This is a genomic window from Streptomyces sp. CA-250714 (genome assembly GCF_050936705.1).
Taxonomy (GTDB): domain Bacteria; phylum Actinomycetota; class Actinomycetes; order Streptomycetales; family Streptomycetaceae; genus Streptomyces.
In genome coordinates this window covers 113610-226282 of the sequence record NZ_JBNJMI010000001.1, presented here as the reverse complement: position 1 = coordinate 226282, position 112673 = coordinate 113610, and the positions used below count along the sequence as shown (strand labels likewise).

95 protein-coding genes and 17 pseudogenes (1 of these 112 only partly in view) are annotated in these 112673 nt (G+C 68.9%); 59 read left to right on the top strand and 53 right to left on the bottom strand.

All coding sequences use genetic code 11. The features are described from left to right. Positions 1-249 precede the first annotated feature (249 nt). Both ACQEU8_RS01205 and ACQEU8_RS01200 read right to left on the bottom strand, forming a co-directional pair. Positions 250-618, bottom strand: a complete 369-nt coding sequence (locus ACQEU8_RS01205) for a hypothetical protein (protein WP_433095801.1) — start codon at positions 616-618, stop codon at positions 250-252. A 134-nt stretch (positions 619-752) separates the two neighbouring features. Continuing rightward, the gene (locus ACQEU8_RS01200) at positions 753-2270 is read right to left on the bottom strand and encodes a serine/threonine-protein kinase (protein WP_433095799.1); all 1518 of its coding nucleotides are present in this window, start codon (positions 2268-2270) and stop codon (positions 753-755) included. A 464-nt stretch (positions 2271-2734) separates the two neighbouring features. On the opposite strand from ACQEU8_RS01200, the gene tgmA reads away from it, so the two are divergent. The 3 genes from tgmA (at position 2735) to ACQEU8_RS01185 (ending at position 5733) form a co-directional block, all read left to right on the top strand. Next, entirely contained in the window at positions 2735-2926 is a 192-nt protein-coding gene (tgmA, locus tag ACQEU8_RS01195) for a putative ATP-grasp-modified RiPP (protein WP_433095797.1), read from the top strand. Positions 2927-2937: 11 nt separating this feature from the next. Beyond that, positions 2938-3870 (top strand): ATP-grasp ribosomal peptide maturase, encoded by a 933-nt coding sequence (tgmB, locus tag ACQEU8_RS01190; RefSeq protein WP_433095795.1) that lies wholly within the window; start codon positions 2938-2940, stop codon positions 3868-3870. A 192-nt stretch (positions 3871-4062) separates the two neighbouring features. Further along, positions 4063-5733 carry a sigma-70 family RNA polymerase sigma factor gene (locus ACQEU8_RS01185; RefSeq protein WP_433095793.1) on the top strand — a complete coding sequence of 557 codons (1671 nt, stop codon included), beginning with the start codon at positions 4063-4065 and terminating at the stop codon, positions 5731-5733. Between the two features lie 166 nt (positions 5734-5899). Here the strand turns inward: ACQEU8_RS01185 and ACQEU8_RS01180 are convergent, their stop codons facing one another. Next, a complete protein-coding gene (locus ACQEU8_RS01180; protein WP_433095791.1) occupies positions 5900-7252 on the bottom strand; it encodes a M64 family metallopeptidase in 1353 nt (450 codons plus the stop codon). Positions 7253-7478: 226 nt separating this feature from the next. Here ACQEU8_RS01180 and ACQEU8_RS01175 point away from each other — a divergent pair, with 226 nt between their 5' ends. From ACQEU8_RS01175 to ACQEU8_RS01160, 4 genes and pseudogenes are all read left to right on the top strand, one after another. Then, the gene (locus tag ACQEU8_RS01175; RefSeq protein ID WP_433095789.1) at positions 7479-8864 is read left to right on the top strand and encodes a tetratricopeptide repeat protein; all 1386 of its coding nucleotides are present in this window, start codon (positions 7479-7481) and stop codon (positions 8862-8864) included. Between the two features lie 254 nt (positions 8865-9118). After that, positions 9119-10361: pseudogene (locus ACQEU8_RS01170) on the top strand (RNA-guided endonuclease InsQ/TnpB family protein). Continuing rightward, on the top strand, positions 10358-10900 hold the full coding sequence (locus ACQEU8_RS01165) for a putative immunity protein (RefSeq protein WP_433095788.1): 543 nt from the start codon (positions 10358-10360) through the stop codon (positions 10898-10900). The pseudogene ACQEU8_RS01170 and the gene ACQEU8_RS01165 overlap by 4 nt, the downstream one beginning before the upstream one ends. Positions 10901-11049: 149 nt before the next feature. After that, positions 11050-12633, top strand: a complete 1584-nt coding sequence (locus ACQEU8_RS01160; RefSeq protein WP_433095787.1) for a DUF2637 domain-containing protein — start codon at positions 11050-11052, stop codon at positions 12631-12633. 126 nt (positions 12634-12759) lie between these two features. On the opposite strand, the gene ACQEU8_RS01155 is transcribed toward ACQEU8_RS01160, so the two are convergent. From ACQEU8_RS01155 to ACQEU8_RS01135, 5 genes are all read right to left on the bottom strand, one after another. Then, positions 12760-13302, bottom strand: coding sequence for a DapH/DapD/GlmU-related protein (locus ACQEU8_RS01155; protein ID WP_433095786.1), 543 nt, complete (start codon positions 13300-13302; stop codon positions 12760-12762). A gap of 82 nt (positions 13303-13384) precedes the next feature. Further along, the gene (locus ACQEU8_RS01150; protein WP_433095785.1) at positions 13385-14317 is read right to left on the bottom strand and encodes a LysR family transcriptional regulator; all 933 of its coding nucleotides are present in this window, start codon (positions 14315-14317) and stop codon (positions 13385-13387) included. Positions 14318-14463: 146 nt separating this feature from the next. Next, on the bottom strand, positions 14464-15015 hold the full coding sequence (locus ACQEU8_RS01145) for an AAA family ATPase (protein WP_433095784.1): 552 nt from the start codon (positions 15013-15015) through the stop codon (positions 14464-14466). 132 nt (positions 15016-15147) lie between these two features. Next, positions 15148-15621 (bottom strand): DUF488 family protein, N3 subclade, encoded by a 474-nt coding sequence (locus ACQEU8_RS01140; protein WP_433102077.1) that lies wholly within the window; start codon positions 15619-15621, stop codon positions 15148-15150. 81 nt (positions 15622-15702) lie between these two features. Next, a complete protein-coding gene (locus ACQEU8_RS01135) occupies positions 15703-16098 on the bottom strand; it encodes a RidA family protein (protein WP_433102075.1) in 396 nt (131 codons plus the stop codon). A gap of 136 nt (positions 16099-16234) precedes the next feature. Between ACQEU8_RS01135 and ACQEU8_RS01130 the strand changes: the two genes are divergently transcribed. Beyond that, the gene (locus ACQEU8_RS01130) at positions 16235-17215 is read left to right on the top strand and encodes a helix-turn-helix transcriptional regulator (protein ID WP_433095783.1); all 981 of its coding nucleotides are present in this window, start codon (positions 16235-16237) and stop codon (positions 17213-17215) included. Positions 17216-17266: 51 nt separating this feature from the next. On the opposite strand, the gene ACQEU8_RS01125 is transcribed toward ACQEU8_RS01130, so the two are convergent. The 3 genes from ACQEU8_RS01125 to ACQEU8_RS01115 all read right to left on the bottom strand — a co-directional run bounded on the left by ACQEU8_RS01125 (position 17267) and on the right by ACQEU8_RS01115 (position 20578). Further along, positions 17267-18229: a hypothetical protein gene (locus tag ACQEU8_RS01125; RefSeq protein WP_433095782.1), complete on the bottom strand. Its 963-nt coding sequence runs from the start codon at positions 18227-18229 to the stop codon at positions 17267-17269. After that, a complete protein-coding gene (locus ACQEU8_RS01120; protein WP_433095781.1) occupies positions 18226-19479 on the bottom strand; it encodes a glycosyltransferase family 4 protein in 1254 nt (417 codons plus the stop codon). The genes ACQEU8_RS01125 and ACQEU8_RS01120 overlap by 4 nt, the downstream gene beginning before the upstream one ends. 385 nt (positions 19480-19864) lie before the next feature. Next, positions 19865-20578, bottom strand: coding sequence for a DUF4232 domain-containing protein (locus tag ACQEU8_RS01115; protein WP_433095780.1), 714 nt, complete (start codon positions 20576-20578; stop codon positions 19865-19867). Between the two features lie 314 nt (positions 20579-20892). Here ACQEU8_RS01115 and ACQEU8_RS01110 point away from each other — a divergent pair, with 314 nt between their 5' ends. Next, the gene (locus tag ACQEU8_RS01110; protein ID WP_433095779.1) at positions 20893-21795 is read left to right on the top strand and encodes an NADP-dependent oxidoreductase; all 903 of its coding nucleotides are present in this window, start codon (positions 20893-20895) and stop codon (positions 21793-21795) included. A gap of 82 nt (positions 21796-21877) precedes the next feature. Here the strand turns inward: ACQEU8_RS01110 and ACQEU8_RS01105 are convergent, their stop codons facing one another. Beyond that, a complete protein-coding gene (locus ACQEU8_RS01105) occupies positions 21878-22858 on the bottom strand; it encodes a phosphate ABC transporter substrate-binding protein PstS family protein (protein WP_433095778.1) in 981 nt (326 codons plus the stop codon). Between the two features lie 900 nt (positions 22859-23758). Here ACQEU8_RS01105 and ispH point away from each other — a divergent pair. From ispH to ACQEU8_RS01075, 6 genes are all read left to right on the top strand, one after another. Beyond that, complete coding sequence (gene ispH, locus ACQEU8_RS01100; RefSeq protein ID WP_433095777.1) at positions 23759-25048, top strand: 4-hydroxy-3-methylbut-2-enyl diphosphate reductase; 1290 nt, start codon at positions 23759-23761, stop codon at positions 25046-25048. Further along, entirely contained in the window at positions 25045-26892 is a 1848-nt protein-coding gene (locus ACQEU8_RS01095) for a 1-deoxy-D-xylulose-5-phosphate synthase (protein ID WP_433095776.1), read from the top strand. Before ispH ends, ACQEU8_RS01095 begins: the two co-directional genes overlap by 4 nt. Then, positions 26889-28055, top strand: coding sequence for a flavodoxin-dependent (E)-4-hydroxy-3-methylbut-2-enyl-diphosphate synthase (ispG, locus tag ACQEU8_RS01090; RefSeq protein ID WP_433095775.1), 1167 nt, complete (start codon positions 26889-26891; stop codon positions 28053-28055). The genes ACQEU8_RS01095 and ispG overlap by 4 nt, the downstream gene beginning before the upstream one ends. A gap of 148 nt (positions 28056-28203) precedes the next feature. Then, a complete protein-coding gene (locus tag ACQEU8_RS01085; protein ID WP_433095774.1) occupies positions 28204-29184 on the top strand; it encodes a family 2 encapsulin nanocompartment cargo protein terpene cyclase in 981 nt (326 codons plus the stop codon). Between the two features lie 28 nt (positions 29185-29212). Then, a complete protein-coding gene (locus ACQEU8_RS01080) occupies positions 29213-30067 on the top strand; it encodes a geranyl diphosphate 2-C-methyltransferase (protein ID WP_433095773.1) in 855 nt (284 codons plus the stop codon). Between the two features lie 86 nt (positions 30068-30153). Continuing rightward, the gene (locus ACQEU8_RS01075) at positions 30154-31236 is read left to right on the top strand and encodes a polyprenyl synthetase family protein (protein ID WP_433095772.1); all 1083 of its coding nucleotides are present in this window, start codon (positions 30154-30156) and stop codon (positions 31234-31236) included. Between the two features lie 109 nt (positions 31237-31345). On the opposite strand, the gene ACQEU8_RS01070 is transcribed toward ACQEU8_RS01075, so the two are convergent. Both ACQEU8_RS01070 and ACQEU8_RS01065 read right to left on the bottom strand, forming a co-directional pair. Further along, positions 31346-32212, bottom strand: a complete 867-nt coding sequence (locus ACQEU8_RS01070) for a hypothetical protein (RefSeq protein ID WP_433095771.1) — start codon at positions 32210-32212, stop codon at positions 31346-31348. 4 nt (positions 32213-32216) lie between these two features. Further along, positions 32217-32885 (bottom strand): papain-like cysteine protease family protein, encoded by a 669-nt coding sequence (locus ACQEU8_RS01065; protein ID WP_433095770.1) that lies wholly within the window; start codon positions 32883-32885, stop codon positions 32217-32219. A 189-nt stretch (positions 32886-33074) separates the two neighbouring features. Here ACQEU8_RS01065 and ACQEU8_RS01060 point away from each other — a divergent pair, with 189 nt between their 5' ends. Beyond that, entirely contained in the window at positions 33075-34016 is a 942-nt protein-coding gene (locus ACQEU8_RS01060) for a hypothetical protein (protein ID WP_433095769.1), read from the top strand. Positions 34017-34131: 115 nt separating this feature from the next. On the opposite strand, the gene ACQEU8_RS01055 is transcribed toward ACQEU8_RS01060, so the two are convergent. The 4 genes from ACQEU8_RS01055 to ACQEU8_RS01040 all read right to left on the bottom strand — a co-directional run bounded on the left by ACQEU8_RS01055 (position 34132) and on the right by ACQEU8_RS01040 (position 38421). Beyond that, positions 34132-34929 (bottom strand): SAM-dependent methyltransferase, encoded by a 798-nt coding sequence (locus ACQEU8_RS01055; RefSeq protein ID WP_433095768.1) that lies wholly within the window; start codon positions 34927-34929, stop codon positions 34132-34134. A 514-nt stretch (positions 34930-35443) separates the two neighbouring features. Then, entirely contained in the window at positions 35444-36244 is an 801-nt protein-coding gene (locus tag ACQEU8_RS01050; RefSeq protein ID WP_433095767.1) for an SAM-dependent methyltransferase, read from the bottom strand. Positions 36245-37001: 757 nt separating this feature from the next. Further along, complete coding sequence (locus ACQEU8_RS01045) at positions 37002-37823, bottom strand: SDR family NAD(P)-dependent oxidoreductase (protein WP_433095766.1); 822 nt, start codon at positions 37821-37823, stop codon at positions 37002-37004. 4 nt (positions 37824-37827) lie between these two features. Beyond that, complete coding sequence (locus ACQEU8_RS01040; protein ID WP_433095765.1) at positions 37828-38421, bottom strand: TetR/AcrR family transcriptional regulator; 594 nt, start codon at positions 38419-38421, stop codon at positions 37828-37830. An 85-nt stretch (positions 38422-38506) separates the two neighbouring features. Between ACQEU8_RS01040 and ACQEU8_RS01035 the strand changes: the two genes are divergently transcribed. The 7 genes and pseudogenes from ACQEU8_RS01035 to ACQEU8_RS01005 all read left to right on the top strand — a co-directional run bounded on the left by ACQEU8_RS01035 (position 38507) and on the right by ACQEU8_RS01005 (position 46276). Next, positions 38507-39217, top strand: coding sequence for an SDR family oxidoreductase (locus tag ACQEU8_RS01035; RefSeq protein ID WP_433095764.1), 711 nt, complete (start codon positions 38507-38509; stop codon positions 39215-39217). A 141-nt stretch (positions 39218-39358) separates the two neighbouring features. Next, positions 39359-40232, top strand: a pseudogene (locus ACQEU8_RS01030) (integrase core domain-containing protein). A 476-nt stretch (positions 40233-40708) separates the two neighbouring features. Then, positions 40709-41296: an SRPBCC family protein gene (locus ACQEU8_RS01025; RefSeq protein WP_433095763.1), complete on the top strand. Its 588-nt coding sequence runs from the start codon at positions 40709-40711 to the stop codon at positions 41294-41296. 68 nt (positions 41297-41364) lie between these two features. Next, complete coding sequence (locus tag ACQEU8_RS01020) at positions 41365-41838, top strand: MauE/DoxX family redox-associated membrane protein (protein WP_433095762.1); 474 nt, start codon at positions 41365-41367, stop codon at positions 41836-41838. Between the two features lie 293 nt (positions 41839-42131). Then, a complete protein-coding gene (locus ACQEU8_RS01015; RefSeq protein WP_433095761.1) occupies positions 42132-43730 on the top strand; it encodes a radical SAM protein in 1599 nt (532 codons plus the stop codon). Continuing rightward, a complete protein-coding gene (locus ACQEU8_RS01010) occupies positions 43727-44515 on the top strand; it encodes a class I SAM-dependent methyltransferase (RefSeq protein ID WP_433095760.1) in 789 nt (262 codons plus the stop codon). Before ACQEU8_RS01015 ends, ACQEU8_RS01010 begins: the two co-directional genes overlap by 4 nt. A gap of 936 nt (positions 44516-45451) precedes the next feature. Then, positions 45452-46276: a class I SAM-dependent methyltransferase gene (locus ACQEU8_RS01005; protein ID WP_433095759.1), complete on the top strand. Its 825-nt coding sequence runs from the start codon at positions 45452-45454 to the stop codon at positions 46274-46276. Positions 46277-46382: 106 nt separating this feature from the next. On the opposite strand, the gene ACQEU8_RS01000 is transcribed toward ACQEU8_RS01005, so the two are convergent. Both ACQEU8_RS01000 and ACQEU8_RS00995 read right to left on the bottom strand, forming a co-directional pair. Then, a complete protein-coding gene (locus ACQEU8_RS01000; RefSeq protein ID WP_433095758.1) occupies positions 46383-47891 on the bottom strand; it encodes a serine/threonine-protein kinase in 1509 nt (502 codons plus the stop codon). Positions 47892-48324: 433 nt separating this feature from the next. Further along, positions 48325-48705 (bottom strand): DUF6463 family protein, encoded by a 381-nt coding sequence (locus tag ACQEU8_RS00995; RefSeq protein WP_433095757.1) that lies wholly within the window; start codon positions 48703-48705, stop codon positions 48325-48327. Positions 48706-48771: 66 nt separating this feature from the next. Here ACQEU8_RS00995 and ACQEU8_RS00990 point away from each other — a divergent pair, with 66 nt between their 5' ends. Beyond that, entirely contained in the window at positions 48772-49335 is a 564-nt protein-coding gene (locus ACQEU8_RS00990) for a TetR/AcrR family transcriptional regulator (protein WP_433095756.1), read from the top strand. Between the two features lie 112 nt (positions 49336-49447). On the opposite strand, the pseudogene ACQEU8_RS00985 reads toward ACQEU8_RS00990, so the two are convergent. Together ACQEU8_RS00985 and ACQEU8_RS00980 are read right to left on the bottom strand one after the other, a co-directional pair. Continuing rightward, positions 49448-50120: pseudogene (locus tag ACQEU8_RS00985) on the bottom strand (LysR family substrate-binding domain-containing protein); the annotation flags it as partial. A 25-nt stretch (positions 50121-50145) separates the two neighbouring features. Then, positions 50146-50466, bottom strand: coding sequence for a hypothetical protein (locus ACQEU8_RS00980; protein WP_433095755.1), 321 nt, complete (start codon positions 50464-50466; stop codon positions 50146-50148). Between the two features lie 987 nt (positions 50467-51453). Here ACQEU8_RS00980 and ACQEU8_RS00975 point away from each other — a divergent pair. Then, positions 51454-52860 (top strand): annotated as a pseudogene (locus ACQEU8_RS00975) (sugar porter family MFS transporter). Positions 52861-52975: 115 nt separating this feature from the next. Here ACQEU8_RS00975 and ACQEU8_RS00970 read toward each other — a convergent pair. Both ACQEU8_RS00970 and ACQEU8_RS00965 read right to left on the bottom strand, forming a co-directional pair. Further along, entirely contained in the window at positions 52976-53611 is a 636-nt protein-coding gene (locus ACQEU8_RS00970) for a LysR family transcriptional regulator substrate-binding protein (RefSeq protein ID WP_433095754.1), read from the bottom strand. Beyond that, complete coding sequence (locus ACQEU8_RS00965; protein WP_433095753.1) at positions 53565-53837, bottom strand: LysR family transcriptional regulator; 273 nt, start codon at positions 53835-53837, stop codon at positions 53565-53567. Before ACQEU8_RS00965 ends, ACQEU8_RS00970 begins: the two co-directional genes overlap by 47 nt. 108 nt (positions 53838-53945) lie before the next feature. On the opposite strand from ACQEU8_RS00965, the gene ACQEU8_RS00960 reads away from it, so the two are divergent. Together ACQEU8_RS00960 and ACQEU8_RS00955 are read left to right on the top strand one after the other, a co-directional pair. After that, complete coding sequence (locus tag ACQEU8_RS00960) at positions 53946-54704, top strand: cyclase family protein (protein ID WP_433095752.1); 759 nt, start codon at positions 53946-53948, stop codon at positions 54702-54704. Beyond that, positions 54697-56076, top strand: a complete 1380-nt coding sequence (locus ACQEU8_RS00955) for a hypothetical protein (protein WP_433095751.1) — start codon at positions 54697-54699, stop codon at positions 56074-56076. Before ACQEU8_RS00960 ends, ACQEU8_RS00955 begins: the two co-directional genes overlap by 8 nt. A 288-nt stretch (positions 56077-56364) precedes the next feature. Here the strand turns inward: ACQEU8_RS00955 and ACQEU8_RS00950 are convergent, their stop codons facing one another. Then, positions 56365-56571, bottom strand: a complete 207-nt coding sequence (locus tag ACQEU8_RS00950; protein WP_433095750.1) for a helix-turn-helix domain-containing protein — start codon at positions 56569-56571, stop codon at positions 56365-56367. Between the two features lie 615 nt (positions 56572-57186). Continuing rightward, complete coding sequence (locus ACQEU8_RS00945) at positions 57187-57501, bottom strand: hypothetical protein (protein WP_433095749.1); 315 nt, start codon at positions 57499-57501, stop codon at positions 57187-57189. Positions 57502-57795: 294 nt separating this feature from the next. On the opposite strand from ACQEU8_RS00945, the gene ACQEU8_RS00940 reads away from it, so the two are divergent. Next, entirely contained in the window at positions 57796-59313 is a 1518-nt protein-coding gene (locus ACQEU8_RS00940) for an FAD-binding protein (RefSeq protein ID WP_433095748.1), read from the top strand. A gap of 89 nt (positions 59314-59402) precedes the next feature. Here ACQEU8_RS00940 and ACQEU8_RS00935 read toward each other — a convergent pair whose 3' ends face one another. The 7 genes and pseudogenes from ACQEU8_RS00935 to ACQEU8_RS00905 all read right to left on the bottom strand — a co-directional run bounded on the left by ACQEU8_RS00935 (position 59403) and on the right by ACQEU8_RS00905 (position 64864). Beyond that, positions 59403-59771: a hypothetical protein gene (locus ACQEU8_RS00935; RefSeq protein ID WP_433095747.1), complete on the bottom strand. Its 369-nt coding sequence runs from the start codon at positions 59769-59771 to the stop codon at positions 59403-59405. 253 nt (positions 59772-60024) lie between these two features. After that, positions 60025-60555 (bottom strand): annotated as a pseudogene (locus ACQEU8_RS00930) (transposase family protein); the annotation flags it as partial. Positions 60556-60801: 246 nt separating this feature from the next. Then, complete coding sequence (locus ACQEU8_RS00925; RefSeq protein WP_433095746.1) at positions 60802-61392, bottom strand: hypothetical protein; 591 nt, start codon at positions 61390-61392, stop codon at positions 60802-60804. Beyond that, entirely contained in the window at positions 61389-62705 is a 1317-nt protein-coding gene (locus ACQEU8_RS00920; RefSeq protein WP_433095745.1) for a hypothetical protein, read from the bottom strand. Before ACQEU8_RS00920 ends, ACQEU8_RS00925 begins: the two co-directional genes overlap by 4 nt. Continuing rightward, on the bottom strand, positions 62702-63496 hold the full coding sequence (locus tag ACQEU8_RS00915) for an ABC transporter ATP-binding protein (RefSeq protein WP_433095744.1): 795 nt from the start codon (positions 63494-63496) through the stop codon (positions 62702-62704). Before ACQEU8_RS00915 ends, ACQEU8_RS00920 begins: the two co-directional genes overlap by 4 nt. A 31-nt stretch (positions 63497-63527) precedes the next feature. Further along, entirely contained in the window at positions 63528-64328 is an 801-nt protein-coding gene (locus tag ACQEU8_RS00910) for a zf-HC2 domain-containing protein (protein ID WP_433095743.1), read from the bottom strand. Beyond that, entirely contained in the window at positions 64325-64864 is a 540-nt protein-coding gene (locus ACQEU8_RS00905) for an RNA polymerase sigma factor (RefSeq protein ID WP_150485048.1), read from the bottom strand. Before ACQEU8_RS00905 ends, ACQEU8_RS00910 begins: the two co-directional genes overlap by 4 nt. Before the next feature lie 213 nt (positions 64865-65077). Between ACQEU8_RS00905 and ACQEU8_RS00900 the strand changes: the two genes are divergently transcribed. Then, positions 65078-65359, top strand: coding sequence for a transposase family protein (locus ACQEU8_RS00900; RefSeq protein ID WP_433095742.1), 282 nt, complete (start codon positions 65078-65080; stop codon positions 65357-65359). Between the two features lie 665 nt (positions 65360-66024). Here ACQEU8_RS00900 and ACQEU8_RS00895 read toward each other — a convergent pair. After that, entirely contained in the window at positions 66025-66285 is a 261-nt protein-coding gene (locus tag ACQEU8_RS00895; RefSeq protein ID WP_433095741.1) for a hypothetical protein, read from the bottom strand. A 62-nt stretch (positions 66286-66347) separates the two neighbouring features. Here ACQEU8_RS00895 and ACQEU8_RS00890 point away from each other — a divergent pair, with 62 nt between their 5' ends. Then, complete coding sequence (locus tag ACQEU8_RS00890) at positions 66348-66575, top strand: hypothetical protein (RefSeq protein ID WP_433095740.1); 228 nt, start codon at positions 66348-66350, stop codon at positions 66573-66575. On the opposite strand, the gene ACQEU8_RS00885 is transcribed toward ACQEU8_RS00890, so the two are convergent. Together ACQEU8_RS00885 and ACQEU8_RS00880 are read right to left on the bottom strand one after the other, a co-directional pair. Continuing rightward, positions 66557-66751 (bottom strand): hypothetical protein, encoded by a 195-nt coding sequence (locus ACQEU8_RS00885; protein WP_433095739.1) that lies wholly within the window; start codon positions 66749-66751, stop codon positions 66557-66559. The genes ACQEU8_RS00890 and ACQEU8_RS00885 overlap by 19 nt on opposite strands. Positions 66752-66863: 112 nt before the next feature. After that, complete coding sequence (locus ACQEU8_RS00880) at positions 66864-67973, bottom strand: TetR/AcrR family transcriptional regulator (RefSeq protein ID WP_433095738.1); 1110 nt, start codon at positions 67971-67973, stop codon at positions 66864-66866. A gap of 85 nt (positions 67974-68058) precedes the next feature. Between ACQEU8_RS00880 and ACQEU8_RS00875 the strand changes: the two genes are divergently transcribed. The 6 genes from ACQEU8_RS00875 to ACQEU8_RS00850 all read left to right on the top strand — a co-directional run bounded on the left by ACQEU8_RS00875 (position 68059) and on the right by ACQEU8_RS00850 (position 72421). Then, positions 68059-68700: an ABC transporter ATP-binding protein gene (locus ACQEU8_RS00875; RefSeq protein WP_433095737.1), complete on the top strand. Its 642-nt coding sequence runs from the start codon at positions 68059-68061 to the stop codon at positions 68698-68700. Continuing rightward, positions 68697-69020: a hypothetical protein gene (locus tag ACQEU8_RS00870; RefSeq protein WP_433095736.1), complete on the top strand. Its 324-nt coding sequence runs from the start codon at positions 68697-68699 to the stop codon at positions 69018-69020. Before ACQEU8_RS00875 ends, ACQEU8_RS00870 begins: the two co-directional genes overlap by 4 nt. Positions 69021-69083: 63 nt before the next feature. After that, positions 69084-69632 carry an ABC transporter permease gene (locus tag ACQEU8_RS00865; protein WP_433095735.1) on the top strand — a complete coding sequence of 183 codons (549 nt, stop codon included), beginning with the start codon at positions 69084-69086 and terminating at the stop codon, positions 69630-69632. A gap of 25 nt (positions 69633-69657) precedes the next feature. Beyond that, the gene (locus ACQEU8_RS00860) at positions 69658-70284 is read left to right on the top strand and encodes a transcriptional regulator (protein ID WP_433095734.1); all 627 of its coding nucleotides are present in this window, start codon (positions 69658-69660) and stop codon (positions 70282-70284) included. Continuing rightward, positions 70281-71801, top strand: coding sequence for a pyruvate, phosphate dikinase (locus ACQEU8_RS00855; RefSeq protein ID WP_433095733.1), 1521 nt, complete (start codon positions 70281-70283; stop codon positions 71799-71801). The genes ACQEU8_RS00860 and ACQEU8_RS00855 overlap by 4 nt, the downstream gene beginning before the upstream one ends. Positions 71802-71833: 32 nt before the next feature. Continuing rightward, positions 71834-72421 carry a histidine phosphatase family protein gene (locus ACQEU8_RS00850; RefSeq protein ID WP_433095732.1) on the top strand — a complete coding sequence of 196 codons (588 nt, stop codon included), beginning with the start codon at positions 71834-71836 and terminating at the stop codon, positions 72419-72421. 394 nt (positions 72422-72815) lie between these two features. On the opposite strand, the gene ACQEU8_RS00845 is transcribed toward ACQEU8_RS00850, so the two are convergent. After that, positions 72816-73091, bottom strand: coding sequence for an SH3 domain-containing protein (locus tag ACQEU8_RS00845; RefSeq protein WP_433095731.1), 276 nt, complete (start codon positions 73089-73091; stop codon positions 72816-72818). A 610-nt stretch (positions 73092-73701) separates the two neighbouring features. After that, the gene (locus ACQEU8_RS00840) at positions 73702-75159 is read right to left on the bottom strand and encodes an FG-GAP-like repeat-containing protein (protein ID WP_433095730.1); all 1458 of its coding nucleotides are present in this window, start codon (positions 75157-75159) and stop codon (positions 73702-73704) included. A 131-nt stretch (positions 75160-75290) separates the two neighbouring features. Between ACQEU8_RS00840 and ACQEU8_RS00835 the strand changes: the two are divergent. Both ACQEU8_RS00835 and ACQEU8_RS00830 read left to right on the top strand, forming a co-directional pair. Further along, a pseudogene (locus tag ACQEU8_RS00835) lies at positions 75291-75674 on the top strand (transposase); the annotation flags it as partial. Between the two features lie 88 nt (positions 75675-75762). Then, positions 75763-76662: pseudogene (locus ACQEU8_RS00830) on the top strand (helix-turn-helix domain-containing protein). A 393-nt stretch (positions 76663-77055) separates the two neighbouring features. Here the strand turns inward: ACQEU8_RS00830 and ACQEU8_RS00825 are convergent. After that, complete coding sequence (locus ACQEU8_RS00825) at positions 77056-77448, bottom strand: hypothetical protein (RefSeq protein ID WP_433095729.1); 393 nt, start codon at positions 77446-77448, stop codon at positions 77056-77058. 599 nt (positions 77449-78047) lie between these two features. Between ACQEU8_RS00825 and ACQEU8_RS00820 the strand changes: the two genes are divergently transcribed. The 4 genes from ACQEU8_RS00820 (at position 78048) to ACQEU8_RS00805 (ending at position 81629) form a co-directional block, all read left to right on the top strand. Next, on the top strand, positions 78048-78899 hold the full coding sequence (locus tag ACQEU8_RS00820; RefSeq protein WP_433095728.1) for a hypothetical protein: 852 nt from the start codon (positions 78048-78050) through the stop codon (positions 78897-78899). 38 nt (positions 78900-78937) lie between these two features. After that, entirely contained in the window at positions 78938-79468 is a 531-nt protein-coding gene (locus tag ACQEU8_RS00815; RefSeq protein ID WP_433095727.1) for a carboxymuconolactone decarboxylase family protein, read from the top strand. 84 nt (positions 79469-79552) lie between these two features. Next, the gene (locus tag ACQEU8_RS00810; RefSeq protein WP_433095726.1) at positions 79553-80824 is read left to right on the top strand and encodes an MFS transporter; all 1272 of its coding nucleotides are present in this window, start codon (positions 79553-79555) and stop codon (positions 80822-80824) included. 367 nt (positions 80825-81191) lie between these two features. Continuing rightward, a complete protein-coding gene (locus ACQEU8_RS00805; protein ID WP_433095725.1) occupies positions 81192-81629 on the top strand; it encodes a transposase in 438 nt (145 codons plus the stop codon). Here ACQEU8_RS00805 and ACQEU8_RS00800 read toward each other — a convergent pair. Then, a complete protein-coding gene (locus ACQEU8_RS00800; protein ID WP_433095724.1) occupies positions 81604-82368 on the bottom strand; it encodes an alpha/beta fold hydrolase in 765 nt (254 codons plus the stop codon). The genes ACQEU8_RS00805 and ACQEU8_RS00800 overlap by 26 nt on opposite strands. Positions 82369-83635: 1267 nt before the next feature. Here ACQEU8_RS00800 and ACQEU8_RS00795 point away from each other — a divergent pair. Further along, positions 83636-83877 (top strand): annotated as a pseudogene (locus tag ACQEU8_RS00795) (IS5/IS1182 family transposase); the annotation flags it as partial. Positions 83878-83982: 105 nt separating this feature from the next. Here the strand turns inward: ACQEU8_RS00795 and ACQEU8_RS00790 are convergent. After that, positions 83983-87240 (bottom strand): BTAD domain-containing putative transcriptional regulator, encoded by a 3258-nt coding sequence (locus tag ACQEU8_RS00790; protein ID WP_433095723.1) that lies wholly within the window; start codon positions 87238-87240, stop codon positions 83983-83985. 132 nt (positions 87241-87372) lie between these two features. Here ACQEU8_RS00790 and ACQEU8_RS00785 point away from each other — a divergent pair, with 132 nt between their 5' ends. The 6 genes and pseudogenes from ACQEU8_RS00785 to ACQEU8_RS00760 form a co-directional block, all read left to right on the top strand. After that, the gene (locus tag ACQEU8_RS00785; protein WP_433095722.1) at positions 87373-88689 is read left to right on the top strand and encodes an FAD-binding oxidoreductase; all 1317 of its coding nucleotides are present in this window, start codon (positions 87373-87375) and stop codon (positions 88687-88689) included. 24 nt (positions 88690-88713) lie between these two features. Beyond that, positions 88714-90150 (top strand): MFS transporter, encoded by a 1437-nt coding sequence (locus tag ACQEU8_RS00780; protein WP_433095721.1) that lies wholly within the window; start codon positions 88714-88716, stop codon positions 90148-90150. A gap of 72 nt (positions 90151-90222) precedes the next feature. Then, positions 90223-90448 (top strand): annotated as a pseudogene (locus ACQEU8_RS00775) (potassium-transporting ATPase subunit C). A 79-nt stretch (positions 90449-90527) separates the two neighbouring features. Continuing rightward, positions 90528-90696 (top strand): annotated as a pseudogene (locus ACQEU8_RS00770) (sensor histidine kinase KdpD); the annotation flags it as partial. Positions 90697-90822: 126 nt separating this feature from the next. After that, positions 90823-91086, top strand: coding sequence for a transposase (locus tag ACQEU8_RS00765; protein WP_433095720.1), 264 nt, complete (start codon positions 90823-90825; stop codon positions 91084-91086). Beyond that, positions 91083-91208 (top strand): annotated as a pseudogene (locus ACQEU8_RS00760) (hypothetical protein); the annotation flags it as partial. The gene ACQEU8_RS00765 and the pseudogene ACQEU8_RS00760, both read left to right, overlap by 4 nt. A gap of 90 nt (positions 91209-91298) precedes the next feature. Here ACQEU8_RS00760 and ACQEU8_RS00755 read toward each other — a convergent pair. Beyond that, positions 91299-91727, bottom strand: coding sequence for a VOC family protein (locus tag ACQEU8_RS00755; RefSeq protein WP_148588918.1), 429 nt, complete (start codon positions 91725-91727; stop codon positions 91299-91301). 512 nt (positions 91728-92239) lie between these two features. Between ACQEU8_RS00755 and ACQEU8_RS00750 the strand changes: the two genes are divergently transcribed. Then, entirely contained in the window at positions 92240-92485 is a 246-nt protein-coding gene (locus ACQEU8_RS00750) for a hypothetical protein (RefSeq protein WP_433095719.1), read from the top strand. A 400-nt stretch (positions 92486-92885) separates the two neighbouring features. Here ACQEU8_RS00750 and ACQEU8_RS00745 read toward each other — a convergent pair whose 3' ends face one another. Both ACQEU8_RS00745 and ACQEU8_RS00740 read right to left on the bottom strand, forming a co-directional pair. Further along, positions 92886-93170, bottom strand: coding sequence for a hypothetical protein (locus ACQEU8_RS00745; RefSeq protein ID WP_433095718.1), 285 nt, complete (start codon positions 93168-93170; stop codon positions 92886-92888). A 442-nt stretch (positions 93171-93612) separates the two neighbouring features. After that, a complete protein-coding gene (locus ACQEU8_RS00740; RefSeq protein WP_433095717.1) occupies positions 93613-94158 on the bottom strand; it encodes a hypothetical protein in 546 nt (181 codons plus the stop codon). A gap of 293 nt (positions 94159-94451) precedes the next feature. Here ACQEU8_RS00740 and ACQEU8_RS00735 point away from each other — a divergent pair. Next, a pseudogene (locus ACQEU8_RS00735) lies at positions 94452-94678 on the top strand (hypothetical protein); the annotation flags it as partial. A 720-nt stretch (positions 94679-95398) separates the two neighbouring features. Here the strand turns inward: ACQEU8_RS00735 and ACQEU8_RS00730 are convergent. Continuing rightward, positions 95399-95707 carry a DUF6196 family protein gene (locus ACQEU8_RS00730; RefSeq protein ID WP_433095716.1) on the bottom strand — a complete coding sequence of 103 codons (309 nt, stop codon included), beginning with the start codon at positions 95705-95707 and terminating at the stop codon, positions 95399-95401. Between the two features lie 371 nt (positions 95708-96078). On the opposite strand from ACQEU8_RS00730, the gene ACQEU8_RS00725 reads away from it, so the two are divergent. Further along, positions 96079-96723 carry a LysE family translocator gene (locus ACQEU8_RS00725; protein ID WP_433095715.1) on the top strand — a complete coding sequence of 215 codons (645 nt, stop codon included), beginning with the start codon at positions 96079-96081 and terminating at the stop codon, positions 96721-96723. A 315-nt stretch (positions 96724-97038) separates the two neighbouring features. Here the strand turns inward: ACQEU8_RS00725 and ACQEU8_RS00720 are convergent, their stop codons facing one another. The 3 genes and pseudogenes from ACQEU8_RS00720 to ACQEU8_RS00710 all read right to left on the bottom strand — a co-directional run bounded on the left by ACQEU8_RS00720 (position 97039) and on the right by ACQEU8_RS00710 (position 99558). Then, entirely contained in the window at positions 97039-97875 is an 837-nt protein-coding gene (locus tag ACQEU8_RS00720) for an isocitrate lyase/PEP mutase family protein (protein ID WP_433095714.1), read from the bottom strand. A 190-nt stretch (positions 97876-98065) separates the two neighbouring features. Then, positions 98066-98978, bottom strand: a pseudogene (locus ACQEU8_RS00715) (IS5 family transposase). 52 nt (positions 98979-99030) lie between these two features. After that, positions 99031-99558 (bottom strand): DapH/DapD/GlmU-related protein, encoded by a 528-nt coding sequence (locus ACQEU8_RS00710; protein WP_433095713.1) that lies wholly within the window; start codon positions 99556-99558, stop codon positions 99031-99033. 114 nt (positions 99559-99672) lie between these two features. On the opposite strand from ACQEU8_RS00710, the gene ACQEU8_RS00705 reads away from it, so the two are divergent. After that, a complete protein-coding gene (locus ACQEU8_RS00705) occupies positions 99673-100602 on the top strand; it encodes a LysR family transcriptional regulator (RefSeq protein WP_433095712.1) in 930 nt (309 codons plus the stop codon). A 262-nt stretch (positions 100603-100864) separates the two neighbouring features. Then, positions 100865-101695, top strand: a pseudogene (locus ACQEU8_RS00700) (IS5 family transposase); the annotation flags it as partial. Between the two features lie 222 nt (positions 101696-101917). Here ACQEU8_RS00700 and ACQEU8_RS00695 read toward each other — a convergent pair. Then, positions 101918-102964, bottom strand: coding sequence for an esterase-like activity of phytase family protein (locus ACQEU8_RS00695; protein WP_433095711.1), 1047 nt, complete (start codon positions 102962-102964; stop codon positions 101918-101920). Positions 102965-103832: 868 nt separating this feature from the next. Here ACQEU8_RS00695 and ACQEU8_RS00690 point away from each other — a divergent pair. Beyond that, positions 103833-105071, top strand: a pseudogene (locus ACQEU8_RS00690) (IS110 family transposase). Between the two features lie 259 nt (positions 105072-105330). Here ACQEU8_RS00690 and ACQEU8_RS00685 read toward each other — a convergent pair. After that, entirely contained in the window at positions 105331-106227 is an 897-nt protein-coding gene (locus ACQEU8_RS00685; protein WP_433095710.1) for a hypothetical protein, read from the bottom strand. Between the two features lie 927 nt (positions 106228-107154). On the opposite strand from ACQEU8_RS00685, the gene ACQEU8_RS00680 reads away from it, so the two are divergent. After that, positions 107155-107910: an SDR family oxidoreductase gene (locus tag ACQEU8_RS00680; RefSeq protein WP_433095709.1), complete on the top strand. Its 756-nt coding sequence runs from the start codon at positions 107155-107157 to the stop codon at positions 107908-107910. A gap of 102 nt (positions 107911-108012) precedes the next feature. On the opposite strand, the pseudogene ACQEU8_RS00675 reads toward ACQEU8_RS00680, so the two are convergent. Continuing rightward, positions 108013-108247, bottom strand: a pseudogene (locus ACQEU8_RS00675) (integrase core domain-containing protein); the annotation flags it as partial. Further along, a pseudogene (locus tag ACQEU8_RS00670) lies at positions 108237-108465 on the bottom strand (IS5 family transposase); the annotation flags it as partial. The pseudogenes ACQEU8_RS00670 and ACQEU8_RS00675, both read right to left, overlap by 11 nt. A 223-nt stretch (positions 108466-108688) precedes the next feature. Here ACQEU8_RS00670 and ACQEU8_RS00665 point away from each other — a divergent pair. From ACQEU8_RS00665 to ACQEU8_RS00655, 3 genes are all read left to right on the top strand, one after another. Then, positions 108689-109810: a LamG-like jellyroll fold domain-containing protein gene (locus tag ACQEU8_RS00665; protein WP_433095708.1), complete on the top strand. Its 1122-nt coding sequence runs from the start codon at positions 108689-108691 to the stop codon at positions 109808-109810. Next, positions 109803-109928, top strand: coding sequence for a hypothetical protein (locus ACQEU8_RS00660; protein ID WP_433095707.1), 126 nt, complete (start codon positions 109803-109805; stop codon positions 109926-109928). The genes ACQEU8_RS00665 and ACQEU8_RS00660 overlap by 8 nt, the downstream gene beginning before the upstream one ends. Before the next feature lie 260 nt (positions 109929-110188). Beyond that, the gene (locus tag ACQEU8_RS00655) at positions 110189-110383 is read left to right on the top strand and encodes a hypothetical protein (protein ID WP_433095706.1); all 195 of its coding nucleotides are present in this window, start codon (positions 110189-110191) and stop codon (positions 110381-110383) included. Between the two features lie 1916 nt (positions 110384-112299). Here the strand turns inward: ACQEU8_RS00655 and ACQEU8_RS00650 are convergent. Continuing rightward, positions 112300-112673 carry the 3' end of a helix-turn-helix domain-containing protein gene (locus ACQEU8_RS00650; RefSeq protein WP_433095705.1) on the bottom strand. The gene runs 625 nt beyond the window's last position, so 374 of the gene's 999 nt are visible here — the last part of the coding sequence; its start codon lies off the right edge, out of view; the stop codon is at positions 112300-112302.

Here is a 112673-nt window from a genome sequence, read left to right as displayed (position 1 = left end):
GGCAGAAGGGGCGCTCTGATCACCAGGTCGTGCTCGGCTACGACGCCCGGCCGACTCGCAGACGATCTCTGGTCATCCCGGGACTCATCGAGCTGGGCCCGCACGCCGAGGGCGTGTTGGTGTCGCTCGGCGAGCCCCTGGACGAAGCCGCGGATTGTGGGCGGCCGGGCCGGGCACGAAGTCACCTTGCGGAGCCGGGGAGTCAGGACGCGGGGACGGGGGTGATTTCTAGCCCGCCCGGCGGCGGCGTCACAACTCCTCCTCCAGCCGGATCGCCTGTCGCAGCGAGTCGCGTGCCTGGTGCGACTCGCCTTCCTGAGACTCCAGCATGGCCGCCGCGATCGCGTCCAACTTCCGCTGGATAGCGTCCTCGGCGCGCCGTTCGGAGTTCTTCAACAGGGCCAGCATGAGCAGGTTGACGGATGTCAGTACGTCACCAGCGAAGATCAGCAACGGCACCGGCAGATGCACCAGATGGACGATGACCATTCCACTGATCAGGATCAGACAGATCAGAAAGAACAGCGGTGAGCTGGTCAGGTTCGAAGCCGCTTCCGCGAGCCGGGCGAACCGGCCGCGGCGCTCGCCGCCCCGATGTGAGGGGTGCTGAAGAGTCATGCACCCCGGGTTCCCCCGACACCGGACGAGCAGCCGACTGCGTATCCCACCTACGCATCACCCCCGCGTCACCTCGCGGCATGTTGATGATCCCCCGAGGCGGGTACCCGGCCATCGAAGGTGAGCTGTATGGATCAGCTGCCGCGGTAGTTCTGCGGCCCGCTGGAGGTCACGGCACGGGTGGCAGCCGCGGCGAGCCAGGGCTCGATGGTCCCGTCAGTGGTGTGGTCGGTGCGGGTGGACAGCGCCGCGATCAAGTAGCGGTGGAACACATTGTTGTACTGGTAGCGAAAGCCCTGATGCCACTCGTCACCGCCAGGACAGGGACCGACGCCGCCCCCGGCCTGAGGGAGCCAGAACGTTTGGCTCCATGTCGCTTCGTTGCCCCACAAGTAGTTGAACATGCCCTTGGCCGCGGCCGCGTCGGGGAACGGAAAGACCTGGACCGAGACCACGACGGGATTCTCAGGGGTGGCATGGGGGCCGGGTTGCTCCAGATAGACCCCGGCCATCACCTGTGTGCAGCCGCGGGCAGCGAGCTCCGCGACCATGTCGTAACTGGAAGCTGCCAGGTCATAGGGACGGGCTCCACCGGCCGCCCGGGCGAAGTCGATGCCGAAATCGTTCGTGAACCTCTGCGGCAGTAACGCGCCTTCGGTGAACGGAGTTTCGTCGGTGCTGCTGTTGTCCCACGACTGCGGGCTGAGCTCGGTGAACGGATCGGTCGGCCCCGGCGGTTGCTCTATGCCGTCCAAGAGACGCGTGGGCGGCTGCTGCTCCTCCGTGGTACGCGCCTCCGACGTGCCGTCATTCACTGGAACAAGAGCCGCCTGGAGCTGCCGAAGACGTTCAAGGACCAACTGCGCCGACTGGGGGCGCCGGTCGGGATCGCGTTGCAGAAGCTCAGCAACCAAGCCAGTTACCTCAGGCGGCAGGCCAGGGCGGAGAGAATCAAGACGTGGAGCCTCTTCGTCGAGTTTGCGCCGCATGACCGCGAAGCCGTTGGGACCGGTGAAGGGTGCCTGACGAGTGAGCAGGGCAAATAGCACCCCGCCGAGGGCATACAGATCGGAGCGTTCGTCACCACGCTCGGTGAGGAACTGTTCCGGGGCACCGTACTCCGGGGTACCGGCCGGCGTCAGTTGAGAGGAGTGCGCCACCGAGAACGTGGTCTGGATGAACCCCGCGATCCCGAAGTCGAATACCTTGACCTGCCGGTCTTCGGTGATCATCACGTTCTGGGGCTTGATGTCGTAGTGGATGACGCGGGCCCGGTGCGCGGCGACCAGCGCCGTACAGATCCCGTCGGCGATCTCCAGGGCTCGCGCCAGGAGCATGGGACTCTCGGCACGGATGTGCGCGGAGAGCGTCGTGCCCGCGACCTTCTCCATTACCAGGAACAGCACGTCCTCATGGACCCCCCGGTCGTACAGGCCGACTACGTTCGGGTGGTTGATCTGAGCGGCGGCAACCGCCTCACGCTCGAACCATTGAGGCAGTTCCGGGTGGCCCAACCCGCCGAGGTCGAGCAGCTTGAGCGCGACATCACGGCGGAGAGTGCGGTCCCGTGCGGCCCAGACTTCGCCCATACCGCCCCGGCCCAGCCGCTCGAGCAGCTCGTAACGGCCCGCGATCAGCTCTCCGCGCCGCACACCTACCTCCGTCGACTCTGGAATGCCAGATGCCAGAGTACGGCCGGCGGCATTCCAGGGCCGTCCGGCAGGTCACTGACGGATCCACAGCCGGATTGCCGGCGACGGTCGCTGTGCCGTGAAAGACGAACGCTCCCTTGTCGCTACCGGATCCGCCACAGCTCGGAAGCCCTTGAGCGCGTTGCTGGTCCGCTCAACCTCGTCCCGGTTCCCACGCGTCACGTAACGCGTTGCGGCAACCGATTCGGGCCACTGTCCGTCTATCAGGACGTATGGCCGCCCCGATCGGGCGGAGACACCCGCACGGAGTCCTGAAACATGGGGCGTCACTCGTGCCAACAGATATGTGTGGGGTCGGCGTTCGGACAGGCCGGCCCCGTAGCAGCACGCGCGGCACCGCTTCGCGCGGGAAAGGAGGGTTGTGCTCGGACGCCGTCGCCCTCCGTGCACCAGGAGGAGATGTCATGCGACCGTTCGCGTTGAACTATGCCCGGCAGACCGTGCCCCCGCCCACCGTGGCTCCGTACGGTTACGACGCTGCCCGGCAGCTGAACGTCCTGCCCGATGGGCGCCCGGCCATAGCCGACCGTGACCTGTTGCTGGCGATCGGCACCACAACGTCCACCGCCGGTTCCAAGACGCACTTCGACGACTGACGGGCCGGCCGATGACGGTGCTCATCCTGACCTGTCCCGAGGACGTGACCGCGGACATGGTGGTGTCCGAGCTGAACGACCAAGGTGTGCCCGTCGTACGCCTGGACCCGGCCGATCTTCCGGGCGGGGTGACGTTGTCCGCCGAGTATGTGAAGGGGGATTTCGACGGGCACCTCTCGTTCGGCGGCCGGGTGCTGAGCATGAGCGCACTGCGGTCGATATGGGTCCGCAGGCCCGGCACGCCTGCGGCACACTCGGCCGATCAGTCCGAGTGGCTCACGGCCGAGTCCGCGCAGGCCCTGTACGGAACGTTGTATTCCACGACGGCCCGCTGGATGAATCATCCGGTCGCGGCGGCGCAAGCCCGGTACAAGCCATGGCAGTTGCGCGTCGCCCACGCCAGCGGCTTCGCCGTGCCGCCCACCCTGATCACGACCTATCCGAAGATCGCCCGCGAGTTCGCGGCCGAGCACCGGGATCTTGTCGTCAAGCCCGTCTCCGGCATGCACCCTGCCGACCCGCCGATGGCTCTGCCCACGACCCGGATCGGCCCGGGCGCGGACTTCACGGGAGTCGCCGCCGCTCCAACCCTCCTGCAGCGGTGGGTGCCCAAGCGTGCGGACATCCGCCTGACCTGCGTCGGAGACGAGATGCTCGCGGCCCGGAAGACATCCGGTCCGCAGCAGGTGGACATTCGGTTCGACGATGGCGGTGGCGCCTGGGTGCCCGAAGAGATCCCAGCTCGCATCGCCAGGGCCGTCCAGTCCTACATGTACGCCACCCGACTCGCCTACGGCGCCTTCGACTTCGCTGAGGACGCCGATGGCACCTGGTGGTTCCTGGAGTGCAACCAGGGCGGACAGTTCGGCTTCATCCAGCTGGAGACCGGTCAGCGCATCGCCGAAGCCGTCGCAGCCTGGCTGGCATCTCCCGCACCGAACTGAACGCTCTCGGCCCTGACGGAGTCCCGTAGCCGACAGGTCACGCGCTGACCTGCAGCGGCGATCATCCGGTGCGGCCGTCCCAACCGCCGTACCGGAATCCGGAGCCGTTTTTTCTGTTATGGCGGCCCCCGGCCCGAGGTCTCCCCTTGTGTCGGACAGAGAATGTCAGGACTCGGAAGGGATGTGGACGGCGTGGCAGCGACAGGGGAAGCCGACCGTGCGGTGGTCGAGGCGGCACAGCGCGGTGCGCTGTGGGCACAGGACGAGCTGGTCAGCTCGTATCTGCCCCTGGTGTACAACATCGTCGGCCGGGCGCTGAACGGGCATGCGGACGTCGATGATGTCGTCCAGGAATCGATGCTCCGTGCGCTGCGCGGTCTCAGGTCGCTGAAGGACCCTCTCGGCTTCCGGTCCTGGCTGGTGGCCATCACGATGAACCAGATCCGTACCTATTGGTCCAAGCAGCAGGCCGCACCGTCCGATCTGGGTCTGCAGGATGCCTACGAGGTGGCCGACCCTGGGGCGGACTTCGTGGACCTGACCATTGTTCGTCTCGGGCTCGAAGGCCAGCGGCGGGAAGTGGCGCAGGCCACCCGCTGGCTGGACACCGACGACCGCGCGCTGCTTTCGCTGTGGTGGCTGGAGGCGGCGGGCGAGCTGAGCCGGGCCGAGGTGGCCGCTGCTCTGGAGATGTCTCCGCAGCACACGGGGGTGCGCGTGCAGCGGATGAAGGCGCAGCTGGAGACCGCCCGCCTGGTGGTGCGCGCGCTGTCCGCCACGCCGTTGTGTGCCCGCCTCGACCAAGTGACGGACAACTGGGACCGGCGCCCCTCGGCGCTGTGGCGCAAGCGCATCGCACGGCACGCCCGGGAGTGTGGCGTGTGCTGGGGGCACCAGGCCGGACTGGTACCCGCCGAGGGGCTGCTGGTGGGCCTGGGCCTGGTGCCCGTGGCCGCCGCGCTCACCGGTACCGGGGCGTTGGCCGCGCTCTACGGCGCCGATTCCGTCGAGCCGACGGCGTTCAGCGCACACGGTGACACGGCTACGCCGTCCGAGAGCGGCGATGCCACGGCCGTGCCACGGGCGGTGCACGACGCCGACCCGCACGGTCGCCACCGCGTACAACGCGTACAACGCGTACCAGAGGGCAGTCGGCACAGCCGCCGCGTGCAGGAGCGAATACGCAGGCGGCGGCGGACCACCGGCCTGGCCGCCGCGGTCGCCGCGCTGCTCGCGGGCGGATCGATCGCGGCCGTGAACGGGCTACCGTCGGACGAGGACGGGCACGGGGACACGGTGCGGTCCGCGGCCGACTCCGAATCCGCTTCGCCCCCTTCACCCACGGCCTCGCCCTCCCCTTCACGCAGCAAGTCGCACTCGCCCGAGCCGCGCGCGACGCACAAGAAGCCGAAGCCCAAGTCGGCACCGGCGAAGACGAAGTCGGCGCCGCCGCGTCCCAGGCCGACCCCCACTCCCACCGCCGCCGACCCGGCGGACACCCCGGCCGAGCAGGTCCTGGCAATCGTCAACAAGGAGCGGGCCAAGGCCGGATGCCGCCCTTTGAAGCTCGACGACCGTCTCACCCGCGCTGCGCAGCTGCACAGCGAGGACATGTCGGCGAAGAACTACTTCGACCACACGAGCCAGGACGGCCGCAGCTTCAGCGACCGGGCCAAGGCTCAGGGCTACCAGTCGCCCGGGGCTGAGAACATCGCCAGGGGACAGAACTCACCCGAGGACGTGATGGCGGCGTGGATGAACTCGGAAGGCCACCGCGCGAACATCCTCAACTGCGACCTGACCACCATGGGCCTCGGCCTGGTCGAGGACGACCGGACCTGGACCCAGCTGTTCGGCTCCTGAGCCCCGCGCGGGGCCGGGCGGACGGCGCTTGCGTCTCCAGGGCGATGACCGGCGGCGGGACATCCCAGGGACCCGCCGCCGGTGCGGAGCACGCCGTCGGGCCGGCTCCGGCGGATCTTGCCCAGCCCTCACCGCTGTCCCGGTAAGGGCTGCCTCTTACCGGGTGTCAGCGCTTGACGTTCCACTGGAGCGTGCCGTTCAGGAGCTTGCGCAGCTGCGGATCGCGTACCGCTTCGGTCGGATTCGTGGCGCGCACGGTCACGGTGTGCGTGCGACCGTCGTCCGGGACGCCGAGCGTGCCAGGAGTGACGGAACGATCGCCACGGGCCTTCCTGGCTTCGCGGCCGTCGACCAGCCAGCGCACGCGCGCCTTTTCGGATGCCTCGATGCGTATGCGCTTCGCGCCGCGCAGCAGTCGGCCGGTGGGCGTGGTGCTGGAGACGGCTGGTGCGTGCTTGTGGAAGCCCGCGATCATGGCCTCGCGCCCGGGGAGGTTGAACTCCTGGCCCAGCGTGCGCATGATCGAGTTTTCTGTGGGCCGGTTGACGCCGCGCGCGCAGCAGCCGCCGCCCTCGAACGTGCCCACCTTGCCGCCGTCCGGCGAGTCCTGGCCGAGCCAGCGGTGCCACTTCGTCCGCTGCGCGGCCATCTCCTCGGCGCTGAGCGTCGAGAGGTTGGGCTCACCCGGCTCGGGGCCGGTGTGCTCGTCCTCGCTGTACCAGTACTCGTCGGCGAGCTTGCCGAACGAGTGGCCCGACTCGTGCACGACGAGCTGCACGGCCTGGGCGTTGTCGGACGAGGCGGTGGCTATACCGTCGTATCCGGACGGCGAGGAGATGTCGTTGTAGCCCGCGCCGCCGTATTTGCTGGAATTGCTCAGGACGATGACGAGGTCGGGGTCGGCGGCCTTGCTCGCGTACGCCTCGACCTTGTTCTCGTCGACGCACAGCAGCCGCTCCATGCCGTCGCAGAAGAAGTACGAACCCAGCGCGGTGTTCTTGCGGACGTCGCTGGTCGGGTCACCCGAGACGCCGGAGTCCTTCGAGTGCGCGTCGACGGCCCAGACGTTGAAGAGGTCCTTGTACTGGGCGTACGGCTCGACCTTGGCGACCTGCTCCCAGTTGCGGCGCACGTCGGTGCGGAAGTCCTCCTGCTGGTCGGCGGTGTAGCCGTCGCCGATGAAGACGACGTCGACCTTGGCGTCGCTCGGTCCGGCCTCCTTGATCGGTACCACGTCGCCGTCGTCCTTGATTTTGTGGTGCTGCTTCTTGGTGAGCGGGGCGGACGCGGGGACCTGTCTGTGGCGGGGGTGGTTGCCGGGGCCGTTGAAGTATTCGACCTCGACGCGGTCGCCGGCCGGGGAGTTGCCCTGGTCGTCGTCGGTCCGAGCGGATGGGGTGCTGTCGCCCCAGCCCTCGCTCGCGGCTACCGGTGCTGTGGCGGCGAGCGCCGCCACGACGGCGATGCCGACGGCCACGGTCAGCCGGGTGCGGGATCTGCGGGGTGCGTGTCCAGGCATGGGAGACCTCCGTGAGCTGCGCGGACTCGGCCAGGGGGCCCGAGTGCATAAGTGGGGGAATAAACGCGCTTAATGCGTCGATTAACATAAGGGCTGTCGGAGTCCGCGGCAACGGCCGGGCATAAAGTGGTGTGCGGACGGCGAGTTCGCGCCAGGTGCTCCTGCGTCCTTCGCTCCGGACTCCGAAGGACACGGCTCAACTGCCGGGATCTGGAGGGAGGCAGAGGTGGCCAAGAACGGACCTGGTGGCGTACGGCCTGACGAGCCCACCGCCATCGGACGGAGGGTTCTGCGCCTGCGGACCGAGCGCGGTCTCACCCAGCGGGAGTTGGCCGAGCCCGCGTACACGCCCGCCTACATCTCCACACTGGAATCGGGCAGGGTACGCCCTTCCGAGGCAGCCCTGCGGCACGTCGCGGCACGGCTCGGCACCACCCCCGAGGAGCTCGCCACGGGCCGCCCGGCGCACCTCGCCGCCGACCTGCGCCTGCGGCTGACCGACGCGCGGCACGCCCTGGCCACCGGGGCCCCCGAGGACGCCGCCACGCTCTTCCGGGCCCTGCGCGCCGAGGCCGTGGAACACAGGCTGCCCGCCGAGGAGGCCGACGCCCTCCTCGGGCTGGGGGACTGCCTGCTCGAATCCGGCGACCTCGCCGAGGCGCGCGAGTGCTTCGGCGCCGTCGAGCGGTTGCTGGCCGACGAGCCGCTGACCCGTCGGGTCCCGGCCGTGCGCGGACGCGCCGCCGCCCACCGCCTCAGCGGAGAACTCCGTTACGCCTGCTATCTGTTGGAGACCACCCTCGACGAGCTCAACGCTTCCGGTCTGCACGACCCCGACGCGCTGCTGCTCCTCTACACGGCGTCCATCGCGCCATACCTGGAGATGGGCGCGCGGGCGCGCGCCGGGCGCGCCGCCGAGCTGGCGCTGGCGCTCGCACCGCGGGTGGAGGACCCGGCGTTGCTCGCCGGGATGCACCGCGGCGTGGCCCGTACGCTCATCGCCCAGGGCCGCACCGCCGAGGCCGACTCCTCCCTCGCCAAGGCGCAAGACCTCTACCAGCAGCTGCGCATCCGCACCGACCTCGCCCACTGCCACTGGATGCGCGGCTACGTGCACGCCCAGCACGGCGACCTGGAACGCGCCGAGAGCGAACTGTGCACCGCCCGCTCCATGCTCGCCTCGAAGCGGGCCGCGCTCTTCACCGAACAGGTCGAGGTCGAGCTCGCGGACGTGCTGCGCCGCCGCGGCAAGGCCCAGGAGGCGGAGGAACTGCTACGGCCGCTGCTCACCGCGGGAGAGCCGGACACCGGGGGCCTCCGCACCGGACGCGGCGCCGTGCACGCGGGCGCGGCACACCGGCTGCTCGGTCTCATCGAAGAGCAGCGCGGCGACGACCCGGCCGCCGAGGAGCACTACCGCGCGGCCCTCCCGCTGCTCGAACACGCGGACGCCGCGGGTGATGTCGCCGACCTGTGCCGGCTCCTCGGCGATCTGCTGCGCCGTACCGGACGCGTGGAGGAGGCCCTGGACACCTACCGCACCGGCCTCGGCCACCGGGCCACGCCCGGCACGACAACACTGGGGCCCGCGCCGGCCAGTCCGCCGATGTGAACATCAGGATCGGGGCTTGTCCGGCGGATCCTGCCCTCGCGGCGAGCAGGCCGCCGCTGACGCCGCCGTCGAACAGTCCTCCGCCGCGTGCGACGGTCTTCACCCAGGCCCCTCGGTCACGGCATGGACCGCAGCGGCGGGTGCTGCGTCGTGATCATGACTGTTAAGGCCGCCAACCCCGTCCTTCAGGGCGGGGATAGGCCGTACCGATCCGCACCTGTGCGTTGACACGATCATGGACTATGGTGTTAGTCATGTTCCGGACGATCAAGCGGGCGTACAAGTACCGCTTCTACCCGACCAGCGAACAGGCGGAGCTGTTGCGCCGCACGTTCGGCTGTGTCCGGTACGTCTGGAACAGGGCCCTGGCTGAGCGGACGCGCCGCTATAAGGACGAGGGCAAGAACACCTCGTACGTGGATACGGCGAAGTGGCTGACCGCGTGGAAGCAGGACGCCGAGTCCGAGTTCCTGCGGGAGGTCTCCAACGTCCCGTTGCAGCAGACGCTTCGTGCTCAGCAGGTGGCATTCAACAACTTCTTCGCCAAACGGGCTCGCTTCCCGCGCTTCAAGTCACGCAAGAAGTCGCGGCAGTCGGCGACGTTCCAGAACAACGCTTTCACCTTTCGGGACGGGGCGCTGAAGCTGGCCAAGACGACGGAGCCGCTGAACATCGTGTGGCATCGTCCGCTTCCCGTGGACGCGGAGCCGTCCACGGTCACGGTCTCCTGCGACAGTGCGGGGCGCTGGTTCGTGTCCGTGCTCGTGGAGGACACCGTGACCCCGATGCCCTCCACGGGTGCGGCGGTCGGTGTCGATGCCGGGCTGGAGCACCTCATCACCCTCTCGACGGGGGAGAAGATCGCCAGCCCGCGTTACGAACGCGCCGACCGGCGCAAGCTCGCCAAGGCTCAGAAGGCTCTGGCCCGGAAGGCGAAGGGCTCGCAGAACAGGGTCAAGGCACGACTCAAAGTCGCCCGCATCCACGCCAGGATCGCCGACCGGCGCCGCGACAACTTGCACAAGGTCACTACTCGGCTGGTACGCGAGAACCAAGCCATCGCCATCGAGGACCTGACCGTCCGCAACATGCTGGGCAACCACTCCCTCGCACGCGCCATCTCGGATGCGGCCTGGAGCGAGTTGCGGAGCATGCTGGAGTACAAGACCGACTGGTATGGGCGAAAACTGCTGCTTGTGGACCGCTGGTTCCCCAGCTCAAAGCTGTGCTCCACACCGGGCTGCGCCCACATGAACACCAAGATGCCGCTGAAGGTGCGGTCCTGGACGTGCGCGCAATGTGGCACTGTCCACGACCGCGACGTCAACGCGGCCCGCAACCTACTCGCGGCCGGGCTGGTCGAGAGCTGAAACGCCTGTGGAGGACCGGTAAGACCGGCCCCGGAGTCTTCCGGGGAGGCGCAGTCCGATGAATCAGGAACCTCATTCCGCGAGGAATGAAGCCCCTCCCTTCAGGGAGGGGAGAGTCACCTCATGACGGGGACCGTGTCCGGTGACTTCGAGCTGACCATGGACGAGTTGCGGGTCGTAGCACGCTACGTGGCAGAGACCGCTCTAGAAGTCCTCCCTGTGTTCGAGGACGCCAACCCCGATGATCCTCGGCCCCGCGCGGCCCTTGATGCCGCATGGGAGTTCGTCAACGGTGCGCGGAGGACCAAGCTGCAACGTGTCACCTCGTTGGACGCACACCGAGCAGCGAAGGAGGCTTCCACCGAGGCCTCACGTCTCGCTGCGCGCGCCGCCGGCGACGCCGCAGCCGCCCCGTACCTCCACCCGATCGCGAAAGCTCACCAGGTAGGCCACATCCTGCGCGCCGCTGCGAGTGCAGCGCGCATCGCTGAAATCAACGCAGGCGGCGATCCCGAAGTCGGGAACATGGCGATCGAGCAGGCTCGGCAGCGCGCCACACCGGTCTTGATCGATGTTCTCGGCCGGTACCCCCTCGCGCCGACCGGCAACAACCGCGTTGCCCAGCTCATGACCGCCTTGGACGCTTCCCTGCGCGCGTCCCGCTGAGGGACCCCGGCTATGAGGCCGGCAATCACCTACGCCGCGGCTGCCGCTCATCGTGGCCGTCAGCGCCAACCCCCGTTCCCTCCTTCCAGGGCAGCTCAGCCCGCTTGACGCTCATGAGACATACTGACCCCTCACCAGGGACGAGAGCGATGAGACAACGGGGGGCTCCTGTGCAGGGGCAGGGGGTGCGCATAAGCCGCGTGCACCGCATACTCATCGCTGTCGTGGTCACCGGTGCCATGGTGATCGCGGCGATCGGCTTCGCGGGCTCCTACGCGGCGGTCCGCGAGCTGGCCGAGCGGAAGGGTTTCGGCGAGTTCGCGCCGTTCTTCCCGATCGGTGTGGACGCGGGCATCGTCGTGCTGCTGTCCCTGGATCTGCTGCTGACCTGGATCCGGATCCCGTTCCCGCTGCTGCGGCAGACCGCCTGGCTGCTGACGGCCGCCACGATCGCCTTCAACGGCGCCGCCGCCTGGCCCGACCCGCTCGGGGTGGGGATGCACGCGGTGATCCCGGTGCTCTTCGTCGTCACCGTCGAGGCCGCCCGGCACGCGGCCGGCCGCGTCGCGGCCATCACCGCCGACAAGCACATGGAAGGCGTACGCCTCTCCCGCTGGCTGCTGGCCTTCCCCTCCACCTTCCGGCTGTGGCGGCGGATGAAGCTGTGGGAGCTGCGCAACTACGACGAAGTGATCCGCATGGAACAGGACCGCCTCGTCTACGAGACCAGACTCCGCGCCCAGTACGGCCGCTCCTGGAAGCGCAAAGCACCGGTCGAAGCACTGATGCCCCTCAAACTCACCCGCTACGGCGTACCGCTCGCCAAGACGGCACCCACCGGGCTGCTGGCCGCAGAGCTATCCACGGACTCCCTCGCACTCCTCACGGGCGCTCCCGAACCGAGTCACCTCCTGCAAGAGGAAGATCCGCGCTTCGCCGATCTCGGCGCTCCGTGGTCCCGCCTGGGTGCGGACGGCTACACCGAAGAGGAGACGCTGGTAGCCCACTACGCGCGCCGGACCGTCCCGGCGGGCGACGGAAGCCTCCCCCGTCCCAGCCCTGAGCCGTCGGCGGACGAGGGCCTCCCCGTGCCGCAGGCTCCCGCGGCTGCCGAACCGGAGACTCCGCGCTCAGAACCCGTACCGGTACCGGGAAACGCCGGGACGCCCGGCGCTGCGCAAGAGCTTCAGCAGCCACCCGGGAACGACCCGTACGACCGTGCCCCCGCGCAGACGCCTCCGGACGCGCAGACAGGCGGCACGGCCGCGCCCTCGTCGGATCAAGATGCCGTAGCGGACGAACCGCGGCAGGAAGCGGAAGCGGAAGAGTCGAAGCCGTCGGCGCATTCGGTGGGGGAGGGGAACCTGACACTCGTCGACCGCTACTACCAGGCATGGGCAGACCTCACGGATCTGCTGGGCGAGGAGCCCAGCCTCCCGGAGCTGGCCGACCACTTGTGGAGCCAGGGCATGACCGGCCGAGGTGGCGCTCTGATCAGCCCGAGCACCCTGCGTCGGTACCGGCTGAGCTGGCGCATCTATCGAGTCTGGGCGCAACATCTGGAGACACGCGGCAGTGAACCGTCCCTCAGCGAGTTGGAGGCGCTGTGTGCCAAGCACGGCATCCGCTCCAAGGGGGGCCGCGGCGACCGCATTGGCCCGGACGACCTCGCGGGCTACCTCGCCGACTTCCGACGCCGCTACGCCGCGTTCGCGAGGACGCTGCCGCACTGACAGCACGGCACGCGTTTCAATGCCGGCGGAAACGCGGCGGTGAGCAGGATCAGTGCGCCTTGCCGGCAACGCGCATGGCCTTTCGGGTAGCGGCGAAGTGATGGTGGCCGCGCCCCGGAGAGGTCGTCACCATTGCCGGTGCACGGTTGCCTTACTGCCGGTCACCAGGCTTGCCGGCGGAACGTCATCGGCCACGACCGCGCCGGCGGCGACCACCGCATCACGGCCAATGCTGACCCCCGGAAGAATCGTGGCACCGGCCCCGATCCACACGTTCTCCGCGACATCTATTGGCGCGCCGCTCAGCCATCCCCGTCGATCCTCGGGATCGACCGGGTGCCCGACGGTGATGAACGTGGCCTTCGGTCCGACCATCACGCGCTCGCCGAGCCGGATACCGGCGTAGTCCAGAAACGTGCAGTTCTGGTTGATGAACACGCGCTCCGCCAAATCCAATTGAAGACCGTGGTCCGTGTAGAAGGGCGGATAGATGGTGACTCTCCCCAGCAGCGGCTTGCCGAGGATCTGTTTGAACAGGTCCGCCTTGCCCGCCTCGTCGTCGAAAGGCAGGACGTTCAGACGGGAGGTGAGCTCGGTGACCCGCAGTACCCGCTCGGCCATGGCCTGGAATTCGGCGCTGTGAATGCGCATGAGACGGTCGCTGGACATGCCGCGATCCTTTCTGGTGTACCGGTGACGGGATAAGACTCACTGGGCGCTGGTGGAGGCTGCTGTCAGCAGCCGGGTCGGGTCACCTTTGTCGGGCCCAGGACGGGAGCCAGACCGTCTCAGGGAGCTTTGGCAGGCTTCCGAGGTGGGTGATGATTCCACGGAGCCCTGGATGTGGATTCTTTCTGGGGAGGATCAGCGAGAGTGGGTACGCGAGGGTCGGATTCACGACAGGGATGCGGCGTAGGTCGTAATCCGTCGGCCAGATGTACCGGTCGCGTGCCCCGACGAGCGTAGCCACACCAGCGGATGCCGCGAGGGTCTCCAGGAGCACTTCGTCTCCGAAATGCGGGCCTGCCGCATCGATACGTAGGTCGAAATCAGTTGCGAGCTGATCGTAGAACTCCGCCCATTCGCTTCGCGGTGCGATACCCGGCACCCATATCCGGTGCTTACGCAGCTGCGATGGCGTAAGCGTTCGCGCGGAGGCGAGCGGATGTCTCGGGCCGACGAGAAGTTCCAGCGGCGAGTGGAAAGCGTGGACCATTTGCACGTCGGGCGGCAGGGTGCCCGAGTCGGTGACGGTACGGAACGAGGCATCGATATCGCCTGCTTCGACGGCGGCGACCGCCACGCGTGGGTCGCTGACCCGGAGGGTCACCACGTCGAGGTTGGTCTCGGGATGCGACCGCCAATAGTCGTGCAGAACCACAGCCTGCGCGCTTCGCAGGCCGAGAACGTCGATCCGAAGGGCCCGGGCGCCCGGCCTGACCGCGGTGATGGCACGCTCAACACTCGCGACGATGCTCCGCGCGTGGGGGAGAAACGCCTGGCCATCGGGCGTCAGCTCAACCCCTCGGGCGGTACGGGTGAACAGCCGGACTTCCACCTCGCGCTCCAGGGCGGCGATCCGTTTGGAGACTGCCTGCTGTGTCACGCCCAGCTCATCGGCCGCATGTTGCAACTGTCCGAGCTCGGCCGCCCGGACGAACGATCGCAATGCCTCGGTGTCCACTGGTTCACCTTAGGCGCGTACAACTGACCGTTGTGGCTCGCCGAGGACCGGTTGTTCGATCACGCTCCAGCGTTGCTGACGTCGGTCGTTGCTACGTTCGTTGAGCCGCCATCTGACCGGGCACTGACCGTCCCGCCAACCGGTAGTCAGGAGACCAGAGCGTGCCGGGGAGCTTCGTGGATGATCTGGTCGGCGGTTTCGCCGGGAGTGAGAGCCGCGGTGTCGAACCACCAGCCGATCTCGCCGAGCTCGCGCTTCATATCGGCGTCGAGCGCTTCATAGCCGTCGAAGTCGAACCGCTCGCGGGGATCCCTGAGGGTATTGCGGTACTTGCAAATGTCGATGCCCGGCGAGAGGACGACGAACAGCACCTGTCGAGCCGGGAGAAGGCTCAGAAAGAAGTCCAACTGCTTACGGTCGGGGATCACCCAGTCGATGACGGGCGTGAAACCGGCGTCGGAGAAATTGTTCGCCAGCATGCACAGGTTGCGGTTGCACAGCTCCACTTGCTGCGCCGCTTCGTCGGCAGGCTCGCCCAGGGCGCCGACGCGACCGCTGACAACCAGCCTGCTGATGTGGTCGCCGTCGAGCCGGGCGGAGCGAGGCAGCCGCTGGGCAACCAGCCTGGTCACCGTCGACTTCCCGGCCCCGGGCATCCCCGTCACGATCAGACAGCTCGACCTCTCAGCAGCGATCATATCGGCAGCTTGTCAGGGGGTGTGCCGGCCCTCAACCGTATTTCCCAGGACGCTGTCGAGGACTCATTCGCGAGAATTCCCTTCAGTGCCTGGCGCAGCGGGACGGCCCAGCAGATTGTTCGGGCACCATCCTCACGGCCGCAGATGCTCGACCGTGACCCCTTGTTGCTCGGCCAACCGCTGGGCGATCAATGAGCGGTGGCAGGCCTCCGGGTCGCGCTCGACGCAGAACAGCGCCGCGACCCCACCACTCGACAGCGCCGACACGACCGGCGTGAGGTCGGCGCTGTCGAGGATCTCGGCGGTGTAGCGGCGGGTGTACTCGGTAGCGAGTTCGCGGCGCGAGCGCTTGCCGACTCCTTGGCGGGCGTCCTCCGCGTACTGGAGCCGGCGTAGCTCGGTGGTCGGGGCGAGTTCGAGATGGTGCTCGTAGGCGATCCGGGCATCGGCGAGGGCCGCCTGCAGCCGCAGCGAGTTCGCCCAGGCGTACTCGGGTCCACGGACACCGCGGCGCTGACGTACGTCGAGCAGCAGGCGGACGTCTGCGTGCCGCAGTCGTTGCAGGAAGGACTCGCCGTCGAGGCCGTAGACGCCGATCGTCACCATTCTGAGCACCGGAAATCACCCCTTCTGCCTGCTACTCGTGCCGGTTCAACCGGCACCGGCACCGGAGGCGGCGAGGCCGCATCACGCGACGGCGGTCCCCTCGAGCTCGACCAGCTGGCCCGGTATCGCCAGTCGCGTCACCCCGAGCATCGTGGTGGTCGGCGCCACCCCGGCGGCGCCCAACCGTCCCGCCAGCACGCCGTAGTGCTGGAAGAGCAGATCGACGTCGGTCGTGTAGACGTTGAGCCGGACCAGGTTCGCGAGGGACATGCCGGCCTCGCCGAGCACGGCCTCCACGTTGTCGATGCTCAGCGCCAACTGCGCCGCCATGTCACCGTCATGCTCGGGCTTGCCGTCGCCGTTCATCGCGGTCTGCCCCGAGATGTACAGGGTCCGGGTGTGCCCGGAGACGACCTCACCCTGGTTGAAGCCCATCTCCACCGACCACGTCACCGGGTTGACCGCCGTTCGTTCCACTGCCACGTCAGCTCCATTCGATTCATCGGGATCACGTACGTCCATCGGCTCGGTAGCCACCGGCTTCGACGTCGTGTCCAGGAGCCTCGCAACAAATCACGACATCCTTGGTCACGTATTCCGATAAAGTTCTGGCATGCGCGCCGACCGGTTGGTCTCGCTGGTGCTGCTGCTGCGTCAGCGCGGTCGGCTGACTGCGGACACGCTGGCCCGCGAGCTGGAGGTATCCACCCGCACCGTGCTGCGCGACATCGAGGCGCTGTCCGCGGCCGGCGTCCCGGTCTACGCCGAACGCGGTCGGCATGGCGGTTTCGCGTTGTCGCCCGGTTTCCGGACCGAGCTCACCGGTCTGAACCACGACGAGGCCCTTGCCCTGCTGGCCGCCGGATCGGGACGCGGCGAGCAGGTGTTCGGCCTCGGCTCGGCGCTCGCTTCGGCCATGCGGAAGGTGGTCGACGCGCTGCCCGAAAGCCACCGGGCCACCGCGAACGACGCGGCCCAGCGATTTCTCGTCGACCCGGAGACCGACCTGCTCTCACGTCGGCTGGTCACCGAGGAGGTGCCCGACACCACAATGATCGAGGTCCGGCGCGCGGTGCTGGCCGGACACAAGCTGCGCATCCACTACGCGGCCACAGGCCAGACGCCACAGTGGCGCACGGTGGACCCGATCGGCCTGGTCACCGTACGCGACCGGGCCTACTTGCTGGCCTCGCGATCCGGCGCGGACCGCACCTACCGGCTGTCGCGGGTGTTGGCCGCCGAAGCACTCCCCGAAACCGCACAGCGACCGAACCGGGTCGATCTGGACCGGATCTGGCGGGAACGCTCCGCGCAGTTCCTCTCCGGCGGCGACCACATCACCGTGCTCGTACGGCTGAACCCGGCGCGACGGGAGGAGCTGCTGGACACCGCGCTGGCCGTCCGCGCGGAAGAACCCGACGCGGACGGCTGGCTGCGGCTGGAGGTGACTTTCCAGGATTCACGACACGCCGAATGGGCGCTGTGGCAGCTCAGCATGGACGCGGAAGCCCTGACCCCGCAGTCGTTGCGCACCGCCCTACGCAACCGCGCCGCCGCGCTGGCCACCCGCTACGGAGACTCATCCGGAGAGTGAGAGGCCATCTGCTGGCTGATTGCCTGTTACCGCTCCTGCACTGGGCCCCTTTCAACTCACCTGCACCGAGAGGTTGTTGTTGATCGTGTAGTACGGCCTCACCGAGTGGGCGGCGCCGTCGGGGCTCGCCACCTGCCGCGATGGATAGCGGAAGATGTGCCTCTTGTCCGGGATGTCATCGAGGATCCGTGCGAGACGGACCGGCTCCTGATCCGCGGCAGGGCGCAGCCACAGGTCCCAGACCTGCTGCCCGGGCAGCAGGGAGGTGAAGGGCAGTTCGGCAGCGAACCCGCGTTCCGCGTGCGGTCCGTCGGGGGCGTACTCCGGTGTGGTTTCCCGTCCGGAGCGTTCCTCCGCTTCCAGGCGTACCGGAACGCGCACGGGCAATGCCGCGGAGTCGCGGGGATGTGCCTCCAGGCTGGCGGTGGTGGTGAGCTGCGTGCCGTAGAGCTTGCCGTGCAGCACGAGGGTGTTGTCGTCGACGTGCAACGCCCCTGCTTCGGCATGCGGTCGCCGCACCCACGTACGGAGGGTGAGGTTGCCGTGCTTGGTGGCGTAGGGGATCCGGACGCCGAGCCATGCGTGTGCGTCGAAGAGCGCGCCGCCGGTGAGGGAACGCAGGTCGAGTACCCCGGGCAGCAATCGCTGCGGCTCCGCGTCGGCCCAGGCGAGGTAGGCGTCCCAGCGCCCCTCCCGTAGCGACGTTGTGGCGGGCAGGGTGGCGCGCAGCCCGCGGTCTGCCGCTGCACGGGTGAGGGGCAGCCTGAGGGAGGCGTCGGGGCCGTGATGGTGGCGCAGGCGCAGAAGGACGGCAGCATGCTCGTTCGTATCGGAAGCCGCAGCGTCCCTCGCGGTTTCGTCGAAGAGCCGTACGTCGAAGGTAAGGCCCCCGTTGCTGTCGGCCGTGCAGTCGGCGCGCGGGCGGTGGGGCTTGCGGCCGGGGGAAGAGCTGACATCTGGCGGGGCTGCCGGCGCAGTGTTGAGCACTGACGTGTCAGGGACAAGCTGGATCATGCCCGTGCTCCTTCCAGGGCGTGTCGCACACCCGTCCGTACGGTCTCCCGGGCCGCGTACGCTCCGCCGAGGAGGGTGCCGCGTGCTCGGTGAAGTGTGTTGGCCCGGCGGTTGACCAGCGAGGTCAGCAGTTCCTCGTACCGGGCGGCCACCTGCGCGGGATCGAACCGCGCCGACGCGGTGAGCGCGGCTCGTCCCATCCGCACACGCAGGTCCTTGTCGTTGATGAGGCGCAGCAGCGCACCGGAAATCGCGCTCACATCCCCTGTGGGAACCAGGAGTCCGTCCTCGCCGTCGCGGATGATCTCTCCCGGCCCATGCGGGCAGTCGGTTGCCACGACCGGAAGGCCGCACCGCATCGCCTCGACAATCGTCATGCCGAAGGACTCCAGGCTCGACGTCACAGCGCAGATCGCTCCCTTGACCCATTCGGCCTCGATTGGATGTGCCGAGCCCATGAGGAAGACGTGGTTGTAGAGGCCGAGTTCGTCGATGAGATTTCTCAGCTTGTCGTGCTCGCGGCCGTGACCGTAGATGCGCAGGCCCCAGTCCGGGCGCTCGCGCACGACCTCGCCGAAGGCGCGTATCAGTACGTCGTATCGCTTGGCGGGGGCGAGTCGGCCCGCGGCGACGACCCACTTGCCGCTGCCGTCCGCAGGCGTGACGTCCGGCTCGGGCACGCTGTTGGGCAGCCCCTCGACGCGCACGCCGGGCAGCCGCAAGGTCCTGCGGTAGTCGCGGGCGTCGGCTTCGGTGACCGTGGTGACCGCGTCCAGCCGGGGATAAGTGCGGCGCAGCAGGCGCTTCATCCGCGCGGAGTGCGTGGCCAGCGTGAGGTGCTCCTGTCCCAGACGCGCGGGGCCACGGCGCGTCTGCCGGGCCACGTGCACGTTGAGTCCGGGGCGTGTGCCTACGACGACGTCCGCCTGGGTGCCGGCCAGATACTCGCCGATCCGGCGGTCCGTCAACGCGCTGTGCCGGGCGTACTGCCCATCGGCAACCGGGAAGACCTTGGCAGGGACGGCGTGTTCGGGATCACCACCGTCATACGTCGCGCTGTGCCGGCGCATGTCCACCAGCGACCTGAGCCGTACGCCCTTGCCCGGCTCGAAGAACGGCCTGTCCCGGTACCGGAAGACCGACACGATCTCCACCTCATGCTGCTCGGCGAGCGCCTGCGCCAGATTGAAGGTCGTACGGACGGTTCCCCCCATCCCGTACGCGCTGAAGATCAGAAACGAGATGTGCATTGTTCCCCCTATGTGTCGATCTTGAGAGCGGCGGGACCTGTCACTCAAGGCCCGAGCGGGAGGGCCAACTTGCTGTTCTGTATTGCCTTCTGGCGGCGCAGTAGTCGAGTGACAGCCGTTGGTCTCCTGGTGCTGGCTGCCGCCGCATGCCCGTGTCATGGGTGACAACGGGAGGAACCCGGTGGGCTGTTCACGGTGCGCGGTGGCAGGTGGTTCACGGCTCGTAGGGCACGCCCGTCACACGGATGGGTCGAGGTTCGTGGTGTGGGGTGTTCCCAGTGGTCTGGCTGGGTGGTGGCGAAGGGGCGTGCACCGTGCGGGGGTGTCTCCCGGTCGTCGTCGGTTGGGAGACACCCCTTTGCGGGGTGTGGCGGGGCGGTGCGGGTTACTGCATTGCTTCTTCGAGGGTGTTGTTCCAGTAGGTGACGGTGGAGTTGTCGCTGAGGGCGAGGCCGGCGCCGGTGGGGGCGTTGACTTTGGCGGTGGCGCCGGTGGCGTGCAGGCTGCGGTCGGCCAGTTGGACGGTGAGCTGCTTTTCGCGGTGCATGTTGCCGCCGTTGCCCTTCTCCAGGCTGAGCGCGGCGTAGGCCGACTTGCCCGGCTGGAGGGAGATCACGGACTGGGGCTTGCCGCCGCCGGTCTGGATCGGGGCCTGGGCGTTCGGGTAGCCGACGAAGGGGTGGCCGTACAGGTCGCAGCGGGTGCTGCCGTTGTTGGTGGCCTTCAGCAGGATGACCGGCGCGCTGCCGCCGGTGTGCTGGAGCCGGATGGAGACCTTGCCGACGGTGCAGGTGGAGGTGTTGGCGCCCGCGGTTGTGGCCTCGGTCAGGGGGCTGGTGCCGCCGATGGCCCTGTTGCCATCGTTGCTGCCGTTGCCGCCGTTGCGGCTCGGCGCGCTGCCGCTGCCCGTAGAGCCCGAGTCGGAGCCGGTCGAGGCTGAGTCCTTCGCCTCGGCGTTCTTCGACGCTCCGGCGGAGGGTGAGGAGCCGGCGTCGTTGTTCTTGCTGCCGTCGTTCTGGCAGGCGGTCAGCGAGAAGGTGGCGGCGGCAGCGACAGCGACGAGGCCGACGGTACGGGCAGTGTGGCGAATGGTCTTCATGAAAGGTCCCCCCCATGGGTACGAGATGCGGCCCGGCCGCCCGCTTGCGCAGGGTTCCCCCGGCCGGAGCCACTGGTCGTTACGGTCTGTGTGATGGCGCCGGACGGTGGATTGTTCACGGGATTCAATGTGATCCACGTCACTACTCGATCGGGTGCTCCACGACGCGGACCAGGGATGCTCCGACGGGGAGAAAGAGCTGAAGATCTGGGCCGGCGGGCTGACCTCGGCGATCTATAGTGCCTGCGAGGGGCGGAACCCGGCGGTGTCGAACGTGCGGCACCTTGGACCCAGGGCCGAGACCGGAGCGGACGATGAAGGCAGCTCGATTCAGCAGATTCGGAAGCCCCGATGTCCTGGAAATCGCAGAGCTCCCCGACCCGCATCCCGGGCCTGGCCAGGTCCGGATTGTGGTGCGCGCGGCCGGTGTCAACGTCAGCGACTGGAAGAAGCGCCAGGGCCTGATGGACCAGGAGCTTCCGCAGACCCTCGGCCATGAGGCGTCGGGCGTCGTCGACGAACTCGGCGAAGGTGTGTCGGATGTTGCCGTCGGCGACCGCGTCTTCGGCCTCTCCGGCGAGGGCGCGGCCCAGGCCGAATCAGCGGTGCTGGACTACTACGCACCCATCCCACCCTCGCTCGACTTCGCCGCCGCCGCGGCACTGCCCTCCGCGCTGGAGACGGCCGCGCGCGCACTCGACCAGCTCGGCGTAGGAGCCGGTTCCACGCTTCTGATCAACGGTGCCTCTGGCAACATCGGCAGCGCCGCGGTCCAGCTGGCCGTCGCGCGCGGGGCACGGGTGATCGGCACCGCCGGACCGGCCAACCATGAGTACGTGCGTTCTCTCGGGGCCGACCCTGTCACCTACGGCGAGGGCATGGCCGAGCGAGTCCGCGCGCTGGCTCCCGGCGGCGCCGACCTGGCCCTCGATGTCGCCGGCAGCGGCGTACTGCCCGAACTCATCGGACTCGCGGGCACCCCCGCGAACGTCGTGACGATCGCCGACTTCACCGGCGCCCAGGAGCACGGCGTCAGATTCAGCCGCGGCGACACCGGCCGCGCACTGTACGTGCTCAACGAGATCGGCCCGCTGATCGAAGCCGGTCGATTCGCACCGCCCGCCGTACAGACGTTCTCACTCACCGACATCGCCCAGGCGCACCGCGTCGGCGAGGAAGGCCACGTGCGCCGCAAGCTCGTGCTACTGGCCAACTGAGGCACCGGCCGGGACCGGCGCGGCGTCAGCCGAATTCGGGGATTACGCGAATTCGGGGATCACCCGCCGTGGGGGAGCGGGGTCACCCGGCCGCTTTCTTCAGTCGCTTGAGGTCCGCCTCGAGCTTGTCCTCCTGCTCGGAGTTGAGCGGGATGAACTGGGTGCTCGCCGTGATCTGTTCGTGGTGCTCGACGAAGTACTCGATGAAGTCCTCCACCTCCGGACGCTTGAGCGCCTTCGTGGTGGGATAGATGAACAGCGGTCGGGACAGCGGCTTGTATGTGCCGTTCTGCACGCTCGAGATGCTGGGGACGACACAGCCGTCCCCATCGTTGATCATGAGGGATTTGAGGTTGCTCTGGTTCCCCTCGAAGTATGAGAAGCCGAAGTAGCCCATCGCACTCCGGGATCGGGAGACGCCCCGAACCGTGTCATTGTCGTCCGCGGTGGAGCGGTAGTCGGTACGGGAGGCACCCTCTTTGCCGTTGATGGCCTTGGTGAAGTAGTCGAAAGTGCCCGAGTCGGTGTCCGGGCCGAAGAGCTTGAGGGGCTCGTCGGGGAATTTCGGGTCGACCTGCTGCCAGTTCGTGATCTCGGAGCCGGGTTTCCAGATCTTTTTCAACTGCTCGGTCGACAGGCAGTCCACCCAGTGCACGTTCTTGTTGACCACGACGGTCAGGGCGTCATTGGCGATGGAGAGTTCGTCGTGCTTGACGTTGTTCTTCTCGCATGCCGCCTTCTCCGTGTCTTTGATCACGCGCGAGGCGTCGGCAATGTCCGTTTCGCCGGCACAGAACTTTTTGAAGCCCCCACCGGTCCCGGAAGTCCCCACGGTGACCTTGACCTTGGGCTGCTCCATGGCGTAAAACTGCGCGGCGGCCGTGGACAGCGGGGCGACAGTGCTGGAGCCGTCCACCCTCACCCTGCCCGCGAGTTTCTTTTCCTCAGCCGATCCGGTTTCGGACCAGGCATCTATGGTCCCGCATGAGCTCAATGTGAGGACACTGACAAGGGCCAGCATGGTGACCCCGGCGATCGCTCTCGGCCTCTTGGATGCATCCACGTTTTTGATCCTTGGCATCGGGCCTACTGAGACGGCTGGCGCGGAGGAAGAGCCTCACACGGTTCCCGGCCAGCAACTCGATAGAAGAGTGGCCATACGAATTCCAGGTGCACGGAGTATGGCCCAGAGGTGAACCGTGGACATCGGACCTTTTCGGCGGGCCCTGGTATCGAATGGATCAGCGCCTTCCGGCCAGGGGTTCCGGAATCCCCTCCTCGGAGCCTTGCAGGTGACCGATATGGCTCCGTTTCGCAGCGCTGCTTCTACTGTCGGTGCCGGCATGGGTCCGCACGGTCACGGACCACCCGCGGGCGGGCACACGCCCGGTCGGAAGAGCGAGGCGGGGATTCGGCCCGGCGGCTCGATGTCCGCGACCCACAGTGGCCGACGCCCCTCCAAGGGACGGGATTCACAAGGGAACGTTCATCGCTTTCACGGATCGATGACGGGTCCGGCCTTCTCCCGTGGTGGTGGGGTGACTTACGCAGGAGGCGTACCCATCTCCGTCGAAGGAGCATGCACAAGGGTAGATCGAGACAGCCGTGGAGCCCCCGCGTCGACGGTGCCCGAGGGCGCCTACCGCCTGGTGACCGATGCCGGAGCGCCGAGTCGGGTTCGGCGCCCGGAAGCTCGCCGCGATGACGGGTGGCTCGTCCGGTTCCCTCGCCGCCTCCGGGATGTGAAGGCAACCAACCCGGGACCTACGGCCACCGCTACCGGCAGCGAGTCCTGACCCCTTTGCGCCGGAGTCCGTGTGCCAGGCGTCATTCCGCCGGAGTCCGTGTGCCGGGCGTCCCGTGGCCGTGATGCCCGGCCTCGGTGTGCGCGGGGGCGAACGCCCCGAGAGCCATGAGAAGAGGCAGCACCGTGCAGGAAGTTCTCCAGCCCCGCATCCGTTCCATGAGCGTATCCGCCCCCATGGCCGACGGCGGGGTGGTGGTCGCCGAACAGGTCCGGCTGCCCGACGGGAGCCGAGCCGAGTGCCCGGCGGCACCACTGCTCGCGGGCTCTCTTCAGCGGGAAGAGGTGCCGGTCGGCTCGGCCGTCCTGGCGGCGCCTCCGCCCGGGCAGGAAGCCACAGCCCAGGCCCTGTGGTTACCGCTCCCGGCGGACAACGGCAACGGCGCCCCCGCGGAGCGCACCGCTCCCGCGGAAGCACCTTCCCCCACCGCGGCGCTGGCTCTGGCCACCGCGGATGCCGCTGCGCTGCCGACTGCACGTTCCACTCTGACGGCGTGGGCCATGGCTGTGCGTCCCCGCACGGTGCTGCTGGCCGCGCCGCGGTCGTTCTGCGCCGGGGTGGAGCGGGCCATCGAAGTGGTCGAGCGTGCACTGGCCCGACGGCCCCCGGATTCGGGCCCTGTCTATGTGCGCAAACAGATCGTGCACAACAAGCACGTGGTCCGCCGGTTGGAAGAGCGCGGGGCGGTGTTCGTGGACGAACTGGACCAGGTCCCCCGAGGGGCCATGGTGGTCTTCTCCGCCCACGGCGTCTCCCCGCAGGTACGGCAGGAGGCCGAGGCCCGAGGGCTGAAGGTGATCGATGCGACCTGCCCACTGGTGACCAAGGTCCACCACGAGGCGCTGCGGTTCGCCCGGCGCGGCGACACCGTGGTGCTGATCGGGCATGCCGGGCACGAGGAGATCGAGGGCACCCTCGGCGAGGCCCCTGAGCGCACTGTGCTCGTAGAAACTCCGCAAGACGTGGCGGACCTGGAAGTGGAGGATCCCGAGCGGGTCTCCTACCTGACGCAGACCACCCTGGCCATGGAAGAGACCACGCAGATCATCGCCGCTCTCAAGAAGCGATTCCCCAGCCTGCGGGGCCCTGGCAGCGAGGACATCTGTTACGCGACGACCAACCGGCAGCACGCGCTGGAGGCCATCGCGCGGCAGGTCGATGTGGTGCTGGTCGTCGGCTCGGGCAACTCGTCGAACTCGATGCGCCTGGTCGAGCTCGCCGGCCGTGCGGGTGTTCCGGCCCATCTGATCGACGGTGTCGGTGACATCGAACCGCACTGGATCGCCGATGCGCACCGCATCGGGCTGACCGCGGGTGCCTCGGCCCCGCCGGCGCTGGTCGACGAGGTCGTCGCGGCACTGGGCGGGCTGGGCCCGGTCCAGGTCCACGAGCACCGCACGGCTGTCGAGGACGTCTACTTCGCTCCGCCCAAGGAGGTGCGCGCATGACTGCCGAGACCGCCACGGACCCCCTGCTGGAGCTGGTGGCCGACCCTGCCGACATACGCGCCCTTCCTCCGGCGCGGCTGCCCGAACTCGCGGGCGAGATCCGGGCGTTCCTCGTCGACAAGGTCTGTGCCACCGGCGGGCATCTGGGCCCGAATCTGGGCGCGGTGGAGCTGACGCTCGCTCTGCACCGGGTCTTCGAGTCACCGCAGGACACGCTGCTGTTCGACATCGGTCACCAGGCGTATGTGCACAAGCTGCTCACCGGCCGCCGCGACGACTTCGACACCTTGCGCCGGCGGGGCGGGCTCTCCGGCTATCTCCAGCAGGACGAGTCGTCGCACGACTGGATCGAGAACTCCCACGCGTCGACCGCGCTGGCCTACGGCGACGGACTGGCCAAGGCCCGTGCGCTCACCGGGAACAGCCATCCGGTCGTCGTCGTGATCGGCGACGGTGCGCTCACGGGTGGCATGGCATGGGAGGGCCTGAACAATCTGGGGAGCGCTGCCGGCCGGCCCGTCATCGTCGTCGTGAACGACAACGGTCGCTCCTACGCCCCCACCGGCGGCAGTATCGCCGCCCATCTGGCCGCCCTGCGCGCCGGCCGGAGCGGAAGCGGCAGCAGCCAGATGGACGTTCGCCGCAATGTGTTCACCGATTTCGGCTTCGCCTATCTCGGCCCCGTCGACGGTCACGACATCGGCGCGCTGGAAGCCGCCCTGCGCCATGCCCGGGCTCTGCGCCGGCCCACGGTCGTGCACACGGTCACCGTCAAGGGCAAGGGCTACCCGCCTGCCGAGACGGATGAGGCCGACTGCCTGCACGCCGTCGGCACCCTCGACCCGGCCACCGGCGCTCCGGCGCAGCAGGCGGCGCCCTCATGGACCAAGGTCTTCGCCGACGCACTCGCCGACCTGGGCGCCGAACGGGACGACCTCGTCGGAGTCACCGCCTCCATGCTCCGCCCGGTCGGTCTGCAGCCGTTCGCCGAACGCTTCCCCCATCGGGTCTACGACGTCGGCATCGCCGAACAGCACGCCGTCACCAGCGCCGCGGGCCTGGCGATGGGTGGCTGCCATCCCGTCGTCGCCATCTACGCCACCTTCCTCAACCGCGCTTTCGACCAGGTGCTCATGGATGTGGCGCTGCACCGCCTCCCGGTCACCTTCGTCCTGGACCGCGCCGGGGTCACCGGCCCGGACGGCCCCAGCCACCACGGCATGTGGGACCTGACCACGCTGTCCGTCGTCCCCGGCATGCGAGTCGCCGCTCCGCGGGACGCCACCCGGGTGCGCGAACTACTGCGGGAAGCGACGGAGACCCGGGACGGGCCGACCACGATCCGGCTGCCCAAGGCCACGGCCGGTCCTGACATCGGTGCTCTGTGCCGGATGGACGGCATGGACCTGCTGCACCGGTCGAGCGGCAAGCCCCTGGACACCCTTGTGGTCGCGGCCGGGGCCGTGGCGGAACCGTCCGTGGCGGCCGCCGCGGCACTCGACGAGCAGCACGGCATCGGCACCACCGTCGTGGACCCGCGTTGGCTCGTCCCCGTCAACCCCGCTCTGGTGCATCTCGCCTCCCGGCACCGTCTCGTGGTCACCGTCGAGGACAGCAGCCGGACCGGCGGAACGGGAGCCGCCCTCGCCCAGGCGTGCGCCGACGCGGGAGCCGACAGCACCGTGATCAATCTCGGGCTGCCCCGCGCCTTCCTCCCGCACGGCTCCCGCAGCGAGCTGCTGCGGGAGGCGGGCCTGGACGCTGCCGGCATCACCGACGCCGTTCTCCGCTTCCGCGCGGGACGTTCTCCGCACCCCGTCCTCACCACACCGAGGAGCGCATGATGGCCACTGACCTGGGCCTCCCCGAACTTCCCCGAAGCCCCGCCCGGCGTCACTCACGGAGGATCCATGTCGGCGACGTGCCCGTAGGAGGTGGCGCCCCGGTCTCCGTACAGTCCATGACGACCACCGTGACCGCCGACGTCAACAGCACGCTCCAGCAGATCGCCGAGCTCACAGCCGCCGGCTGCCAGATCGTCCGGGTCGCCGTTCCCTCCGCCGACGACGCCGCCGCGCTCCCCGCCATCGCCCGCAACTCCCGGATACCGGTGGTCGCCGACATCCACTTCCAGCCCAAGTACGTCTTCGCCGCGATCGACGCCGGGTGCGCGGCAGTCCGCGTCAACCCCGGAAACATCAAGAAGTTCGACGATCGGATCGCCGACATCGCCCGGGCGGCCGGGGCGGCGGGAACGCCGATCCGTATCGGTGTCAACGCCGGTTCGCTGGACAAGCGGCTGCTCGCCAAGTACGGCTCGGCCACCCCCCAGGCCCTTGTGGAGTCCGCGCTGTGGGAGGCGTCCCTTTTCGAAGAGCACGGTTTCCGCGAGTTGAAGATCTCCGTGAAACACCACGACCCGCAGACCGTGATCAAGGCCTACCGGCTGCTGGCCGACGCATGCGACTACCCGCTGCACCTGGGTGTGACTGAGGCCGGGCCGGCGCTGCAGGGCACGGTGAAGTCGGCCGTCGCCTTCAGCCGCCTCCTCGGCGACGGCATCGGTGACACCATCCGGGTGTCCTTGTCCGCGCCACCTGTCGAGGAGGTCAAGGCAGGAAGCCAGATCCTGGAGGCGCTGGGACTGCGTCCTCGGAAACTGGAGATCGTCTCCTGCCCCTCCTGCGGCCGCGCCCAGGTCGAGGTCCACACCCTCACCGAGAAGGTCCAAGCCGCCTTCGAGGGCTTTCCGTATCCGCTGCGCGTCGCCGTCATGGGTTGCGTCGTCAACGGTCCCGGCGAGGCCCGAGAGGCCGACCTCGGCGTCTCCTGCGGCAACGGCAAGGGGCAGATCTTTGTGAAGGGCGAGGTGATCAGGACCGTCCCCGAGGCGCTGATCGCCGAATCCCTCGTCGAGGAGGCCCTGAAGCTGGCGGAACAGGGACCGCCGGACGAGGACGGGGACCGTACGGTGCCGGAACCTGTGGAGCAGGGAGTGGGCACATGACGCTCGTGACCCCAGCGCCTCGCGGCCTGCCCCGGCGCCGGACCTCGCCCCGGACGCTGACCCCGGCCCGGGGCGTCCGATCCCTGCTCGGCCAGGCGGCCCAGTGCACCGGCACGGAGCAACCCGGCGAATCCCAGGAGACAGCACCATGACCGAAGCCCTGACCATTCCCCCCTTGCACTGTCCCGCGCCGCTGCGCGACGACCGCTCACTGGCCGACGAGGTGGACGACCGCCTGGTGGCATGGGCGGAGGAGATCGGCGCGTACGGAGGGCACCTCGGCCGGCTCCGGGACTGCGAGTTCGGTCGTCTGGCCATGCTCACCCACCCCGACTGCGACGACCCCGACCGGCTGCTGACGGCCGCACAATGCGCCCTCGCCGAGTGGTCCATCGACGACTTCTACCAGGACGGTGACGCTTCGGACGCCGACCCCCGGCGCATCGGGCTCAACCTGACCACCGCGCACGCCGTGCTGGACCCCATCCATCTGCCCGAGCCGTACCAGAGCCAGTTCGAACAGGTCGTCCGGAAGGACACCGTTCTGGTCGCCCTCCGCTCCGCCTTCGACAGGCTGGCCGGGCACGGCACCTGGGCTCAGGTGTTCCGCCTCCGCTACGAGCTGACGATGATGTTCGTCGCCTACTCCCAGGAGGCGGAGTGGCGGATATCCGGGAGAATTCCTCCCGTCTGGGAGTTCCTGATGCACCGACAGGAGAACAGTTTCTTCCCCTGCATGGTGATCACGGACGCGGTCGGCGGGTACGAAGTGCCCTTCTCCGAATACGCGCAGCCACAAGTCCGGCGCCTGTGCGTGCTGGCGGGCACGGCGAGCGTGCTGGTGAACGATCTCTATTCGATGGAGAAGGAAACCCGCACCCACGGCTTCGACTTCTGCCTGCCGAAGGTCATCGAGGCGGAAGAGGGCTGCACGCTCCAAGAGGCCGTGGACCGCACCGCCCACCACCACGACCAGTTGATGCGCACCTTCGAAGCCGAAGCAGCAACTCTCGCCGACAGCGCATCACCTCAGCTCCGCCGATTTCTCGACGGCGTATGGGCCTGGACCGCAGGTGGCAAGGAATGGCACGCCACCAGCCGCCGATACCACGGCCCCGCATCCGAGTGACCCGCATCCCGAAGAAGGAGACATCACCATGTCCGCGCACACCTCCCTCGCGGCACCCACCGACCCCTACCAGCAGTCCGTCGCCACCTACTGGGACACCGAAAAGAACCCGGTCAATCTGCGCCTGGGCGAGGTGGACGGTCTCTACCACCACCACTACGGCATCGGTCCGGTCGACTGGTCCGTTCTGGAAACACCCGAGCACGCCCGCGAAAAGGCCGTGATCCGGGAAATGCACCGGCTGGAACAGGCCCAGGCCGACACGCTCGCCGACCACCTCGGTGACATCCGGCCCGAGGACCGGCTCCTGGACGCCGGGTGCGGCAGGGGCGGCGGCTCCTTCGTGGCCCACCAGCGGTTCGGATGCTCGGTGGACGGGGTCACCCTTTCCGAGGAACAGGCAGCGTTCGCCAACGGGCAGGCGGAGAAGCGCGGGGTATCGGATTCCGTGCGCTTCCATGTCCGGAACATGCTCGACACAGGGTTCACAAAGGGCGCGTTCCGCGGCATCTGGAACAACGAATCCACCATGTATGTGGACTTGGGTGAGCTGTTCGCGGAGCACTCCCGGCTGCTGCAACGCGGAGGCCGGTACGTGACCATCACCGGCTGCTACAACGACACCTACGGGCTTCCCTCCCGCGAGGTGTCCACCATCAACGCCCACTACATCTGCGACATCCATTCCCGGAGTACGTACTTTCGGCAGTTGGCCGCGCACCGCCTCGTCCCGATCACCGTGCTCGACTTGACCGAGGCGGCAATTCCGTACTGGGAACTGCGTGCCCGCTCCTCGCTGGCGACCGGAATCGAGGAGACCTTCCTGGCCGCATACAAGGGCGGAAGCTTCCAATATCTCCTCATCGCCGCGGACCGCGTCTGACACCGCCGGCACTACCGCACACCCCCCGGCTCGGATCCGGCGGTTCCGGCGGTTCCGGGCCGGGCAGGGAGAAAGGACCCCCCGACGTGCCCTCCGCACCCCATGCGCCGCTCGATCTGAACATGATCCGTAAAGACATCGATGCCACCCTCGATGCATTTCTCGACGACGTGCAACACTCGGCACTCCGCCCCGAACTCGCGCCGCTGGTCGAGGAGTTACGCGGCTTCCTCAGGGCGGGCGGAAAGCGCATCCGCCCGCTGCTGTGCGTCATAGGCGCGCACGCCGCCGACGAAAACGGCACCGCAACGTCCGAAGGCGTGCTGCGCCTGGCCGCTTCGCTGGAAATCCTCCACGCCGCGGTCCTCATCCACGACGACATCATCGACGGCTCGCCCACTCGCCGGGACCGGCGCACCGCCCACCGGGGCCTGGCAGCCCACTGCCAGGCCGGCACCCCTGCCGCAGCGGCAGCCCGCTTCGGCTCCTGTGCGGCGCTGCTGCTCGGAGACCTTGCCGCGGCTTGGAGCGAACGGGCCGTCGGCACCGCGCACTTCACGCCACAGCAGCTGCGCGATGTGGTACCGCTGCTGGACGCCGTACGCAGCGAAGTGCTGTCCGGCCAGTACCTCGATCTGGTGGCGACCGGGCATCCCAGTACCGACCTCGATGCGGCACTCGCCATCACCCGCTGCAAGACGGCGCATTACACGGTCGAACGCCCGCTGCAGATCGGCGCTGCCTTCGCCGAAGCAGGTGCGGAAGTGCTGGACGCGTGCTCTGCCTTCGGCATCCCCCTCGGCGAGGCCTTCCAACTCCGTGACGACCTTCTCGGCGTCTTCGGCGCCCCCGCGGAAACCGGCAAGCCCGCCCTCGACGACCTGCGCGAGGGCAAACACACCCCGTTGACAGCCCTGGCCCTCCAGCGCGCCGCACCCGCGCAGCGCGAGACCCTGCACGCCCTGCTGGGCAAGCCGGACCTGGACGACTCCGAGGCCACCACCGTCCGCGACATCCTCACGGCCACCGGAGCCCGCGAAACCATCGAAGAAATGATCTCTGACCGCCGACACCAGGCGCTGGCGGTTCTGGACGAAGGCCCCTTCCACCCCGCGGCCACCACTGCCCTGCGCACCCTCGCCGACGCCGCCACACGGAGGGCGGCGTGAAACCCACCGGAAGTTCCCGCGCGCATACCCCTTACGGTCCCTGGCAATCCAGTGTGCGTGTGTGGGCCCGGACCGGCGATGCGGTCCGGGCCCGAGGTGCGGTGATCGGTCAGTCGTGCCGCGGGCGGGCGCGGCGCCGTACCAGCCAGGTGCCGCTCGCGGCCGCCGCGATGACCGCTGCGCTCGCGCCGACGAGACCCAGCGCGTGGGCCGGCGGCTGCGCGTCGTCGCTGCCCGCGGCGGCGGCCGCTGCCTTGTGAGCCTTCTCCTCGTGCGGGCCGAAGCCCCCCGCCAGCCCCTTCTTGTCGTAGGCGGAGCCCGGCAGCTTGTCGCCGTACGCGTCGTGCACCCGCGCGTGGTAGGCGCTCAGGCTCGTGCCCTTCGCGCCGACCGCCTTCCGCGCGTCGGGGTCGAGGGGCAGGACGCGCGTCCCGTCCTGCACGTACCAGGCGTCGATCTGCGGCTCTTGGAAGACGGTGCCGCCGGACGCCTTGGCAGCGCCCTCGGCGGCGTAGCGCGTCTCGTCGTCGCCCGTGGCGATGTTGACCACCTGCCAGCCTTTGGCGGTACGCGCGGACATCACGGAGGCCCGCTGCCCGTAGGAGGAGACGGCATTGCTGGCGAACAGTTTCAACTCGGCCACCGGCTGTGCGGCGGCCCGCGCGGCGGAGGGCGCGGCAACGAAGTCCGCCGAGAGCGTGTAGACCGGCACGGTCTTGCCCTTGATGCGCGGATCCGCCTTTGCGGCGGTGACGGCGCCGTCGCGGGCGAAGAAGCGGGAGAGGGTCTCAAGCGTCGCGCCGTCGGATGCCGCCTGGCGGGCCGCGTCCGCCGCGCCCTTGGGCGGCGCCGGGGGCTCGGTGGCGGAGTCGTCGGCGTGTGCGTACGGAGCGAGCCCCAGAAGTGCGACGGCCAGGGCTCCCGCGCTCGCGGCAGAGCGCAGGGAGGCGCGCCTCCCGGCTGAAACCTTGGTCATGACCTCACGCTCCGATCCGGTAGAGCGAGTGGGTCCACGAGAACTCGTTGTTGTCGATGTACCAGCTGTGCGAGGCCCAGTTGTAGCGGGTGTTGGACGGCCAGGGGTCGCCCCAGTAGACCCAGTTCCGGCTGGTGTCGTAGCCGTACAGGACATGCATGTGGCCGCCGCCCGAGCTCCACAGGATGCGGGTCTCGACGGGACGGTCCGCGTTGATCTCGCTCTGCACCGTGCTGTAACGCAGCCAGCCCGAGACGTAGGAACCGGGGTTGATGCCCATCCAGTCGAGGGCGTTCTGCACATGGCCCAGCGTGGCCTGGCTGTTGGGGCAGGAACTGCCCTGGCTGCGGCCGAAGGCGGCGTTGCAGAAGGCGTTCTGGCTGTAGTTCTTGCCCATGTAGGTGGAGATGGTGTTGCCTCCCGCCGCCCAGCACCAGTTGCTCAACTCCTGGGCCTGCATGGAGATGTCGAGCCGCTTGGCGGCCAGCGGGCGCGGGCCGTCGGTCGACGGAGCCGTGCCGTCGGGCGCCGCAGTGGCGATCGCGGTGGGCAGGGCGAGCAGGGCCGCCGCCGTGCCGGCGGCCAGGGTGATACGTCTGCGTCGCGTACGGCCGCGGTCGTCGCGGCGCGGCCTGTGGCCGGCCGCGCGACGGCGGAGAGTCAGTGGGGACATGGCGATCCTCCCAGGGAACGAAGGGGGTGGAGGAGCGCATCCGGATGCTGCCGTTGAGCATCGTGAGTTGTCGGTGTCTGGTCAACACGCTTCAATACGGGACGGGAACGAGATGTGAACAGCGGGGGAGCGCATGTGAACGGGCCCGGCTCACGGGCTGGCGAGGGGCGGAAGGACGGTGCGTCGGCTGTGAACGTTCACTCCACGGACTCCGGAATCCCCGGCGAGCTCGAACGGGTGCTGCGCACCGGCCCCTTCCACCTCGCCCTGCGCACCGCGATCGAGGCGCGCGGCCTCGCGCTGCACCGCGTGCGCCACCGGCTCGCGCTGCGTGGCATCAACATCGGGGTCACCAGTCTCAGTTACTGGCAACAGGGCGCGCGGCGTCCGCGCCGCCCCGAGTCGCTGACCGCCGTACGCGCACTGGAGGACGTCCTCGGGCTGCCCGCCGAGTCGCTGCTGCGGCTGCTCGAGCAGACCGGCGGCGGGAGCCGGGACCGGCCCGCCTCGCGCCCGTACCAGACGCTGTTCGAACAGTCCGATGTGCTGCGTACGCTGCTTGCGGAGCTGGACTCACCGCTCGACGGAGGGCTGCACACCCTCAACCACTGGGAGCGCGTACGGATCGGGGCGCGCCGCGAGTTGCTCTCCCGCTCATCCCAGCAGGCCGTCCGCGCCCACCGCGACGGCATCGACCGCTACCTCGCCATCCACCACGGCGACCCGGGCTGCGCGCCGGACCGGGTGCGGGTGCGGGCGGGCGAGAACTGCCGTGTGGGACGCGTCCGCTGGAACGTGAGCGCCCAGGTCGTGGTGACGGAGTTGCTTTTCGACACCCGGCTGCGGTTGGGGGAGACCTACGTCTTCGGCTACGCGTTGGAGGACGGTACCGGCGGCGTCAGCCATGAGTACGTACGAGGCTTCAGCTTCGGCGGCGGCCAGTACGTGCTCCAGGTCGGGTTCGACGCGGCGGAGCTCCCCGTCCGGTGCCACAGCTTCGCACGTACGTCGGCCGGAGCGCGGCCGAGCGGAACGCAGGAGCTGACGCTGAGCGGCGGCAACCGCTCGGTCCATCTCATCCGGCACGCCGCGGGACCCGGCATCCTCGGCATCGGGTGGGAGTGGGCCTGAGGGGGGCGCCGCCAGGTGTCGCGGATCAAGCCGTTGCGCCCGGACCGGACGCCGAAGCACGCGGCCGGGACCCGCAAAATAGGGGCCCCGGCCGAGCGCCGCGTGGGACGCGGACTCACAGTTTGCGTGCGACTCCACCGTAGGCGGCGATCTGCGGCCGCTCGCCGATCTCGGTTGACTCGGGCCGCCATTCGATGATGGGGACGAAGCCCGGGTCGACGAACTCGAAGCCGTCGAACGCCGCGCGGATCTGGTCCTGGGTGCGCGGGTAGTAGGGGGCCCCACCGGTCTTGGCGTATTCCTCGCAGAGAGTCACATATGCCTGGCTGTCGGTGGTGCCGTCCCACAGAACGAGGTGGCTGCCCGAGGGCACCGCGTCCATGACGGTGCGGACAATGCTCAGCATGTCCGCGTGGGTGCGGGCATGGCCGAGCACGCCCATGAACATGACGGTGATCGGCTGGGTGAAGTTCAGTACGTTCCGGGCGTCGGCGATGATCTGCTCCGGATCGTGGAAGTCGGAGTTGATGTAACTCGTAACCCCCTCGTCGGTGGTGTTGATCAACAGCGCCCGGGCGTGGGCGAGCACCAGCGGGTCGTTGTCGACGTAGACGATCTTGGACTCCGGTGCCGCGCCCTGTGCGACTTCATGCGTGTTCTGCATGGTGGGCAGGCCGGTACCGATGTCGAGGAACTGCCGGATGCCGGCCTCATTGGCCAGGTAGCGCACTGCGCGGATGAGGAACTGGCGCGACTGAACGGCCATGGTGGAGATGTCCGGATCGATTTCCAGACACGCCTCCCCGACGGTGCGGTCGACCTCATAGTTGTCCTTGCCGCCCATCCAGTAGTTCCAGATCCGCGCCGAGTGCGGGATGTCGCTACGGATGCCCGACCCTTGCGAGTTCGACATTGACGTTCAGCTCCTTGATCTTCATGGGCGGCAGACGATCGCCGTACACAGGTGCCTGCCGCGGAGGACATCCTCCGGCCCGCGGGGCACCACCTCGGCTTGGTCACCGCACGTTACCCCCCGAACACGCAGCCCATGCTGGCAATTGAGAATCTTTAAGCTTGTCCTACTTTCCAGGCGGCGCGGGCCTGAGGTGGTCCTTCGTAAGATCGTCGGGCCCAGGGGGTTCGGGTGCGCCGGAACAGAGCCGCCAGGAGGTCCGGTCCGGTCCGCCGTGCAGCACGAGCGCCGCAGCGGCGTCGACGACCAGAAACGCACGTCGGCGAATGGTCTGCCGACCTGCGGGTCGTGCACGGCTGCGGGCGCTCCGCTCTGCGCAACTACGTGCGGCAGTACGTCAGTTGTGCAGGCTCTCGGCCAATCCGGCTTCCGCCGCGCTGCACCTGGCCGTCGAGGCCACTTGCACCACCGGCACCTAACTGGCCGCGTTGTGGGCCACGGCGTGTGCCGTTCGTCATGGCTTGCGCGCGACTCCGCCCCAACCTGCCCGGTCGGTGGCTGTCCCGGTGTCCGCATCAGGCATCCAACGGGGCCATGAGGTGTACCCAGGAGGGTCGATCAGCTCGAGGCCGTCGAAGAGCTGCACCGTCTTGGACGGTTCACGGAAGATGTAAGGGATCGCACCGCTCCGGTTGTACTCCTCCTGAACCTTTCGGTGCCCCTCGTCGGCTGCGGTGGAGTGACTCATCGCCAGCCAACTGCCTGACGGAAGCCTGTCCATCAGGCGCCGCACCAGCCCGAGAGCCTCGTCCCACTCCACGATGTGCCCCAGCACGTCACTGATGACCACGGCGACGGGCTTTGACAGATCCAGCGTCTTGGCGGCGCCTTGCAGCACGAGGTCCGTGTTTTCCATGTCCTCTTCGACGTAGGCCGTAGCGCCTTCCGCCGTGCTGGTGAGGAGGGCCTCAACGTGAGTGATCACCAGCGGGTCGTGATCGACGTAGACCACCCGGCACTCAGGGGCGATACGTTGTGCGATCTCGTGAGTGTTGTTGCTGGTGGGCAGCCCGGCACCGAGATCCAGGAACTGCCTGGCCCCTTCATCCTTCGCCAGGAAGGTCACGGCACGCCGCAGCCAGTCCCTGCTCTCCGGGGGAAAGAGGCGCATCGGTGGGTAGTTGTCGATGTACCGGTCACCGGCGATGCGGTCGACTTCGTAGTAGTCCTTGCCTCCCGTCCAGTAGTTCCAGATCCGAGCCGAGTGCGGGACCGTGGTGTCTATCCTGCGGCGAGGCCGTGGTTCATTCGTCATGGCAGTTCTTCTCTCAGTCACTGTGGTCCGGGCGCGGGACGGACCGGGCCCTTCCTGGTCGGAGGACACCGCGTCGAACCTTGTAGCGGTCGCAAGTAGGTTGCGGCTGCCTGCAAGGAGATCATCCAGTATCGCGAACGAAAGTACCGGCCTCTCCGCCAAGTCCGCCTCCAGAAAGTACCGTTCGCCTGTGGCGGACGCCCGCACTGCCCCCGATCGACGCCCTGATCGCACTGGGCCGCCTGGTGATCGGCCGCTTGCTGAGACCGCCGGACGCCGCCAACGCCTCCCTGGACTCGCCCCACCCTTGAACCGCCGAAGCGTCGTGTCCGAGGTAGTCGTCTGCTGCTGACGTTGCGCGTTGGAGCTGACCGGGCTTTCTGGGGATGGGGCGCTACGCGAAGCAGGCCCGAGGCCAGGGCGACGGTTCGGCAGGACAAGGAGTCACCGGAGCTACCGGGCTTGGCGTCGTCCATCCGCCAGGCCGCCGCCCGCGAAGGCTTCCGCCTCGACCGAGGCCGCCGACTGCGCCGAACCAGCCCGGAGGCGGCAGCCCACCACGGCATGCACGGCTCCCCAACCGGCTGGTCAACGGCATGCCGCGCGCCGGACGGAGACGGGGTCGGCCGTCCCAGGCGGCGAACAGCGCGCGCAGGCTGTCGAAGTCGAGTCACTCACTGGTCGACTAGGTGTTGCGGGTCAGGACGTTGATGACGTCGGCTACATGCGCAGTGTCGTGCGAGTCAATGCTGGGGGGTTACCGGATCCGCTCGGTGAGGCGGGTGCTGAGGTCCCAGAGCTGCTGCTGGATGCCCGGGTCGTAGGCGTCCGCGTGCGCTTGCGCGGCGCGGGTGCGGTCGTAGAACTGTCCGGTGACGCCGTCGAGTTCCGGGTCGAGGATCAGGCGCAGGGCGGCCGCCACGCCGGTTTCGAGGGAGTCGATGCTGTGGCCGACGGACTCCAGGACCATCTTGGTCGGCATGTACGTGGCCGGGTGCAGGCTGTTGACCGTGATCCGGTGCGGGTCGAGTTGCCGAGCGAGCATGAACCCCGTGGTGATCATGGCGAGCTTGGACTGGCCGTAGGCGCGCATGCCGGAATAGCGGTGCTCGAGGGACGGGTCGTCGAAGTCGATTGGGGACTGGCCGATCGAGGCCACGTTGACGATGCGGGCCGGTGCGCCGCGGTCGAGCAGGGGCAGGAGCCGCTGCGTCAGTGCGAACGGGGCGAGGTGGTTGACCGCGAGGCGGAGCTCGTGCCCGTCGGCGGAGAGCCGGCGGTCCGTGCCGTCGGGTTCCCCGCCGCCGATGCCGGCGTTGTTCACCAGTACCGTGACGCGGTCGGTGAGCCCGGCGATCTCGTCGGCGAGCCGATGCACCTGCGCCAGCTCGGAGAAGTCGGCGCGCACCGTTATGACCGACGCGGGTGCGTCGGACAGCTCGGTGGCCAGCTCGTCGAGCCGGGTCTTGTCGCGGCCGTGGAGGATGAGCGTGGTCGCGGGGTGGTGAGCGAGTTCGCGGCTGAGCGCGCGGCCGAGTCCGTCGGTTGCTCCGGTGAGGACGATGATCCGCTCGGGCATGTGGCTACTCCTTGCCGGGGTGTTCGGTGAACAGGTGCTGGACGGCGGCGACATCGTCCTCGTCGAGGAGGCGCTCGGTGGCGAGGATGCGGTACCAGATCAGGCCGAACACCACGTCTGCCGCGAAGGCGGCGGTCAGGTGAGCGGGCTTGTCGCCCCGGGCCGAGGCCCGCTCGACGAGGGTCTCCAGCGCGGCTCTGCGCTTGGTCAGGAAGCCGTCCTGGAAGCGGCGGCGGAAGTCGGGATCCCGCTGCGCCTCGCCCATCAGAGAACGCAGGACGGGAGCCACCCCCGGGTGCGCCATCAAGGCTGCGGAGTCCCGCAGGAACACGGCCAGCTCCGTTTCGAATGAGCCCTGGTCCGCGGTGGAGACCTTCAGATCGGCCTTGACCGCCAAGGCTTCCAGCAGGACGTCCGCCTTCGTGGGCCACCAGCGGTAGACGGTCTGCTTGCCCGCCCCGGCCCGGGCGGCGATGCCCTCGATCGTGACGGCCTGATAGCCGACCTCGGTCGTGAGTTCGTAGGCGGCGGTGAGGATCGCGAGCCTGGTCTGCTCGCTGCGCTTCCGGCCGCGAGCCGGGGTCTTGGCACTGGTCATGGGCCCAAGCCTAACTATTCCGAGACGCGACGTCTAGGAAACAAGTACTCTTCGAGACGCCACGTCTCGAAATAAGGAGTTCACCATGCCCACGGCACTCGTCATCGGCGGAACGTCAGGGATCGGCCTGGCCACGGCCCGGCACCTGGCCGCCAAGGGAGACGATGTCCACATCGCCGGACGCAACGAGGAGCGGATGCTCCGGGCGAAGGCCGCCATCGACGGCCGGGTCCACGGTCATGTACTCGATGCCGCCGACGGCCGGGCGGTCGCGGCGCTCGCCGCGCAGATCGCGCCGATCCAGCGTCTGATCATCACCCTCACCGGCAACGGCGGGACGGGCCCGTTCGGGGAGTTGTCCATAGACGGCCTGCGACAGGCGTTCGAGGAGAAGTACTGGCCCACGGTCACCGCGCTCCAGGCCGGCCTCGCTCACCTCAGCAAGGACGCCTCGGTCACTCTCGTCGGGGCGGTCACCGCCCGGGCCGCTATGCCCGGCACGGCCGGCATCGGCTCGCTCAACGCCGCCGTTGAAGGGCTCGTCCAGCCGCTGGCCGCCGAACTCGCGCCCATCCGGATCAATGCCGTCTCCCCGGGCTACGTCGACACGCCGTGGTGGGACGGGCTCGCCGCCGAGGAACGAGAGGGCTTCTTCGCGCAGGCAGCCGCTTCCCTGCCCACCAAGCGCATCGCCACCGCGCCCGACATCGCCGAAGCCATCGTGCTGCTGGCCACCAACCCGAACATCACCGGCACAGTCCTCGAAACAGACGGCGGCGCCCACCTCACCGCCTGACGCCTCTCCCCTTCCTGCCGGGCCGCCGGCACCGCCAGGGCCAGGCAGTGGCTGCGTCGAACAGATGACGGCCCACACGCAGGGCTGGGGCGCGACCGGCTGGTTGCGCCCCAGCCCCGCACCCCGTCGAGGAGCGCGTTCATGACTCACGCCAATGCGCCACTGTCCATCGAGGGTCGTCGCCGCCTCATCGAGCGATGCAAGACCCGACCGATCGCCCACGTCGCCGCGGAAATGGGTATCTCCCGTATCTCCCGCACCTGCGCGTCAAAGTGGGTCAGCCGCTACCGCCGCCATGGCGAGCTGGGCCTGCTCGACCGCTCGTCAGCGCCCCGACACCAGCCGACAGCTACGAAAGCGCACACGGTGGCCCGGATCGAAGAACTGCGCCGCACTCACAAGTGGTCCGCTGCAAGGATCGCCTTCGAACTCCAAGCCGAAGGTCCAGCGATCAGTCGCCGCGCCGTGTCGCGACACCTGCTCACCCTCGGGCTGACCCGCCGTCGGTTCATCGACCCGAACGGCGAATCGAACCGGAAACCACGACAGATCACCGCCCTTCGTCCCGGACACATGGTCCACATCGACGTGAAGAAGGTCGGCCGGATCCCAGACGGCGGTGGCCGGCGGATCCATGGACGGGGAAGCCAACACGCCAGGGCCGTCGAGCGCCTGGTTCGCAGTCCACGGCATCACCAGCGTGGAACGCATCGTCACGGACAACGGCGCTTGCTACCGCGCCAGCGCGTTCACCCAGGCCCTGCTTGGCGCACGTCATCAGCACATCACCCCATACACTCCTCGCCACAACGGCAAGGTGGAGCGCTACAACCGGATCATCGTTGAAGAGTTCCTCTACACCCGCAGCTGGCTCTCCGAGGATCAACGCCGCGGCGCCCTCGGCGTCTGGAACATCCACTACAACTATCACCGACCACACGGTGCAGCAGGAGGCCAACCGCCTGCCAGCCGACTACGCGCAGGCGTAACCAACGTCCTGACCTCATACAACTAGGCGTGTCCGGCGGATCTTGGTCGGCCCTCTCCGTTGTTCCGGTAAGGGGGTGCCCCTGTCCGACGCTTGCGGACTGCGGATTCGTCGTGGCTTGTCGCGCAGTTCCCCGCGCCCCTTCGGGGCGCGTCCCCCTGCTCGAAGAGCTTGGGGGAGCAGGGGCAAGCGAAGCCCCCATGCCGGGTGACGAGGCCGTAGCGGAACGATGCCCTTCCCGGGTCCGGGGCGGTGCGCAGGGCGCGCAGCATCTCCTTCCAGTTCGCCGGCTGGGCGAAGAACCCCGGGCGCGCTCACCGAACCGGAGCCGGGTTCGGGCCTAGCGTGGCAGGCGGCGGAACGTCTTCAGGTGCGGCAAGGGGCGAGATCATGTTGCGGGTTGTATGGAACGGCGCGGTCCTCGCGGAAGCGGACCGAACGGTGATCGTCGAGGGCAACCACGTCACCGTGGACAGTGTGGTGGGTGAGCCGGAGGCCACGTCATGAGGATCCGCCCGGCCCGGGCCGCGGCCTGGGCCGCGGGTTCCGTTGCCGCCATCTCAGCCGTCGCCGTCGGCGGGTATGCCGGGCTGGTCAGTGGTGCACTGCCGCTCGATGTGGGGCTGGGGCGACGGGTGCGGCGCCTCGGTCCGCAGACGTTCGACATCGCCGCGCCCCGCGAGGTGGTGTTCGATGTGATCGCTCAGCCGTATCTGGGGCGTACGACGCGGGCGATGCGGGAGAAGGTACGGGTACTCGAGCGGGGCAGCGACATGGTGCTGGCCGCGCACATCACCCCGCTGGCCGATGGCCGGTTCCGGGCCGTGACGGTGGAGACGGTTCGTTTCACCCGGCCCGAACGCGTCGACTTCAGGCTGGTGCGAGGGCCGGTGCCGCACGTGACGGAAGCGTTCGTCCTGACCGAGCAGCCGACGGGTACGCGCCTGGTGTACGACGGAGAACTGGGTACGGACCTGTGGCGGGCCGGAGCCCGCTGGGGTCAGACCGTCGCCGCCCACTGGGAACGGACCGTCGCGGCCTCTCTCGCCTCGGTCAAGGACGAAGCCGAGCGCAGAGCCGACCACCGATAGCTCATACCGGCCGGTCGGTGTGGCGCGCTTACCTTCCCCGGGCAGCCCCGGCTTCTAGCATCGGCCCCATGGTGCTGCGGATCGTACTCGGCACGGTGCTCATGGCGATGGCCACCGGTCAGCTCGCCTCGCTCGGCGAGATGCCGGACATCCTCGCTGCCTACAGGCTGGTCACCGGTGCCGGGGCGGCAGCCCTCGCCGGCGTCCTGATCACCGGGGAACTGGTGTCCGGCGCCTGGTTCCTGACCCGCCCCCGCTCGATGGCCCGCACGCCTGTGTGGGCGTACACCGCAGTGGCGCTCATGTGGAGCGCACTTGCGTTGCAGGCGTACGTCCGCGAGCTGAAAGTGGACAACTGCGGCTGCTTCGGCCGCTATCTGACCCAGTCGCTGAGCTGGATCGTGCTCGTTCAGGACGCGCTGATGCTGCTCTACGCCGGACTGCTGCTACGCGTCTCTCAGCGAGCGCCGCCCCCGCCCGGACAGCACCAGAACGAGCGCCGCCAAGCCGACGAGCGGCGCCCCGAGGACGCGGAGCAGTGATGAACGCGTGCGAAGCCGTCGCCAACGCCTTGGCGCCACAGGCGATGCCAGCACAGTGCCGGGCCGGAGGGCTGCCATCCGCCGTCACCGACGCCGCAGGCACGGCCCGGCCGCCTGATCCGATTCGGGAAAACCGCCCGTGACGTCGCGGCGCCCGCCCGATCGACGTTCTCGCCTCTCACCCCAAATGCGCCTCTGGCGTGACGCCTTCCGGCCGGAAGCCGAACCTGGCCACTGCCGCAAGCCCCGCCCAACTGCCGCGCACCCAACCACTGCCAAGTGGAGGAACCCCCATGACCCAAGCCCCGGCTCCCCGGCGCAAGGTGGATCGGGACGAGGTGTTCGTCGAGTTCACCAAGTCTGTCTGCCCGCTGTGCAAGACCCCGATCGATGCGCAGGTCAACATCCGCAAAGGCAAGGTCTACCTGCGGAAACGCTGCACCGAGCATGGCGAGTTCGAGGCACTGGTCTACGGCGATGCCGATGAGTACCTGTCCTCGGCGCGCTTCAACAAGCCCGGCACCATCCCCCTCGCCTTCCAGACAGAGGTACGGGAGGGCTGCCCCAGCGACTGCGGGCTGTGCCCGGAACACAAGCAGCACGCCTGCCTCGGCATCATCGAGGTCAACACCGGCTGCAACCTGGACTGCCCGATCTGCTTCGCCGATTCCGGCCACCCGCCTGGGAGCGGCTCCCGCACTGAGGCGAGGGGAAGCTACTCCATCACCCACGAGCAGTGCGCGCGGATGCTCGACGTCTTCGTAGAGAGCGAGGGCGAGGCCGAGGTGGTGATGTTCTCAGGCGGAGAGCCCACCATCCACAAGCACATCCTCGACTTCATCGACCTGGCCCTGGACCGTCCGATCAGAAACGTCACCCTCAACACCAACGGCATCCGCCTCGCCACCGACCAGGACTTCGTCGCCGAGCTCGGCAAACGCAACCAGATCCCCGGCAGGTCGCTGAACATCTACCTGCAGTTCGACGGCTTCGAGGAGCGCACCCACCGGGAGATCCGCGGGCGGGACCTGCGGACTTTCAAACAGCGCGCCTTGGACAACTGCGCCGACGCCGGACTGACCGTCACCCTCGTGGCTGCCGTGGAGCGTGACCTGAACGAACACGAGCTGGGTGCGATCATCGAGTTCGGCGTCGACCATCCCGCCGTCCGCTCGGTGGCCTTCCAGCCCGTCACCCACTCCGGCCGGCACGTCCCCTTCGACCCGCTGAACCGGCTCACCAACCCCGACGTGATCAAGCTGATCAATGAGCAGCTGCCGGGCTGGTTCCAAAAGGGCGACTTCTTCCCCGTCCCCTGCTGCTTCCCGACCTGCCGCTCCGTCACCTACCTGCTGGTGGACGGAGAGCCGGGCAACCGCACCGTCGTGCCCATCCCGCGCCTCCTCGACGTGGAGGACCACCTCGACTACGTCACCAACCGGGTCATGCCCGACACCGGCATCCGGGAGGCGCTGGAGAAGCTGTGGTCGGCCTCCGCATTCATGGGCACCGCCACCACCGAGGAGAAACTCCGCGCCACCGCCGAGGCGCTGGACTGCGCGGAAAGCTGCGGCATCGATCTGCCGCACGCCGTGAAGGACCTGCAGGACAAGGCGTTCATGATCGTGGTGCAGGACTTCCAGGACCCGTACACCCTCAACGTCAAACAGCTGATGAAGTGCTGCGTCGAGGAGATCACCCCGGACGGCCGCCTCATCCCGTTCTGCGCCTACAACTCGGTCGGCTACCGCGAGCAGGTGCGGGCCGAGATGTCGGGCGTGCCGGTCGCGGACGTGGTACCGAACGCGCTGCCGCTCGCGGGCCGGCTCGCGCCGACTCCGTACGGCTCGCAGACCGCCCGTACGGATACGACGAGGAAACAGCAGTCATGAACAGCGACGAGGTCAAGAGCTGCTGCGCCGATGCCTACACCAAGGACATCGTCGCCCTCCTGCTCGGCGACTCCTACCACCCCGGCGGCACCGCGCTGACCCGCCGCCTCGCCGACAACCTCCAACTGGCCGAGAACAGCCGTGTCCTGGACGTGGCGTCCGGACGCGGCACCACTGCGCTCCTGCTCGCCGACTCGTACCGAGCGCGAGTGGACGGGGTGGACTACGCGGCGGCCAACACCACCCTCGCCCAAGGAGCCGCGCAAGCGGCGGGGCTTGCCGAGCGGGCCGCGTTCGTCACCGGCGATGCCGAGCATCTGCCCTACCCGGAGGGCGTGTTCGATGTGGTGGTGTGCGAGTGCGCCCTGTGCACCTTCCCCGGGAAAGCACAAGCCGCCGCCGAGTTCGCCCGCGTCCTCAAGCCCGGCGGCCGGGTCGGCATCACCGACGTCACCGCCGCCCCCGACCGACTGCCACCCGAACTGACCGGTCTGGGAGCCCGAATCGCCTGCGTCGCCGACGCCCGCCCGCTCCCGGAGTACGCCGACATCCTGGCCGCTGCGGGACTGCGCATCCTGGCCACCGAGCGTCACGATGCGGCCCTGCTCCGGATGATCGACCAGATCGAGGCACGACTGAACCTGCTCCGCATCACCGCCCCGGCCCGGCTCACCGAAGCGGGCGTGGACCTGGCTGCGGCCCCCGCAGTCCTTCAGGCCGCCCGCACCGCCGTCGCGGACGGCACGCTCGGCTATGCCCTGCTGATCGCCGTGCGGTCAGCCTGACACCTGCATACCGCCGGGTACGTAAGCACTGTCATATACCCGCACCGCCCAGCGTCCCAGCGTTGGAAACAAGACAGGTAGTCATGCAGGAGAGGAGGAGAATCATCGTGGCTAACCACCGTGCAGGCATCGCAGCGTGGGGAGGGGGCGCCGCAGCCGAACTGGGAGGTGGGATCGGTATGTCCATCTGGCTGTCGGTGTCGCCGGGCTCCTCGGCCGGCCCATCGCCTCACACCCGTCGTCGTCGGCCTGGTAGTTGGTGTATCGCGACGTGATCCGTGCCCTGCGGGACCAGTTCCGCTCCGTCGCCCTGGACCCCCGGCTTCGTACTGTCCTCGGCCCGCCTGGGCTACCGGTATCTCCGCGAGGAGCAGGCCACCGTGGTCGCGGCTTTCCTTGACCGCCTGCACCTGTGGGAGGTCACGCCGGTCGTGCACGACGGGGGGAGGGCCGATCGGTCTGTCCGCGCCCGAGCAGCAGCCAGCCAGGTTCGAACGCCTCGTCGTGGCCAACACGTGGGCGCGCCCGCTCAACGGCGACCTGCCCGTCGAGCTGCGCACGACCGGGTGTACCGGGCGTGAGGACGCAAGTCCCGGAATCTGTTCCGCGAACGTCACCACCGGGCAGCCCGCCGCAACAGCGCAATGCCCACTTGCCGGCCTCCCATCAGGATGGTCCGAGAGCAGCCGCTCGTACCGGCCATGCACCCGCCCTGAACTCGCGCCGCACTGCGGACACCGTGCCGAGGACGTACGAGAACGCGTACGCAAGGTGACCGCATCCACCCCCCCCGCATGGACTCGATCACCACGCCCGACAGGCGCGGCAGGACCTGCCGCAAACCCTCTGAACTGCTCACCCAAGTCCGGCGGGCCACCCGCGTCTTCGCCGAGCTGGATTCTGTCCTGCGGTTCTTGTGACTACTAGGCTGCGGCGATGGAACGCGTAACCGATGTGCCGGAGAGCTCCCGGCCTGCCGATCCGGCCCAGGTGAATGACTACGACAGCTTCGCCGAGGCGTACTCGGCGGAAACCGAGAACAACCTCGCGAACGCGTACTACGCGCGGCCCGCGATGTTGGCCCTCGCCGGAGACGTGGCCGGCCGCCGGATCCTGGACGCCGGCTGCGGCTCGGGCCCCCTGTCCGCCGCATTGCGCGACCGCGGTGCTGTTGTCACCGGAATCGACGCCAGCGCCGGGATGCTGGCGTTGGCCAGGCGGCGGCTGGGTGACGAGGCGGCCCTGCACCGGGTCGACCTGAGCGACCGTCTGCCGTTCGCCGACGGAGCGTTCGACGACGTGGTCGCGTCACTGGTCCTGCACTACCTGGAGGACTGGGAGCCGACACTGGCCGAGATACGGCGAGTGCTCAGGCCCGGCGGCCGACTGATCGCGTCGGTGGATCACCCTGTCGTGGCCTATACGCTCCAGGATCCTCGGCCCGACTATTTCGCGACCACCAGCTATACCTTCGACTGGACGTTCAACGGACAGTCCTTCCCGATGAGGTTCTGGCGCAAGCCGTTGCACGCGATGACCGATGCTTTCGCCACCGCCGGCTTCCGTCTTTCCGTTATCAGCGAGCCGCTGCCCGACCCGGCCGCCCGAGAGCTTTTCCCCGACGATTTCCATGACCTTTCGACCAAACCCAACTTCCTCTTCTTCGTCCTCGAGGTACCGCCGTCGGCTATCGGCTCGGACGATTATCCAGTGGCGGGTCACGAGCGGACCTGGAGTAGGGCCGAGGGCGCTCGAGCCTGACCGTGGCTCTCGCGTTGACGACGGCCAAGGACGGCGTGGTCGTCGCGGGGGAGGGCTCAAGGCGCATTCCGCCTCTGGCCAGAGATACCGACAGCGCCGCGGAAGGTCAGTGATCAGTCACGGCGAATCCGTCCCTGAATTTGTCGAAAACGGGGCGGTGGGTGTCCCACTGGGTGTTGGGGGCCGAGAGGTAGAGGTCGTACTCCCGGCCGCCCGCGCGGCCGAAGCCCAGGTCGATGGCGCGGTACATGCGGGCCCGCCCCTGGACGGTGAACTCCCAGATCGCAGCAGGCTGTTCCCGAAAAGTGGTCTTCTGCATACGCAGCCTGCGGTACACGTCGTAGTTCTTCTTGGTGTTCGCCTCTATGTCCTTGAAGTGCGCCACGGGGTGCGAACCCGCGGGGTCCACCATCCCGAGCGTGATGCCGACCCGGCGGGACTTGTCGCCGTAGGTCACGGAATCGCTCGTCCGGGCGACGACCTTCCAGCCGTCCGGTACGGGGAAGGAGGCGTCGAACTTCTTCTCGGTGACCTTGTGGAAGCCCTTGGGCACGGGAGGTGGCGTGTAAGGCGGTGCGGCGCTGGGGCGGCGCTTTCCGGCGTCCGTTTCACGATCGGATGTCGCGTGGATCGCGCCCGTGACAGCCGCGATCGCGGCCGCAACGGCGACGATGGCCGTGACGAGGACGCGGCGCTTCTTGCGGCCTCGGCGCCGTTCGCGGCGTTCGCTTCCCTCGTCGGGCCGGACGGGTTCCGCGGTCTGTGCGGGCGCTGCCGGAAGCAGCACGTCGGTCGATTCGCCGGACTGGGCTGCCCGCAGTGCCTGCTCGGTCTGCTCCGCCGACGGCCGCTGGTCCGGATCCTTGAGCAGCAGCGATTCGATGAGCGGCGCCAGCGGCCCGGCCCGCTTCACAGGCTCCAGCGGATCGACGGCGATGGCGTACGCGACCTCCATCGCGGTGTCCCGGTGGAACGGCGGCCGGCCTTCCACCGCCTGGTACAGCGTCGCGCCCAGTGCCCACAGATCCGAGGCGGGGCCGGGCTTCTGCCCGCGTATCCGCTCCGGCGCCATGTAGGGGAGGGAGCCGACCATTTCGCCGGTCTTGGTCAGCGTGGAGGCGTCGGCGGTCATGGCGATGCCGAAGTCGGTGAGCACCACCCGTCCCTCGGCGCCGAGCATGACGTTGCCGGGCTTGACGTCGCGGTGCAGCACACCGGCGGCATGCGCGGCCCGCAGCGCGGCGACCATGCCGAGACCGATACGAGCCGCCTCCTCGGGCGGAAGGGTGCCCTTCTCCTTGAGGAGATCACCGAGTGTGACCGCCGGAATGTACTCCATGACGATGCAGGGCTGACCGCTGTCGTCCACCACGTCATGGACCACGACCACATTGGGGTGCACGATGCAGGCGGCGCTGCGCGCCTCGCGGCGCATGCGTTCGTAGAGCGTGGCGAGGTCGGCGTCGGACAGCTGCGGCTGCGGGTGCAGGCGCTTCAGCGCGACCTGGCGGCCCAGCACCTCGTCCTGGACACGCCATACCGTGCCCATGCCGCCTCGGCCGATCTGCTCGGTCAGCCGGTAGCGCCCGCCGATGAGCCGCCCCTCGTCCGACACGACCTACCTCCGCTCCCGGCCGTTCGAATTGCCTCGTCACAATAGCTGCCAGTGGTTACGACCGACCGGACGGTCTGCTCTGTGACACGCTGGTGACGTTGGCGGGCCCCGGGACCGCCACGTCCGCCGGCTTCTGCACCGTCCGTATCGAGGGTGCTGTGCTGTGCTCGCCGCCTCGGCGGTCAGCTGCAGGCTCTTGCGGGCCCAGCGCTGTTCCCTCCTGTCGCCCCGGCATGTGACGCTCGTTCGCTTCGGCGCCTTCTGGACCAACGCATCGGCGCGGAACGGGGCCCCAGCCGTGGCCAATGCGGCCGAGCAGGCCACCGCGCAAGGGCGTCGGCGAAGACGAGGCAGACGAGGCAGACGGCGACCTGGCGTTCTTGAGCCCCCACCTCCCGGCCCGCAACTTGCCGAGGCCACCACCGAAGGCGCCTCACGCCGAACGGACGGCTCGCGCCTCCCGGATCAACAGCACCGCCGGGATCAGCCCCAGCAGCATGGGCGTCGGCTCCAGAATCGCCGCCGACACCGCGCACCACACAGCCAGCCCCCAGCCGATGGACGCGGGCAGTGCGATGCGCCGCCGGGCCAGGTCGGATACGAGCGCGCCCAGTAGCATCATCGGCACGGCGAAGCTGCCGATCGAGCTCCAGAACGCGCCGTTCGCGCCACGGGGGTGGATGAACTCGTCACGTGGCAGCCCCCACAGCGTCCCGTTGAACCACTCGTCGATGTACTGGACGTTCTGCGCCCCCAGCACGATGAGGTGCACCGCTCCCAGAAACATCAGGATCCGTCCTGCCCAGCGTCCCATCACCATCACCATCGGCCCCTTACGAAACCACGAGTTTCGGAACGGTGAGTACCGTAACATGGCGGCATGGGACGACCTCGAGACAACCGGGTCGACGAAGCGATCCTCACCGCCACCCGCAGCCTCCTGACGGAGAGCGGATACGCCGGGCTGACCGTGGACGCCGTGGCCGAGCGAGCGCGGATCGGTAAGGCGGCGATCTACCGGCGCTATGCGACGAAGCAGGAGATGGTGTTCGCGGCAGCCGTGCACACCGCGGACCTGCCCCCGCCACCCGACACGGGAAGCCTGCTCGGGGACCTGACGGCGCTCGTGCAGGAGATCGTGGACCACGTCACCACCCCGGCGGCCGCCGCCGCAATCCCGGGGCTGCTCGCCGACGTACGCAGTTCTCCGGAGCTCGCCGCTCGCTTCCACGACGCCTTCGTCACCGTCCAGCAGGCCGGCCTCGCTGAACTGCTCGGCCGAGCTGTCGACCGCGGTGAGCTCCCGGCACCCCCGGACATCGACCTCGTACATGCCCTGGTGGCCGGCCCGGTCTTCGCCACGGTCTACCTCCAGAACCGCTCCCCGGACGACCTGCCCGAACAACTGGGCCGGATCGCCACCGCCGCCCTCACCGAGGGCTGACCGGCCCCGTCAGGCCCGCCCGGCGACTCCCGTCAGCCGGGCGGGCCACTCGGCACCGGCCAACTCCCGCACCAGCCAATACCGGCGACAATCCCCATCCTGGACATGAAGCTCACGCTCTACGGCTGGAGTGCCGGGGCCTGTCCGGCGCCTCTTGACTGATGGTCGCCAACAGGCGTGTGACCAGCGGATTATGGTCGTTCTCGCGTCAGGCGACGGCCACTCGTGTGCGGACGGTGCCGGGTTCGATCCTGCGGAAGGCGACGCCTTTGAGGCGGATGCGGCGGATGCTCGCCGGGGCCAGGGAGACGCCCAGACCGGTTTCCACGAGGGCGCACACGGTTTGCCACTCCACCGCGTGCTGCGCCACCCGCGGTGTGAAGCCCGCCGCGCCGCACAGACCGGTGATCTGGTCGTGGAGCTGCGGGCCGACCGCGCGGGGCAGGAGTACGAAGGGCGAGTCCGCCAACTGGGACAGCTCAACGCTCCGTTGGGTCGCGAGCGGGTGCTGCCGGCAGGACGGCCACGAACGGTTCGGTCAGTACGGTCCGGAAACCGAGCTCTGCCTCGTCTGTGGGCGGTTCGCGCAGCAGACCGATATCGATCGTCCTGTCGTGCAGGGCGGCGATCTGCGGTGCGGTGGTCATCTCGTGGATGTCCAGGTCCACGTCGGGGAATCGACGCCGGAAGGAGCGCAGCAGGCCGGGCAGAACAGTCAGCGCGAGGGAGGCGGCGAAGCCGATCCGCAGGCGGCCGGCCCGGCCACTGCCCACGCCTTCACCCGCCCCAGCCCACGGACAACGCCATGCTCTACATGCCACTGAGGGCCATCATCAAGGCGCCGACGGACAGCAGCGTGCTGACGACATAGCCGGCGCCACCGGCCATCATCGCCTGCGTACCCGTCAACCGTCGGCGCGTCACCAGGTAGACCGCGAGCCCGATCGCGAAACCGAGCAACGCGTGGAAAAGCGTCAACAGCCAGCCGGCGCCCACGGCCGCGGCAACGCATCCGGCGGCCAGCAGCGCTCCTGCCGGGCTGAGGTCACGCCGGACGAGCGGGTACGTCACAGCACCGGTGACTATCGCTATGACCGCGGTAACAATGGCAAGGGCGCCGAAAGCACTCACGTCGGACCTTCCGCTCAACGCTGATATGTGCTTGACCGACAACCAACATGAGGGCGGCGTGCTTTGACCATGCTTGTTGCCGGCCGAGTCGGCCCTGGGTCGCCCACAAGCACCGGGCACGTGAGCACCCTATCTGCTACCGCGGACTCACCAAACGAGATGATTCCAAGAGCCGCTGATCGTCGGGACGACGGCACGGGCAGCACGATCGGGCGGTCCCCGAGCAGAATCTTCAGCTTGTCGCCGTCGCGCTGCACGTGGTCGACGGTGAGATGGCGGACGGTGTTGATGTGCTGGGCATAGAGCAGGAGAAGTCGGCTGGCGACGCGGTCGGCGGTGGCCGTGGCGTCGTCGTGTAGGAGTCGGCGCGCGACCTCCCACCGTCGGTCCTCATCGTGCGGGCCTGCCGCACCTCCACCGGCCGGAATTGGCGGAACTTCAGTGCGTCGCGGATACGGCCCAGGAGTTCCTCCACCCCGACCCAGGTTTCAATCCTGGCCACGGTGGCCCGGTCGATCCCGGGGTCCGCGCCCCGGCGTCGGAGGCGACGCGCTCCCACGCGGGGAACTGCTGTCTCGCACACTGCCGGCCTCCCGCCCGGCTCCTCGTCTGCACGATCCGTCGTTGGAGATCTCAGCACGCGATACCCACGACTGAGGTAAGAGGTCGAACCTATCGGTGAAGAGGAAACTCGTCTTTGTAAACGACGGACGAATGCGGCTTGACTTCACCTTTGACGGCATGCGAAGGCGCGGAGCGCTAACCACTGCGGTCGCGGTTCCTGGTTGACGCATGCCCGCCCGTATCGATGCCTGAATTGACCGACCTGCCCTTCATCACCGCTTCCCCTGCTGCTGATGCGCGATTTCTTGGCCGCCGGAAGAGGGAGTCCGTGCGGCCGGTCATGAAGCGAACACAAAGGGGTAAGTAGTGGACCGTGTCGAAGAATCCGCCCTGAGTGACAATCATCGTGCCGGCCGTGTTCGGATGCTCGCCGTTGCGGCGGCCGTCGCCGGTTTCCTCTTCGGTTTCGACTCCTCCGTCATCAACGGAGCCGTCAACGCGATCAGTGATCATTTCGGTTTGTCCGAGGGCGCCGGTGGCCTCGCGGTGGCGTCAGCGCTTCTCGGGTGCGCCTTCGGGGCGTATCTGGCCGGCCGTCTCGCCGACCGCTGGGGCCGCACGCGCATCATGTTCTGGGCGGCGGTCCTGTTCTTGGTCTCGTCCGTCGGCAGCGCGTTCGCCTTCGCACTGTGGGACTTCGTGCTGTGGCGTCTCGTGGGTGGAATCGCGATCGGCACGGCATCGGTGATCGCACCGGCCTACATCTCGGAGATCGCGCCGAAGGGCAATCGGGGCCGGCTCGGGTCACTACAGCAGCTCGCCATCACGGTTGGCATCTTCGCGGCGCTGCTGTCCGACCAGTTGTTCGCGGACACCGCCGGCGGCGCCTCCGAGGTGGTGCTCGGGCTTCCGGCGTGGCGCTGGATGTTCCTGGTCGGGGTCATTCCCTCGGTGGTCTACGGCTTCATCACGTTGCCCCTGCCGGAGTCGCCGCGCTTCCTGATCACACAGGGCCGGACCGAGGAAGCGAGAAGCGTCCTCGGCGGCCTCGTTCCGCGCACCATGGTCGATGTCTCCGTTCGGGAGATCGAGGACGGGATTCAGAACGCGGCGAGTGAGAAGGGGTCGGTGCGCGGGCACCGTCTCGGACTGTAGCCGATCGTCTGGGTCGGCATCATCCTGTTCGCCTTCCAGCAGTTCGTCGGCATCAACGTGATCTTTTACTACTCGACGACGCTCTGGCAGGCCGTCGGGTTCGAGGAGTCCGACTCGTCCCTCATCTCCACGATGACTTCCGTCGTCAACGTCCTCGTGACCTTCATCGCGATCGGCCTCGTCGACCGTATCGGCCGCAAGCCGCTGCTGGTGACGGGAGCCGCTGGCATGTTCGTATCGCTCCTCTTGATTGCGATCTCGTTCTCGCAGGCCACCGTCGTCGACGGAACGCCCCACCTGCCGCACGTCTGGGGAGTCGTCGCCCTGGTATTCGCCAACCTGTTCGTCGTGGCGTTCGGCTCCACCTGGGGGCCGGTCGTCGTGGTGCTGCTGAGTGAGAGCTTCCCCAACCGCATCCGGGGCACCGCCCTCGGGATCAGCTTCGCCTCCAACTGGACGTCGAACTTCGTGGTGACGCTGACCTTCCCGGTACTCTCCGCGAGCAGTCTGTCGATGACGTACGGGCTGTACTGCCTCGTCGCTCTCGCCGCCACGGTGTTCGCCGCGAGGTATGTGCGGGAGACGAAGGGGTTGTCCTTGGAGGAGATCGCATCCCGCCCGGCGGGTGACGAGGCGCCGCACGAACAGCAGACCCCGCAGACATCCCCCAGCTGAGACGCTCAGCCAGGCCACGGCCGGGACTCCCGAGGACGGGGAGTCCCGGCCGTCGTGGTGGCCGTCAGCCGACCGAGGAGACATCGCCGTCTTGTGGGCCCGTGGTGCAAGGCGCTCAGGAGTGGCTGCAGACCGTGATCTCCTGAGTGATGCGGTCGAACGTCGCAGCCTCGGTGGCGTCGAGAGCGAGCGCATACAGATCGGCCGTGGGAGCCGGTTGGATGCCGACCAGACGGAGCGACGACGGAAGCACGTAGCCGACCGGAACCAGGGTGGCTCCCAGCCCGGCGTCCACGTAGGAGACGGCGGCGGCCAGATTGGGCGCGGCCGGCTGGTCCATGTCCACGTCGCCGATCGACGCCCGCAGTTGCGTCAGCACCGACGCGTTCGAGGGGCAGGCGATCCAGTCCCGTCCCGCAAGGTTCCCCGCCGGGACACGGGCGGCGGACGAGGAGCGGCGCGGGACGGCGATGCCGAATTCGAGCGTTCCGACCTGGTGCTTGCGTCCGGTCCATGCCGGCGGCCGAACAGGGCCGACCGCGATGTCGACTCCACCTGATCCGACGGCATCCAGCAGTGCTTGCGTATCGGCGAAGTTCACCACGCGGACAGAGAGCCGGGGAGCGGACGCGCGCAGGTGCCCCATCGCCTTCGCCGGCCAAGACGTAGGGACCAGCTCGCTTGCCCCGATGACGACGTCCTTGCTACTCCCGGCCCGGGATCGCCAGGTCGCGGGCCCGTTCGACCGCATGCACCGCCGCCTGGGCCTCGGCCAGGAACGCCCGTCCGGCTGCCGTGGTGGAGGTGCCCGTCGCGGTGCGCTCGAACAGCACGACGCCCAGGGAGCGCTCCAGGTTCGATATCTGCTGGGACAGCGATGGCTGTGCCACGTGCAGTGCCTTCGCGGCGGCACAGATGGCCCCCGCCTCGTTGACAGCGAGCGCGTACTCGATCTGCCGCAGGGTGACTGTGCTCATAGGCACAGCCTAATCGAACCTCATAGGCAATCCCTATAGCCTTTTCCTATTGGGTAAGCGCAAAGTCGTCTTTGTTGGTCGCACAGGCATCGTGTTTGGCTACCAGGCATGGCATCTCAGATAGACACCGCCGGGGAGATCGACCGCCTCGCCGGAACCCTGCGTGACTACGACCTCGTAGACCTGAGCCACACGCTGGAACTCGGAATCCCGACCTTCCCCACACATCCGAAGTACATCATCGCGGACTACGTCTCGATGGACGACGTCGCGGAATTCAAGCAGCTCATTATGTGCGACCACTCCGGCACACACATCGATTCGCCCTCCCATTTCGTCCCCGACCACGACGACCCGCGCCGGATCTCGACCGCTGATATCGACGTGTCCCAGCTGATCGGCCGCGCAGTCGTGATGACCTTCGGGCCCTTCGAGGCCACCAGCCACCACATCGGTCTGGCCGAGGTGCAGGCGTGGGAGGCCGCGAACGAACCCGTCCGCGAGGGCGACATCGTCATCATCAACACCGGATGGTCCAAGCGCTGGCAGAAGGTCCCTGAGGGCTTCGACTACCTGCGCGGCTGGCCAGGGCTCAGCGGCGAGGCGTCCAGTTACCTTCGCGGCAAGGGCGTCAAAGCGGTCGGCATCGACTGCATCAGCATCGACACGGGTGACGTGGCGGGCGCCGACCTCAAGGCGCACTACGAGTTCCTGCCCAACGGTGTCCTCGTCCTGGAGAACCTCACCAACCTCGACGCGCTGCCCCCCATCTGCCTGTTCGCGGCGCTGCCGCTCAAGATCGCGGGCGGCACCGGCTCGCCGATGCGCGCCGTCGCCTTCGTCGCGAAGGGAAACCGCCATGCGTGATCACATCGCTCTCCGTCAGGTCGAACTCCCCCCCCCGCTGGCCGAGCTCGAAGCCGAGCCGGTCCTGTCGGCCGAGGTCTACGCCGACCGGATCAGCCGCGCCCGCGCACGGATGCGCGAGCTCGGTCTCACACACCTGATCGTCTACGCCGACCGCGAGCATCCCGGCAACAGCCTCTACCTGACCGGCTTCGACCCTCGCTTCGAGGAAGCGCTGGTGGTGCTGGACCTGGACAACGCGCCGTTCATCCTCGCCGGGAACGAGTCCAAGGCGATGATCCCCGGCCTGACCGTCGCCGCCACCGCCGTTCTGTGCCAGTCGCTCAGCCTGCCCGGGCAGGACCGCAGCATCCAGCAGCGTGTGTCCCAGGCCCTGCGCCAGGCCGGTGTCGGCGCCGAATCCCGCGTGGGCCTGGTCGGCTGGCGGCCGATCACGCCCACCGACTCCCCGGCCGCGTCGTACGCCTACGCCGTTCCGGCCTTCATCCTCAGGGAGATCATGGAGGTCACCGACCACCTCCCCGACGCCACCAGGGTGCTGATGGGCATCGACGGACTGCGCTCACGCAACGAGGCGGACCAGATCGCGCTCAACGAGCACCGCTCCACCCGGGCCGCCGGCCACGTCTGGCGCGCCTTGGAGGCCCTGCAGCCCGGCCGCTCGGAACTGGCGGTCGCCGAGCACCTGGGCCTCAACGGCCTGCCCCTGACCGCGCACGTCATGCTGACCACCGGAACCGGCCAGGTCGTGGGACTGTGCAGCCCGAGCGACCGGGTGATCAGGCACGGCGAGCTGCTGTCCACCGCGGTCGGCCTCCAGGGAGGTCTGACCTCGCGGGCCGGATACGTGCTGCGCGCCGGCGAACTCGACGAGCGGCGGGTCGACTTCGCGGCCGGATACTTCGCCGCGATCGCGGCCTGGTACCGGGGCCTCACGCTCGGAGCGTCGACCGCCGGCATCGCCGAGCAGACCACCCGGGAACTCGCGAAGTCGTCCATCCGTCCGCTGCTGAACCCCGGACACCTGCAGCACATCGACGAATGGCTCGACAGCCCCTTCGCCGCAGGATCACCCGGCACGATCCACTCCGGCATGTCGCTGCAGGCCGACATCATTCCCGTAGGTGACACCCCGGACCTGGTCGCCAACTGCGAGGACGCCCTCGCCATCGCTGATGCCGACCTCCGCGCCGAGCTCGCCGAACGGTACCCGCGCACCTGGGCACGCATCACCGCACGCCGCGCGTTCATGACCGGGACCCTCGGGCTGCAGATCGCCGAGGAGGTCTTGCCCCTCTCGGACCGTCAGGCGGTCCTGCCGCCCGCCCTGCTCTCGCCCTCCTCGGTCCTCGTCGCCGCGCACTCCGCGTAGGGACGTCAGCGTCTGCTCCCCACCGGGTTACTGCCCGAGTTCCACGGGGACGTAGGCGTGGACGAGGGACGGCGTTGTCCCGGCGTCCCATCTGCCCGCGCCCTGCTGAAACGTGAACAGCTTCATGAGAACCGGACGTACCGACCCGATCCCGAACGGCGGGATGAACGCCCGGAAGATGAGGCCGTCCCTGGGTGAGTGCTGCTCACGTCTTGGCACCGGGCTGAAGATTGCCGAGCAGTTCAGCGAGCGGGTGGTCCGCGGCCAGGACCGATACCCCGAAGTCGGTCAGGCGCATCCGGTGCCCGCACCTGGCCGCGGATCAGGAGCGGCCCCGCCGAGGTCCTCCTCCAGACGCTTGAGCCGGGTGGTGAGCGTTGCCGGGGTGATGCCATGGGTCTGGCACGCCTCGGTGAGGGTGGGGTAACGGACGACCTGGAAGAAGACGCGCAGCTGGCGGAGCGCGTAGGAGTTGCCCAGAGCGGGCCGCAGCACCTCCCGCGCCGAAGCGAACTCCTGCCGCGGGGCATGCGTCGCGGAATGCCGTACTCGTCGGCGAGCGCAGCCAGGGCCTTGCGGTTGATGCCAGTTTCGCGTTGGACCGTGAGGAAGGGCATGTCCTGCTGCACGTAGAGGCGTTCCAGCTGGTCTTTGGAGACATCTGCCGGGCTGCGTGCAGGCCCTTGAGACCCGCTCCATGCTGTGGACGGTCGGCTTGTCCGCCGGTGCAGGATGCCGGCCAAGGACGTAGCGCAGCGTGCGCGGGTCGCATCCGAGCGCTTCGGCGACGCGGGTGCTGGTCTGCCCGGCACGGACGCGGCGGTGAAGGTCGGCAAGGTCGATGTCGCCGGGGTCGGCCGGGGGCAGGGCGAGTCCGTCCAGCAGTTCTGCCGGGGGCTGCCAGGTCAGGGGTTCGTGGCCGAGCCGGTTTCGGTCGAGGAACGCCCGGCCGATCTGGGCGAGTGCGGTGGACGCCGGTGTTGTCCAGGCGGCGCCGGCGGCCGTAGTCGATCGGAACCTTGTGGCTGTCGAGGTAGGCGGCGAGCTGGGTCAGGGCGAGCTGGATGCCCTCGTGTTGAGCGTCGTCGCGCAGCTCTTGGAGCACGTGCGTCAGGACGGGCTGGTTGACGAGGTTGCCGACCTTCTTGACGGCCTCGGGCAGCTCCAGGCGGCGTTGACCAGCAGAAGGTTGGCCGAGAGCGCGGCGGCGAGGTGCTCGCGGACCTGCGGGACGGGGTTGAGGCGCACCGCCCACAACGGCCAGATGAGGCCGGGATCTTGCGTGCGCGGGCGGTGAGCTGCGAGGACGTCGTGGTCGGCAGCGCCGAGGCGGGTGGCTGGGGTGAGCCAGGAGCGCCGGGGCACCGGGGCGACGAGCGCGTCAGCGGTGAAGTGACCGGTGCGCTGGGCGATGGTGGCCGGCATCGGGGGTCTCCCGATCCCGCCACGTCCCGTCACGGTGACCGGGCGACGCACCGCCGGCAGTCGTTGCCCGGTAGCCGGCGCTGCATGACGCCCCCACGAACGGGGTCAAGTCCGCCGGAAGAAAACCCCGGCAGGTTGTTGTCCACCGCATAACCTACCCTCCGTGCAGCACGGACTCAGGCGCGATCAGTAGTGCGTCAGCCGTGGTCGACACGCTTGCGAGCGAGCCCGAGTTATGAGTTGGTTCCCCGTCAACTCAACATCAGCGACGAGATGCCCGGAGGGCGCGACGAGATGAACACTGAAGGTCAGCAACAGCCAATGCTCTCTCGTCGCCGGCTATTTGGCATAGCCGGTACGGTGGCGGCAACGACCGTCGTCGGCTTCAACCCGGCCACCTCGGGATGGGTCACCGCGGCCGAAGCCGCCTCCGCACCGGAGATGCGCTCGGTGCCGCCACTCGACGGCAGGCTGGAGATGGACGACCAGACGCGCGCCGCTCACGACCACGACCAGGGCAACATCGTCCTCGGAAAGACCCCCAACGCGGTTCTGTTCCCCGGTTCGGTCAACGACATCCAGAAGATGATCCGATACTGCCGGGAGAACGGGATCAAGGTCGCCACCAACACCGGGCACAACAGCGTCTTGGGCCAGACGTTGGTGAACGGTGGGCTTGTGATCAACGGGCGTTCTCTCAACACCATTCACTCGATCGCCCCTGATGGGGCCGACGTGGACGGTGGGGTGCTGTGGATGGATCTGATCAAGGCGGCGGTCAAGGTCGGACTGACGCCGCCCGCCATCACCGGCTACACCCAACTTGGTATCGCCGGCACACTGTCCATTGGTGGCCTCGGCGCGATCACGAGCAACACCGTCGTTTCCCAGGCCGACCAGATCCAGCAGCTGGAGGTCGTGACCGGTGCCGGCGATCTGGTGACCTGTTCACCGACCGAGAACAGCGATCTGTTCCTGGCCATGTGCGCGGGTCAAGGCCAGTGCGGGGTGATCACGCGAGCCACGGTCAATATGGTGCCGGCGCCGGAACGCGTCCGGTACTACCGGGCGCCGTACAACGACATCCCACAGTTCTTCACCGACATCCGGACGCTGCTGTCCAGAGTGGATCAGGCCGATGGGTTCAATTGGGTCGCCAGCGTCAACACGGCCGGCCTGACCGGTCTGGTCAGCCTCTGGGCCGCGGTGGCCTACAACCTGGACAGTCCGCCGCCCTCGGTCGACGTGCTCATGCGCGGCTGCAGCGCAACTGCGCACGCCGCCGCGCCGATTGATCTCCCATACCTTGACTACGTTTTCCAGGTCGACACGATCGTCGACACGTTCCGGGCCACGCAGAACTGGGACGGACTGGTCAAGCCGTGGTTCAACGCGATCCTGCCGGACAGCGGCGTGGAGGGCTTTGTGCAAGAACTGTTTCCGACGCTGACCGGGAAGGATGTCACGCCCACAACTTTCGTCCTCATCTCGCCGGCCCTGCGATCCGGTTTCACTCGTCCGCTCTTCCGCGTGCCCGACTCCGGCAAATGGGCGTGGGTCTGCGGAATCCTGACCAATTCCATGTTGCCGGGACCGGACGAGGAATTCGCCTCGAAGATGCTCTCCCGCAACTACCGGTGGTGGACGGACGTGACGTCGATAGGTGGCAAGCGGTACGTAGAGGATGCGGTGCCGTTCAATGTGGCCGACTGGAAGAAGCACTACGGAGACGAAACGTACGCCACCTTCGCGGGCTGGAAAAAGAAATTCGATCCGGACGGAATTCTCGCCCCCGGTGCGGGGATTTTCTGACCCGCCGGCGAGTCTCGCGTGACAGCGACCGGACGCAAAGGGGGCTGCCGGCTTGCCGGCAGCCCCCGCGCTGTGGTTGATCGGCCCGGTCAGTCCCGCACGATCGACTGGATCTCCTTCACGGTGACGTCCTTGGAGGTGATGAATGTTCCGGCGGGAAGGTCGCCGCCGCTGCCGTCGGAGCCCTTCCAGGTGACGCAGAAGAGTGGAAGGGCGGTCGACGGAGAAGCGAACCTTCCCCCCGACGCCCCGCCTTTGGCGTTGATCAGCTGGATCCGGCCGTTGGCGCCGGGATCGATCGTCTTGGGCGGCACACCGTAGGGGTACTGCCCGTCGACACCGTTCCCGGTCGACCACTGGCCCTGCAGGATGCCGCTGTCCCGCTGCTGCAACTGCTGGCTGGTGTTGTTGTAGATCACCACTGCGGTCGTCGGCGTCAGATACGTCCCACTGAGCACTGTGCATCGTGAAGTTGCTGGTCACGGGTCTGGTGGGGGTGGGCCGGAGTGCTCGTCCTGATCGTGGGCGGATGACTTCGGCGTAGATCATCGGCCACCGGGAGACTTCGCGGTTTGTCAGCACCAGCAGGGCCCGCACCAGCGGTCGCCCGCTTCGGGTCGGTGCGGATCTTGCCGAGGACCCGCCGGTTCTTGAGGTGGGCGAAGCCGTGCTCGACCGGTGCTCGGACGGCGGCGAGGGGGCCCTGTTGGACCGTTTCTGACCGCGGGTCAATGGGCGGTTCCGGGCGGCCTTGTGACCAGTGATCACGGCCGGGTCGGCGTCGGGGGCGCTGTCGTCGAGGCCGATGAAGCCCAGGTCGGTGATGGCCCCGAGGCCGACCGCCCGCAGCTTGGTGGTGAGCCGGTCGTGGCGGCGGGCGGTGATCTCCGAGGTGCGTCCTGGTCGGGCAGCGGAGCCCCACAGTAGTCGTCCGCGGTCGTCGGTGAGCGCGATCACGAGCAGGCCGTGGCATTTCCTCTTGCCGGAGTAGTTCTTCCGGTTCTCCGTGCCGGTGCGGATCAGGGTGCCGTCCAGGAGGACAACCCCGCCGCCCTCTCGGACGATCTTCTTCAAGTGGCCGCGTATCAGGTCGGCGAGGTAGTTCAGGGTAGAGGTCGACAGCGGCAGGCGGGCGGTGTGAACAAGGTCGCCAGGGCCCTCGGCGCGAGGGTTGTTTTTCTTTACACCAAACTCAACTGCCGCCGAGGGCCCGCCGGTTACGGCCTCCCCCCGCGTGGTCACGGGCGTGCGATGAACCGTCCGTCGGGCCGTTTGTGCAGCCAGTCACGGTCGGCGATCTTGGTCTCTTCTTCGGCAGCTCCGCCAGCAGTCCCTCGATGAACTGCGCGAACACCACCCAGGCTCGGGCCGGTTGAACAAGAACCCCAACGAACCCGTCAGCGCGGACAGTTCGGCATCCCACTCGGCTATCTGCTCAGCCGTCACACCCAGCATCATGCCCCGGTCGACGACACCACACAGGCTCCGTCACAGATCTCCGGCTGTAGTACGTGGGCCTCGGCTGACGTAGGCGGCGGTTCCGGCGACGGTGAGTACCGATGCGACCACGGCCGCGGGTCGGCTTTCGGAGGCGTGTGTCTGCCAGGTCAGTGCCTCCCCCGCGGTGCCCGTGCCCGGGAACGCCGCCGCGCCGAGCGTCCACCCGAGAGGCAGGAACCACGAGCGAGCGGTGCCGATCGTGGCCGTCCCCAGGGCGGTCAGGCCCAGCAGGCCGGCCGCGTCGCGGACGACACATCCGAAGGGCCCGAACCGCGTGCCGGTGAGCAGTGTGGCCAGCAGCAGCAAGAGTACGCATCCCAGGGCCGTGGCCAGGTGGGACATCCGCAGCCATCCCCACGGCCTCGCCGCCGTGCGGTCCAGGGTGTCGTCGGGGCCTGAGAGCGTGGTGGTGGCGACGGCTACCAGGAGCAGGACCGTCAGGGCGAGTACGGTGCTGCTCACCTCGCCCTTGACGCTGAAGGCCGTCGCCAGCAGCCACGCGATGGCAGTGCCCGCGCCGGCCGCGCCGAGCGCCGCCGGCACTTGGCGCGAGCGGACGTAGAGCGTCAGTCCTGTCATCGGGCGCCTCGGCTCAGGAGATCCGTGGTGTCCTGGCACTTCTGGGCGGCCTGATAGACGGCGATAACCCGGGCTTCGGCCTCGGCTCGCGGCAGTGCCTGCAGTCCCTTCCAGAGCTTGACAGCGTCCGGGTCATCGAATTCGAGGCCATCGGGACCGGCGGTCGGCTCCCGGTCGAGCAGCCAGTAGGCCGCAGCGGTGGCGACTGTCAAGTTCTGGTTGTCTCGGCAGCTGAGAGGGCCGGTGAACACTCCGGTGAGCATCGTCGGTTCGAGCCGTCCCGGGTGGGCGAGGTGACCGTGCTTGTCGACCGTGATACTCATCAGCGCGGTGTCGGCCCGCGACCTCGGTGACGTAGGGGGAGAGGGAGAGAACGTGGAGGTGTCCTCATGTGCCTCGACGATTGATGTTTTCTTCAGGAGTTCCAACGCGTGCCGGGCCTTGGGGGTTACCTCGGGCAGCAACCCTTCGTGCGCCCGGCTGACGCAGACCCGCGGGCTGTCGTCGGTGCACACCAGTTCCTGGGCGACCGGATCGAGCGTCCCTTGGTCGTAGGCATCGCCGGTCGGCACCACCAGGGCCGTGGCCGTGGCCCCGATGGCCAGCGGAAGCAGCGCGGCGAACGCGAGCTTACGGTTCTGGACGACGAAGAGCACGACGCCGGCCACCGCGACCGCGGCCATCCAGAGTGCCTGGGCGGCGCTGACTCCGCCGTCGACGGTGTCGTAGTCGCTGAACATGCTCATCCCCCTGGCCGGGGAGAACGCCGCCGTGAATCCGCCGTCCGGAAGGGCGTGGGGCGCGAGGATCAGTAGCGCGAAGCCGATCACGGCCAGCGCGGGTGCGGTGGCGAGCGCCGGCACCAGGCGTCCGACGGCCAACCCGAGCCAGACCGAGGCGATCATCGCGACCAGCCCGACGGCCACGACGACAAACGCGGCCGGCGGCAGGTAGCGCGCCGTGTCGGCGATCCGTGGTGCCGCCGCGAGGAGCGTGACCAGGTAGGCGACGAGCACCGCCAGGGCCGTCGTGGCCAGGATCGGCACCACGCGCTGCGGTCTCGGGCGGGGCACGGCGGCGAGCAGTTCGGCGACGTTCGCCCGGTGCTCGCGATAGGACTGCCAGGCGCCGGCGGCCATCGCAAAGGGCGAGAGAACCGCAAGGTATTCGCGCTGCGTCATGGCCAGAGCCATCCACCCCGTGGACCATCGCCCCGCGGTGGCGTGGAGGACGATCGTGCCGACGACGGCGATCAGGAGCGCGGCACCGAGGGCGGCCGAGCGCCGGAGCTCGATGCCGAGGATGCGGTTCATGCGTTGCTCCGGTGCTGGCGCAGGAGTGCGGAGTAGCCGCGCTCCGCAGGGCTGTCGCCCGCGTCGCCCTGCCCACCGCGAGCGATCAGGTCGTCGGGGGTGCCCTGGAAGAGGAGTCGGCCTTCGTTCATGACGATGACGTCGGTGCAGGCAGCGACGACGTCCTCGACGAGGTGGGTGGAGACCAGGACACAGCTGTCGGCGCCGAGGTCACGCAGCAGGTTGCGGAAGTCGAGACGTTGTTCGGGGTCGAGTCCGACGGTGGGCTCGTCGAGCAGTAGCAGTTCGGGGTCGTTGACGATGGCCTGGGCGATGCCGGCCCGGCGCAGCATGCCGCCGGACAGCGTCTTCATCTTGGCGTCGGCCTGGGTGGTGAGACCCACCCGATCGATCGCGCGTTGTACGGCGTCGGGTATCGCGGTTTTGGGCATTTCCTTGAGCCAGGTCATGTACGTGACGAACTCGCGGACGGTAAACCGCGGGTAGAAGCCGAACTGCTGCGGCAGATACCCCAGTTTGCGACGCACCTCGCGCAGGTCGGCACGGCCGTCCACCTCCGCGCCGAGCAGCGTCAATGAGCCGCTGGCGGGCTTGACGACGGTGGTCAGCGCGCGCATCAGCGTGGTCTTGCCGGCGCCGTTCGGGCCGAGCACACCGTGCACGCCGGCAGTCAGCGTCAAATCGAGTCCGTCGACGGCCAGGTGCCGGCCGGCCCGGACACGCAGTTCTTTCGCGTGGACGAGCCAGGGATGAAGGGTGGGAGCCGTTTCGGCAGCACGCACCGCTCGCATGGGTCTCTCCTGTCGATCCTGTGATGGGGGGTCAGTTGCCACTGGCCAGGCGGCGGAAGTGCGTGGCGGCGAGCGGTGTGATCGCGGCAAGGGCCACGGTGGCCACCACCCAGTCGGCGGTGCTGCCCGGCTGAAGTACCGGGGACAGGGACTGGGCCGCCACACTCGGCAGCAGGACTGCCGCGGACCAGGCCACCGCGAGTCCGATCGCCGCGCGCCGTACGCCGATGAAGGCGCCGAGCACGAGGGTGGCCCCCGTGAACGCCAGGCACGGCAGCAGGGTGAGGGCCAGCGAGGTTCCGGTGCTCACACCCGCCACCAGCAATGCCGGAAGCACGACGACGAGCACCGCGAGCGTCCGCCGCAGCACCATGGCCAGGCCGGCTGCCGGTGTGGTGGCGATCAGTTCCCAGGCGGGGTCGATCCGCCGGCTCCAGGCCACTGCGACGCCGGGCAGCGGGGCCACCGGGGCCAGCAGCAGCACGAGCGACGGCAGGCTCGGCTTGGCGGAGTCCAGGAGTACGCCACAGCCCAGCACCGCGACGGTCACCGAGAGCCAGGGCAGCAGCGTCCACGCGAGCCAGCGTCGGTGCACGGCCGCTGCTGGTGTGCATTGCCGGGTCGGCGACGGGCTCGCTTCGATCGCCTGGCCGAGGGAGACGGCGACACGGTCGAGCAGATCCGTCGTGGCAGGGGTGGCCTGGGCGGCCAGTGACTCACGGCAGTCGGCGCACGTGTCGAGATGGACCTCGATCGACCAGAGCGCGGCGTCGTCGAGTCCGTGCCCGCCGTCCGCGTAGCGGGCCAGGGTCGTGGTGGTGGGATGAGTCATGAGAGCGCCTTCCGCAACGCGATCCGAGCCCGTCGCGCACGGGTTTTCACCGTGCCCTCCGGCATACCGAGCAGCACCGCCGTCTGACGGACCGACAGGTCGTCGAGCACCATCGCCTGCAGCACCTGCCGCAACTCCGGTGGCAGCCGAAGCAGCGCCTGTTCGAAGTTCTGGTCGACGCGGTTCGCCATCACCTCGTCCTCGGCGGCCGGCGCGGTCGTATCGAGCAGGGCAACCGTCGGCACCCGCTCCTGCCGGGCACGTCGGCGGAACGCGTCGACGAGACGGTTCGCGGCGATCGTCCAGAGCCAGCCGACCGCACTGCCCTCGGTCACGGAGCCCGCATAGCTGCCGGCCGCACGCCAGACCGCCAGGTAGGTCTCCTGTAGCACGTCGGCGACGACGTCGTCGTCGGCGCAGCGGCGGCGGAGCCGCACCGCCAACCAGGGCGAAGTACGCCGATACAACTCGTCGAACGCCGCCCGGTCACCACCGGCGACGCGACGCACGAGTTCTGCCTCGTCGAGGTCTGCCATCCTTTTCACGATCAGGGAGACGAAGCGACCGTCCATTCAGGTTCTCGGACGCTTCGGCGGCTACCGAACGCAACAGCGCTTTACGCCGAGCGCGAGGTCGTCCAAATCGCCGACCGGCCCGAATCGCACCGTGGGCAGCTGCCCTGGATCGCCTCGCGCACGCGGGCCCCGCGCTCGCCGGCGTCGTTACCGGGCGCCAAGTCGACCCTCACTGTGCAGGGGTTCGCCGGAGTCGTCGGCCTCGACGACAGCGCCCCCGACGCCGACCCGGCCGTGATCACTGGTCACAAGGCCGCCCGGAACCGCCCGTTGACCTGCGGTCAGAAACGGTCCGACAAGGCCCTCGCCGCCGTCCGAGCACCGGTCGAGCACGGCTTCGCCCACCTCAAGAACTGGCGGGTCCTCGGCAAGATCCGCACCGACCCGAAGCGGGCGACCGCCCTGGTGCGGGCCCTGCTGGTGCTGACAACCGCGAAGTCTCCCGGTGACCGATGATCTACGCCGAAGTCATCCGCCCACGATCAGGACGAGCACTCCGGACCCGAGTCACGGTTCTCAGGGCCAGACGGTGGCGGCCGCGGGGTGGAGATCCGGCCACTCGCGCAGGGTGATTTCCTTGTGGGGCACGCACCGTGATGCTGCCGGGGCCCCCGGCCAGGAGCCGTACGTATGCGGCGTCATCGAGCACTGCGGTGAGCAAGTCGTCGTTGTGATCGTTGAGCGCTAGCAGCAGTCCGTAGCCGGTGTCTGTGCGGTCCAGGTTGGCGCCCCGGCAGAACGCCCGGTAGGGGTCGGCGTCATGGTGGCGGGGGGGGGTGCGAGCGCCACCCGGTAGCCAGTGACCAAGTGGGCTTCTCCGCACTGGCGTCCGGTGGAGAGAGCTACCGGAAGTCGCCGGTAGTGTGCACGGGGAGCTGGTTGGACTGGTTTGCGAATGTGCCCGTCGCTTCACTGGTGCGTCGTCACAGCGCACAAGCCGCCGCCCAGACCCGTTTCTTCACAACGTTCTTTGGAGCAGGTCCGCCAAGACGGGCGCTACACCCCGGACGAAGTCCTCGACGACGGGCTCTCCACCGCCCTGGCCGACGCTGCCTCACCCTGCCGGAAGCTCCCGATAGAGCCGCAGGCGGGCTGTGACCGGTCGCCCTTCATGCCCGCAGCTAGGCGTCATGCTCGGCGTAGTGAATCACTGCCTCGCACCGCTCCTGCGTACTGGGGGAGGCGCCGTCGCGCCATGCCGACCAGACCTCCAGCACATCGCGGGCGAGCTCCACTTCCAGGAGATAGGCCAGCCCGCGGGGCTGCGCGTCCCAGCTCGCTACCACCGCAGTGGAATCTGCCCTCCAGGGTGTGGCCGCGTAGATGGCAGAGTCGGTGGGCTGCTCATCGAGGGCCATCAGCATTTCGTTCAACGACGGCATGGGGGAGAACGTACCCCCGCCGGTCTGGAGAGGCGGATGGACCCCGGCAGTCTTCGTTCCGCGTGAATGCGCTGATCTTTCGTACGGCCCTGGTGCCGGGCATCCAACAAGGGCGTGGGCGCGCCCGGGCCGACGGGGTGGACTTCCAGGCCGCCATCAGTGTTGAGGGCCAGGCGGCGGCCCGGATGTGTGCGGTATGCCGTGTCCAGGTCGCGAGCGTCGATGTCGCCGGTGAAGACGAGAACGCCATGGGGGAGTTCCACCTTCTGGGTCAGCGTTCAGGTGCGTAGGCCCTTCGAAGCGGGTTTTTACGACGGCTCGTAGTTGTGTATTGCCCGGTTGCCGCCAGTTCGGTCTGATGCAGCAGGATCGTGATCGGTTGCCCCCCTGCGCTCTCACCGGCCAGGCGCAGGCTGCTGCCGCCTTCGTATGCGTCGTCGACGTCGAGGGCGGGTTCGAGGGCCATACGGTCGGGTTGGACCACCCAGCGGTAGGTGGACAGTACGTCTTGGAGGGAGGGTTGGCCCAGCTGCCGTTGCGTACACGCTCGCCGCGCGCGTAGTGGGCCGTGTCGGGCCTCAGGTGGTCTCGGGCCGCTTCCGTCGGCCACGGTCGACGGCACCGTGGCCCGCCACGGCATGGCCGGCGCCGCGGCCCTCCGCGCGGGCCACGATCAGTCCGTCGGCCACCCGGACCGCGAACTCCGTGCCGTCGTCGACCGAGTCCCGGCCGAGGGCCGCGGGGACCGCGCCACCGTCGTCGAACACGACGCGCGGCTGCGGCAGTTCCCCGGTCGCGAAGACCCGGCGCAGGCAGCCGACGAGATCGAAGAGGCGGAGTTGGGCCAGCCGTCCGGTCTCGGCCGGGTCGCCCGTCACGACGACGATTGTCACCGTGTCGCCGGGGCGTGCCGCGCGCACCGCCTCCTCGGCCGCGGACAGGCGGGCCACACCGAGCGTGACGACCACGCCGTCGTCGCCGAGGTCGGCCGGGCGGCCGGTGATCTCGTCGTGCAGGCCGCCGGGTGCCGCCCACCGGTCCTCCGTCGGCCGCGCCGGAGCGACGAAGGGCAGGTGGGGCGGCTCTGCGTCGTCGGTGACGGCGATGTCGGCCAAGTGCTCGGCGGCGCGGACCAGGTCGAACGGGTCGCCGGTCCCGGGGGCGTTTTCCGCGAGGCCGGCTGCGCCGTGCAGCAGGGTCAGGGCCAGCGCGGCAGGGCGCACCATCCGGGGGCCGGCGCCGGGGCGCGACTCCAGGGCCAGGGCGAGCAACAGGGCCTCGAACCGCACGAGTTCGGCCAGCGCGGCCCTGGTCGGTGCGGTGTCGAGCACGCCGGACAGCGAGCGCAGTTGAAGGTGCCCGCTCCCCGGGGTGTCGTCGGCGAGTGGCAGTCGCTCGAGCCAGACCCGGGCGAACGCGCCGAGCGCCCGCCCGGCGGAGTCGGGCGATTCCACCGGCGGCTCGGCGGCGGCACTGGCCCGCTCCGCGGCCTCGGCGAGCACCGCGAGGTAGAGCGCCCGCTTGCCGGTGAAGTTGGAGTAGACCGCGCCTCTGGTCAGCTCGGCCCGCTCGGCGATGCGGTCGACCTTGGCCTCCGCGTAGCCGTGCTCGGCGAACTCCTCGCGGGCCGCGGCGAGTACCGCGGCCCGCGTCCGCTCCTGCTGCTGCGCCCGGGTCAATCTCGCCATCGTGTCTCCTTCCGCTTCGGGGCATGATACAACGGGCACCCAGATGACGTCGCCATTGGAAAACTGCGGCCATTGGAGATCGGGTGTGGCTGACAAGGGGTTCGAAATTGACGGGCTGGTCAGGAGATTCGGACGGACGACGGCGGTCGACGGAGTGAGCCTCGCAGCTCACCGCGGCCACGTGCTGGGATTGCTGGGGCCCAACGGCGCCGGCAAGACGACCGTCGTCCGCGTGCTCGCGACCCCGCTGCGCCCCGATGCCGGCCGGGTGCGGGTGGCCGGTGTCGACGCGCTGCGGGATCCCGCCGGGGTCCGCCGGCGCATCGCGCTGTCGGGGCAGCACACGAGTGTCGACGAGGAGCTGACCGGGCGGTCCAACCTGGTCATGATCGGCCAACTCCTCGACATCGGACGGCAGGACGCCCGCCGACGGGCCGGCGAGCTGCTGTCCCGCTTCGGCCTCGACGAGGCCGCCGACCGCCCCGTCGCCACCTACTCGGGCGGGATGCGCCGCCGTCTCGACCTCGCTACCGGCCTGGTCGGGAGGCCCGAAGTCGTGTTCCTCGACGAGCCCTCGGCCGGGTTGGACCCCGGAAAGCGCGACGAGCTGTGGCGGACGAACCTCGAGCTCGCCCAGGACGCGTCACGGTCCCGCTCACCACGCAGTACCTGGAGGAGGCCGACGCCCTCGCCGACGAGATCACCGTCCTCGACCACGGGCGGGTGATCGCCTCCGGCATACCCGCCGACCTCAAGCGCCAGGTCGGCGGGCACACGGTCGTCCTCCGACCGGCCGACGTCGGCGACCTCGACGCCGCGGCGGCCGGCGTCGCCCGGGTCACCGGGCGGGAGCCCAGCCGGTCGCACCGCCACGAACTCGTCGCGCGGGTCGTCGGTGACGCGGAGTTCTTCCACATCGCGGCGCGACTCCGGGAGCTCGACATCGACGTCGGCGAGTTCGCGTTCCGGCTGCCCAGCTTCGACGAGGTCTTCCTCTGCCTGACCGGGGCCACCGCCACCGACCACGCCGCCGAGGAGGCAGCATGACCACGCCCCTCACCCGTACCGCCGCACCGCGCCTCCTCGCCACCCTCCGCCGGTCTCGCCGGCATGGTCTCCACCGGAACGGCCATCAACCTCGACCTGAGGAACGGCGTCACCGACCGGTTCCGCAGCCTCCCGATCAGCCGCACCGCACCGCTGCTCGGCTCCGTACCGGCCGACGTCCTCCGCTACCTGATCGCCGTGGTGATCCTGTTCGCCATCGGCACACTGCTCGGCTTCCGCGTCCAGGGCGGCGCTTCCGCCGCGCTGGGCGCGGCAGGTCTCGCGATCCTGTTCGGGTTCTGCCTCAGCCGGCTCACGGTCCTCAACGGCGTCCTCGTCAGGAGCGCCGCGGCCGTCACGGCGTTCAGCTTCATCGCCTTCCTGCCGCTCCAACTGGGCAGCAGCCTGGCCGGCCCGACCGACAACCGGCCCGCCTGGCTGCGGGCCCTGGGCCGACATCAACCCCGCCACCCACGCCATGGACGCCTGCCGCGCCCTGCTGAACGGGACCCCCGAGGCAGGCAGCGTCGGCCACACCCTGCTCTGGTCGGCCGTCCTGTTCGCCGCCTGCTGCCCGCTCGCCGTCCGCGCCTACGGGGGCGCCAGGGGTGAACCCCCCCAGAAGGAAGGAACCAACATGAACGCACCAGAGACCAAGGCGCCGGACGCCGCCCCGCGGGCGTTGCACGCCCTGCGCTGTGCCGGCGCCGCCAGCACGGCCCGCCTCCACGAAGTCACGGGCCTCGACGAGTCCGACCTCGCTTCCGAACTCATCGACCTCGGGGCCGCCGGCCTCGTCACCCGGTTCCCCGGCGACCCGCCCCACTGGGCGCTCACCGACGCCGGCCGTGCCGCGGACGCCGAGCAGATCGCCCACGAGCTCGACTCGGCCGGCGCCCGCGGTGCCGTCGAGGCGGCGTTCGGCCGGTTCCTCGTCCTCAACCCGGAGCTGCTCGACCTCTGCGGGGCCTGGCAACTCCGCGATGTCGACGGCGTCGTGAGCGCCAACGACCACCGCGACCCCGCCTACGACGCCCGCGTCCTCGACCGGTTCGTCGACCTCGACCGGCGCCTCGCCCCCGTCTGCGCCGAACTCTCCGCCGCCCTGCCCCGCTTCGGCCGCTACCGGATCCGCCTCTCCGGCGCTCTCGACCGCGCCGCGGCCGGCGAACTGGAGTACGTGACCGACGGCACCACCTCCTACCACACCGTGTGGGCGGAACTGCACGAGGACCTGCTCGCCACCCTGGGAAAGCAACGATGAGATGGATCCGCGCGCTCTCCGCCGAGCTCGGCGAGGAAGCGGACACGCTGGGCCGCAAGGCACTCGGCCTCGCCCTCCTGCACCGCCTCGGGCTGCGGACGCCCGTCGGGTTCGTCGTCACCACGGAGGCATGCCGCGCCTTCCTGCGGGACGGTCGCCTGCCCGACGGGCTCCACGACGAGCTCGCGGCCGCCATCACCGACCTCGAACGCGCCACCGGCCGCGCCTTCGGCGGGCCGCGGCAGCCGCTCGCGGTGTCCGTCCGCTCCGGCGCCAGCGTGTCCATGCCCGGCATGATGAGCACGATCCTCAACCTCGGCCTCACCACCGGGGCCACCGCCGGCCTGGCCGCCGAGACAGGCGACCGGGCGTTCGCCGAAGACTCACGGCAGCGGTTCCTGTCCAGCCTCGCCGCAGCGACCAGCGGCGACGCGCCGGTCCCGGACGACGCCAACCGCCAGCTGGAGCTGGCGATCGAGGCCGTCTTCTCGTCCTGGGACGCGCCGCGGGCCCGCACCTACCGCGCCGTGCACGACATCCCGCACGACCTCGGCACCGCCGCGATCGTCCAGTCGATGGTGTTCGGGAACCGCGACGCCCACAGCGGCACCGGGGTCGCGTTCAGCCGCGACCCCAACACCGGTGAGAACACCCCGTACGGCGAGGTCCTGTTCGGGCACCAGGGGGAGGACGTCGTCTCCGGCGAGTCGACGACCAGGCCGCTGCGCGCGCTCGCCGACCGGGAGCCCGCGGTGTGGACGGAGCTGCGCGACGCCCTGAGCCGGATCGAGGGGCACTACCGGGACGCCTGCTACGTCGAGTTCACCTACCAGTCCGGTGACCTGTGGCTCCTCCAGGCCCGGCCCGGCCGGTTCATCGGCGGCGCCGCCGTCCGCCTTGCCACCGAGCTCGTCGACGAGGGGGCCATCGGCCGTCACGAGGCGCTGCGCCGAATCTCGACCGAGCACCTCAGGCACGTCCGTACGCCGCGCATCGCCTCGTCCGAGGAGACCCACGTCCTCACCCGGGGAATCGGCGCCTGCCCGGGCGTCGCGGCCGGCCGGGTGGCGACCACCCCGGAGCGGGCGGTGCGCATGGCCAGGGAAGCGCCGGTCGTCCTGGTGCGCCCGGAGACCTCCCCGCACGACATGCACGGCCTCGCCGCAGCCGCCGGAATCGTCACCGCGCGCGGCGGACCGGCCAGCCACGCCGCGGTCGTCGCGCGAGCCATGGGCAAGCCCGCGGTCGTGGGCGCCGCCGATCTTGCCGTCGACAGCAACGCCGGCACTGTGACGGCGGGCGGTCTCTCCCTCGACGACGGCACCCTCGTCACCATCGACGGGACCAGCGGCGAGATCGCCCTCGGCCGCCCCCACATCGTCGCCGACCCGGCCGGCGACCACCTCCGCCGACTGCTCGCCTGGGCCGACGATGTCTCGGGCGACCACTCGGAACGCAGCGAATCCCAGCGCCTCGCCGCGGCCCACGCCGCGCTGGCCTCCCGAGGCGACACCTGACACGCCCCCAGAACCCCGAAAGGAGATCGGCGATGCCGACTCGACACCTCTACATGCTGCGCCACGGCGCCGCCGACGCCTGGGGCGAACCGACCGACGTCGGAGAGCGGCAGTCGGCTCTCGTCGGGCGGCGCCTGGCCGCCCTGCCGATCGAAACGGTGTGGCACTCGCCCCTGCCCAGGGCGGTCCGCTGCGCCCGGACCATCGGCATCCACCTGCCGGGGGCCACCGTGCGGGAGGCCCCGGAACTGGTCGACCACGTGCCACACGTGCCGACCGAACTCCCGCCGGAATGGGCGCCGTTCTTCGACGGGTACGACGCCGAGGAGGCCGCTGCCGGCGAGCGCCAGGCCGCCGCCCTCACCGCCAGGTTCGCCCGCCCCGCCGCGACCGAGACCCACGAGGTCCTGGTCACCCACGCCTACCAGGTGGCCTGGCTGGTCCGGCACGCCCTCGACGCACCGTCGGCCCGCTGGCTCGGCCTGAACTGCGGGAATACGGCGCTGACCGCGATCGAGTACCGCGACGGCACAGCGCCGACGCTGCTGCTCTACAACGACATGGGCCACCTGCCGCCCGAGCTGCGGTGGACCGGCTTCGGCGCCGCAACACGCCCCTGAGACCGACCCGGGCTCATGCTCGGTCGCCGGTGGCATGTCCGGTCCGGTCACAAGCACCCCCTACGACTCGCGAGCAGGGCCTTCGACGGATGAGCATGCGCGCGGCTCGACCTCAGCCCGGCATGGCGGCTCTTGTCGCCTGTTTGAGATCTTGGCCGCCGTCGCCTTCGGGGGCGGGTTCGTCCAGCCAGGCCGGCCACCTGGGCCCGGGCCCGGTCCATCTCGCGGGCGTCTGCCCGGGTCTTCTGATGCCTGGTCTGCAATAGGGCTGAAGCGTGTCCGACGCCCTCGTTCGTGCCCGAGCGGGGGCGTTCGCTCCGGCCCCAGGGAAAGCCACGGGGCGGGCGACTCTCCGGGACGGCTTTGGGCGGCCCTGAACGGGGCTGGTCCGCCGTCAGCCCTGGGGGGCGGCCGGTTCGACGTCCTTGGACAGCGGCACCTGTCCGGTGTTGTCGACGTGCCGGGCGGCGACCCACGCGGCCTTTTCGCGCAGCAGGTACCAGATGCTGTTGCCGTCGATGTTCTGGGCGTGCACTTTGCTGCGCAATCCGACCTCGGCGCCGTGGCTCAGGGTGCCGACAATTGAGGAGTCCGTGCTCGGATACTTCCGCAGGTTGACGCCGATGTCGCTGACGACGGTGCCGAACGGCTGGGACGGACTGGGCATCATGACCTCCAGGGGAATGCCTGAGTGGCGGGACGTCGTCCGATGTCCGGACGGGTTGCTCGCACGGTAAGGCCGATTCAGGCCGGGGAGCCGGAGGCATGCGGGGGATGCCACGACCGGCGCCCGGGGCGTCATTCCGATGGTTCCGTCCCCCAGCCCGGCCCTCAGGGGCGCCGCGGCACGGCGGGCGACTCCCTGGCGGCCGCCCGCGCGGTGGTGCCATTGAAGGTGAGGCGGTCGACGATGGCCGTCCCAGTCGACGGCCGGCCACAGCCGCTACTCGGCACGCCGGTATGACCGCCGCCCGCTCACCGCCTGCGCGGCAGTCGAGCCGTACCAGCGCTTCACCCCGTGCTCGGTATTGTCCGGCTCCGGCCACCGGCCCCGGCCAAGGTCCGCACGGATCGTGCCGGCCGTGCCGCCGGCCCGCCGACTGATCGAGCTGCTGAGGAAGCGGGGCTGGACCGGCTGGACCAAGCTGGAGCGTGTGGGCCCGGCACGCGCGTGCCGGCGACACAGGGTGCGGCCGGAAGGGACCCGCAGCCTCAACGGCCCGCAGCCCCCTGCACCGTCGCGTTAGGGGGCTGCGGGGCCATCGGTCCTGCTGCTTCGACTACTTCGTCGCGGGGTCGGACAGCTCCTTGCCGAAGTCGGAATCACCCGTCGGGGTGCCGAGGTCGCCCGGACCGAAGAGAGCGGAGCCCTGGCCGGTCAGTCCGTCCGTGCCCGCGTACAGGAGGGCGACCGCGCCTGCCTGCTTGCGGTTCGGGACGCCGACGGCCAGGTCGGACTTGCCGTCGCCGTTGTAGTCGGCCGGCGAGAGGGCGTCGCCGAACCAGTCGCCGCTCTCCATGGAACCGGGGACGCCCTCGGTGTCGAGCGAGAAGGTTTTGGCGCCCTCGTCGGTCAGCCAGTTCTCGGTGCCCTTGAGCACCGTGATGGCGCCGGCGTCGTTGTAGCCCCCTGGTGCCTCCGCACCGGTGTCGCTGATGACCAAATCGTCGTGACCGTCGCCGTTGAAGTCGGCCAGCCGTGCGCCGATACCGGCGTGCTGCTTGCCCTTCCAGTCCACCGGCTTGTCGGTGTCGAGCCCACCGGCGGTGCCGGGGTATGTGCGCAGACGCTGCTCGTCCGGACCGTCCGTGAAGCCGCTGTCCGTGACGACGTCGTCCTTGCCGTCGCCGTTGATGTCACCCACCACGGCGCGGTACGACGAGAACGGCAGCCCGACGGTCTTGCCCAGCGGCGTGCCCTTCAGACCCCCGGATGAACCGGGCAGCACTCCGAGCGTGCCCTCGCCGGCGCTGTCGTCCTGCCAGCCGACGGTGACCAGGTCGCCGAAGCCGTCGCCGTTGATGTCGCCGGTGGAGAGGGAGTCGATGCCTCCTTCGGTGCCGGGCGGGGCGACGCTGGTCATCTTCGGGGTGGGGGTGTCCCGAAGGTCGGCGGCGCCGTTGACGAGCTGGACCTTGCCGCCGTCGGATATGGCGATGTCGTCGCGGCCGTCGTGGTTGTAGTCGCCCACGGCCAACTTGTTGCCGAACAGTGCGAGTTCGGTGACCTTCGGGGCGTGGAAGGCGATGGCGTCGCTGGAGAGACCATCCTTGGCGCCGAAGACGACCGTGACGGAACCGGCCCGCTTGACGTCGCCGATGGCCTCGTACTTCGCGGCGACGATCAGGTCCGTGTAACCGTCCCCGTCGACGTCACCGCGCACCACGGCCGAGCCGAAGTGGTCGGCGGTCTCGGGAGTTCCTGGCACCCCAGTGCTGGCCTGGGACAGCGTGCTGTGCCGGCCGGTGTCGACGCCGGCCTTGGCGCCGTAGGTCACGCCCACGTAGCCGGACTTGGACTTGCCGGAGACCTTGCCGTCCGGCGCCCCCACGCCCAGGTCGGCATAGCCGTCGCGGTCGATATCGCCCTTGGCCTTACCCGCCTGGGCGGACTTGGCGGGCTGCTTCTGGCCCGGCCCGTCGCTGTCCATCACCACGGCGCTGGCGCCGGCAGTCACGGCGGCGGTCACTGCGACACCCACCGCCACAGCCACCGCGCCTCTGGTTCGGTTGCGCACAATTCCTCCATCGACTAACGCATCGGTCGGCCTTCGATCCGACCGTGAACCGCGTCCGCGTCTGCCCCCCCGCGGTCGGATCGAAGGGATTCTCGAACCAGACGGATACGAAAGCTGAATGGTTCAAGGAGCTGTCCGGGCGATCATGTGACCGCCCGTGCCAGGGTCGCTGCTGCGGGCATGGGGCGGGCGATTTGACGGATCCGGAGTGGGATCGGCTGCGGCCGTTCCTGCCGGCCAGCAACGGGCGTTGCGGCCGGTGGCGGGATCTCCGGCAGGTGATCGACGTGATCCTGCACCGGGTGCGGACCGGGGTGCACTGACGGGATCTGCCCGAGCGGTTCGGGCTGTGGAAGACGGTCCATGAACGCCATCGGCTGTGGTCGGCCGACGGAACGTGGGAGCGTCTGCTGCTGCACGTCCAGGCCGCGGCCGATGCCGCGGGCGAGATCGACTGGGAGATCGCGGTGCACTCCACCATCGTGCGCGCCCATCAGCACGCGGCCGGTGCCCGCACCGACCCGCCGCCTGCGCCCGCGTCAAAGGGGGCCCAGGCAGCAGAACATCGAGGCGAGAGGGCCGGGTCAAGTTGACGCTTACTCCATGGCCCGGACAGGGCGGCCGAAGGCCGAGTTGACGTTGTCGGATGAGGAACGGGCCGCGCTCGAGGGTGGGTGCGGTGACGGTCCACGCCGTAGGCATGGGCATTGCGGTGTCGGATCATCTTGGTCTGCGCCGAGGGTGCGTCGAACAAGGATGTGGCTGCTGAACTCGGCTCCACACCACATGCGGTGGGCCGCCGACGGGCCCGGTTCGTGCAGTATCGGATCGCCGGTCTGGGTGACAGGCCACGTCCGGGCGGCCCCAGGACGGTGACGGACGAGCAGGTCGCCGCCGTGGTCACCAGGACACTGGAATCCACTCCGAAGAACGCAACGCACTGGTCGACGCGGTCGATGGCCAACGAGATGGGCCTCTCGCAGTCGTCGGCCTCTGCCTGGACCCGACCGAACGGGCCTTGGAGTTCTGCGTGGATGAGAAGTCGCAGATCCAGGCCCTGGACCGGTCCCAGCCCGTGCTGCCGATGATGCGCGGAGTTCCTGAGCGGGCAACCCACGACTACGTGCGCACCGGCACCACCACCTTGTTCGCAGCACTTGAGGTCGCTACCGGCAAAGTGATCGGCTCCCTGCACCGCAGGCATCGGGCCGAGGAATTCAAGAAGTTCCTACACCCCCGGTTCCACCTGCACTTCACGCCGACTGGCTCGTCCTGGCTGAACCTCGTCGAGCGATGGTTCGCCGAACTGACCAACAAACAGATACGTCGAGGCGTTCACCGGTCCGTTCAAGCCCTCGAGAAGGACATCCGCAACTGGATCGCCGCTTGGAACACCGACCCAAAGCTTACGTCTGGACGAAGACCGCGGACTCTTCGTCGGCAAGGGACACCTGCTTCAGGTCTCACTGCGGGTCGCACCAGGTGTCACATCACTGCCTGTGAGCTCGCAGCATCGGCCCTGGTGAACCCGCGTGGCAAGCGGCAGCCGGAAGCCCGACATCTCTCCGGGCCGAGCATGACAGGGCAGGGGTGTCGGTGCGCGTGTGTCGAGCTGGGGGCGCGGCGCCCCCTGCCGCGCCATTCCGGCCGGGACGGCGCGGCGACGTGGTGAACAGCCGTAGTCCTCCCGGGATTTGGATTGACGTGGTGGCCATGCAGCTCTGGCCGGACGCGGGCTGCCACGCGTTGAGAACCCCGTGTCACCACGTCGGCAGCAGCCTGCCACGCAGCACCGCCTCGGTCCAACACTGCGCACACTCAGCTCCACCTCAGCCCGTGCGGGTTCACTCCTGGTCGTCGCCTGCAGGATGTCCCAGCACAGCGCGTGCAGTCGGGTCAGCAACTGCTCCAGGCCCACGATGTGGGTCGCAGCGGGGCAGGCCCGTGCGCTCGCTCCCACGCGGCGAGCGATGCGTCAGGGCCCCGCTGCTCCCACCGCTCCTTCACCTCGACGGCGGCCTGGACGATCGCAGTCGGGACGATCGGCACGGCCGCGAGCGCGTTGCCGAACGGCACCGCGGGGTGGGAGTCCGATTCGGTGGTGCTGTCGTGCTGGTCGAGTACGGCAGTCAGCGTCGTGCAGACGTGCCGCAGGTGCATCAGCCGCACGGCCCACTCCGCCTCCGTGGGTGGCTCGTCCTCGGCGAGCAGGGTGCCAGCGGTTGGGGCCCACGGTACGGCCGGGCGCGCATGCAGGGGCGGCCACAGGGCCTCGGCCGTGGCGTGCACGGCTGGAGACCGCGTCCACGCCCCTTGTCCGCGGCGGCGATGGCGCGGTTGACTGCGCGCTCCGCGTGCTGGACGGCACCCTGCCAGCGCGGGGAGTCGGAGGGGCCGGCGGCCAGGTCGCGGCAGCGATCCCCGACCAGCAGCTCCGGAGGGCTCGCCGGTCTCGGCCAGGTGCTCGTTTCCGGCCAGGTCCCGCAGGGTGTGCCAGGTGGCCACCCAGCGCACGAACTCCTCCAACTCGGCCGCGCGGTGCCGTATCGTCCTCCAGTTCACCGGCAGCGGCGGCTAGTAGAGCCGGGGGTTGGAGTCCAGCCACCGCAAGTGCCCGCACCCGCGGCACACGGTCGACCAGCACCCCGCCAGCATGCGCAGCACGCCACATCGCCAGGGCCAGCAACCAGGAGCCCGGCGCCCAGCGCTCCCGTCGGTGCTATGCGCCGACAAGGGGGCCGACGCTCGGGTCGGCTGGAGAAGAAGCCGTTGGACATCAGCGGGCGCGTGTCCATCACCGGAGTAGCGGAATACCCCGGGGGGTATATGGTTCTGGTCGACGTCCTGAACGGGCAACGCCCGAAGGCGCATCAGACAAGGGAGATGTCATGAGGAACCACTCCGGCCACGACCAGACCGGCCATGGTGTCCACGGTGCTCACGGCGGAGCCCAGCCGGGTGGACTGTCGGTCTCCGAGAACGGGTACACCCTCGAGCTGGACTCGACGATCCTCACCGCCGGCGTACAGCCGGTCAGCTTCACGGTGATCGGCCCCGACGGACGGGCGGCGACCGAGTTCATACCCGAACACGAGAAAGAGCTGCACTTCATCGCCGTTCGGCGTGACATGGCCGGGTTCCAGCACGTGCACCCGATCAGGGACGACGAGGGAACCTGGAGCACCGAACTGGTTCTGGAGCCGGGCGACTGGAGATTCTTCGCCGACATCCACCCGGCCGGCCACAACGGCACCATGACGCTGGGAGTCGACGTCGCTGTCGCCGGGGACTACGACCCGCGGCCGCTCCCTGAGGCCACCGGGATCGCGCAGATCGGCGAGTACACCGTCGCGCTCGACGGTGAACTCGTGCCCGAGGAGGCGAGCGAACTGACCCTCACCGTCAGCAGGAACGGCCAGCCTGTCACCGACCTGCAGCCCTATCTGGCCGCGTACGGGCACCTGGTGGCACTGCGGGTCGGCGATCTGGGCTACCTCCACGTCCATCCGGAGGGTGAACCCGGTGACGGCACCACCGCACCGGGACCCGAGATCGCCTTCGTGGCCGTCGCGCCTTCGGCCGGTACCTACCGCCTGTACCTGGACTTCCAGCACAACGACGTCGTCCGGACGGCCGAGTTCACGGTGCGGACCACCGCGACGCCCCCTCGCGAGGACGCGTCAGCCCCAGCCGCACCCGAGCACAGGGGACATCACCACGGCCACCACGCACACCACTGACCACACGAACGCACACGTCCACATCCGGAAGGAGCGTCATGCCCCGCCTGACCCGACTCACGCCGGACACGGCGGTCGGTGCCTCGCGCGACCTCCTCACCGACCTGGTCTCCCGCCACGGACAGATCGGTGACATGGTCTCCACGATGGCGAACTCGCCGGCTGTACTGGGTGGTTACCTCCAGCTCAGCCGGGCCATGGGACGAGCCAAACTCGACCGCAGGATCAGCGAACGGATCTCGATCGCCGTCCAGGCCCAGCAAGGATGCGGACTGTGCCTCGACGCTCATGTGAGTGCCGCCCGCGCTGTGGGAGTGGACGAGGAGGAGTTCGAGCGAGCCCACAAGGGCACCTCGGCGGATCCCGCGATCGCGGCGATCATCACCCTCGCCCTCCAGATCTATCGCGAGCCGACGTCGATCGCCGACGAACAGATCAGCGCGCTGCGCGAGCACGGCTACAGCCATCGCGCGATAGCCGATGTCGTCGGCGTCGTCGCACTCAACATCCTCACCGGCGCCTTCAACCTGCTCGCCGGCCTCACGCCCGGGAGCGACACCGGTGCGTAGTGCAGACACCCCCGCCTGTACTCGCGGGACACGGCCCCCGCCCCGGGGCCGTGCCCCGCCGCATGGACACGGAAGGAACCCGCCATGCGTTTGTTCGCCATCCGCGACTACCGCCACCTCTTCACTGCCCAGGTCATCGCCCTGTTCGGGACCGGGCTGACCACCGTGGCCCTCGGCCTGCTCGCCTACGACCTCGCCGGCCCGCGCGCCGGGATGGTCCTCGGCACCGCCCTGACCATCAAGATGGTCATGTACGTGCTCATAGCCCCACTGGCCGCCGCGTACGTCGACCGGCTCCCCAGAAGAACTCTCCTCGTCCTGCTCGACGTGATCCGCGGTGCGGTCGTCCTGGTACTGCCGCTGGTCACCGAGGTCTGGCACATCTACGTCCTGATCGGCCTGCTCCAGGCAGGCTCCGCGGCGTTCACCCCGACGTTCCAGGCCGTCATCCCCGACATTGTGACCGACGAGTCCGACTACACGCGTGCCCTGTCCGCCTCCCAGGTCGCCTCCACCATGGAGAGCCTGCTCAGCCCCGTGCTGGCAGCCCTCGCCCTGACGTTCATGAGCTTCAACTGGCTGTTCCTGGGCACCTCCGCCGGATACCTCCTCTCCGCCCTGCTCGTCCTGTTCACGCGCATCCCCAACGCCCGCCCCAGTGCCCACACCAAGGCGTGGGAGAAGGCGGCAGCAGGGATCAGGACCTTCTTCCAGACTCCGCGGCTGCGCGGCATCATGGCCCTCAACCTGGTGGTTGCGGCAGCGGGTTCGATCGTCGTCGTCAATACCGTCAACTACGTCCGTGACGAGCTCGGCGGCTCGCAGTCGGACGTCGCCTGGATGCTCGCCGCTTCCGGCACCGGAACCCTGCTGGCCGCCCTCGTCCTGCCCCGCGTCCTCGACCGGATCGCCGCCCGCACCGTGATGATGACCGGCGCCGGAGTCCTCGCCGGCGCCACGGCCGCCGGGGTATCACTCCTCGCGTCCGGCTTCGCCACGTGGACCGGTACGGTGATCATCTGGACCGCGACCGGCATCGGCATGGCACTGATCATCACACCGACCGGCAAGGTCCTGCGCGCCTCCGTCGAACGGAACGCGATCCCCGAGGCGTTCGCGGCCCAGTTCTCCCTGTCGCACCTGGCCTGGCTGATCACCTATCCGGTGGCGGGTTGGCTCGGCACCAAGGCCGGCTTCACCCTGGCCTGGTCCGTCCTCACGGTCCTTGCCGGAGCAGGAGCGATCGGTGCCCTCCTCCTGTGGCCGCGCCACGACGGACGAGGAGCCACCAGCCCCGTGGCAGGCCCCCGGCACGCGTCCGGCGCGGACCGGTCCACCCTGTCCAAGGCCGCGTGAAGCACCACGGCCGCCCCTGTAAGAGACCGAACAGGGGAAATGGACACAAGGCGGGACGTAGCCCTGTGGATCGCAGCAGGGGGGAGGGCGCCTCCTGGGCGCCCTCCCTCCCCCTGAGCGCTGGGCCGGCAGGGTCAGGCCGTCACGGGTTGGGCCGTAGGCGCGGGGACCGTCAGCACGTTCACCTCGCCGGCCGGGCCGGTGGCGTTCTTCGATTTCGATGACGACGGCCGCCCCAGCCACCTGCGCCGGCGGATGCGCATATGGCGACGCATCCCCTGAACCCACCCCGTCCGATTTTCCGCTGCCGAGGCCGAACCTTTGACGGACGCGCAGTGAGCACGGCCCGAGCCACTGCTTCCCGATCGTGCCCACTCGGGGTGGCCGGTGGCGAGACCACCTTCAAGTGATCGATGTGATCGCCTGGAAGTGCCAGACCGGCTCGCCGTGGCCGCAACCGCCCGAGCGGCACGGTTCCTGGAAGGACGTATACGCGCGGCTGCGGAACTGGGCGATCGACGGCACCTGGCAGCGAATCTCCACCGCGTTGCCGGCCCAGGCAGACGCGGGCGTACTCGGCAGCCTGCTGAGGGCCGGCGGGCTGCTGTATCAATTTCCGGATCGCTTCGTTCACCTCGGCCGGTGCAACGCCAACACCCGCCATCCCGACGTGCTGGCCGCCCAACACAAGGCGCGTGCCCACATCGGCAGCGGGAAGGGCATCCGCTGGGCGGACGCCCCTCCTCAACGCCGCGTGACAGGACGGGCCGCGAACAGGCTCAACCGACAGGGACTCTCTCCTTGAGAAAGCCGATCAGCAGATCGGTGACAGCCGATGGCCGCTCCAGGCTGGGTAGATGACCTGCCCAAGGCAGTTCGACATGCTCGGCGTTCGCGAGCAAATCCGGCAGCCGGGCTGCGATCTGTCGGAAGTCCGCCAGGTCATGCGCCCCCGACGCGGCAAGGCAGGGAGCCTGAATGGCGGCCAGATCAACTCTGGCTTCTATCGGCTCGAATTCCTCAGCAGCGGACATCTGCAGCTCGAAGGCGTGCCGTTGCATTTGGCGTACCGCCTCGCGGGCGGTCTCGTCGGCGTCCGGGCCCAGCCAGGTGTCGACCATCAGCTCCGTCGCGCCCGCGATATCGCCCGCCTCGAGCAGCGCTGCCTCGCGCTCGCCGAGCGCGTACAGTTCGGCAGAAGGTTCATGCCCGGGAAGGGCGGAGCAGAGCAACGCAAGGGCGTTCACCCGGTCTGGCCACTGCGCGGCGATCTCCAAAGCGACGTGCCCGCCGTACGAGGAGCCCACCAGTGTCGCCTGCGCGATGCCCAGACTGTTCAGGAGGGCCAGCACATCCTCGGCGTCGCTGTGCGGCCGGTCCGGCGCCGGAGTCTCACCGAAGCCCCGAAGATCACAGCGCACCAGCCGGTAACCGGCGTCGATCAAGGCCGGCCACTGGGCATCCCACATCCGCCGGTCACACACCCCGGAATGCAACAGCACCAGCACAGGACCGTCTCCGGCCGCATCATGAGAGAGCGTCATCCGGCAGACCCTACTCAGCGGCTGCTCAAAACGCCTCTCGATGAGCACCGCCACTGCCCCGCCCCCTGAGTCCGGCGAACCTGCCGGTCACAGCACAAGCGGCCGTCCGCCAGCAGCTCGGAGAGGGCGGAGCGGACCTCTTGAGGCACTGGAGAAGAATTCCAGCGAAAGCACGCCGCCGGGTACAGAAATTCTGAGGCGTATCACATCGGAAGCCCCGGGCTGCTATAAAGCATTTCCCCACCTCCCGCCCAGTGTTCTGGCGCTGCCCATCGACAGGTTTCCGCCGGTAGCCGAATTCGAGGTTCCGATGACTACGCCTGCGCCCGCACGGCGCCCCGCCGTCCCGCGCTGCCGAAGACCGCGCACCGGCCCGTCGCGGTCGTATCGGTCGGCGGGCTGTACGCCCTCGGGAGAAGGCGACGACCACTTCCGAGGTCACGGTGGCACTACAGGATGCCCAGGCCCTGCCACGGCATGATTCCCGACCTGAATACGGCAACGATGGGTGTAGCCAAACCGGTGAGTTCGGGTCGACGCCCGCCGCGGGGCCGCGTACTGGGCTGGCTGTACCCGCAGTTCCGGACCTGGGCCGCGGGTCTCAGCCGGGAAGTGGTGGTGACGACTCGGAGAACATCGCCCGAGAGCCGGGCAAGACCGGGACGCCGTCGGTTACCAGCATGAACATTTCCATTCCGGGGACGTGGACGTGGAGCACGGCCAGGTGGTCGCTGACCAACTGACCCCGGGCCCAGGCGGTGAAGCCGCGCGCGGACACAGCCGCACCAGCAAACGCGCCAGATGGTCCTCCGGGCGTGCCGGAACGTCGGTGTTGGTGAAGGGACGCAGCACGGTGCCGGCTGGGCGCGAGGAGAAGTTGGCCAGGTAGCACGGGCGCAGTCGGGGGTGGGGGCGGGTGTGGTCCTGGCGCGGCAGGAACAGGTCCGGGGCGTTCTGCGCCACAGTGTGGATCTGAATCAGCTCGCTCAACGCGCGCTCTACGGCGTAGCGGGCCGACAGAGAGGCGCCGCGGCCGCGCACCCGTGCCGGGGTGCCGGGTGGGGCGGGGGACGTAGGCCCAGTGGGCGGGGACGTCCAGGTCCGTGGTCATCTCCAGCAGCCACACCGGGCGGCCGGTGTGTTCCTGGCCGCGGGCGTGCAGGCGGCCAAGCAGTCGGGGAGGGTGGCGGGGTCGACGACGGGCAGCGGCGCCGGACGGGTACGCAGGAAGGAGCCGGCCAGCAGCCGGGACATCGCGTCCCGTTCGATAATCTCGGAGGTCCAGGTCAGAGACGACTCGGTCGGTGCGGTGGAGTGGACGGTCTGGGTGGACTCGACGGTCAGCCCGGCACACCAGCATGCCGCCGGGGCCCGTAAAAAGGGGCGGCGACAGGGGACGAACTGGAAGATCCGGCATCTGCGGCGGCAGGCCAGGCACTGGGCCGGTCCCGTGGCGGACTGACCACCAGGCTTCGTCTCGCCGCCGATGGCCGGGGGCTGCCCCTGGCCTTCGAAAAAAGGGGGCCCCGCCGGTGAACCTGATGACCAAGCCATCGGCCGATCGCGCGGCGGGCGCTTCCTGGCTGGTCCGGAAGGGAGTCTCGCTGCAGGTGGTCAGGAGCGCCCGCCCGCGCCGGTGGGTGCGCTGCCGAGGGAGCGGTGAGCCTCGGCCGCCGCTCGGGTGTGGCGGTGGGCCAGGTCGTCGCGGCCGAGGCGGGTGGCCAGTTCCGCGAGGACGGCGTGGGTGGAGCCCCAGGCTGCGGTGCCCATGCCGGCGACGATGATTTGGTCAGCGTACGGGGCCAGCAGGTCGTACATGCGCTGAGGCTCGGGGGAGCCGAGGCGGGCGGCGACGAGGCCCCAGACGGGCAGCAGGAAATCGGCGGTCCAGTCGTCCGCGAGGTCCGTGCCCCAGCGGGCGAGTAGCTCACATGCCTGGTCGGTGCGTTCGGCCTCGGTGGCGGCCAGGATCGCGACGGGGCGTAGCGGCGCCATGTCCGGCTCCTCGGCGGCGGTTACGAGGTCGTCGATGATCTCCGCGACCCGGCCTTGTCCGCGCCGACAGGTGTATGTGGTGACCAGGGTCCGCCATCGCGCGCCCCAGGGTGTGGCGGCGAAGCGCATTGCGGCGTACGTATCGACCAGTTCCTCCGCCTGCGCCCAGCGGCCGTCCAAGGTGGCGCGGGCGGTCTGCGCGACCCGCACGATCGACTCCAGCTCGCGGTGGGGCGCCTCCTTCAGCAGCCGTCGGCAGCGGTCCAGCTGCCGTTCCCAGGCGGGCACGTCGCCGAGGCGGAGCAGGCAGGCCATCAGGAAGGCGCGCGCGATCAGCTCGGTGGAGCGGGACAGACCGGGCAGCGCCGCCATCTCCCGGGCGGCGCACAGGCGTTCGGCGTTGCGGCCGGGGGCGAAGCTCGCGAGCAGGTAGTTGCCCAGGGTTCGGGCGAGCAGTGCGGGGTCGTCGAGTTTGCGTGCCAGCTCCACCGCCTCGGCGGCGGCTCGCTCGCCGTCGGCGCGGCGCGGGCTGTAGTGCAGCTCGACGCCGAGGGCTCCGAGCAGGCCGGCGCGGTCCCGGTCGTCGAGCGGACCGGCCAGCTGCTCCTCGATCGCGTCGATGACCGGCTGCTTCACCGTGCCGTACGGGCGCCAGTTCCACAGCGTGGGGGCAGCGAAGGTGGTGAGGATTCCGGTGACGGCCTGTCGGTCGCCGGACTCGCGGGCCAGGTCGAAGGCGGCGTCCAGGTCCCGTCCGGCGCCGGCGGCGTCGCCCACGGCGCGGCGTGCCTGGCCGAGGTTGGTGAGCAGCCGGGCGCGCTGCGCCATTCCCTCGCCCGCTGGCAGGGCGGACACCGCCATTTCCCAGAACTCGACGGCCTCGGCGTATGCCTGCTGACCGGTGGCGTGCCGGGCCGCGGCGGATGCGTGCTCCACCGCCTTGTGTGCGCCGCCGACCCGGGCGGCCGCGGCGAAGTGCTGGGCCAGGGTGGCGGATTCGGCCGCGGGCAGCATCGGCTCGAGCACCTGCCCGATGTGCAGGTGCAGGCGTGCGCGGTCCCGGCGGCTCAGCCCGGTGTAGAGGGCTTCGCGCACCAGTGCGTGCCCGAAGCGGTAGTCGGGCCCGTCCGGCGGCTCGGTGAGCAGGCCGGTGGCGACGGCCGGTTCGAGCGCGTCCAGCACGTCCTCGACGGGGAGGTCGGTGACGGCGGAGAGCAGGTCGGCGTCCGCCTCGGCACCGGCCACCGCGGCGGCGCGCAGCAGCCGCGCGGTCTCCTCGGGGAGGCGGGCAACACGGCGCTCGATGACGTCCCGCACGCTTGCGGGCAGCGCGTTTTCGACGTCGCCCTCACTCTCCCGCAGCCGCAGCACCTCGCCCAGGTAGAAGGGGTTGCCGCCGGTGCGGCGCAGCAGCGCCTGCGACACGTTCTCTCCGACCCCGCGGGCACGCAGATACGCCGCCACGTCGGTGGCGGTGAACGGTTTCAGCTCCACCCGCGACGCTCCTTCGAGGCGGGCCAGCGCGCCGAGGGTGTCGCGCAGCGGGCCGGGGTGGTCGCCGGGCTCGGGGCGGAGGGTGGCCAGGACGAGTACGGGCTGACGGGCGACCGCCTCGGCCACGTGCGACAGCAGCTGCAGCGAGGAGACGTCCGCCCACTGCAGGTCGTCGAGGGTGATCAGCAACGGCCCCTCGCGTGCGGTCAGCGCCGATACGACGCGCTCGTACCGCTCATACAGAGCCGCGTCCGGGTCCGTTGCGGACTCCCCGTCCGTCAACAGGCCCCCAGCGGCTTCGTCGACCGCCGACCGCAGCACCTGGACCCACGGCCAGAAGGCAGGCGCGGTGCCGTCGACGCAGCCGCCCCGGGCCACAGCGAAGCCGCGTGCCGCGGCCCGCTCGGCCACCTCGCCGGCGTATCGGGTCTTGCCGATACCCGCCTCGCCCGTCACCAGCAGGGCTCCGCCGCTGCCGCTCCGCGCTGCGGCCAGCCGTTCTTCGGCCAGTGCCAGCTCGGCGTCCCGGGCGATGAGCCCGTCGGCCTGCGCGGCCGGCCGGGTCGGCGGAGCGGGGGTGGCGGCGGGCTGTTGCGGAGTCGGGAGCCGCAGTTCGGGGGCCTGTTCAAACACGGCCTGCTCCAGTTGGCGCAGCTCCGGCCCCGGCTGCAGCCCCAAGTCGTCGTCGAGCCTGCAGCGCACCCGGCGCAGCGCGGCGAGCGCGTCTGCCTGGCGGCCGGTGCGGTACAGCGCGAGCACGAGTAGCGCCCAGCCGCGCTCACGGTATGGCTGCTCTGCGGTCTGCGCCTCCAGGCCAGGCACGCACGCCGCCGCCTCGCCCAGCGCCAGCCTGGCCTCGTACCTGTCCTCGAGCGCCGCCGCCCGCACCTCGACCAGCCGCGCGGCCACCGGCCGGGCGAAGCGCTCGTCGGCGAACTCGCCCAGCGGCTGACCGCGCCACAGCTCCAGCGCCCGGCTCAGTACCCGGACCGCCTCGGCGTGGTCGCGCCGCGCCAGCGCCGCGCGCCCCTCATCGGCCCAGGACGTGAAGAGCTCCAGGTCGACCTGACCGGGTGCAACGTCGAGCAGGTAGCCGGGTTCGCGGGTGAGCAGCAGCCGCGGCGGGGTGCGCGGCGGGCGGCCCGGCTCGAGCACTTTGCGCAGGTGGGCGACGTACGCCTGCAGGGTGCGGGTGGCCTGCGCGGGCGGCTCGCCGGACCACAGCTCCTCGATCAGCCGGTCCAGGGACACCACGCGGCCGGGCTCCAGGGCCAGCATCGCGAGCAGGGCCCGCTGCTTGCGGGTGCCCAGGTCCCGTAGCCGCCCGGCCTCGTCGGCGACCTCCACGGTCCCGAAGAGCCGCAACTCCAGGTCTCCCGGCACGGCTTGCCCCCTCTCCTCGCGGCTCTCGTACGACCGCGACTTGCGGCGACCTCAACTCGATCCCAGCTCGACCCCAGACGTGCGGGCCGAAGGTTGCGGCATCGGACAGCGACGGACGAGAGGAAAACAGCAATGACTATCGGAAACGATCTGCGCTCCGCGGTCAAGGGCCGGATTCTCACCCCCGGCGACGAGGGCTTCGACGCCGCCCGCCGCCCCTGGAACCTCGCGGTCGACCAGCGAGTGGCGGCCGTGGTGGACGCGGCGGACGCCGACGATGTCGCGGCCGTGGTCCGCCAGGCGCACCTGGCGGGTATGGCGGTCCTGGCCCAGCCCAGCGGGCACGGCGCCGCCGGGGACGTGGACGGCGCGATCCTGCTGCGCACAGGCGGCCTCGGCGGTATCGAGATCCGCCCCCAGCAGCGGCTGGCCCGGGTGGGTGCGGGCGTGAAGTGGGGCGAGGTCCTCCAGGCGGCGGGCCCGCACGGGCTGACCGGACTTGCGGGCAGTTCCCCCGCGGTCAGCGTCACCGGGTACACCCTGGGCGGCGGGCTGAGCTGGTTCAGCCGCGCGCACGGCTTTGCGGCAGACAGCGTCCGCGCGTTCGACGTCGTGGACGCGGACGGCACGCGGCGGCGGGTGACCGCGGAATCGGACCCGGAGCTTTTCTGGGCTCTGCGCGGCGGCAGCGGCGAGTTCGCCGCCGTCACCGCCATGGAGTTCGCCCTGCACCCGGCGCCCGATCTGTACGGCGGGCGGATGCTGTGGCCGGCGGCCGCCGCGCCCGCGGTGCTCGAGACGTATCGCGAGGTGACCGCCGGGGCGCCGGACGAGCTGTCGGTCTGGTACGACCTGCTGCAGTTCCCCGGCGCCCCGGCGATGGTCGCCGTGGACGCCACCTATCTGGGCCCGGCCTGGGAGGGTGCGGATCTGCTGCGGGCGTTCGAGAAGATCGACAGCCGGATCAGCGACTCCCGCAGCACGCTCCCGGTCGCCGACCTGGGAACCATCACCGCCGAGCCCACCGATCCGGGCCCCGGCATGTCCCGCGCCGAGCTGCTGACGGAACTGACGGCCGATGTGGCGCAGGCCCCGCTGGCCGAGCCGATCGATCCGCTGCTGAGCGTGCAGCTGCGCCACCTCGGCGGAGCGCTGGCCCGCCCCTCTGCCGACGTCGGGGCCTGCGGGGCGCTCTCCGAGCCGTACCTGCTGTACATGTTCGGCATCCCGACCACGCCCGAGAAGGCAGCGGCCGTCCGTGAGCGGCAGCGCCAGCTGGCCACCGCTCTCACCCCGTACACAAGCGGCCGAAAGCCCTACACGTTCCTCGCCCCCGGTGAGCGGGCCGCGAGCGCCTTCGCCCCGGACGCGCTGGGCCGACTGCGCGCGCTGAAGCATGAGCGTGACCCCCGCGGCGTGTTCCGTACCAACTTCCCCGTCCTCGGCTGACCACTGGAAAGGCACGTACGCAACATGACCACCAATCGGCACCACCCGGGCTGGACGCTGGCCCTGCTGGCCTTCGCCCAACTGATCATCTCCATCGACTACAACATCGTGTACGTCGCGCTCCCCGAGATCGGTGCCGCACTCGGCTTCTCCATCGGGAGTCTGCAGTGGGTGGTCAGCGGCTACGCTGTCACCTTCGGCGGCTTCCTGCTTCTCGGGGGGCGGGCGAGCGATCTCTTCGGCCCGCGCCGGGTGTTCATCCTCGGCCTGTCCCTGTACGCCGTCTCCTCCCTGGTCGGCGGCCTCGCCGAGAACCCTTGGGTGCTGATCGCCGCTCGCGCGGCGCAGGGCATCGGCGGCGCGTTCCTCTTCCCCGCCACGCTGACGCTGGTCGGCACGAGCTTCGCCGAAGGGCGGGAGCGCAACCGGGCGTTCGCCGTCTGGGGCACCGCCGGCGGCAGCGGCATGATCCTCGGCTCGCTGCTCGGCGGGGTGCTCACGGACGCGTTCGGCTGGGCCGCCGTCTTCTACGTCAACGTGCCGCTGGCCGCCCTCGCGGCCCTGCTCGCCTTCCCGCTGCTCGCCCGTGACACGGTGCGCCACGATGCGGGGCGCCGGTTCGACGCGGCGGGCGCGTTGACCGCGACCGCCGGGACGACTCTGGTGGTCTTCGCCCTGGTCCAGGGGCCCGAGTCCGGCTGGACCGCAACACCCGTCGCGCCGGCCGCCGCTGCCGGGATCGCGCTCCTCACGGCGTTCGCCGTCATCGAAAAGCGCGGTGCCGACCCGCTGACGCCGCCGCGGCTGCTGCGCCGCCGCGACTTGAGCACCGCAATGGCTGTCACCTTCCTGTTCATGGCCACCCTCGGCAACTTGCTGTACTTCCTCACCGTCTACTTCCAGACCGTCCATGGCTACAACGCCCTGCGCACCGGCCTCGCCTTCCTCGTCCCGATGCTGGCGATCGCGGCCGGCTCACAGGCCGCGGGCCGGCTCGCCACCCGGTACGGGCTGCGTGCGACCATTACCGCCGCGCTGGCCGTGGCCGCCGCCGGCACGGCGCTGACCGCGATGCCGATGGCGGCGGACGCCTCGTACGCCGCCCTGGTCCCCGGCCTCGTCGTGCTCGGCCTCGGCCAAGGCGCCGGATACAGCCTGGTGTTCGGCGCCGCGGGCACCGGCGTAGCGGAGCATGAGCAGGGCATCGCCGCAGGGCTGGCCTCCACCACTCAGCAGATCGGCGGCGCCGTCGGCCTGGCTGTGCTGGTCGCGGTCGCGGGCCCGACGGGCTCGGTGACCGGCCTGCGAGCCGCGATGTTCGCCGCGGCGGCCGGTGCAGCGGCGATGGCCCTGGTCGCGCTGCGCTTCACCGGCCCACAGGGCATCGGATCGCGGGCGCCACCGAGGGGGCGGCCGCCAACGCGGTCGGCGCGGGCCGCTGATCTGGTAGGGGGCCTGTGACAAGAGGCCGGAGAAGGCCGGGCGGAAGGCGAAGAAGCAGGTGGCGGAATTCAACGGGAGTCCGCTTCCAAGGTGCCGGCAGACGCCGTCACCGGCTCCGCCATCGCCCCGGACATCTCGCCCGCCTACGCCAAGATTCAGACGGCGCGTGTCGCACGAGAGAAACCATCTGTCCCGGGCCCAGGTGAGGAAGCTGGTGGACCAGCACGCCGACGGCAGTGATCTCGGCTTCCTCGGCGAGTTCCACGTCAAAGTGCTGGAACTCGATCTCGCCCTGCGCGAACTCGTCACACACTGAGACCCGCTGCCCGGCCCGGACGCTTTGCTCCACCAGCCGGGCCGGGCCGTAGGGTGGCAGGTGAAGAGGACGGACGACCATGGCACGCGGCAAGCCCCGTATCCATCTCGGCTCGGCACCTGGCGTCGACAAGACCTACGACATGCTCCCCCGAAGCCCACCGGCGGCTGAAGAGCGGCACCGATGTCGTTGTGGGCTTCGTCCAGCACCACAACCGGCCGTGCACCGAAGTGCTGCTCAGCGGGCTCGGACACACTTGAGGCTGCGGCAGCTCGCCCCGCTCTTCGGGGTGTCGAAGTCGGCCGCTAACCGCATCAGCCACTTCTGACCGTCGCTCGCGCTTCAGCCCTCGTCAGCGGTTCCACAAGGGCGCCGTGCTCATCGTCGATGGCACTTTGGTCCCCACGCGGGATCATCCGATTGCCGGGCAGTCGAAGAGCTACCGGTACTCGACCAACCACCAGGTCGTCATCGACGCGGACACCCGACTTGTCGTCGACGTCGGCCGACCGGTCACAGGCAACCGCCATGATTGCAAGGCTTGGGACTTTCCGGTGCGGAGGCCGCCGTCAGTCGGGCCACGGTCATTGCGGACGGCGGCTACCGGGTACCGGCCTGCTCATCCCGCACCGCCGTGAACACGGCCAGACCCAACTGCCGGTTTGGAAGGACGAGACACAACACCTCCCACCGCAAGGTCCGGGCCCGCGTCGAGCACATCTTCGCGCGGATGAAGTCCTGGAAGACCCTTCGCGACCACCGCCTGAAAGGCGACGGCGTTCACACCGCCATGCTCGGCATCGCCCGGCTGCACAACCTCGCCCTCACGGGACGACTCCGCCCCATACGCTCAGTCGATGCAGAACTCGTTGCCCTCGATGTCCAACATCGGGATGCACGAATCATTGCCGTCATACAGCGTTCGCACGTGTACTGCGCCGAGCGGGACCAGTCGTGCGCATTCGGCCTCAAGTACGGCGAGGCGTTCTTTACCCACGAGTCCGGTGCCGACCCGCACATCAAGATGCACCCGGTTCTTGACGGCCTTCCCTTCGGGGACGCGCTGGAAGTACAGCCGCGGGCCCACACCTGAGGGATCTATGCAGGCGAACCATGAATCCCGCTGCTCAGGTGGCTGCGAACGCTTGAAATCATCCCAAGTCGCAAACCCCTCTGGTGGCGGCGGTACGACATACCCCAACACCTCGCACCAGAAACGAGCGAGACGCTCAGGTTCTGCACAGTCAAAGGTGACTTGGAACTTCTTGATCGCTGACATCGGTGCACCGTAACAAGGGAACTTGGGACTCTGCCGCTCACTTCTCCAGAGGAGTCCGCCCGCGCAACCCATCAGGCCCCTGGGCCATCTTGGACATCAAGTGATCAAACCGGACAGCCCACGAGGACGACGCAACGCTGGGTAGGCGTAACCCACCGGTGGCCCGGGATTAACCCCTGCCCAACTGCCCGCATGCCAAGATCAGTCACGAGACAGCCCTTGGGAACGAAACCTTGCATGAAAGCGCCTGCGCCCCGGCAGGCGCCCCCGCTGCCCCCTGGTTCCGCGTGCGGTGCGCCTGAGCCGGTCGCCGGTGCTCGCATCGGTCGGGCGCGAAGAGCTCGCCGCAGAGGCCGCAGCCGACGCCGAGCGGGAGACCGTCGCAGGGGAGGCTGCGCGGGGAACTGCCCGCGCCGACGAACTCCGCACGCTGGCCCAGCGCCACCTGTTGAGCGAGACCGACCCCAGAGAAGGCGACGAGACGGCACGGCACCAGTTGGTACGCCGCGCCAGTGGAGTCCAGGTCCAGGACGTCGACACCTGGCTCGCACACAGCCTGGCCGCCCACCGCGGCCACTACAGCCACCAAGGCGCCGCCCGAGCGCGCACAGCGGTTGCTGCCGACGCACATCCTCGCCCATGCCACGCTGCCGTCCATCCTCGCCGACCTGGCTCCGCACGCCAGCACCAGCCAACTCGGGTCTGTCGCCCGGCTGGCCACCGCAGACCCCGGGGCAGCCGCCGACTTGGCACCTTGAACCACCGTGCGGCCAATGCCCGCCCGAGTGCCGACAGGAGCCCCGCAGCGAGCAGCAGCCAGGAGAACCGAATCACTGGCCGCGTCTTTGAGGAACTCACCACCGGCACCCTCTACAGCTGGCCCGAACCCCGCTTCGGGGACCGGTGCTACAGGGGACGACGATCCCGACTATGACCCTGCGACTGCCCCTGCACACCCGCACTTCTGTCTCTGTTGCGCCGGATGCGCCGCCTGCCAGCAGTGCACCTGCCCCGCCCCAGCCACCCCAGCCGACAGACGAGGTGTTCTTCAACCCGACGCCACAGGCCGGCGCGGCTGCGCTACCCGTCGGGCGGGAGTTGCCGTCTCGGGACCGCATTTTGGCAACGGCGGTTCCGCACAGGGCGCGTCCACTGGCGTCACGGCCTGCACGCGTTCTGGAAGGCCGTGTAGTCGATGCAGGGCACCCGTGCGGCCAGCAGCTGCCCGTCCCGGGCTGCGGCGTCCAGGAGCCGGTGCTGCCGGGGGAAGTCCCGGGAGGCGGGATCGAGACCGCGGCGTTGGAGGTAGGGGGCGAGGACGTCGGTGAGCTCGGTCCGGGGCGTCTCGGCGAAGAACTGCGAGCTGACGAGCTCAACGGCCGGCATCGCCAGCCCATGCCCCGACGAGGAAGGAAGCAGCGTGCTGACCCGCGTGTCATCCATGGGATTGTTCGGGGTTGGGTTGCGGTCTGAAGCTGCGTCACCGTCGAGCGCATCCAGTCCGGGTGCGTGAACCGCACCTGAACCTGCGGGCCCTCGACGCCCGTCACCACCACGTTCACCGTGCCCGTGATCCGCTCCGTACAGGCTGCTACGGTCCGCACCCTTGCACCGCTTCCTTACACGCCTGCGCCATCCCGGACGCAGCCAACACCTCCTGCACTTCAGAGCTCATACGCACAGTGCCCACGGCTGCTCCGTCCCTCGGGGGCCGATGCAGGCAGCCTTCCGCATCCGTGTCCCGAGGGTGCCACCCACATGAGGGAGCCCCGGGATGCGACCAGCCGGGCGATGGGGAAACAAAGCACTCACTGAGGTCTTCTCAACGGTTGTCATTTTCAGGTTGCGTTGGGGAAGCCTCGCTGAGTGACTTACTGATGCGCGGTTACGCCGTCGTGCGAGAGTTCACCACGTCCGGGTAGATCGGGCCGATCCATTCGGCGAAAGAGTCCCACAGTTGGGTCTCGGTCGCCTCGACGATGTCATTGGGGTCCTCGACAGCCTCAAGACGGAAGTGGCGGCGCAGCCACTCGCGGAACTTCGCGTTGTCAGGGCAGGGGTCGTAGTCCTCCGCCTCTTCCTCCTCACGGTCGTTGAAGTACTCGACACCCTCCCAGTCGCCGCAGGGGGTCCAGCCGGAGGCCAGGATACGGAAGAACTCGCGCATGTTGCAGGCCACGAGATTGATGCCGCCCTCGTCACCGAGGAACACGAGGGGCAGTGCGGCGAGATCAGTGCGGCCGTCGAGCAGCCAGATCGCGTAGGTCGAGCCGGAGCGGGTGGCGCGCGCGAAGTCGCGGAGGCGGTCAGCTGCTTTCGGGTAGCCGGAGTCCTTGCCGAAGTCGTGCAGTTCGAAGCCGGGGGCGTACCAGTCCTCGACGCTGTCGTCGAACTCCTTGAGAAGGTTCAACTCGGGTATCGGTGAGTACATGGCCGCGAATACTATCGGCGGGGATGAGAATCGCAGGCGGTGCCTGCCTGGCGGGGCGGGGCGATCACGGGCAGGCGTGAATCCACTGGTAGGACGGTCCTCTCTCACAATCGTCCGCCGCGGCACCAGAGGCCTGACGTTGGTCACCGATGCTGCCACGCTCAACCTTCCGCGCCATGTGGGGGAGTACCTCGCCATCCAGAGGTGAGCAGCGTGTCGACAGTGCACAGCGATCCGCGGGCCGGGACGGGAGGAATGCTCCGAACGGGCTCATGTGATCAGGGAGTCGGGTCACGCTCGCCTGGCAGAACGCCTTCTACCGACTCGCCCGCTGCTACGAACGCTGCGCCACCGTGATCGACGCTTTTTTCGACCTCGCCGACACGATCATCACCGGCGCAGTCTCATCCGACGGGCATGGACAACCCACCGTTGGGACGAACGCCCGACCGCCGGCCATGCCCCCACGCCCTTCTCCGGCTTTCAAGCTGAGGCGCGGGTTCACGACGGCCGCAAATGAATTCGCGCGAAGTCACGAAGAAATCGGCAGGCAGCCGCTCCTGTGTCCAAGGGCCTGATTCCCGGTCAGCTGGAACCAATGCGCCTGAAGACGTCAAAAGTCAGAGGTGAACAGGGGAGGGTTGTCGGACAGAGCGACGCCGAACGGATAGCCCTCGGTGAGGAAGTCGTACAGGAACTCCGAGAGGGTCGTGCCGTGGTCGGAGAATTCGTAGTCCCGGCCCAGGCGTGGACCGGCGCCCGGCCTGTCGGGGAAATCGCCAAGTCAAAAGTCCTACTGAAAGGTAGGTCATTTAGTGGCCGCGGTTCGGCCCACCACGGTCACCAGCGGAGGAACCGGCCGAACCCTGCCAGCGGCCCGGCGACGTCAGGTGCTGCAGCGAGTCGTCGTCATGCACGGCGACGCTTGGGCCTCGGGGGCGGCCCATAGGCCAACACGAGAGCATTGCGTACTGCAACTCGTCCGGCCGCTTGGAAGGGTGGATGGGGTAGGGAGGGAACGTTCTGGCCTCGGAGGCCATGCGACCACGGTAATCCGACAAGTGACAGATGCGGCCCTCGCCCTGCCTCTTGCATGTGGTGGCGACATGACGGCCTCTGGAGCACCATCGCTCTACGGCTCAGCATGCACAAAGCGTGATCGACCGCAGAAAGTGATCCAGAACCCCTACTCAACGATGTCCGGACTTCGTCATGGGTCCCGGGGCGTACAGAATGGGCTTTACGAAGACCTGCGATCCTGTCTACTGGCCGTCCTCTGCCGACAGATCCCGCACGTGTGCCGCGGCCTCTCCCAGAAGTCGTGCGGGGACCAGTAGTCGTAAATACCGCCCTGCGCGGAGTTGTAGCCGCAGAGCACGGCCACGCCCGTGCCGAGTTGGTCCTTGAGCTCGCTGGCGAGCCAGCCTACGAAGCCGCTGTTGTCGGCTGCTGCCGGGAAGTGGAAGGCGCGCCGGGGCCCTTGGCAGGTCCCCGCGGCGGCATGCGTCCGGTCGAGGGTGTCACCGGCCGGTCGCAAGCTCGCTGGCATGGCCTCGGTGATCGACCCTGAAAGACATGCTGACCTCATCAAGCTCCAGCAGCGCGTCCACGAGCTGTTCGATGAGCTGGAGGCCTACACCGGCCTCGACGCTGAGGGGAATGAGGGAGCGGGTGCGGCGGGCCGTCACCGAGAAGGAGACCGGGAGCTCTACGCCTCCGGCCTGGTCGAGGAGTACGGCTACGTCCTCGCCAGCCTTCTCCGCACCAGGCCGTGTTCAGGAGCGTCGTCAACAGGGTCGCGTGCAGGTCCCGAGCGGCCAGGGCGTAGTCTGCATCAGGCGAGTCGGATACTGCTGATGGGCCGTAGCCGTCCGTCGACAGCCCCGGGCGGCTCCCGAACTGTGACCAGGAGGTTGACCGTTGATCACTCTGACCGCGGTGGGAGGGGTGGCCCTGGTCGAATTGGGCATGGTCCTGATTCCGGGACCGAACATGGTCCACCTCGTCTCCCGCGCGATCACCCAGGGCCGCAGGGCGGGCCTGGTCAGCCTCAGCGGGACCGCTGTCGGGTTCCTGTGCTACCTGCTGGCTGCGGCTGCCGGCCTGTCCGCGTTGTTCGCCGCCGTACCGGTGGCGTTCACGGTGGTCAAGCTCGCCGGGGCCGCCTACCTGGCCTACCTCGCCTGGGGCATGCTCAAGCCCGGCGGTCGCTCTCCTTTCGCCCCGAACCAGGACCTGCCCCCGGTCTCCGACGCCCGCCTGTTCTCGATGGGGCTGCTGACCAACCTGCTCAACCCCAAGATCGCTCTGATGTACGCCGCACTGCTGCCCCAGTTCCTGGACCCTCAGGCAGGCCCGGCCTGGGCGCAGCTGCTCCAGCTCGGTGGTGTGCAGATCGTCGTAGCGGTCACCGTGAACGCCCTGATCATGCTGGGCGCAGCGCGGGTCTCGGGGTTCCTGGCCGCCCGGCCCCGCCTCATGGCCGCCCAGCGGTTCACGGCAGGCGGCCTGCTCGGCGCCTTCGCGCTGCGCACAGCCCTGTCCCGTACCCCCTCCTCCGCCTGACCCTGACTCACGTTTCCGACAAGTCGAGCTGCCTTCACATGGTGCAGTCGACTGGGCAGGACCTGAAGAAGATCGCACGTGCGGCAGCTGCACCGGACACTTCCGGCGCTGCAAGGCTGATCGGCCTGGCCCTCGCTGTTCCCGGCCACCGCACCCAGCGTGGGTGCGGTGGTACTCGCCTGTCCGTGGGAGTCGGGGCCGACGGCACTCACTCCCGTCCCGGGCCGCGACCAGAGTCGCGTTCGCCAACCGCTGCACCAGCAACACAAACCCGGTGATCATGCGGTGGCCGTACCCGTCCCCAGCCGGGCCCGACTAACGCCCGCTTCCCAGCAACGTGTTGAGCTCGCCGTAGTCGAGCCCTCCGGCCAGCGTCTCGTAGGTCCCCGCGCCCAGCAGCTCCCGCGCGGCGTGGCGGACCACGGCATGCGCGGCCTGGGCAATGCCCGACCCGACGCTTACGCGCGCGACGCCGAGCGCGGCCAGCTCGGCGACGGGCGGTGCCCCGGGGCCCGCCAGCACGTTGAGCGGAGCGTCGATGCCCTCGGCGAGCGCCTTCACGGTCACCGGGTCGACAACCCCGGGGACGAAGATCCCGTCGGCGCCCGCGGCGAGGAAGGCGGCTGCCCGCTCCAGGGTGAAGTCCACGTCCCCGGCGCCGCTGAGGAAGGTGTCGATCCGGGCGTTCACGAACAGCGACACCCCCGCCGCGTCGGCGGCCTGGCGGGCGGCGGCGAGGCGCTCGGCCTGTTCGGCGACCGGCCGCAGCGGGCCCTCGCCACTCCCGTACAGCGCGTCCTCGATGTTCACGCCGACCGCGCCCGCCGCGATCACCGCGCGGATCGTATCGCCGACGCCGGCCGAATCCCGCGCGTAGCCGCTCTCGATGTCGGCGGTCACCGGCACCCGGACCGCCTCGGCGAGACGTGCAACGGCGCCAAGGGCCCGGTCGCGGTCCAGCCGGTCGCCGTCCGCTGCTCCCAGGGCCCAGGCCAGCCCCGCGCTCGTGGTCGCCACCGCGGCAGCGCCGGCATCTTCGACGATGCGGGCACTGGTGGCGTCCCAGGCGTTCGGCAGGACGAGCGGACGCCCGGGGACGTGGCGGGAACGGAAGGCGAGGGCCGGGTCACGGAGGATGTGGTTCGGTGTCATGCGGATCACTCAACCAGCCGGCCCGGGCGACGGCTGGCGGGAATCCGACGGGAACGTGCGGCTCGGCCGCCCGTTGGTTCCGACCACAACTCGACCTGCTCAAATGTCGCCCTTTCGGCACGCAGTCACGTCAACGACAGCCGCACCCAAGCGTCCCCCCCAATGCGGTCGCAGTACTAAGGCGTGTCCGTTAAATGCGAGCCCAGATCAGCACTGTGGCGAGGACCGCGGCCGAGCGGTAGACGATCGCGAGCTTGTCGAACCTCAGGGCCAGGCCCCACCACTGCTTGAGCTAGGCGAAGGACCGCTCGACCACGTTGCGGTTCTTGTAGGCCACCGGATCGAACTTTGACGGACGCCCGCCGACTGAACACGGCGGCGACGGTGCTCCTGCTGGTCACGCCGTTCAGGGATGACCGCAGTGATCCCGCGGGCCTTGAGCGCCGCTCGGATCGCGTGGGAGGAGTAGGCATTGTCCCCGAGCAGCATGGTCGGGGTCGTGCGCGGGCGGCCTGCTCCGGTCCTGGGGGCTCGCAGGTCGCCCAGCAGCAACGGCAAGGGCTGGCCGTCGTGCGCCTGCCCGGGCGTCACAACGACGGCCAGCGGTCGGCCCTGACCGTCCACGGCGTGGTGGATCTTCGTGGTCAGCCCGCCGCGGGAACGGCCGATCGCGTGCCCGGCGGGCTCTCGGTGGGCGTCGAGGCCCTGCCCTCGGGCTGCGGCCCGGCACTTCTCGGAGCGGCGGGTGTTGGTGGCGTGCTGGTGGGCCCGGGTGATGGTGGAGTCCACCGCCACCCGCCACCCGCCACCCGCCACCCGCCAGTCGATCAGCCCATCGTCGTCCGCGCGGGCGAGCAGGACGCCGAGCACGCGGTCCCAGGTCCCGTCGGCGGCCCAGCGGCGGTGGCGGGACCCCACGGTCTTCCAGGATCCGAACCTAGCTGGAGGTCTCGCCAAGGAATACCGCTCTGGTACCGGTAGACGATCGCCTCCACCATGCGGCGGTGATCGGCCCACGGCCTGCCACGACGACCGGTACCGGAGAGCAGCAGAGGTCGGATGCGGTCCCACTGCCGGTCGGTCAGCCGGGCATGACGAGGCATCAGGATCAGACCGTAAAGGTACTGTGCACCCGGCCCTGCAGCGCGGCCGGGCTCAGTCGATTTTCTTGATCACCCGGGCGGGCACTCCCGCGACCACGGTGCCGGCAGGGACATCACGAGTGACCACCGCGCCTGCAGCGACCACCGCACCGGCACCGATGGTCACCCCTTGCGTGATCACGGCAGCCGTCCCGATCCAGACGTCGTCTTCGATGGTGATCGGGGCGAAGGAGAGGTACTCGCGGCGCTCGGCCAGGGGCAGTGGATGGCCTCCGGTGATGAGGCTGACCTTCGGAGCGATCATGACGCCGTTGCCGATACGGATGCCTCCCTTGTCCATGAAGGTGCATCCCTGGTTGACGAAGACGTTCTCCCCGAACGTCGTGTCCAGCCCATACTCGGTAAAGAACGGCGGGTAGATCATCACCGACTCCGGCAGCGGGCCACCGAACACAACAGAAAGTAGTTTCGCACGGCCTTCGCTGTCGCTGAACGGAAGCACGTTCAGTCGAGACGTCGCATCGGTCACCTCCACGATCCGCTCCGCATGATGCGCGAACTCAGGCGTCTGGACATACATGACCTGCTCTGTGCGGGTAGACATGCGCTGATCCCACCACCGCGCAGAACACTCGATCAAACAACCCTGCACCACACCAGACACAACCAATGGTTGTGGAAGTAGGGTGAAAGCGTGGATGCTGAAGCGCTGCGGACGTTCCTGGCCGTCGCCGAGACCGGCCAGTTCCAGGCTGCGGCCGACGAGCTGGGGATCAGCCAGCAGGCGGTCTCCAAGCGGATCGCGGCCCTGGAGAGGCACATCGAGGTCACGCTCCTGGTGCGGACCTCCCGAGGCTCCCGGCTGAGCATGGACGGGCAGGTCCTCGTGCCGCACGCCAAGAAGGTCCTGGCGGCCATCGAGCAGGCCGAGCAGGCTGTGCGCCCCGGCAGCCGGCCCATGCGCGTCGACGTCCTCAATCGGCGCATCGCTCCTGCCCAGGCCGTCTACCGGTTCTACCGCTCCCACCCCGAGACGGACCTGGACGTGGTCACGCTGAGCACGGAGAACGCCGCCCAGGCCGCCCAAGCGGTGCTCGAAGGGACCGTCGACGCGTCCTTCCGCGCCCTGCCGGCAGACCAGGTCCCGGCCGGGATCAGCACCGAACGACTCCTGGACGCGCCCCTGGAGCTCCTGGTCGGGCCCGGCCATCCGCTGGCCGGCACGCCCTGGGTCAGTCCTGCGGACCTGGCCGGCCACCGCGTCTGGATCCCCGGGATCAGGCCGGGCACGGAATGGGCGGCGTTCTACCAGGCGCTGTCCGAGGCGTTCGGCTTGAGCATCGACGCGCTCGGCCCCAACTTCGGTGACGAGGCCCTGATGGACGCGCTGGCCGACTCGGCCTCGCTGGCCACCCTCGTCGGCAGCGGAGACCGGTACCTGTGGCCCCAGACCCACGACCTACGGCGCATCCCGTTGCAAGACCCGACCCCGGTCTACCCGCACGTGCTGCTCTTCCGCAGCGGAGACCAGCACCCCGTGCTGACCGCGCTACGCGACCATCTGCGCACCGCAGGCCCGCGAACCCCGCACGACGTGTGGGCGCCGGACTGGGTAGTCTGCTGACCGGACGACCGAATTAAACAGACACGTCCTTAGAGGTCGTCTTCTTCTGTAGTGCGGTGCTTTTCATTGGTATCTGCAGTGGGATGGTGTGGTTCTGGCGGGGTTGTCGGTGGCGGTGGTCCCCGATGGGCGGGCGGGGTGGCGACTGGGGCTGGAAGTGGCTTGCGCCTGTCTCATCCCGGGACGCCGGTCTCCGTTCCGTGCTTCCGCGAGGGAAGACGCGCGCCTGGGCGCACTCTGCTGTCGGCAGTTCGTCCAGGTCATGGAGGTACGTCGTGCGTATCCGAGTGATCTGTCCGATGCCCGCTGGGAGTTGATCGAGCCAGTCTGACGGCCTGGCGGGCCGAGCGGCGCCAACATGCCCTGGACATCGGGCGTCCGCCCGGGCATGAACTGCGCGAGATCACGAACGCGATCCTGTATGTGGACCGCACGGGGGTGCAGTGGCGCAACCTGCCGCACGACTTCCCGCCCCGGTAAACCGTCTACGGCTACTTCGCCGAGTGGCAGAAGAACGGTGTTTTCGGCCAGCTCAACGGCCTGCTCAGGGAGTTGGTGCGACAGAGGGACGGCCGGGACGCGAGCCCGTCCGCCTGCGTGGTCGACGCGCAGAGCGTGAAGACCTCCGCCGGCGTCCCCGCGGCGAGTCAGGGCACGGACGCGGCCAAGAAGATTGTGGGGGAGGAAGCGCAGCATCGTCACTGACACGCTCAATCTGCTCCTGGCCGTGCTGGTCACCGCGGCCAGTGTCCAGGACTCCGTGGCCGGCACCCACCTGCTCGGCCAGGTCGCCGCCGACCACCCCGGCATTCGCAAGGTCTGGGTCGACGGCGGCTACCGCCAGCACTTCGTCGAACACGCCGCCACCCTCGGCATCGACCTGGAAATCGCCCAACGCACCCCCGGCACCAGGGACTTCACCCCGATCCCGAAACGCTGGACGGTCGAGCGGACCTACGGCTGGCTCATGCTCCACCGCCATCTGGCCCGCGACTACGAATCCCTCCCCGCCCGCTCCGAAGCCATGATCCACCTGGCCATGACCGGCCTCATGGCCCGCCGCATCACCGGAGAGAACACCATCTCCTGGCGCAACCCCGCAAAGCCTCACCAACCACGGAATCTGGGTAAAACACCGAGAGAAGACGACCTCTTAGGTACCAACCAGCTCACTTACCGGCCGCATCGCAGCGGGGGCGGTCCCTTCAGCAGCGCGCGCCGCGCGATCGAAAGCGTCAACGCCCGCATCCGCCCGGCGGGGCGTGTGCCCGCGGACACGCCCCGACCCCGCCATCCGTTGCGGAATGTTCCGTTGTCAGGCCGGGACACGTACAGCGCACTCGTACAGGCGCGTGACCTGCTTAGAGCTCTCGTTGTCATCGCTGACCAATAGCAGTCGCAGTCGTCGGTCCGGTGTTCGGCCGATGACCGTCATACCTTCGATATTGTCGAGCAGCGGGTGGCTCGAGGGCTGCGGCAGCTGCGCGCCCAGGGAAGGACAGTTGCCGAGGTCGGCGAGGAGCTTCTTGTTCATGGGCGCGGCTGCGTCGGCTTTACGGGGATCGGCCAGGTAGAGGCGGATCGTGTTACCGATGCCCGGTTCGAAACCCCTCTCCAGGACAAGGAACCGCCCGTCCCTGAGCGCACGGACCTCGGAGACGAGGAGGTCTTTGTCGAGGGGGTAGCGGTGTTGCCGTCCCAGTTCGAACTTGTCGCCGTGGCGTTGCCAGGTCTGGAACCGGACAACCTGCCTTCCTCGGCTGTCTTCGGGCTCCTCAACGAGCGGGCCCTCCATGGATGCGGTGAGCGTGCGGCCGTCAGGGGACAGGGTCAGCCCTTCGAAGGTCTGGTTCTTCTGTCCGCGGCCGGCCGGAGCCACCCGCAGCTCGTCCGGCACAGGCAGTCGGTCCAGCAGCCGGCCGTCGTGGTCGTAGTGGCGTACGGACGGCTCGATTTCCGATGTGACGAAGTAACTGCCGTCGTGGTCGACGACCAGGCCCTCGGAGTCGGTCTCTGTGCCCTCCTCGTCGGTGAGCGGAATGACCCGCTGCGGGCGATGAGTCCTGGCGTCGAGACTGAACAGCTTGGACCGGTCGGACAGCGCGGCGATCCGGCCATCCCCCTGGGGCGCGAGGGCGGAGAGGTTGCCGACGTACGAGCCCTGGAATGTGGTTTTGTCCAGGGCATCTGAGTAGCGGTCAATTGAGACATACGGCGAGCACCTATGCCCACCCCCATGGTGAACTCCACCGTGGGCCTGGGCCTGGGCCTGGGCCTGGGCCGGTGCCAGGTTCAGGGTGGTGGCGGCGAGCAGCCCGGTAAGGGTCGCGGCAGCCGCACTAACTGCTCTGCCCGTACGCATCAGTTGACCTCCCAAGTGTCCATTCCTCGCATGCGGATGTTATGCGCCGCGACATGCGGCCGGACTCCTGGGGGGCCCGTTCAGCGTCCAACGCCCCCCCATTCGGCACAAGAACACGGCAGGATTCCAGAACCGCCCACCCGGTGCGCCTCGGCCTGCAGTGTGTTTCCAAGGCACTGGCGTGGGCGGGTGGTCGATCCGACCTTGGCGTAGGGCGCAGGTCCGGTGATCTGGAGGACGTAGATGTGCCAAGTCCCTGCGGCCGGCGAGGGGAGGGGCGGTCTTGCGTTGGTAGCGCGCCAGCCAGCGGTGCGGGTCGCTGTGCACCAGGTGTGGCATCTCGTCTCTTCGAAGCGGGCGGTGAGCGGGAGGCAGGACCGCTCTTTGCACACCCCAACGGCACCACCTCAAGTAGCTGTTTGTGATCCCCGGTTCTGAGTAGCCTTGGGTCCTAATCCGGTGTTAGCGGCAGTGCCTTGAAGGCGAGCCGTTCGAGCGCCAGGGGCTGTGACACCTACTTGGGTGCGGGCAAGCAATGTCTCAGCGTAGATCGGTGGGCAACCCCTGCCGCATGTCTCCGGATGCACGCCTACTTATCACCCGGTTTGATGCCTTGGCCGAGAGCGGCGGCGTCCGGAGCTTCCCGCGTCAACACCCAACCCTTGATCACTCGTTGGTGTTCGTGGTGCGAGCCCGCCCCACGGTGACCTCCTGATGTACCCGGGCCTTCTGAGCCCCGCATAGACCGAGGCCCGTGGGGTGAGCTGGTGCCGCGAACGGCTTCTGAGGTGGCGGACCGACCTCGCGTCGAGTCCTGGAATTGGGTCGCGCGTGGCCCGCACGAGCTCGTGACCAGCGAAACTGCACGATGGGGAGGAATATCTTGATCTACTGTGGCATTGACTGGGTGGAGAAGACACACGACGTCGCTGGTCGACGACAGTGGCCAGTTACTGGCCGAGTGGCACATCACCGATGACGCCGCTGGCTACCGAATCCTGCTGGACCTGCTCACCGAGTACGGCGATACCGAGGAGAATCCGATCCCAGTGGCGATCGAGACATCCCGGGGCCTGCTGGTGACGGTGCTACGGACGGGCAAGCGGCAGGTGTTCGCGATCAACCCGATGGCCGCGGCTCGCTACCGAGACCGGCACTCCGTCTCCCGTAAGAAGTCCGACCCCGGTGATGCCCTGGTCCTGGCAAACATCCTGCGCACCGACATGCACGCCCACAGGCCGCTGCCCAACGACTCCGACCTCAGCCGCGCGATCGCCGTCCTGGCTCGTGCTCAGCAGGACGCCACCTGGAACCGGCAGCAGATCTCCAAAGCTCCGCTCGCTGTTGCGGGAGTACTACCCGGCCGCTTTGGCGGCCTTCGATTCTTGGAAGAACGGCCTGTGCCGACCGGAGGCACACGAACTCCTCAAGCTGGCTCCGACCCCGACCCGAGCAGCGCGCCTGGCGCGCACGCAGCTCCAGGCCGCGCTGAAGCGGGTCGGCCGCCAGCGAGGCATCGTCGCTGAAGCAGACCGGCTCAGAGAGGTTTTCCGCGCCGACTGGGCTCACCAGCCGCCGCTGGTCGAGGACGCGCTCGGCAAGCAGATGCTCGCCCTCCTTGGCCAGTTGCAGGCCGCCTGCACCGCCGCCGAGGACCTTGCGAAGGCGGTCGAGGAGGCCTTCCCTCAGCACCCGGACGCTGAGATCATCCTCAGCTTTCCCCGACTCGGCATACAGCTCGGCGCCCGGGTGCTCGCCGAGATCGGAGACGACCGGCAACGGTTCACCGACGCCCGCGGACAAGGCATACGCCGGGTCCTCGCCCATCGCCAGGGACTCTGGAAAGAAGTCGAGCATCACTCGCCGCTGGGTGAAGAACGACCGCCTCAATCACGCCGGCTACCTCTGGGCCTTCTCCGCGATCACCGCCTCAACCGGCGCCAACGCCCACTACCGGCACCGCCGAGACGACCACGGAGATTGGCACGCCGCCGCCCAGAGGAACCTCTTTAACCGTATGCTTGGGCAGTTCTACCACTGCCTCCAGAACCGCCGGTTGTTCGATGAGTACACCGCCTTCCCGACGCCGCTTGCTGCCGCAGCTTGACGCGTTAGGAGCCTGAGGTGTCTGGGCTGCGATCACCCTGATGACCCGCCGCATCACCCGCACAGCCACCCCTGCACGCGCCGCCTGAACCAGCCGGCCGCCGAAAGGACCCGTCAAAGCCCGGACACGGTTCCCGGGAGACGATGACCCCGAGAACCGGCAGCAGCTCCTCAACCTCACGCCAAGGACAGCAGGAAACGGCAGACGGCGGCAGCGCCACACCGTCCGGGAAGCGACCTCCGCCATATGCCGGAAACCGTCACCTGGTGCCACCGCGACCCGAAGCCCGACCCCGGAACAGATTCCGGGCCAGATTCCGGATGTGATCACGGTTTGCCGGTATGGGAGGCAGCTTGTGATCTCGCATGATTTCACCGAATGAAGGCGTGAAAGTATTCGCAGCCCTGCTGACCGAGTGGGCTGCGGCGATCTGGTTGTTTTTCCGTTGCAGACTCTGCAGCGTCTGATTGTCCCAGGACAGAACAGGTATGACCCTCCCTGACCGTTGCATTACGTCACTGACGGCGTCACTCACGGTCGGCTCCCGGCCGATTATGTTCCGCAGTTGCGACGCATATGCCCCGAGAAAAACCTTCTGTACAGCCGCAGTCTCGGCATAATTCAGGTCGATACCGGCCTCCGTCTTCTGCCGGTAGGGCTGCAGGCGTTGGGTGAGCTCGTCAGCGACGGTCTGGCCGCAGACCCTGGCAGTCCATGCCGTGTTGCGCTGCAGGTAATCGAGGCACCGGTGAGGGTGCATCGTTTCGAAGTTGGGATTCACGTCGGACAGGCGGGAATCGATTGTTCCGTCATGCGCGGTCACGCCCACGACCTGAGACGGTTCGATCGGCGATATCGAGTGATACTCATCCTGGAATTCGCGCGGTTCGTGTCGCGCATTGGTTGTGCGCACAGCCACGGCCAGGCACGAAGGGTTCATCGTATAAGTGAGAAACGACTGGAATTCTCGGCCGCTTCTGAAGCTCTCGCCAGGAGATCCCGAAAGGCTTATATTCCATCTCCCTTGCTGGTTTTGGAAGGAGCGCGGCAAGCCTACGCTGAGAGTACTTTCGAGAGCTGCCAGATCGATTCCCCGGAAAGCATGCCACTTGACGGAATCATCTTCCGTGAGCTGCAGAAAGTCTGGACTCGGCATGAAGAACCTCTCGGCTGATGCTGTTTCGAGGCCACAACGTGCCGCCCCCACGAAGGGTTCAGACCGCACCACCCACCGACGCGCTCGTCGCCATTCTCCCAGCCCGCTGACCCCGACCCGCCTGCCGAGCAAGGGGCGAGGGGATCAGAAACAGCTTGCAAAAGAGGTGACGCCGTCGCTGTCCCGTCGGCCGCTGGGGAACGGCCCCGCAGACGGCCCAGGCGCGGCCCTGGCCGGCCGCGCCGCAGGCCCCGCCCCAGGCGCCGCCGCTCGCCGCCGCGCCCACCATGGCGGCCAGGCCGGTGGGCCCGCAGCACCCCACACCGCCGCCCGGAGGGGCGTACCCGCCGGCCGGGCACTTCCAGCCCCGCCCGCCGGGCCCGGCCGGCCCGTACGGACCGGTCCACCCGCGCCCATTGCCTCCGCCCCGCAGGTGGGACCCCTCCGCCCCGCAGGTGGGACCGCGGCAAGACGATCGCGGTCGTAGTCGTGGCTTGACTGGGTTCTGGCTCGTTCTCCTGCCGCTGCTCGCTGCAGCTTTGCGTTGATCCTCCAAATTCCCAATTCCCAATTCCCAATTCCGAAGACGTGGACGGCCCGGGCATCGGCATGTTTTCGCTGGCCAAGCCAAGCCCGCTGCCGACGCCTATCGCGCCGTGCTCGACCGGATGGACGAGAGCTTCGATTCGAGGTGCAAGGGGTCACCGACAAGCTGGAGTTCGAGTACAGCGAATGGGAGTACGCCACGAAGAACATCGACTGGTACACCCATGACGCGATCTGCTTCTCCCTCACGGGCTGACAAGCCGAGAAGTGTGCGAGCGAGGCGACCTGGACGGCCATGTCGTGCGGGCGGGTCCGAGCGCGGCATAGTCAAGATCGGCCGGACACCTCCTGGTCCTGCCTGCGCCCACATATGTTGGCGACATGACACTTGCAGCCACCGCCGGCACTGCCTTGGTCACCGGAGCTTCTCGTGGGCTCGGCGCCGAGATCGCCCGACGTCTCGCGACCGACGGGCACCCGGTTGCCGTTGGCCACCGCTCGGGGGCCGAAGCGGCCCACGGGGTGGTGGCGGACATACGCGCATCGGGCGGCACCGCAGAGGCGTTCGCCGCCGACGTGACGGACGAGACTGCCGTCACGGATCTCATCGCGGACGTGACCGCCCACCTTGGTCCCGTCGCCACCCTCGTCGTCAACGCCACCGGCCCGCAGCCCGAGCTGGACCCGGCTGCGGTGACCTGGGATGACCACCTTGCCCAGCTCACGTTCTTCGTCAAGAGCCCCACACTGCTGATGCAGGCGGTGTTGCCGACCATGCAGGAGCGTGGTGGTGGCCGGATCATTCAGATCGGCTCCGATGTACTGGAGCGCTCCCTGCCGAAGATGTCGGCGTACGTGGCCGCCAAGGCCGCCCAGCACAGCCTGACCGAGTGCTGGGCCCGCGCACTCGGCCCGTACGGGATCACGGTGAACACTGTTGCGCCAGGCTGGGTTCCGGTCGAGCGGCACGCCGGAGCCAGTCCTGAGTCACTGGCCGCCTACGCCGCCGACGTGCCACTGGGACGTATGGGCCGACCGGAAGACGTCGCAGCTGCCGTGGCCTTCCTCGCCTCACCGGGAGCGGGCTTTGTCACGGGCGAGCGCATCAAGATCAACGGCGGTCACACGCTCAGCTAAAGCGTGTTGCAGAAGGCTGTGGTCTGGGCATTTCCCTTGTGAAGGCTGCCGCCGAATCTCGATGAAGGCCAGGCGCTGAGCGTGTAGGCCCCCTCCGAGAGCCTAGTTGTAGGAGGGCTGGACGTTGGTGACGCCGGCCCGCAGACGTGATGCTGGCGGTCGGCCTCCGGCTCGGGAGTGCGGTCGGTGTAGTTGTAGTGGATGTTCCAGACGCGATCGAAGAGGAGGGACTGTCCTCGCTGCAGAGCTCACGGGCGTAGAGCAGTTCCTCTGCCAGGATCCGCTGGTAGCGCTCCACCTTCCCGTTATGGCGGGGCGTGTAAGGCTCAAGTGCCTCGCCATGTTGGTGTGCATTCTCTGGTGAGGGCGGCGGGTCATCAGCGTGATCATCGCGACGTAGATCATGCCGATGGATCGGGCCGGGAGGGCTTCGTAGTCGCGGGCCAGGCGGCGGTGGTGCACCAGCCGGCCGAGGGTGCGCTCTACTGCCCACCTGCGCGGGAGCACGGAGAAGCCGCGAGTGCCGGGGGTGCGGCGGACGATTTCGAGGTCGACTCACCAGCTCAGCCACCGCCTCGTACACCAAAACTCCCCTCCGAGCGTCAGGATGGGGCGGGTCTTGCCGTGGTGATCACCTCACCTTGGCCAGAGCGGCCCGCACATCGCCACAGGTCTGGGGGCGGATGGGATGTCAGAACGTTCTCCCCTGGCTGTCCTGCAGGAATGTGGACCGGTGGATATCCTCTGGGACGGAGTACGGCTGAGTGGGGGAGCGGTCATGACGGATACCGAGGTGGGCAGTTTGGCGGCACTGCTCCAAGAGCTGAAGGACCGCACTCCCTTCAGCTACGGCGCTCTTGCCAAGCGGCTGGGAGTGAGTCCCTCCACGCTCCACCGGTACTGCCGCGGCACCACCGTGCCTGCCGACTACGCCCCCATCGAGCGTTTCGGCCGCCTGTGTAAGGCCACCCCCGCCGAGTTGAGCGAGTTACACCGCCGGTGGGCGAGCGCCTACGCACAGCGCACATCTGCCGTGCCGACAGCTACCACTCCCCAAGATGTGGAGACCATCTCCCAGCACACGGCGCCGCTTTCTGACCGGCCGGAAGACGCAGTTTCTCCGGGGTCACCCGGCAGGGGCGCCCCCACGGGGATCGGGCAGGACGCCCCGCGGGGCCGCACACGCCGGACTGTTGTCCTCTCGGCATTCGCCACCCTCGTAGCGGCCGGCGTACCCACCGGCCTCCACCTGACGCGTGACACCACCCCCGAACCTGTCGCCGCGTGGCCGCTCGATGAGAGTCGCGGAGCGAAGATCGCGAAGGACACTGCAGGCAGCTATGACGGCACCGCGACCGCGGTCGGCTGGGGCGAAGGCAGCGGCGGGGCCGCCCTGTTCGACGGTCGCAGCAGTCGGGTGGCCACCGCCGGGCCAGTGCTCAAGACCGGCGAGGGTCACAGCTACACCGTCTCCGCATGGGCCAGGCTCGGCACGCTGGATACAGCTATGGAGTTTGTCACCGTCGTCAGCCAGTCCGCCGGTGACCTGACCGCATTCTTCCTGCAGTACTGGGCGAAACCCAATCGCTGGGCTTTCTCCGGGCCCAAGGACGAGTTTCGTGTGCTGTCGTCCGTCAAAGCCGTCCCGCATCGCTGGACCCACCTTGTCGGTGTTTGCGACACAGGCATGCTGACTCTCTTCATTGACGGGAAACAGGTGGGCACGGGCAGCGTGAACGTTGCCGCGCCCGAGTCGGAAACGGACCAGCTGATCATTGGAGGTGCCGGCCTCGCACGCACATACGGCGACACCTACAAAGACTTCTTTCCCGGCAGCATCAAGAATGTCCAGGTCTTCGACCAGGTCCTTACCCCGGACGAGATCAAAGCGCTTGGCTGAGCGCGGTCCGGAGGGCCGACGGAGCCGTACACGAACGGTCTCCGTCCAGGAGCGTGACGACCTCGGCTGGGCGGCTGTGACGCTGGAGTTGGCGCTGGCCACGCGGTACCAGGGCTGACTGTCCGGCGACTGCCGCAGATACGGCAGACAGCCGACCGCCGGCGTCTCCGTGCCCTCCTGGTGCGGACGCTGGCGACCCATCCAGGCCCGCCTGGGGGACCAGAAGTTCTCCGCGATGGTCAGCGCCCTCGATGATGCGCCGGCGGCTCTCCGCTCCAAGGGAGATCTCTGCCCGGCCTCCTGACGGCATGGGTATCGTGAGGGTGCATTCCCGCCCCGTGGGTCACCGCGCATTGCGACGCGCTGCTCGACGCCGCCTTGAGCGCGACGGCGCGGCTGCTGCACGTCGTTCTGCTGGCCGCAGCCGACCACGAGGAGCCTGCCGAGCAAGTCCCGGCGCTGGTCGGGTTGCCCGACGGTGAGGCGATGGGACCCTTCCTCCAGGAGCTCGCCGAGGCCGGCCTCGTGGACGTCGGCGAGCACTGTGGTCGGCAGCCTGCCACCATCGTGTAACCGCTGCCTCTGCCGGAAGAGCGGCGCAGTCACACCTGTGTGCCGTGTGAGGTGTGCGGCGAGTGCTCGTGCCAGTACATGCCCGGCCGGTGCCAGCCGTGTGCCGATGCTGACCGTGCTGAGGCGCGTCTACGCCAGGATGTGGCCCGTTGGACGGCGCATCGGGAGGCCGGTGCCACCTATGCCAAGGGCCGGAGCGGGACGCGTTTGCACCGCTGGGACCGCCCCTGGCGGGAGAGCCCGGACAAGGCGATGGCCCGGTTGTCGGAGGTGCGATCTGGGCCCGTTCGTCGGACATCCGCGGTTGCCCAAGCTGTTCACCGCCGAGGAGTTGTGGGCGAAGGACTGCCGCTTTGAGTTCCTCCATGAAGGCGCTGAGGGCCAGGCCCTGTATGGCAGATGCCCACCGTGTCAGGAGATCCATGAGGGCTGGGACGCTTTCCGCGTACACGATCTCGTATCGCAAGATCGTGGAAAGACAGACCAGAACATCGGCTGGGAGACCGACGGCTCGTCGTGCCGGTAGACCTCCAGAGTCAGTGGGTTCGTCTCACCACCGCCGAGCTCACCCCACCGCTGGTAGCCGACATGCTCCCTCTCGAACTCGAAGTCCGCTCCCTCCACCGCCGCGGCCTGAATCGGATCCGACTCCCGCGGAACCCACGCACCCTCCAACGGCCACTTGGACACCCTGCGCGAGATGCTCGACGGCACGACCGGCGACTAGGGGCCGTCCGGCTGAGGTACGTCAGTGAGTGCTTTGGTTCCCCCGTTGCCCGGCTGGTTGCCTCTCCGGACTCCCTCATGTGGGGTGACACCCCTTAGGACAGAGATGGGGATGGAGATGCGGAGGCTACCCGTATCGACCCCCGAGGGACGGAGCGGCCGTGGGCACTGTGCGCATGAGCTCTGAAGTGCAGGAGGTGTTGGCTGCGTCCGGGATGGCGCAGGCGTGTAAGGAAGCGGCGCAAGGGTGCGGACCGTAGCAGCCTGTACGGAGCGAATCACTGGCACAGTGGACGTGGCGGTGACGGGCGTCGAGGGCCCGCAGGTTCACGTGTGGTTTACGCACCCGGACTGCATGCGCTGGACCGTGAAGCAGCTTAAGACCGCAACTCCGAACAATCCCATGGATGACATGCGGGTCAGCACGCTGCTCCTTTCTCGTCGGGGCATGGGCTTGCGATGCCGGCCGTTGAGCTCGTCAGCTCGCAGTTCTTCGCCGACACGCCCCGGACCGAGCTCACCGACGCCCTCGCCCCCTACCTCCAACGCCGCGGTTTCGAACCCGCCGTCGATGTCGTCAGCGCGCCGCCGCCGACGGCAGGATGGATCGCGGTGCTGCAGGGGGCACCGGACCTCCCGCCCCGGGGTGCCGGCAGGGACCAGTCATCTGGTGATCACGGATGCGGACGGCACCGTCTTCTTCACCGGCTCCGCCTTCACGCCCACCTGTTGGCGGCGCACGACGCTGGTCGCCGGGGAATGCGCGCTCTGCTAAGGGCCTGTCGGTCTCGATCCCGCCTCCCGTGACTTCCCCCAGCAGCACCGGCTCCTGGACGCCGCAGCCCGCGACGGGCAACTGCTGGCCGCACGAGTGCCCTGCATGGACGATGCGGCCTTCCAGAAGGCGTGTGGGCCATGACGTCGGCGAACGAGCGCCGTTGGGAACGCCACTGCCGCAATGCCGTCCCGAGACGGCAACTCCCGCACGACGGGCAGCACAGCCGCGTTGGCCCGTGGCATCGGGGGGAACATCGAGAAGGTTGCTGAAAATCTTGTTGTGGGGGCTGCCCCGGCTGTGGGCCGGGCGGCCCTGTCGCTATGCGGTGGCCCGGATGAGTTGCCAGGTGTCGCCGGTCCGGTGAGTCCGAGGTGATCAGTCGCCGGAGGGGCGAGACGGGCGCGTCAGCGGCTCACATGGGCGAGTTGTGTTCGCTCTGGTCTGCGGTGTTGCGCCATTCACGGGGGGACATGCCGTAGGCAGCTCGGAAGGCGCGGCTGAAGTGGGAGGTGCTGGTGAAGCCCCAGCGGTGTGCGACGGCGGTCACTGACGGGCCGGAGCGGAGGGGGCGGCTGAGTTCTCGTCGGGCCACCTCCAGTCGGCGGCTCAGGATCCACCGGCTGACGGTGGTGCCCTCGTGCTGGAACAGCCGGTGCAGATAGCGCACGGAGATGCGGTGCGCGTCGGCGATCGTCTGCGGGGAGAGGTCCCGATCGGTCAGACGGCGGTCGATGAAGGCCCGGACACGCAGCCGTAGCGCGGTGCCCGCGGCGTCGGTGCCCGTGT

Excerpts from the sequence above, each read along its gene's own strand:
- ACQEU8_RS01205 (WP_433095801.1), bottom strand. The coding sequence starts at position 618 with ATGACTCTTCAGCACCCCTCACATCGGGGCGGCGAGCGCCGCGGCCGG.
- tgmA (WP_433095797.1), top strand. The coding sequence starts at position 2,735 with ATGCGACCGTTCGCGTTGAACTATGCCCGGCAGACCGTGCCCCCGCCC.
- tgmB (WP_433095795.1), top strand. The coding sequence starts at position 2,938 with ATGACGGTGCTCATCCTGACCTGTCCCGAGGACGTGACCGCGGACATG.
- ACQEU8_RS01180 (WP_433095791.1), bottom strand. The coding sequence starts at position 7,252 with ATGCCTGGACACGCACCCCGCAGATCCCGCACCCGGCTGACCGTGGCC.
- ACQEU8_RS01165 (WP_433095788.1), top strand. The coding sequence starts at position 10,358 with ATGACGGGGACCGTGTCCGGTGACTTCGAGCTGACCATGGACGAGTTG.
- ACQEU8_RS01160 (WP_433095787.1), top strand. The coding sequence starts at position 11,050 with ATGAGACAACGGGGGGCTCCTGTGCAGGGGCAGGGGGTGCGCATAAGC.
- ACQEU8_RS01155 (WP_433095786.1), bottom strand. The coding sequence starts at position 13,302 with ATGTCCAGCGACCGTCTCATGCGCATTCACAGCGCCGAATTCCAGGCC.
- ACQEU8_RS01145 (WP_433095784.1), bottom strand. The coding sequence starts at position 15,015 with ATGATCGCTGCTGAGAGGTCGAGCTGTCTGATCGTGACGGGGATGCCC.
- ACQEU8_RS01140 (WP_433102077.1), bottom strand. The coding sequence starts at position 15,621 with ATGGTGACGATCGGCGTCTACGGCCTCGACGGCGAGTCCTTCCTGCAA.
- ACQEU8_RS01130 (WP_433095783.1), top strand. The coding sequence starts at position 16,235 with ATGCGCGCCGACCGGTTGGTCTCGCTGGTGCTGCTGCTGCGTCAGCGC.
- ACQEU8_RS01125 (WP_433095782.1), bottom strand. The coding sequence starts at position 18,229 with ATGATCCAGCTTGTCCCTGACACGTCAGTGCTCAACACTGCGCCGGCA.
- ACQEU8_RS01120 (WP_433095781.1), bottom strand. The coding sequence starts at position 19,479 with ATGCACATCTCGTTTCTGATCTTCAGCGCGTACGGGATGGGGGGAACC.
- ACQEU8_RS01115 (WP_433095780.1), bottom strand. The coding sequence starts at position 20,578 with ATGAAGACCATTCGCCACACTGCCCGTACCGTCGGCCTCGTCGCTGTC.
- ACQEU8_RS01110 (WP_433095779.1), top strand. The coding sequence starts at position 20,893 with ATGAAGGCAGCTCGATTCAGCAGATTCGGAAGCCCCGATGTCCTGGAA.
- ispH (WP_433095777.1), top strand. The coding sequence starts at position 23,759 with ATGAGCGTATCCGCCCCCATGGCCGACGGCGGGGTGGTGGTCGCCGAA.
- ACQEU8_RS01095 (WP_433095776.1), top strand. The coding sequence starts at position 25,045 with ATGACTGCCGAGACCGCCACGGACCCCCTGCTGGAGCTGGTGGCCGAC.
- ispG (WP_433095775.1), top strand. The coding sequence starts at position 26,889 with ATGATGGCCACTGACCTGGGCCTCCCCGAACTTCCCCGAAGCCCCGCC.
- ACQEU8_RS01085 (WP_433095774.1), top strand. The coding sequence starts at position 28,204 with ATGACCGAAGCCCTGACCATTCCCCCCTTGCACTGTCCCGCGCCGCTG.
- ACQEU8_RS01080 (WP_433095773.1), top strand. The coding sequence starts at position 29,213 with ATGTCCGCGCACACCTCCCTCGCGGCACCCACCGACCCCTACCAGCAG.
- ACQEU8_RS01070 (WP_433095771.1), bottom strand. The coding sequence starts at position 32,212 with ATGACCAAGGTTTCAGCCGGGAGGCGCGCCTCCCTGCGCTCTGCCGCG.
- ACQEU8_RS01065 (WP_433095770.1), bottom strand. The coding sequence starts at position 32,885 with ATGTCCCCACTGACTCTCCGCCGTCGCGCGGCCGGCCACAGGCCGCGC.
- ACQEU8_RS01055 (WP_433095768.1), bottom strand. The coding sequence starts at position 34,929 with ATGTCGAACTCGCAAGGGTCGGGCATCCGTAGCGACATCCCGCACTCG.
- ACQEU8_RS01050 (WP_433095767.1), bottom strand. The coding sequence starts at position 36,244 with ATGACGAATGAACCACGGCCTCGCCGCAGGATAGACACCACGGTCCCG.
- ACQEU8_RS01045 (WP_433095766.1), bottom strand. The coding sequence starts at position 37,823 with ATGCCCGAGCGGATCATCGTCCTCACCGGAGCAACCGACGGACTCGGC.
- ACQEU8_RS01040 (WP_433095765.1), bottom strand. The coding sequence starts at position 38,421 with ATGACCAGTGCCAAGACCCCGGCTCGCGGCCGGAAGCGCAGCGAGCAG.
- ACQEU8_RS01035 (WP_433095764.1), top strand. The coding sequence starts at position 38,507 with ATGCCCACGGCACTCGTCATCGGCGGAACGTCAGGGATCGGCCTGGCC.
- ACQEU8_RS01025 (WP_433095763.1), top strand. The coding sequence starts at position 40,709 with ATGAGGATCCGCCCGGCCCGGGCCGCGGCCTGGGCCGCGGGTTCCGTT.
- ACQEU8_RS01020 (WP_433095762.1), top strand. The coding sequence starts at position 41,365 with ATGGTGCTGCGGATCGTACTCGGCACGGTGCTCATGGCGATGGCCACC.
- ACQEU8_RS01015 (WP_433095761.1), top strand. The coding sequence starts at position 42,132 with ATGACCCAAGCCCCGGCTCCCCGGCGCAAGGTGGATCGGGACGAGGTG.
- ACQEU8_RS01010 (WP_433095760.1), top strand. The coding sequence starts at position 43,727 with ATGAACAGCGACGAGGTCAAGAGCTGCTGCGCCGATGCCTACACCAAG.
- ACQEU8_RS01005 (WP_433095759.1), top strand. The coding sequence starts at position 45,452 with ATGGAACGCGTAACCGATGTGCCGGAGAGCTCCCGGCCTGCCGATCCG.
- ACQEU8_RS00995 (WP_433095757.1), bottom strand. The coding sequence starts at position 48,705 with ATGGGACGCTGGGCAGGACGGATCCTGATGTTTCTGGGAGCGGTGCAC.
- ACQEU8_RS00990 (WP_433095756.1), top strand. The coding sequence starts at position 48,772 with ATGGGACGACCTCGAGACAACCGGGTCGACGAAGCGATCCTCACCGCC.
- ACQEU8_RS00970 (WP_433095754.1), bottom strand. The coding sequence starts at position 53,611 with ATGCGGTCGAACGGGCCCGCGACCTGGCGATCCCGGGCCGGGAGTAGC.
- ACQEU8_RS00965 (WP_433095753.1), bottom strand. The coding sequence starts at position 53,837 with ATGAGCACAGTCACCCTGCGGCAGATCGAGTACGCGCTCGCTGTCAAC.
- ACQEU8_RS00960 (WP_433095752.1), top strand. The coding sequence starts at position 53,946 with ATGGCATCTCAGATAGACACCGCCGGGGAGATCGACCGCCTCGCCGGA.
- ACQEU8_RS00955 (WP_433095751.1), top strand. The coding sequence starts at position 54,697 with ATGCGTGATCACATCGCTCTCCGTCAGGTCGAACTCCCCCCCCCGCTG.
- ACQEU8_RS00945 (WP_433095749.1), bottom strand. The coding sequence starts at position 57,501 with ATGCCGGCCACCATCGCCCAGCGCACCGGTCACTTCACCGCTGACGCG.
- ACQEU8_RS00940 (WP_433095748.1), top strand. The coding sequence starts at position 57,796 with ATGAACACTGAAGGTCAGCAACAGCCAATGCTCTCTCGTCGCCGGCTA.
- ACQEU8_RS00925 (WP_433095746.1), bottom strand. The coding sequence starts at position 61,392 with ATGACAGGACTGACGCTCTACGTCCGCTCGCGCCAAGTGCCGGCGGCG.
- ACQEU8_RS00920 (WP_433095745.1), bottom strand. The coding sequence starts at position 62,705 with ATGAACCGCATCCTCGGCATCGAGCTCCGGCGCTCGGCCGCCCTCGGT.
- ACQEU8_RS00915 (WP_433095744.1), bottom strand. The coding sequence starts at position 63,496 with ATGCGAGCGGTGCGTGCTGCCGAAACGGCTCCCACCCTTCATCCCTGG.
- ACQEU8_RS00910 (WP_433095743.1), bottom strand. The coding sequence starts at position 64,328 with ATGACTCATCCCACCACCACGACCCTGGCCCGCTACGCGGACGGCGGG.
- ACQEU8_RS00905 (WP_150485048.1), bottom strand. The coding sequence starts at position 64,864 with ATGGCAGACCTCGACGAGGCAGAACTCGTGCGTCGCGTCGCCGGTGGT.
- ACQEU8_RS00895 (WP_433095741.1), bottom strand. The coding sequence starts at position 66,285 with ATGCCGTCGTTGAACGAAATGCTGATGGCCCTCGATGAGCAGCCCACC.
- ACQEU8_RS00885 (WP_433095739.1), bottom strand. The coding sequence starts at position 66,751 with ATGGCCCTCGAACCCGCCCTCGACGTCGACGACGCATACGAAGGCGGC.
- ACQEU8_RS00880 (WP_433095738.1), bottom strand. The coding sequence starts at position 67,973 with ATGGCGAGATTGACCCGGGCGCAGCAGCAGGAGCGGACGCGGGCCGCG.
- ACQEU8_RS00865 (WP_433095735.1), top strand. The coding sequence starts at position 69,084 with ATGGTCTCCACCGGAACGGCCATCAACCTCGACCTGAGGAACGGCGTC.
- ACQEU8_RS00860 (WP_433095734.1), top strand. The coding sequence starts at position 69,658 with ATGAACGCACCAGAGACCAAGGCGCCGGACGCCGCCCCGCGGGCGTTG.
- ACQEU8_RS00855 (WP_433095733.1), top strand. The coding sequence starts at position 70,281 with ATGAGATGGATCCGCGCGCTCTCCGCCGAGCTCGGCGAGGAAGCGGAC.
- ACQEU8_RS00850 (WP_433095732.1), top strand. The coding sequence starts at position 71,834 with ATGCCGACTCGACACCTCTACATGCTGCGCCACGGCGCCGCCGACGCC.
- ACQEU8_RS00845 (WP_433095731.1), bottom strand. The coding sequence starts at position 73,091 with ATGATGCCCAGTCCGTCCCAGCCGTTCGGCACCGTCGTCAGCGACATC.
- ACQEU8_RS00820 (WP_433095728.1), top strand. The coding sequence starts at position 78,048 with ATGAGGAACCACTCCGGCCACGACCAGACCGGCCATGGTGTCCACGGT.
- ACQEU8_RS00815 (WP_433095727.1), top strand. The coding sequence starts at position 78,938 with ATGCCCCGCCTGACCCGACTCACGCCGGACACGGCGGTCGGTGCCTCG.
- ACQEU8_RS00810 (WP_433095726.1), top strand. The coding sequence starts at position 79,553 with ATGCGTTTGTTCGCCATCCGCGACTACCGCCACCTCTTCACTGCCCAG.
- ACQEU8_RS00800 (WP_433095724.1), bottom strand. The coding sequence starts at position 82,368 with ATGACGCTCTCTCATGATGCGGCCGGAGACGGTCCTGTGCTGGTGCTG.
- ACQEU8_RS00785 (WP_433095722.1), top strand. The coding sequence starts at position 87,373 with ATGACTATCGGAAACGATCTGCGCTCCGCGGTCAAGGGCCGGATTCTC.
- ACQEU8_RS00780 (WP_433095721.1), top strand. The coding sequence starts at position 88,714 with ATGACCACCAATCGGCACCACCCGGGCTGGACGCTGGCCCTGCTGGCC.
- ACQEU8_RS00755 (WP_148588918.1), bottom strand. The coding sequence starts at position 91,727 with ATGTCAGCGATCAAGAAGTTCCAAGTCACCTTTGACTGTGCAGAACCT.
- ACQEU8_RS00745 (WP_433095718.1), bottom strand. The coding sequence starts at position 93,170 with ATGGATGACACGCGGGTCAGCACGCTGCTTCCTTCCTCGTCGGGGCAT.
- ACQEU8_RS00740 (WP_433095717.1), bottom strand. The coding sequence starts at position 94,158 with ATGTACTCACCGATACCCGAGTTGAACCTTCTCAAGGAGTTCGACGAC.
- ACQEU8_RS00730 (WP_433095716.1), bottom strand. The coding sequence starts at position 95,707 with ATGCCAGCGAGCTTGCGACCGGCCGGTGACACCCTCGACCGGACGCAT.
- ACQEU8_RS00720 (WP_433095714.1), bottom strand. The coding sequence starts at position 97,875 with ATGACACCGAACCACATCCTCCGTGACCCGGCCCTCGCCTTCCGTTCC.
- ACQEU8_RS00710 (WP_433095713.1), bottom strand. The coding sequence starts at position 99,558 with ATGTATGTCCAGACGCCTGAGTTCGCGCATCATGCGGAGCGGATCGTG.
- ACQEU8_RS00695 (WP_433095711.1), bottom strand. The coding sequence starts at position 102,964 with ATGCGTACGGGCAGAGCAGTTAGTGCGGCTGCCGCGACCCTTACCGGG.
- ACQEU8_RS00685 (WP_433095710.1), bottom strand. The coding sequence starts at position 106,227 with ATGCCGAGTCCAGACTTTCTGCAGCTCACGGAAGATGATTCCGTCAAG.
- ACQEU8_RS00680 (WP_433095709.1), top strand. The coding sequence starts at position 107,155 with ATGACACTTGCAGCCACCGCCGGCACTGCCTTGGTCACCGGAGCTTCT.
- ACQEU8_RS00665 (WP_433095708.1), top strand. The coding sequence starts at position 108,689 with ATGACGGATACCGAGGTGGGCAGTTTGGCGGCACTGCTCCAAGAGCTG.